This is a genomic window from Flavobacterium silvisoli (genome assembly GCF_004329815.1).
GTDB classification, from domain to species: domain Bacteria; phylum Bacteroidota; class Bacteroidia; order Flavobacteriales; family Flavobacteriaceae; genus Flavobacterium; species Flavobacterium silvisoli.
In genome coordinates this window covers 57,672-160,705 of record NZ_SJPE01000006.1, presented here as the reverse complement: position 1 = coordinate 160,705, position 103,034 = coordinate 57,672, and the positions used below count along the sequence as shown (strand labels likewise).

Genomic DNA, 103,034 nt, shown 5'->3' with positions numbered 1-103,034 from the left:
AAGAATGACATCTTCTTTGACTAAACTACTTTCTTTACGCCATAAACAATCGTAATAGGCGTGTCTTGTTTTGCCAAACAATCGGCATAAAACAGCTATTCCCAGTTTAGGAAAGTCTTGTTTCATTTTTAAGACTGTTTGGCACCAGACTTTTTTCTAATGTCAATTTTGAGTTGTTCTTCGGCTACATCAATCAGGGTGTTCAGGGCTTTTATTTTAAGTTCTGCCTGCTGTAAAGCTTTTTCTAAAGCTGCTTTTTCTAAATCCTTGGAAGATGGTTTATCCTTAGCCATGGGTGAGGTGTTTTCAATACAAATTTCGACTTTTTCTGATTTATATTGTACTATCCAATTTCTGATTATTTTATCGCTCTTGATATTATAGGCGGTTTTAGCGTCCTTAATGGTCAATCTTCCTTGTTCTATAGCTGTAACAATAGTACGTTTTTGAAGGTTTGTATAACTCCTGCGTTTGATTTTTTCTTGATATTCGGGTGAACCATAATCCCTCATCCAACCATCTAACGATGCTTTTCCTAATCCATAAATCCGGGTAGCTTCTTTTCTAGGCAATCCTTGTTCAACTTCTTTGACAATTTTTAAAATCAAGCGTTTGTCATAACGGCTCTGTTTGTGCTCCCGTGAAGCATAAATCTCTTGTGCTGGGTTTTCCATATACACTTTTTTAGTGTATAGCTATTTTAGGACAAGACAGACGAAGAGATGAGAGACGAAGAGATGAGAGACGAAGAGATGATAGACGGATAGATGATAGACGGATAGATGATAGACGGATAGATCTTTTATTTTAAATAAGGGGCTCACGGAAGAACCTATTTAAGTCATTATGAATATTGGATTGACTCACTGCTTACCGGCGATAATTTTATGAAGCCGGGTTACCTGAATTCCTGATGCAGGTATACCAAACAAGATTTTATGCAAATTAGGTTTAGCTATCAGATAAAAAATACCCATTGTTGGGGATTGTGAGTGTGGGAATTTTTCTTTATGTTTGAAATAACAATAACCCTAACCCATGCTCAACCAAAACCCTGAACAAATTGCTCGAGACAACATCGACAGGCAACTTATGGCCTGTGGTTGGATCATTCAGGATAAGAAAAAATTCAATCTGGCCGCCGGTTTGGGTATTGCTATCAGGGAATACCAAACTGATATTGGTCCGGCGGATTATGTGTTGTTTGTAGATAAAAAGCCTGTGGGGATTATTGAGGCCAAGCGTGAAGAAGAAGGCGTGCGCCTGACTACCGTAGAAGACCAATCCTCGCAATATGCCAATGCCAAATTGCGTTTGCTAAACAATGACCCATTACCCTTTGTATACGAAAGTACCGGAGAAGTAACCCGTTTTACGGATTATCGTGACCCTAAACCCCGTTCGCGGAATGTATTTACCTTTCACCGACCGGAAACTTTTGTACAATGGCTGAGCCAACCTAAAACGTTACGAGCCCGATTGCACGACATCCCTGCCCTACCGGTTGATGGGTTGAGAGATTGTCAAATTACGGCTATTACTAATTTAGAACAATCGTTTCGAGACCAGAAACCTAAAGCCTTGATTCAAATGGCTACGGGTTCGGGGAAAACGTTTACTGCCATTACGTTTGTATACCGATTACTCAAATATGCCAAAGCCAAACGCATCCTGTTTTTGGTGGATACAAAGAACTTAGGCGAACAAGCGGAGGGCGAATTCAGAGCCTATACGGCTAATGACGACAATCGTTTGTTTACGGAATTGTATGGGGTAACCCGATTGAACAGTTCTTTTATCCCGAATGACTCTCAGGTGTATATCAGCACCATTCAACGCATGTACTCTATTTTAAAAGAGACCGAACTGGATGAAAGTGCCGAGGAAGAAAACCCTAATGAAAGAGCCTATCAATCCAAAGAACCTATTCCTGTTGGATATAACGAAAAAGTGCCAATTGAGTTTTTTGATTTTATTGTTATTGATGAATGCCATAGAAGTATATACAATTTATGGAAACAAGTGCTGGATTATTTTGACGTGTTTCAAATTGGCTTAACCGCTACGCCTGATAACCGAACCTTTGGGTATTTTAACCAAAACTTGGTTTCGGATTACGGTTATGAAAAAGCGGTGATTGATGGTGTTTTGGTGCCTTACAACGTGTTTACTATTGAAACCGAGATTACCAAAAACGGTAGCGTTATCAAAATGGGCGAACAAGTAGACAAGCGCGAGCGCCTTACCCGTAAAAAGTTTTGGGAGGCCCTGGATGAAGATGAAGCCTACAGCGGTAAGCAGTTAGACAAAGACATTGTTAATCCCAGCACCATTAGAACCATCATCAAAGCCACTAAAGACAATTTGCCGATGATGTTTCCCGACCGGGTGGACAGCAACGGCCACTTTGAAGTGCCCAAACTATTAATTTTTGCCAAAACCGACAGCCATGCCGAAGACATTATAGACATTGTTAGGGAAGAATTTGGCGAAGAAAATAAGTTTTGCAAAAAAATTACCTACCGCTCTGACGAAGACCCTAAAAGTGTGTTGCAACAGTTTAGAAACGATTATTACCCCCGCATAGCCGTTACCGTAGATATGATAGCCACCGGAACCGACATACGCCCGTTGGAAGTATTACTGTTTATGCGCGATGTAAAAAGCCGTTCCTATTATGAGCAAATGAAAGGCCGTGGTACACGTACTTGCTCCTTAGAAGAATTAAGAGCCAAAGGCACTCCTATGGCCAAATACAGCAAAGACCATTTTGTAATTATTGACGCCATTGGTGTAGAACAGTCGCAAAAAACAGACAGCAGACCTTTAGAGAAACTACCGGGCCTATCCTTAAAAGATGTATTGCAAAGTGTAGCGATGGGCAATACCAGCGAAGACATGCTGACTACTTTGGCGAACCGATTGATACGTTTAGACCAACAACTTAAAGACAAAGACAAGCAACAGTTTAGCGAAAAAGCCAACGGGTTAACCATTACCCAAGTGGTGAAAAAGTTATTGCACGCATACGACCCTGATGTAATTGCGAATGATGAATTACGAATTAGGAGTGAAATGCGCGGGCAAGCACCAATGGAAATAGAAAAAGCCATTACCAAGGCTAACCAAGAATTGATTGAACAAGCTGTGGCGGTGTTTCACAACCCTGACTTGCGCGACTTTATAGTAGACATCCGCAAGAAGTATGACCAGATTATAGATGTGGTGAATATAGACTCTGTCACTAAAATAGGTTGGGTAAAAGACCATGCCGAAGCGGCTACGGCCCTTATTACCGACTTTAAACAGTGGATAGAAAAACACAAAGACGAGATTACGGCCCTGCAAATTTTTTATGCGCAAGACTATAAAAACCGTAGCCTGACTTATAAAATGATAAAGGATTTATATGAGGTATTGGTGGTTGAAAAGCCTGCCTTAAAACTCAACCTTTTGTGGGATGCTTTTGCTACAGAAGAAGATAGCGAAGCTGCCGATACATTGATTAAGCGTGCGCCAAGAACTGAGAAACCCAAACAAGAATTGGTCTTATTGGTTTCTTTATTGCGCAAAGTAGTAGGACAAGACGAGTGGTTGACGGCCTATGATAAAACAGTAGATTTAAAGTTTCAGGAATGGGCGTTTAAAAAACAAGCCGGTGCCGGGATAAAGTTTACCGTACAGCAGATGCACTGGCTACGGATGATGAAAGACTATGTAGCCAACAGCTTTTGCGTAGAAAAGGACGATTTTGACCTGCCGCCGTTTAATGCGGAAGGTGGCTTGAGTAAACTATGGGCATTGTTTGGTGACCAAACCGATGCGATTATTAAAGAGTTAAATGAAGTGTTAGCGGCGTAAAAAATTAAATTTAGAAATTATGGAATTATATCGAATCATTATTCATGAATTGTCAAAAGTAAGAGGACAAAATACTGCCGAAACATTTCTTTCTAATTCCCTCCTGCCTAATAGCGAAATTACCACAGGATTGGTAGAAAAATTGAATAACAGTTACAACAATGATAAAATTATATATGCTGTATTTGATGAAGGTTCCGGTAGAACTTTTCCGAGTAATTTTCGCGGTTATAAGGAATCGTCACAAAGCGAAAATGAGTTTATTGACTTTTCGAAAATGATGGTTAACAACCTCAGGGAGTTGATTAGTCTCGTAACGCTAGCAACAGGCGGCTTTTTAGTTTTCACGGAGTATTCAGTAAATGGCATTGGTTTTCTTGGTATATTTTTAATAAGGGATACGCAAGGTGTGATATTCAACAGAAATGAAGCCAATCACCAAGTAGAGATTGATACAATTACCTACATGAATACCGAGAAATTAGCAATGGCATGTAGAATACATATCCCAAAATATTTAAGTAACGATGGTAGATATATCACTTTTATGCGAAAAGGGCAAAATGATGTTGCTGACTATTTTATAAAATGGATATCTGCAGCACAACCGGAAAGCAGTAAACATTTTACCGAAAGGTTATACGACTTAGTAAGTTTGATGCCTCTGCCTAATGATTTTGAAACAGGTGAACAACTTGACATAAATACTTTCAGAGAAAAATTGGTTAGATACATTAAGGACAGGGGACGTATGGTAGATCTCAATGAAATGGGTAATCATTTTTATGAAGATGAAAATATTTTTATTTATCATAGAGACATGAATGATTTTGAAATTGACAACATCTTTAGGGCTGATGGTAAAGCTTTAAATAAATTTAATCAACTCGACGTTAAAGCAGACGGAATACAATTAAAATTCTCAAGAGGGGCTTATAATTCTGGAAAAGTTAGACCCGCTGATGAAGGCGATTTTGTAATTATTGAGTCAGCTATTTTAAAACGTGAACTAGTAAGGCAGGTTGAGCAAAATAACCAAAATTAATCTCTATGGATAATATTAGTCATTTCAAAGCGCTATTTGATTATCTAGAAAAGTTAAATCCTTCATATGATTTAGGCAATGAAATAATTACAATCTCGTCTGGAGAAGTTGAAGTCCTTAGGAACTTAAATATAAACTATACAACTTTGCCAACAAGTATTGAATTTAATATTAATCAGTTTGACTATCTCTTATTTTTCGATGATAATGAATTTCGAATAAAGTGGAAATCTTTTGTAATTTCAGGAAAAGATGCTGCAATTCTGAATATAAAAACTAAGCCGATATTTTTTTCAAAACTAAATAAGCAAACTTTAGAAAATTTTGTGTTATCCAGCAATACTCTTTTTACAAACGCAATTATTTACGATGAATTTATTAGATTTTTTAGCGATAAGAGTAAAGACGAAAATAATAAATTTCAATTTGTAGACAGTTTTGATACAAATACGAGAAAGCTCTTTTTTACCTCCTCAAAAGAGCCCGGCAAATTAGTAATTGGATATCCCTTAGAGTTATCGGAATTTGATAACCAAACGGATTATTCAATAAATTTCAATAGATTGAAAGATGCTTTCGGTCCTTCAAATAAAAACCTACCCATTTTTATAAAGAACGAGATATTTAGATATTTTGAAGATAAATATGACAATCAAGGATTTGTAACTTTATTTAAAGATTTAAATAAAGTACTTAATATTGCTGAAAAAAACTATCAAATATACCTTCACGATTTATCACTTGACAAGATAAAATCGGATTATAAAGAGTACAAACAGAAATATTTTTCCAGTCAAAATGACATTTTGAACAAAATAACCACGCAGGTTATAGCTTTACCAATATCTATTGCTGCTTCGGCTTTTTCACTTTACAATCTGAAAGGAGAATTATTTCCAACTTTAATCGTCTGCTTTGGATTAGTAAGTTATATAGTGTATGTAACATTCATAGTTAGGATTTATTTTGACGACATCACCTCATTAAACAACATAGCACAAAAAGATTATAAAACTTTAAAAGACAATTCATTTTTTATTAACAACAAAGAGGATTTAGGTTATTTTGAAGAAATCAAAAATGGGCTATTTAAAAGATTAAACTTATTGAAAAAAGGGCTCAACATTTTCATTTTTATAATGTGGATAAGCAGTCTATGTCTTGTATTTTATAGTTTTAAAATGTTGTCAATAAAAATTGGCGTATTGATATTACCATTTATTGCTGTGACGTTTACATGTGCTTATGTTTACCAGACCTATTTAAACAAAGAAGAATTAAAAAATGAATAAAGACTGGCAAATAAAAACGCTCGGAGAGGTCTGCGAAATAAAGAGTGGGAAAAACCAAAAAAATGTAGTTAATCCAAATGGAAAATATCCAATTTATGGAAGTAGTGGAATATTTGGATATGCAGATGAATATATTTGTGATAAAAATACAACAATCATTGGACGAAAAGGAACTATCAACAGTCCAATATATGTAACTACAAAATTTTGGAATGTTGATACCGCTTTCGGTCTCTGCGCTAAAGAAGATTTGAATTCTAAATTTTTATACTATTTCTGCTTAGGATTTAATTTTAAGAAACTTGATAAGAGTACTACAATTCCAAGTTTATCAAAAGGTGATTTACTTTCTATTAAATTAAACATTCCTCCACTAGAAACCCAACAAGCCATCGTCTCCAAAATAGAAGAACTCTTTAGTGAGTTAGACAAAGGCATCGACGATTTAAAAACCGCACAACAGCAGCTTAAAACCTACAGGCAAAGTGTCTTGAAATGGGCTTTTGAAGGGAAGTTAACGTATGAAAATGTAAAAGAGGGTCAGTTGCCTGAGGGGTGGGTAAGCAAAACTTTTAATGATATTATTGAAATTTCAAAAGAAAAATACAAGCCCAATAATTCTGAATCAAAATTTTACATTGGTTTAGAACATATTGAAAAGAATTTAGGCACATTAACTCCTGAATGTGGATTTGAGAAAATTAAAACATTAAAAAACAAATTTAAAACTGGAGAAATTTTGTATGGTAAATTACGACCATATCTTAATAAGGTTTATTTGGCAAAAGAAAATGGCGTATGCTCGACAGATATTTTAGTTTTAAAAACAAAAGAGAATTGTGATGCTCAATTTCTAACACACCTAATGTTGGGTGTAGATTTTGTTAATAAAATGTCAGAGAATACAAGTGGTGTAAATTTACCGAGAGTTTCAACAAAAATTATTTTGGAATATCCTATAAATCTTCCAACACTTAAAGAACAACACCAAATCGTTCAAGAAATCGAAAGCCGTTTGAGTGTGTCGGATAAAATGGAGGAAAGTATTGCACAAAGCTTGCAACAAGCCGAGGCTTTGAGGCAGAGTATTTTGAAAAAGGCTTTTAGTGGGGAGTTGGTATAAATAAACTAAGACTATGATAGACGAGAAAGACATTGAAAATTATTTTATAGAAGTTAGAGATTATCTTTTAAACAAAGAAAATAAGGTAAAATTTAATTTAATAAGAAATCAATGCAATGAAGTAGAAGCAGGTGTTTATTGCTTCTTTGTTGATAATAAATTGAAATATATTGGGGAGTCCGGATGTTTAAAAAAAAGAATAAATGATTTGCTTAATACTAAAAACCATACTTTCAGAAGATCATTAGGAGAGCTATATTTTTCGTCTAATGAATTATACACAAAGGCAAGCAGTACTTCTAGTTACCATTCAGATATTGAAAAATTACTTGAAGAAAAAATGAAAAAACATTTAAGCTTTTCACATATGGCAATGAAGATTGGAAGAAAAGAGTTTGAAGAATGGTTTCAAAAACATTTTAAGGAAATTGAATTTTTAAATAAAAGAACAAAAAGAAAATAATCACTAAAAAATAAATATTTATGAGTGGATCAGGTGGAGGTGGCTATGTGCCACCACAAAGAGCTAAATTTGATTGTGATAATGGTCAAGTAATTACAACACTATCAAGTGTTGATTTAATAGTCTTGAAAAAGTTAGCGGTTGGAGTAATTTTAGAAGTTGAAATAGGTGGAAATGAATCACTTGTTGTTATCGATGCAGATGGTGAAATAGTTGGTTCTATCGTCCATCCAAGTACATCTGATATAATCGAATGTATAAAAAAAGGTAATCATTATGAAGCAGAAATAGTAGAAATTAATTATCCTGCATGTAAGGTAAAAATAAAAAGTATCAAATGATTTCAGTAATTGGAGGAACATATCGTGAAATAGATTATGATGATGTATCATTGGATATTTATGGATCTGGTTACAGGTGTTGTAAATTTTTATTAGAAAATAAATGTATTGTAAATTATCATACTAGTGGTAATGATGAAGTTGAAAATTACTTAAATGAAGTCAAAAAAGTTTATAGTAATTTTAGTTTTAAACTTACAAAAAGTGAAGACTTAGTAACGTTTAAGTACAGTTTTGCTTTAGATACACCAAATATTTTTCCAAATATCTTGAACATTAAAAGTACTGATAATATTAAAGTCGATGGTGATAATATTATTTGTTATGGTATGTTAGAATCCGAATTTAATATTAGTGGTAAAAAAGTAATATATGATCCACAAACATCTTTAAGACCAAAAAAATATTCTGAATTTGGAATTGCTGAAGAACTAATTTATATTGTAAATATGAATGAAGCAAAATCAATTTCCTCACAAAATGAATTAGAAGAAATAAAAAAATATTTTTTCAATAATGAAAAAGCTTATGCATTAATTATTAAAAATGGTCCTCATGGTGCTAAATTGTATTTAAAAAGTAATGAAGAAATTGATATTCCTTCATTTATTACAAAAAATGTAAATAAAATAGGTTCAGGTGACATTTTCACTTCATCTTTTGGATATTATTGGATGAATAAAAAACTTCCTTTAAAAGAATGTGCCATTTTAGCCTCAAAAGCAACATCGCTATATTGTGATAAAAAAGTATACATTGATGTCAAAGATTTTGAATATGATTTCATAGCATATGAAGGTAAAAATTTAAAAGACAAACAAGTATACATTGCAGCACCATTTTTTTCTTTAGCTGAATTAATACTTATCGATAAAATAAGAAATGCCTTCTTGGAATTTGGCGTTAAGGTTTTCTCTCCTTTCCATGATATAGGTTTTGGAGATGATGAAGCCATAGCCATTAAAGACTTACAAGGCATTAAAGATTCTGACATAATTTTTTGTGTATTTGATAATTTAGATTCAGGTACTTTAATAGAATCTGGATTTTCAATAGCAATGGATAAAAAAATAATAGGATACCATAGAACATGTGAAGATTCTAAATTATTAATGCTAAAGCCAGGAAATTTAAAAGTGTTTAAAAATTTAACTACAGCAATGTACCACACAATATGGAATCTATAAAAAAAGGTGTTTTATTATCCGGAGGAATTGACTCAATTTGCTTGACTTATGGAATAAGGCCAGAAATTGCGTATACAATTGACTATGGACAAACTGTAGCAGAAAGAGAAATTTATGTTTCTAAATATATCTGTAAAGAATTAAATATTCAGCATAAAATAATTAAAGTTGACTGCAAGAATTTAGGCTCTGGCACTTTAGCAAACTCAGAAAATTTAAGTTTTTCTCCTTCTGAAGAATGGTGGCCATATAGAAATCAACTTATAATTACTTTGGCTTTAATGCAAGGTATAAAAGACAACATAAAGGAACTTCATTTAGCAACTGTAAAGTCTGATGAATTTCATAAAGATGGTACAAAACAATTTTATGAATATATAAACAAGTTGGTTTCTTTTCAAGAAGGTGAAATATCTGTTAAATGTGAAACTACTGATTATTTTAGTCACGAATTAGCAAATAAATATAGCGTACCACTAGAACTTTTATCTATTGCCCATTCTTGCCATGTTTCAAATATTGCATGTGGAAATTGTTCAGGTTGCATTAAACAAATGAGAGTGCGTTTCGAATTAAATATTGATTAAAATTTATACAAATGAGATTAGACTGGAATAAATTAATTACAAGCAAAAGACTGGGAACAACTGCTCCGAATTTACAAGCTGATGCACGAAATGAATTTGAAAGAGATGTAGACAGGATAATATTTTCATCAGCTTTTAGAAGACTACAAGATAAAACCCAAGTATTTCCTATTCCTAAAAGTGATTTTATTCATTCAAGATTAACTCATAGTATTGAGGTCGCTAGTGTAGGTAGGTCATTAGGAAAATTAATTGGAAAATTTATTCTTAAAACTGAGGGATTAATTAAAGATGCTCACACCGGTGAAGATATTAATCCCGAGACATTTTCAAATATTATTGCTGCAGCTTGCATGTGCCATGATATTGGGAATCCTCCCTTTGGGCATTCAGGAGAAGATGCTTTTCGTAATTATTTTGAAAATTACCAAAATAACAGCTCAAAAGATTTATTTGAAAGATTAAGTAATTCAGAAAAAGAAGATTTTTTAAGATTTGAAGGAAATGCAGAAGGATTTAGAATATTAACAAATGATCATCCCTCAGGTTATCCTGGCGGTTTAAAAATGACTTACACCACTTTGGCAGCATTTTCTAAATATACCTGTGAAGCGGGTAAATTAGAATTAAATAAATTAGGTTATTCAGTAAATAAAAGGAGGTCAAGTAAAAAAGTTGGTGTCTTTCAAGAGGAGAAAAGAATTTTCAATGAAATTGCTGTTGAATTAGAACTTTTAAAACTATCTAATAAACAAATCTATTTTTGCAGGCATCCATTGTCATTTATTCTTGAAGCTGCTGACAATATTAGCTATCAAGTTATGGATTTGGAAGACGGTCATAAGCTAGGTTTAATATCAACAAATGAAGTTGTTGAACTTCTTAAACCATTTGTTTTAAATATTAAAAATGACCCATGTAATATAGATGATTTACTATCAATCAACGATGATTATGAAAAAGTAGGTGCATTTAGAGCCAAAGCCATAAATAGTTTGATTTATCAATGCTATGATGTTTTTGAAAAAAACTATAGCAAAATAATGACTGGCGAATTTGATTCTGAATTAACAGATTTAATAGAACAAAAAAATGAATTTGAAAAACTTGACGAAATAAAAAAAGAAAAACTATTCAGTTATTACAAAGTAGTTGCTATTGAATCATCAGGTAGACATGTTATTAGTGGATTGTTAGAATTATACTTGGATGCATACAAAAACATAAAAAAGAAGTATGGTGAAAATATAATAAATATGCTACCTCCCCATTATAGGCCATCTGAAACAGATAGACCATATGTTGTTTTATTAAAAATATCAAGTTACTTATCTAGAATGACAGATTCATTTGCAATTGATCAGTTTCGTTCTTTAACGGGACATAAATTCCCAGATATAGATTAAAAATGAGCAAAGAAAACACAAACACCTCCAGCATAGTATCCAAAGTATGGGCCTTTTGCCAAACCCTTAGAGACGATGGTGTGGGGTATGGTGACTACTTAGAACAACTTACGTATTTGCTCTTCCTAAAAATGGCAGACGAGTACAGCAAACCACCTCATAACCGCAAAATGCCAATACCGGCTTCCTATGTTTGGGAAACGCTAACTACTAAAAGCGGTAGTGAGTTAGAGAGCCATTATAACGAAATGCTGCGAGAGTTAGCCAAAGAAAAAGGCATCTTGGGGCAAATATTTGTAAAAAGTCAGAACAAAATACAAGACCCAGCCAAGTTGTACAAGCTTATTGCCTTAATCAATGCCGAGAACTGGATCTTGATGGGTGTAAAAGACAAGGGCGATATTTATGAAGGCATCTTAGAGAAAAACGCTGAGGATACCAAGAGCGGTGCCGGGCAGTACTTCACCCCTCGCCCATTAATTAAAGCTATGGTAGAGTGCCTGCAACCGGAACCTATGAAAACCATAGCCGACCCGGCTTGTGGTACCGGTGGTTTCTTTTTAGCAGCCTATGACTGGATAGTAGCCCACCGCGATTTAGATAAAGAGGCACGACAATTCTTAAAATATGAAACCTTCTTTGGCAATGAGATTGTAGCCAGTACCCGTCGCTTGGCCTTAATGAATTTGTTTTTGCACAACATAGGCGATATTGATTCGGATAATTTTATTTCGCCAACCGATGCTTTAATTGCCACCTCTCCTACTACCTACGACTATATATTGGCCAATCCGCCTTTTGGAAAAAAGAGTAGTATGACCTTTACCAATGCCGAGGGCGAACAAGAGAAAGAAGATTTGACCTATAACCGTCAGGACTTTTGGGTCACTACCAGCAACAAGCAATTGAACTTTGTGCAGCACATACGCACCATGCTCAAAACCACAGGGCAGGCGGCGGTAGTGTTGCCTGATAACGTATTGTTTGAAGGCGGTGTGGGTGAAACGGTGCGTAAAAAACTATTGGAAACTACCGATTTGCATACCATCCTGAGATTACCTACAGGAATCTTTTATGCCAATGGGGTAAAAGCCAATGTGCTATTCTTTGACGGGAAACCGTCAAGCAAAGATCCTTGGACTAAAGAAGTTTGGGTATATGACTACCGTACCAACATTCACCATACCCTGAAAAAGAACCCGTTGAAGTTGGAAGACCTGCGTGATTTTATAACCCTATACAATCCGGAAAACCGACACAAAAGAACGGAAACCTATAACGCAGCAACCAATCCGGAAGGGCGTTGGCGAAAGTTTGGTTATGAAGAAATCATTGCACGAGACAAAACGAGTTTGGATATCACCTGGTTAAAAGATAAATCGCTTGCCGATTTAGACAACCTCCCCGACCCGGATGAATTGGCTCAGGATATTATTGAGAATATAGAAGCGGGATTAGACGCTTTCAGAACTGTGTTGGCGAATTTGAAATGACACAAAAAAAGAGGCTTGTGCCTCTTTTTTTTATTTATTATTGAGCAACTTTTCTAAGTAGGCTACTTTCTCTTTTTCTGCTTGTACGAGTTTATCATATAACTCAATTATTTTTTCAATAGGATTGAAATTGTAAACAGGCCCAAATTGTCCTTGGCTTCCGCTATTATCATAAAAACTATTAAAGTAATTGATTACAGACTCCTCTGAAAAATTCTTTATAGCCTCTGCACTTACTCCCAATGCTTTTGCAATTTGTTGTAGCCTTTCGTCCTCTACTGTTTCGCTGTTTTCGATAGTAGAAATGGTTTGTTGGCTAACGCCTATGGCCTGAGCCAGCGCTTCCTGTTTCATTTCGCGGAGTTCGCGGATTCGGCTGATGTTTCGGCCGATGTGGCGGGGTTTTGTTGTAGTTTCCATACTTCAAATATAGCACATTTTTATAAAAAACCGCTAAGCTATTCGGGATTTTTGCTTGTTAAAACCGGAGTAAAAAACCCGTGGAATTGGTTTTGTACCACCCTGTCAAAGCAAAGCAATTCCGGAAAGGAAATGCTTGATAGATGGCTATTGGTTGCCTCCGAATATCTATAGGCTATTCTTGGTCATTGGGTTCGTCATCCTTATTAGTCCATTCCTCTTCCTCCAGATACCGCTCTAACTCTTTTCTGTCTTTGGCATTGCGCCACATCATAAAAACAACTCCGAGGATGGCGAAAAACAGGACGATGCCTATGATGACCCAATTGGTTTTCATTTGATTCTTTTTATTAAAGTTACGTTTTTTTATGGACAGGTCTGACACCTTTGACTGTTAAAACTGTCAGCCTGAATTCTTTTTAGTTTTTAGTACAACTGAAGGATTGCTCTGCTTTTTATAGTATTTTTACTTTTAAAAAAAACAGACTGATGCAGGAACCTATTAAAAAATTATTTTCTTCTTTTTCCGCTCCGTTGGTTGAGGAGATTGAAAAAAATGCGGTCATTCAGGAGTTCAAAGCCGGGGACATTATTATCCGAACGGGACAATATATTAAAAGCACCGTATTGGTGATTAGCGGCACTATCAAGATCTATCGGGAAGACGAAGACGGGGGTGAATTTTTTATGTACTATTTACAACCCGGGCAGGCTTGTGCCATTTCTATGATTTGTGCGACCAAACATGAAACCAGTCAGATTATGGCCAAAGTGGTTGAAGATGCCGAACTCATTATGGTACCTCTGGCGCTGATGGATAAATGGATGATGCAGCACCGCAGTTGGTATGAATTTGTGATTGAAACTTACCGAAGCCGGTTTGAGGAAGTGCTGGATGTGGTAGACAACATCGCATTTAAAGCTATGGATGAACGATTGATTTTTTACTTAAAAAGGCACCAAAAAGTGGCCAATTCCAACAAACTGAATTTATCACATCAGGAAATTGCGACAGAACTCAACACCTCGAGAGAGGTCATCTCACGATTGTTGAAGAAACTGGAACAAAGTGGTCTTTTACTTTTGCAACGAAATCAGATAGAACTTTTAAAAATTTAAGGTTCTTTTTTGGGCTAATGTAACTTATATCACAGAAGGAGGATTTCATCGGTTGTACTTTTACACCAAATTCAATACCGATGATTGCATATCTTAAAAATATTTTATCTCAAAAATGTCCCCGATGCCACCAAGGGGAATTGTTTACCCATAAGTGGTATAAGCTTAAAAACAGTAATAAAATGAAACCCAATTGTACTGTCTGCGGGCAACGTACGGAGTTAGAACCCGGTTTTTATCACGGCACCGGGTATGTGAGTTACGCCCTTACCGTGGGTTACTCGATTATCACTTTTGTCGTTTGGCTTTTGACTACGGATATCGGAATTGGGGACAAACGCATCTTTTGGTGGCTGATTCTGAACGTCGTTTCTTTAATACTTTTACAGCCTTGGGTGATGCGCACCTCGAGAGTATTGTGGCTCTCCTGGTTTTTTCATGATGATGATGCTCTTCATCCTGACACCAAAAAAGGCACTACCGATATTTAACATACCATTGTACCATTCTAAATACATCTACCATGTTTAACTTATTTAAATCAATGTTTTCAAAAGACGACAGCCATTTGGCACAACTCATCCGTGAAGGAGCCTTCTTGGTTGATGTGCGTTCTCCGTTAGAATTTTCGGCAGAAAAAGTACCCGGTTCGGTAAACATACCCTTGGACCAAATTCGAAATCACCTGGACAAGTTTAAAAACAAGAAGAACATTGTAGTTTTCTGCCGAAGTGGAGCCCGAAGCGGTCAGGCAAAATCTATTTTAGAGCAAAACGGATTCAGTAATGTCACCAATGCCGGTTCGTGGCAAACCGTAGCCTCCCTTATAGCTAAATAAAGTTGTGATTCAGTAATTTTATCAAAAAAACAAGCTTTATGAAACAACTTCTTTTCACCAATTGGCACCTTATGCGATGGTTCCGGTTGGGATTTGCCGTCTTTTTGTTTGTTCAGGCTAATACCACGCAGGAGTGGTTTTTTATCGCTTTCGGACTATTCTTTTTGGCTCAGGCACTTTTCAATATGGGTTGCGGAGCACAAGGTTGCGGCGTTTCATATACTAAAAAACGAACCGAGGGTAAAAACTGCAAGAATTAATCAGAACAAATCATATGGAACAACTAATCTTCGGCATCATCATCCTGCATCTCATCGCGGGGTTTGGATGGCTGTTTTATAAACTGGAAATTCAGAAAAAGAAACCCGATAAAAACAATTCCGAAAAAGATGTCTGAGCAATCAGGCATTTTTTTTTGCTGTGTGACAATAGTTACTGACTTGAAAAATACCACGTCCTAATTTTGCCTCATCAATTTAGTATAACAATTATGAAGCATTATTTTTTTATTCTTATCAGCATAATGTTTACCTCTATCGGCGTGTATGGTCAGGACACCCTTATGGTATCTAAAAAAGAAATTCAGGAAAAAGCCGCTGCCGGAAATCTTCAGCTTAAACTAGCCGAGAAGACCTATCTTTCGGCCAAAGCCGATTACCAACAATCCAATGCACTCTTTTTACCCAACCTGTCTGCCAGTCATACGGCATTAGTCACTACAAATCCGTTGATGGCATTTGGGTCGAAACTGAATCAGGAAATTTTAACCGCTTCCGATTTCAATCCGTCCTTGCTGAATGACCCTAAAAAAACGCAAAACTTTGCCACTGTGATCAGCGTACAACAGCCTTTGGTCAATGCAGACGGTTTGTACGAGAGAAAAGCGGCCTATGCAAAAATGGGCGCTTACCAATTGCAAAGTGAACGCACCCAAGAGTACATACAATTAGAGACCGATAAAGCCTATATGCAACTGCAATTGGCGTATCAGGCTGTGACGGTATTAAAAAAAGCTGAAGCAACCGCTGTGGCCAATTTAAAAGTGATTGACAATTATTTTAAACAGGGCCTGGTTCAAAAAACCGATGTGCTGAACGTACAAATCAGGGTAAATGACGTGAGTAATCAATTGCACTATGCCCAAAGCAATGTTCAGAACGCTTCTGATTATTTGGGCTTTCTGCTAAATGAAGACCTTACCAACAAAGTTTACAAACCGACAGAACCTTTAGCAAACACGATTGCTCCGGTTGTCCTAATCGCTCAGGTTCCCGAAAACCGAAAAGATATTCAAGCCCTGAAACAAGCTGAAACCGCATATCAAAAAATGTATGTTTCAAGCAAAATGAATTTTCTGCCCAGATTGAATGCATTTGGCAGTTATGAACTGTATGATCAATCACTATTAGGCACTAAAGCCAAAGGGTATACGGTAGGTGCCCAATTATCCTGGAATGTTTTTGACGGTTCTAAATCGATTGGAAAAATGGCCAAAGCCAAAGCGGATTATCAAAAAGCGACTTTGGAAACAGAGCAGTATAAAAAGAAAAGTCAGTTAGAACTGAACCAAACCAACCGACAACTGGGCGATGCTGAAAACAAGGTCAGCCTGACACAATTGGCTTTTGAACAGGCACAGGAAGCCTACCGCATTCGTCAGAACCGCTTTGCACAAGGTTTGGAAAAAACAACTGATTTATTACAAGCCGAAACTCAACTAGTGCAAAAAGAACTGGAACACTTACAAGCTGTTTTTGAGTACAATTTTACCAAACAGTATTTGCAGTTTTTGACCTATTGAGAGAAGAGATGAGAGACGGAGAGATAATAGATAATAGACTTAAAGATAATAGACTTAGAGATAATAGATGATAGACGAATAGATTATACAAAAACATACCCATAATAATTATGAAAAAAACAATAACATCCCTTTTTCTTGCTGCATTCTTACTGATTTCCTGTGGAAAAGAGAAAAAAGAAGCAGCCAATAATGAACCCGCCATTGCTGTTAAAGTGAGTGGCATTGCAACAAACCACAACACTGATTTTGTAACGGCCAGTGGCAAAACAGAAGCCGAAAACAGTGCCAACGTCAGCACCCGCATGATGGGTTATGTGACCAGAATACACGTCAAAACAGGTCAGAAAGTGCATGCCGGTCAATTATTGGTCAGTATCAACAATACCGATTTGCAGGCCAAAAAGGCTCAGGTAGATGCCTCCATCCTGCAGGCTACAGCGGCCTACACCAATGCCAAAAAAGATTTTGAACGCTTTACCGCTTTGTTCAACCAACAAAGTGCTTCTCAAAAAGAGTTAGACGACATGACCTCGCGTTACGAAATGGCCAAAGCAGGTTTGGAAGGCGCCAAACAAATGCGCAACGAAGTCATGGCGCAGTTTTCTTATTCGAACATCACCGCTCCTTTTTCGGGCGAGGTGACTAACACCTTTGTGAAAGAAGGTGATATGGCCAACCCGGGAATGCCGTTGGTGAGTATTGAAGGCGCTTCGCATTTACAAGTGACCGCTATGGTAGCCGAAAGCGATATCAGTGCCGTTCACAACGGAATGAGGGTAAAAGTCCTGGTAAAATCAATACAACAAACCCTGAACGGAACGGTGTCGGAAGTGAGTACTTCGGCTAAAAATACCGGCGGACAGTATTTGGTCAAAATCAATTTAATCAACCCAACTCCGGAAGTGTTATCGGGTATGTTTGTGAACGTGCAGTTTCCTTTAGCCTGTAAAAAAGAATTGGCTAAAGACAAAAGCGATAAAGTCATGGTGCCCGAGAGTGCTTTGGTACGACAAGGACAACTGACCGGAATTTACACCGTGAGTAACAGAAACACGGCTATTTTACGATGGCTGCGTTTGGGAAAAACCTATGGCAACCAAGTGGAAGTGCTATCAGGGCTTTCGGCTGATGAAACGTACATTGTTTCCGCCGAGGGAAAATTATATAACGGAGCAAAAGTCAGTATACAGTAATCCGTATACAGATGCAGTTTTCAGTTAAAAATTTAAAGTAAAAAATTATGCAAGAAGGTATATCAGGTAAAATAGCTCACTTTTTCATCAACTCTAAATTAACCATACTGTTGATGGTAGCGTTGATGATTATAGGCGTATACAGTTCGTTTTTGATTCCGCGTGAGGAAGAGCCTCAGATTAACGTACCGATGGCCGATGTCATGGTAGGTTATCCGGGAGCCAACCCTACCGAAGTGGAAAGTCGCGTGGTAAAACCGTTGGAGAAAATCATTTCCAACATCAAAGGCGTAGAACATGTGCACAGTATGGCCATGAACGGTCAGGCGATGCTGATTGTGCAATTTTATGTGGGTCAGGATGTAGAACGTTCCTATGTAAAATTGTATGATGAATTGGCCAAACATGACAACATGTTTCCGCAAGGTGTTTACAAACCGATGGTCAAAACACGTTCTATAGACGATGTTCCCATGCTGGGGTTAACCTTGTGGAGCGAAAAATTATCCGATTTTGAATTGCGTCAATTAGCAGAGGAAGTTACATCGGAAATAGAAAAAGTAAAAGATGTAGCCATCACCAAGGAAATCGGCGGAAGAACCCGCGAAGTAAAAGTGATACTCGACAAAGATAAAATGGCCGAAAACGGCGTGGATGCTTTGGGTATTATGCAAATGATACAAGCCAACAACGGCAGTTCGCAATCGGGCAGTTTTGTGAATAACGACAAGGAATATTTGGTAACCACCGGACAGTTTTTAAAAACCACCGAAGATGTAGAAAACCTAGTCGTTGGTGTAAATGCTAATATGCCGGTATATTTAAAACAAGTGGCCTCAGTGCAAGACGGACCGGCCACACCGAGCAGTTATGTTTCCTTTGGTTATGGCAAAGCCAACGAAAAGTTCAAAACAGCCAAATCGGAATATCCTGCGGTTACGATATCCGTTGGCAAGGTAAAAGGCGCCGATGCGATGAAAATTTCGGAGCAGATTCTTGACCGTGTTAACCAGTTGAAAAAAAGTCTGATTACCGATGATGTGCATGTGGAAGTCACCCGTAATTACGGGGAAACCGCATCGGATAAAGTAGGTGAATTGTTGCTGCACTTGGGCATAGCCATTATAGCCGTAACCCTTTTAGTCATTTTGGCGATGGGCTGGCGTGGCGGACTGGTGGTGTTCTTCTCGGTACCGTTGACATTTGCACTGACCTTGTTTGCTTACTATTTATTGGGCTATACTTTGAACCGAATTACGCTTTTCGCTCTAGTCTTCGTGGTGGGTATCGTGGTGGATGACAGTATCATCATTGCCGAAAACATGCACCGCCATTTTAAAATGAAGCGACTGCCTTTTAAGCAAGCGGCTATTTATGCCATTAATGAAGTGGGGAATCCTACCATTTTGGCCACCTTTACCGTTATAGCCGCCATACTCCCTATGGCTTTTGTTTCGGGGATGATGGGACCTTATATGAGTCCGATGCCGATTGGTGCTTCGATTGCCATGTTGCTTTCGTTGTTTGTGGCTTTAACGGTTACCCCTTATTTGGGTTATCATTTGTTGCAGGAAAAAGAAGCTCAGGAGCACAAAGCCGAACAAGGTTTGGAAACTTCATTCATTTACAAACTGTATAACAAACTGGAAAGACCTTTATTGGACAGTTCTAAAAAAAGAAGAATCCTGGTAGGAATTACGGTTCTGTTATTGTTGGGTTCAGTAACGATGTTCTTTACCAAATCGGTAGTCGTAAAAATGTTGCCCTTTGACAATAAAAACGAATTTCAGGTGGTGATTGACATGCCTGAAGGTACGACATTAGAAAGAACGGCGGCGGTAACTCAGGAAATTGCCCAATACCTTGCTACTGTTCCCGAAGTTGTCAATTACCAATACTATATAGGCACCTCTGCTCCTATTACCTTTAACGGGCTGGTTCGTCATTACGACCTGCGCGGCGGCAGTAATATGGCCGATATCCAAGTGAATTTATTGCACAAAGAAGACCGTGATTTGCAAAGTCATTCCATAGCGAAATTGGTACGTCCAGAAGTGCAAAAGATTGCCAAAAGATATGGTGCCAATGTAAAAATCATTGAAGTACCGCCGGGACCACCGGTATTATCAACTTTGGTTGCCGAAATCTACGGTCCGGATTACAAAGACCAAATTAAAGTGGCCAACCAGGTAAAAAACATTTTAGAAACTACCACAGATATCGTAGATGTGGATTGGATGACCGAAGACAATCAAACCGAATACCGCCTGGAAGTAGATAAAGAAAAAGCCATGCTGAATGGTGTAGCGCCGCAGCAGGTCGTGGGTAATTTGACTTACCTGCTGAAAGAATATCCGGTTTCCAATCTTTATGCGGAAAACTCGAATGACAATGTGGGTATTGTTCTCTCTTTGGATGATAAAGATAAAACCTCGTTGCAGGATATTGAGAATTTAAAAATAAAAGGAAGTCATGGCAATGTAGTACCGGTGAGTGACCTGGTGAAAGTTGTTGAGGACACTTTACAAAAAACCATTTACCGCAAAGATCAAAAAAGGGTGGTTTATGTAACGGCTGATATGGCCGGCGCATTGGAAAGTCCGGTATACGCTATATTGGGCATGAATGAAAAGCTGCAAAAAATGCAGTTGCCTAAAGGCTATAAAGTCAACGAATTGTATATGGAGCAACCTTCGGACGAAAGCGATTTTACTGTAAAATGGGATGGAGAGTGGCAGATAACACTGGAAGTATTCCGGGATTTGGGCGTTGCCTTTTTGGTGGTTATTGTAATTATTTACATGCTCATTGTGGGTTGGTTTCAAAACTTTAAAACACCGATGGTCATGATGATGGCAATTCCGCTGTCATTAATCGGAATTGTTTTGGGTCACTGGTTGTTGGGTGCTTTCTTTACCGCTACGTCGTTTATCGGAATGATAGCCTTGGCGGGCGTTATGGTTAGGAACTCAGTGCTGCTGATTGACTTTATTGAAATCCGATTACAGGAAGGCATTGCATTGAAACAAGCCATTATTGAAGCGGGAGCGGTGCGAACTACTCCTATCCTACTGACCACCGGAGCTGTAGTCATCGGTGCCTCTATTATATTATTTGATCCCATATTTCAAGGATTGGCGATATCATTGGTATTTGGTGCCATAGTTTCTACAATTCTAACCTTATTGGTTGTACCCATAATCTATTATGTAACCGAGAGAAAGAAATGGGAAAAAACCAATACGAATTAAAACACAACATCATGAAATTAGTAATCATCAATGCTATACAGGAGTTTGATCCTATCATCAAACAATTATTGAAGCAGGCCCAAGTGCATACTTTTTCCTATCGCAGCGTCATTGGCTACCGGGACAACAGTGATGACGCGTTGGAAAGCAATTGGTTTGCTTCTGAAATGCATGAAACCGAATCGGTTTTGTTTTATGCTTTTGTTCCTTCGGAGCGAGTAGATTCTTTATTTGAATTGGTTCACTCGTTTAATCAAAGTCAAACAACTATTTCAAAAATACATATAGCAGTTTTAAACATCGAAAAATCAAATTAATTCAGAAGTTATGAAAAACAGAATCGTCAGAGCCGTAGCCGGCACATTCATCCTTGTGAGTCTTTTATTGGCTCATTATGTCAATCCCAATTGGCTTTGGTTCACCGCTTTTGTGGGAGCCAATCTGCTTCAGTCTTCAATAACCCGTTGGTGTCTGATGGAAGACATTTTGGAAAAACTGGGCGTCAAAGATTAAAAAGCCTTTGTCGACAACCACTCATAAGCCGTAATTCAAAATTTACAATACCCCCTTTTTATTTTCCTGAACAGTTTCCGGTCATGCCTCTATTTGGTTTATTACTTACAAGGCCGGAAACCGGGAAAAGCTACCGTTGATTTTTCGATTTTATTTCAAAAAAAACACATAACCATCTATTTTACAATTATTTACCAATTGATTAGATACTGTAAATTAAAACCCTATCTTTGCGACCGAAATGCGGTAAGCGTTATCGCAAAAATTGAAGCCCTACTGAAAAGCAGGGATTTTTTATTGGTACACTATGAATATGAAAAAAATTGTTGAGTACAGAGCGTTACTCGGCGTTACAAAAACAGCCACTTTAAAAGAGCTGAAAACCATTTACCGCAACAGCATGAAAGATAGTCATCCTGATACGATAGCGGATGCCGAAGAACGTCATTTGGCGGAGGAAAGAAGTAAAGAGATTATTGCGGCCTATCATTTTTTGGTCAGTATTGCTCCGGAAACACTAGAGAAAGACAGAGCCGAATACAACCGCATTACGAGCAGTACTAATATTGCCGATTTTTACTATGAAAACAGCGTGTTGTACATTACTTTTTTGGATGGAAATTCGTTTGAGTTTTTCGGTGTTTTACGTCCAACATACATCAAAATGATTAATGCCGAATCACCGAGCCGTTTCGCACGCAGACACATTTACAACGATTACATCTATCGAAGCACTTCAAAATTACTAGCTGCCGAATAGTTAAAATAAAAAAGGCTTGAGATTATCTCAAGCCTTTTTTGTCCCAACAAAATTAAAAATATGATATTATTCGTCTGCAGCAAAAGCTGAGTTTTTATCTATACTCACTTTTAGTGTAGTAGCCACACCTTGTTCGTTTACCATGGTCATGTTTAAGGCATCTAACTTAGACAGGTTTTTAGAAACAAAACCATTGAACATGTTATACGAAATATTCATTTCTTTAAGATTGTGTAATTTTTCCAAATCAAAAGGCACGGTACCTTCCATTTTGTTTTCAAACAAACTCAAGGTTTCCAATGCTGCCAGATTAGAAATTTCTTTATCCAATTTTCCGGTAAGCTTGTTACTGCTCAACAACAATTCTTTTAATGCTGTCAATTTGTAGTAGGAAGCCGGAATATTTCCTTCAATTTCGTTATTGTAAAGCGAAAGTTTCTCTAAACCGGATAAGTTACCGATGCTTGCCGGTAGTTGCCCGGTCAATCGGTTCATGTGCATTTCAATTGTCTTAAGTTGAGTTGCATTACCCAATGTTTCCGGTAAAGCGCCCGACACCTGGTTAAAAGCTACATTCAACATTGTTAAGTTTTTTAAATTACCAATGGTAGCCGGCAGTGGTCCGGTGATGCTGTTTCTGAAAAGATTCAACACCTTTAATGAAGTCAAATCACCCAATTCGTTAGGCAATTGTCCTACAAGATTATTATTGACTAATTTGAGTGACACCACTTTGTCATCCTGGATTCCGACACCATACCAAGTAGCAACCGGTGCTTTCAAATCCCATTTATTGGTCCATTGTGAACCTTTAGTAGTTTTGTAGAGTTTTAGTAAGGCATTTTTCTCTGTGGTTGATATCTCGGCGAATACCGAAACAGAAACCAGCAGGATAGCAGCATAAGTAAAAATAGTTTTCATATAGGTTTACGATTTTGGGTTAATGACGAAGTAAAACTATAAGAATATCCGTTTAAAAACAAAAATAATCGACAAAATGCATTTTGTTATGATTTTTTTACTTTTTTATCCTACAAAAATCAAAAATTCTTGTTAAAATAAAATCGGAAACGGTATTTATATTTTTTTGTTACTTTTGAAACACTAACCAAAACACATAAAATTATGAACGTCAATTTTTTAGCTTTACTACTAGCTTCCTTATCTACATTAGTTGTGGGATTCATTTGGTACAATCCGAAAGTTTTCGGAACTATATGGATGAAAGAAACCGGACTGACTCCGGAGGACGGAAAAGACTTTAACATGATTAAAATCTTTGGGCTTTCCATTGTTTATGCTTTTTTAATTTCTTTTGTTCTGCAAATGGTAACTATTCATCAGTTTGGTGCCTTGGGCATGGTAGGTGGCGACCCCTCAAAAGCGCTTCCTTCCTACAATGCTTTTATGGCTGATTACGGAACAGCGTACAGAACTTTTAAACACGGAGCATTTCACGGCTTCATGACCGGTTTATTAATGATATTTCCGGTAATAGGCACCGGTGCTTTGTATGAACAAAAAAGTTTCAAATATGTTATGGTGACCAGTGGGTTTTGGATCGTTTGTTTTACTATTATGGGCGGAATCATTTGTATGATGCAATAATTAACATTTTATTATACCCCAATCGCTCTACATTTGTGGAGCGATTTTTTTTATTTTGGATACACACACTTTCAAAATTTATGCTTCAATTACTGAACTTCCGGGGTCTTGGGATGCGGTTGCGGTTGAGAATGCCTTTTTGCAAACCCCATACCTTAGGGTACTTGAAGAATCAGCTCCCACCAATATGCAGTGTTTTTACATTGGCATATTTGAAAAAACAACATTAATCGGGGTAGCTTTGGCGCAATATCTTAACCTGAACCAACTTGAATCGTTCGGTGAAAGGGATCAATGTTTAAAAACAACCGTTCGGAATTTTGTCTTTAAGAACTTTGCTTCTCATGTGTTATTTCTGGGCAACAATATGATTACGGGCCAAAATGGTTATGTATTCAACAAAAACATTGATGCTAAAAACATCAGCGAACTACTGGTGGCCTGTGCAACCGAAATCATTCATTTTTTCAAAAAACAGCAGATCACCATTCATATTGTATCTTTTAAAGATTTCTACCAACATTGTGCTGAAGAACTGAAACAATACGCATTTGCATCGATGTACGAGTTCACAACACAACCTAATATGATTTTTGATTTGCCTGAATCCTGGGAAACCCATGAGGATTATACAGCTGCTTTTTCTAAAAAATACCGTGACCAATACAAACGCTCTCACAAAAAAATTGAGGGAATAGTTACCCGCGAATTATCATTAGCCGAAATACATTCAAACGAGGAACGCATTTATGAATTGTATCATCATGTAGCCAAAAATGCCCCTTTCAACACTTTCTTTTTGGCAAAGAACCATTTTTCGACTTTTAAAAAGCAATGCGGAGAACACTTCGTATTGTGTGGTTATTTTTCAGATGAAAAACTAATAGGATTCCATACTCTGCTCTTGAACGGCGATATTCTGGAAACCTACTTTTTGGGTTATGACGAACAGATTCAAAAAGAAAAAATGCTCTACCTGAACATGCTGTATAACATGACTAAATACGGCATTGAGCATCGATTCAGAAAAATTATTTTTGGCCGAACCGCACTGGAGATTAAAAGTTCAGTAGGAGCCAAACCGGTAATAATGACCGGATTCATTTACCACACCAACAAATGGATCAACAAACTAATGTCGAGAATATTTCCGAAACTTGAACCCAGTTTGGTTTGGCAGCAACGGCATCCTTTCAAATAAAAAGAGCCTCGTTTGAAGCTCTTTCAGGTTACAAATTATCAATCTCTTCCTGAACTTTTTCCCAATCTTCGAGTAATTTATCCAGTTCTGTTTTCTTTTTATTATAGGCTATGAAGAAATCGGCATTTTCAATATGCTTGTCGTAATTAGACGCGAGTTCCTTGTCATCATTCTGAATATCGATTTCAAGCTGCTTGATTTGACTTTCAATTTTGCTCAATCGATTTTGCAATGATTTGCTTTTCTTCTGGTCTTCATAAGAAACGTTCTTATTCTCTTTGGCAGAATTTGAATTGACAACCACATCCTTTTTTTCGATTTCGCGCATATTAGCCGCATTTCGTTGTTCGAGGAAGTAATTTATATCGCCTAAATATTCTTTTATTTTTTGGTCTTTGAATTCGTAAACGATATTTGACATTCCCTGAAGAAAATCCCTGTCGTGCGACACCAAAAGCAAGGTGCCTTCATATTTTTGCAAAGCAGCTTTTAAAACGTTTTTTGATTTAATATCGAGGTGGTTGGTAGGCTCATCCATCACTAAAACATTGATAGGCTGTAACAACAGTTTACACAACGCCAAACGATTTCGCTCTCCACCCGAAAGTACTTTTACCTTCTTCTCCACATCATCCCCGCGAAACAAAAAGGCCCCGAGCATATCGCGTACTTTGGATCGATTGCTGTCGTTGGCTGCATTGGTCATGGTTTCCAACAAAGTAATTTCTCCGTCTAAATATTCTGCCTGATTTTGGGCAAAATATCCCAATTGTACGTTGTGTCCTAATTTTATAGAGCCTTCAAACTCAAACTCGTTGACTATGGCTTTGATGAAAGTAGATTTCCCCTGACCGTTTTGTCCGACGAATGCTATTTTGGAACCGCGTTCCACCAAAAGAGAAATATCTTTTAAGATGGTTTTATCGCCATAAGCTTTAGTGACATGTTCGGCTTCAATAACTACTCTGCCGGGCGTCATAGAAACCGGAAATGAAATGTTCATTACTGAATTATCATCTTCATCAACCTCAATTCTTTCTACCTTGTCTAATTTTTTTATCAGCGATTGCGCCATGGAAGCTTTTGAGGCTTTGGCACGGAATTTTTCGATTAACTTTTCGGTTTCTTCAATCTTTTTAGCCTGATTTTTTTGAGTGGCCAATTGCTTTTCACGGATTTCTTCGCGCAGCACTAAATATTGAGAATACGGTTTATTAAAGTCGTATGCTTTACCTAAGGAGATTTCGATGGTGCGGTTGGTGACATTGTCCAGAAACATTTTATCATGCGATACGATTACCACTACGCCCGGGAAGTTTCTTAAAAAACCTTCAAGCCAAATGATACTTTCGATATCAAGGTGGTTGGTAGGCTCATCCAGCAAAAGAATATCATTGGATTGCAGCAACAGTTTAGCCAATTCGATACGCATACGCCAACCGCCCGAAAAGGTATCGGTTTGATTATTGAAATCTTCGCGTTTGAATCCCAATCCCAAGAGAATTTTCTCGGTATCGCCCACATAATTATAACCGCCCAGAATTTCATAATGGTGGGTTACATCACTCAACTGTTCAATCAAATCGGAATAACTTTGACTTTCATAATCGGTACGTGTGGCCAATTGGTGGTTAATCTCATCAATTTTTAATTCGGCTCTTTTGATTTCTTCAAAGGCCTGATAAGCCTCTTCGAGTACGGTTCTTCCTTTTACGAAATCTATGTCCTGGCGAAGAAATCCGATTTTGACCTCTTTCTCGGTGGCAATACTACCGCTATCGGGTTTAAAATCGCCTGCCAAAATTTTGAGCATGGTTGATTTACCTGCTCCGTTTTTTCCCACCAGTCCTACTCTGTCTCCCGAACCCAAACGAAAAGTCACCTCTTCAAAAAGATACGTACCTCCAAACGAAACCGATAAATTGTGTATGTTTAACATAATGATTGCAACAAAAGTTTAGTAAAAACTTTCTATAAAGTATCTTTGTATAAAATTTATGCAAATGTTAAAAAAAGGATCCAAACTAAATAGTATTTTAACAGGAAGTTGCCCCAGATGCCAAGAAGAAAGCATGTATGTGGACCCGAATCCGTATCATCTTAAGAACATTTACACTATGCACGAGGAATGTAGCCATTGTAAGTTGCGTTATCAAATAGAGCCTTCGTTTTTTTATGGTGCTATGTATGTAAGTTATGCCCTGACGGTAGCCATTGGTGTAACCGCATTCATAATTTCACATGTTTTTATTGGCTTGGAATTACTTCATTCTTTTGTTGCCATTATTTTAGCGTTATTTATCTTAATGCCGGTAACGGCGAGGTTAGCCCGAAACATTTACATTAATATTTTTGTGCATTACGACAAAAATGCATCTAAGAAATAGCATATCTTTTTATATCTACACCTTTATCTAAAGGCTTATTATTTTCGATATAATTGTATAAATCCAGAGCCATTGCCGGTGCCAACATCACTCCACGGGTCCCGAGACCATTTAGAATATGGATGTTATTGTACTTAGAATGGGTCCCCAATAGAGGCCGTCTGTCTTTCACAGTAGGACGTACTCCCGCGAGATGTTCAACAATTTCAAACTCACACATCAACAACTCTTTAATGCGACAGATGAGTTCCTGCTTACCCTCTTCGGTTGGTGTTGGAGTTTTATCATCCCAATTGTATGTAGCGCCTACTTTGAAAAGATGATTTCCTAAAGGTAAAATAAAAATACTGGTGTTTACAATAACATCTAAGTCCAAATCAGGAGCTTTAATGATGAATAATTCTCCTTTAGTACCATCAAGAGGCAGATGCCTGAAAAATGGATTAGCATGCATCCCAAATCCTTCAGCAAAGACAATATGTTTAGCTTTCAGGTTTTCATACACGACATAGTCCTCAGAAACTTGTAGTTGCGAATGTTTGAATTCTTCTTCGATAAAAGACCCCTGATTTTTGAGATAGGAATGATACTTTTCTATCAATGTATTGGTATCTACATAACCGGTGTGCAAAACCTCACCATAGCCGAAAGGAGCTTCAATAGAGACGAATTGTTTTTGAATAATAGTAGTAGAAAGAAATGGAGATAAATTTGGTTTATCGGAAGCGGCAAACCAATTATTCTGTTCTTCTACGGAGAAGAATTTTCTATAAATGGGTAACTTAAAATCAACGGAAACCGCGAGTTTTTTTTCGATTCGTTTATAGAAATCATCAGCCAAAATCAGTTGATGATTGGCATTCCAAACCTGGCTGAATCTTTTCAGAATAACAGGATTGTATAAACCACCCGCCACCACAGACGAGTTTTGTGAATGATTTTCAAAAACCATATATGATTTCTGATGCTGTGAAAGTACTTCGGCAAAAGCAATACCGGCCAACCCTGAACCTACAATTATATAATCTAACATAATTTTAAACTAAAAAACTCCCACCAAAGGTGAGAGTTTTTTATCATTTATAATACTATATTTTAGTAATTCCACATATCAGACTCAAAGTTTCGAATTTTCTCTTTGATTCTTTCCGATTCCAAAAGTTGATTTTGGGCATTGTCTTTCATATAGTCAGCCACTTGTCTGTCGCCGTAAACGTTCTCTTCTTTGTAAATTTCTCCGTTAAACCTGCGGGAATTCAACAAATGATCAAAAGTAATCGGCATAGCTGAGTTTTTATCATTAAAAGCTTTGGCTTCATGAAGTATGTCTCTTATAGCCGGGAAATATACCCAGAACAACTCGATAACATCACCATTTTCCTTACCAATATCTCTGGCTTCAGGCGCAACCGGACATATAGCCAATAATCTGTATTTTAACTCACCCTGACGTTTGTCAAAGTACCAATACCCTTTTATTTTATACCCTGAAATATCCTGAGCAGACAATTCTCTTTTGTCAATATATTGAGCATCTAAAACGGCTGCAGGAGCTGCAGGAACAGTTTCGGTAACCCAAGCTTTCCCTTTTTTAACTTTACGAGTAGTCGATTTAGGGTAGAATTCATCGTAGTGATCATTGATGTAATCTTTACCGGCAGGTATAGTATCAATGAAAGTAAAAGATGAACTCATATCCTTAAAGGTCTTTTTGGTATTAAAATAATCATCCGTATACACTTCAGTTATTTTACCATTTTTAATGTTCTTAATAAGGACATCAAACAAAGATCTTCTGTCTTTTCCAACGAAAGCAGTATCTATAGGATAGTATAATGGAAAATTAATTCTTTGATCTATATCAATCATTTCCCAGATTGCTTTACCCATCAACACATCTCTATCGTGAACATAACCATAAGGTAATGGCTTATCATTATCAGAAATTAATTGCGCGGGAGTCTTTTTACCAATCTCATCGGGAGTTTTGGCGTTAAGCAGATTAGACTGAGCCATAGAACTAAAACTCATTGCTAATGCAGATGCCGCGAATAATAGATTTTTAATTTTCATAATTTTCAAAATAAGTTATAGTAGGTATTGATAACTCAAAACAATTATTGAATTTCAAATACTACAGGGGCAGCATCTTGAGTTTTAACTCTGGCTTCACCACCGGCAATTTTTGTTTTGATTTCAGAAATTGTAATTTGATCTCCTCTTGTTACACGGTTTAATGCAGCAGCACACTGAGCATTTACTCTGTCACCGCTAACAACTACAGCAGGTTGACCAGGTGCTTTGAAAGTAAATCCTGTAACTTGGAATTTCAAGTCGTACAAGAAATCTTTTAATTCAGCGCTAACCTGAGAAACTGCTAAACGAGATTTAGCACCTTTGATTACACCGGTTTGACCACCGATTGCACCAGCAGGAGCAGGAATGTTTTTAATTCTGAATGCTTTTTTGTCTACTACTGATTTACCATCAGACATTTTCCCGGTTACAGAAACGATTACTTCAGTACCAGATCCCGGATTCAAGTTGTACTTACCATTACCACCGGCTTTAGACAAACCAGGAGCAGAAGCAGTAACATTATTATCTGAAATACCCGCAAATGAAATAGTCATAGGATTATCCAAACCTCTGTACACAACATTCATTTTATCAGCAGATATGTTAGCAGAATTCGGACGAGGAACTACAACATATTTACCTTCGAACGGTAGAGGAATAGTTTCACCATCTTGAACGAATGTAAACTTACCACTAATCTTTTGTTCTCCAACAGCACCAGCAGTCATATCGATTACCGCTTGACCGTTTACAATTTTACCCGGACCTTGGAAACCAGTAGGTTTAGTATTGGCATCATATTTACCCAATACAACTTTACCGGTTACTTTTTCACCTTGGAAATAAGCGCTTTTGTCAAGAACAACCATAGCAGTGAAATTCTTCATAGAAGATGCCTCAACAGCAGCTTTACCTAACAAAATACTGTACACATCAGCTTCAGCTTTCTTGATATCATTTTGCCAAGAAGTTAATTTAGCTAAAGAAGCAATTGAAGGAAAATGTTCAAAGTGGTAAGAAAGGTATTTTTTGGTAACACCTTCATGGTCTTTAACATCTTTAGTATCAAACTTAGAATTTAATTCAGACATTACACCACTCAATTTGCTGTTGTTACCGATGATAGCTTTCATGTCTGTTTTGTATTTCTCAATGGTCTCAACGATATTTTTTCCTTGTGGAGAATACCCATCACCTTCAAACCAATGTTCGTCAATGTAAGAACCTTTGTCCATTGCTTCATATGGCAACTTACCAGTTTCCTTGTCTACCTCAACACCATTGGTTGCATCAGCTTTTAATTTATTGATGTACTCATAAAATTTCTTGGTCACTTCTGCAACCTTGTGCGCTTCAGCTGCTACTTCAACAAAGTGCGCATCCTCGCCAGCCTTTTTATCTAAAGCCGCTAGCATAGCTTCATTTGTAGTCAAAGCAGAAGCATTTGAACTTTCAAATTTTTCATTCATTAATCCAAAAGCTGACAATACTTCTTTTGACATGTTTAATGCCAACATTGCGATGAAAACCAAGTACATCAGGTTAATCATCTTCTGTCTAGGGGTTAGTTTTCCTCCTGCCATTTTTTCTAATTAGTTTAATATTATTATTTTGATTGTAAAATATATAGTTAAAAAACTAATTATCTGTTACTCATCGCAGAAAGCATACCTCCGTAAACATTGTTCAATGAAGACAAGTTGGAAGTTAAAGACTGCATTTGATCTTTTAATTTTAAGTTGTTTTCAGCAACCTCATTGTTAATTTGTGCGTTTCTTTCAGCACTTTGCAATTGAACTTGGTACAAACCATTAAGCGTTTCTAATTGGCTAGCAGCTTTGGTCATTTCTTCAGCATATTTCTTTTGACCTGCCATTGCATCAACTGTAGGAGAAATTGACTTAGCAGCGCCTTCAAAATTTCTGATACTATTTCCTAGGCTTTCCATCAATTGAGCATCGATTTTAGCTTCTTTCAACATGTTGTCTAATTTTTGAGACAATAACCCTTGTGCATCTTTAGCATCCTCTTTTTTCTCTCTTGGTTTACTTTCGCCACCTGCTAATTCAGGATACACTAATGACCAATCTAATTCTTTATCTACAGGATCAAACGCTGATAAACCGAAAATCAAAGCCTCAACTGAAAGACCAACAATAAGCATAGCACTCGCTCCTGTCCAGTGTTGTATTTTGAATAATGCTCCAACGATTACAACAGCCGCCCCCATACCGTAAGCGAAATTCATTGTTTTTTTGCTTAATAATGCCATAATAATAAAAATTTTTTAGTTAGTTAAGTTAATATAAATTAAGTTGGTTTTAAAAATTACTTTTTAGGTGCTTTACCGTTTTTTGTCACTTGAGTTCCCATGTAATCTTGAACTGTACGGAACCCTATGTAACTTCTGGCGGTATCTGCGTATTCAAAATCTCTGGTTCCCACCTGAAGGAAGTAAGCTACGTCTTTCCAAGAACCGCCTCTAACTACCTTTCGCATGTTTTTCAGGTCAGGTACATTAGGATTCATTGAAGACACATATTCATAAGCAGCAGCATCATACGATGAATCAGTCCACTCAGCTACGTTACCGGCCATGTTGTACAAATTGTATCCGTTTGGCTCATATGACTTAGCTTCAACTGTGTACAAAGCCTGATCAGCAGCATAATCACCACGGTTAGGTTTGAAATTTGCCAAGAAACAACCTCTGTCATTTTTAGCATACGGTCCACCCCATGGGAATGTACCTGACTCCAGACCACCTCTTGCCGCATATTCCCACTCAGCCTCTGTTGGCAAACGGAATGAATTAATTAAATCCTGGTGCTTTTTCTTCGATTTGATGTAGGTATTTTTATTCAAAGTTCTCCAAGCACAGAATGCTTTTGCCTGCTTCCAGTTAACACCTACCACCGGATAATCTCCGTATGCCTGGTGCCAAAAATAATCATTGTGCATTGGCTCATTGTATGAATAAGCAAAATCCTTAATCCACACGGTAGTATCCGGATAAACCTCTTGTTGCTCAGTTCTGATGAATGAACTTCTTTTTCCGACTTTAGCCTTAGCCGCAGCCTGTATATCCATCCAAGAATATCTGAACTTCAATTTTTTTACATCTATCGTTCTCAAACCATTGAAAGACTCAGCAACCGGCAAATACATACTATCCATTACTTCAGTGTAATATTCATCGGGATATTTACTGGTTTCTTTGATAAGCTTAACTTTTCTGTTTAGTCTTCTACCGGCATACGGATCGTCATCTGTCCCAACACTATAGTAGTTCTCATACATATATTTGTCATAAGGAGTCATCTTAGCCGGATCAGTATCATTGAAAGCATAATCTCCGATGCTTCCTCCCTTTCCTCCGCCTTTACCACCTTTACCGGTAGCTGTCTGACCCACTTCATCTGCAAGAATAGCCAAACGAACTCTAATTGTAGAGTCCTTAACCCATTCTACAAACTGACGGTATTCACTATTGGTGATTTCAGTCTCATCCATATAAAAAGATCTAACCGTAACCGTTTTAGTTGGCGCATCTTGTATATTAGCGGGATCGTCGTCAGATTTTCCCATAATGTAAGCACCACCAGGTATTAACGTCATCCCGTAAGGCTTCTCAGGATGCCATTTTTTTCCTTTAACTCCTACTAACTCACCTTTGTCGCTTGATCCTCCACAGCTCGTTAATAAAGCTAAAAATGATGCGAATGCAATGAACTTCTTCATATAAATTGGGGTTATTTGAATATTCTATTTTTTAAGGGCGTAAACCTATTTATTATTTTTCAAAAAAACAATTATAAAATCAAAAATTAATTAACATGCCAAAGCTAAAATTAATTCTCGTAATAAAAAAATATTTTACCGACAAAACAACCAAAAATATCGACAAAATGCACTTATAAATATTATTTGTAAGTGTTTTATCTATTACATATTGTTTGCTACTTTGTTTTTTATCTGATTTTTATTCCTAAAGGCTATTCTTTCGTTGTGCTTTCCACCATCTTTCGGGGATTTCCTGATTACAAGCACTCAGATATTCCTCATGAGAACATGGTAATAACGTGTTTTTTTTCAATTTATTGTGTTGGCCGGAAAAAATATTTATTTCAATCCACCAACGATCCGTTTTATTACTCTTGTAAAACACCAACTCTTCATTTTCGAGCGGAACGATGTACTTTAAATAATGCTCTCTGGTTCCAAAAGGATATTCATTAGAACGATAATTCACTCCTTCTATAAAATACCATATAATTTGTGCAATAAGAACGGCTTCTTCTTTTTTATTGTTGTGATTAAAAATCCCTAACGAACTCACTTTATCACTTATTCCGGCATATCTTGACAAGCTGCAAATCTCTTTACCGTCAAATCCGTTGGGGGTAAAAGTAATAAAATTTCCTGAATATGAAGACTTTACAGAATTTAAATCGATACTCACTATATCAGCATCTCTGAAAACCGGCTCTGCTAATTCTATATTGTTTGAAATTTCTCCCAAACGATAAGCATCAAAATACAGCTTCTCGATTAAATCGATTTCTTCCTGAGAGTTATAATAGGTTTGATAACCAACATTGCAATAATTGAAAAGATTATTAGGCTCGTCTAAAATGATTTTAGACAAATATGAATCTGATGAGATTCCTTGTTCCTGCTTTCCGAAATCAAACTTACTGTCTATGGTCACCAGGTTAACCATTTGTTCCAAATGATCATATCCTCTGTATAAGGCATAGGTCAAATCTTGTGTCCCTCCCAATACTATGGGTATAATCCCTTTTCGGATTAATTTGGAGGCTACTTTCTGTAACGCAAAAAATGTATCTTCCAGTGAATTTCCGGGTAGTATATCACCCAAATCAGCAATAGAACTTTGCCAATTTCCGGGGAACAAGCTGTACAATTCCTTCCGAATGGCCATCAAATCAACTTCTTCAAAAGCTTTTGAATCACCTCTGTTCTCAAGAACTCCGACAACAGCAACCTTAATCTGGTCGGTATCGGGAAATTCTTTATCGGTATGAAAAGCTACTTTACTTCCCAAATGTTGCGAAGACAGTCCTTTTACGTATTGAATAATTGCATCATCTACAGGTGACAAAAAATCAAATTCCATAGTTTATTTCTTTTTGGCCGGTGTTTTTTTAGCAGTAGTCTTCTTAGTTGTAGTCTTTTTGGCCGGTGTTTTTTTCTCAATCATTTCTTTGACTTCTTCCAAGGTTAATTTAGAAGCATCAACATCTTTATTGAGTTCAATTTTTATTTTGCCTTTAGTAATGACCGATTTTCCCCAACGGGCTTTTTCAACCAGTATCCCTTCTTCCGGCCAATTATGGATTACTTTATCAATGTCTTTTTGCAATTTCTCTTCAATCAATTCAGCAATATCGGATTGCGATAAATTATCAAAGTTGTATTTCTTATTTACATTAATAAAGATGCCGTTCCATTTTAAGAAAGGACCGAAACGCCCCACTCCTTTTTGAACATCCATATTTTTATAGACGGCTATAGGCGCATCGGCTTTAGCTTTTTCGTCAATCAATTCCTGAGCACGTTCCATGGAGACATCTAACGGATCTTCTCCTTTAGGCAGGGAGATAAATTGTTTACCGAAACGAACATACGGACCGAAACGACCGTTGTTCACCTCTACCTCTTCTCCTTTATATGTACCGAGATTTTTGGGTAATAAAAACAAATTCAAGGCTTCATCCAACGTAATACTACCGATATTTTGATCCTGACGCAAACTGGCAAACTGTTTGTTTTCGTCATCCGCGTTTCCGATTTGAGCCATCGGCCCGAATTTTCCCAAACGAACCGAAACCGGTTTTCCAGATTTGGGATCCGTTCCTAAAATTCGCTCTCCGCTTTCACGATCGGCATTTTTCTCAACTTCCTGGACATTCGGATGGAACTTATTGTAGAATTCCTGCATCATTTTGGCCCAGTCGATGTTCCCCTCGGCGATTTCGTCAAAATCCTGCTCTACCTTTGCGGTAAAGTTGTAATCCAGGATTGCTTCAAAATTTTTAACCAAGAAGTCATTCACGATAGTTCCTATATCAGTCGGCACTAATTTCCCTTTGTCGGAACCGGTGTTTTCTTTTAAAATCTTTTCGTCAACCTTATTGTTTTTCAGCGTGAGCTGAACGTATTTTCGCTCTACTCCTTCTAAATTTCCTTTTTCAACATAGTTTCTGTTGATGATGGTAGAAATAGTTGGCGCGTAGGTTGACGGACGACCGATGCCCAATTCTTCCAACTTCTTAACCAACGAGGCCTCGGTATATCTTGAAGCCGGGCGCGTGTATCGCTCTGTAGCCGTAATATTGTTGTTAGTCAATTTTTCATTAACTTTTAAAGCCGGCAACATGCCTTCTTGTTCTTCATCATCTTCATCATTCCCTTCTAAATATACTTTTAAGAAGCCTTCAAATTTGATGACTTCTCCGGTGGCCTGAAACACTTCAGAATGGTTGTCAGCTTCAATTTTAACATTAGTTCGTTCCAATTCGGCATCAGCCATTTGTGAGGCTAAGGTTCTTTTCCAAATGAGTTCATACAAACGCGCTTGATCTCTTTCCACATTCACTGTGTGACGCGACATGTCCGTTGGACGAATTGCCTCGTGCGCTTCCTGAGCACCTTTGGATTTGGTATTGTAATTTCTGGGTTTGCTGTATTCCGCCCCGTAAAAACTTGTAATCTCAGCTTGTGCTGCAGTCATGGCTTCCTGTGAAAGGTTGACACTGTCGGTTCTCATGTAAGTAATGAGTCCGGCCTCGTACAACCTCTGTGCAATTTGCATAGTGATGCCAACGGGTAAATATAATTTGCGGGCCGCTTCTTGTTGTAATGTGGATGTCGTAAACGGAGCTGCCGGTGATTTTTTGGTGGGTTTGGTTTCTAAATCGGCTACCTTATAAGTAGAGCCAATATTCTTTTGAAGAAAATCTTCAGCCTCTTTTTTAGTGGCAAAGTTTTTAGGCAATTTGGCCTTCACTACTTTACCGGCTTCATTGGTAAACTCGGCCGTAACTGAATAAGAAGCCACCGGTTTAAATTCCTGAATTTCTCTTTCTCTTTCCACAATCAAGCGAACAGATACTGATTGCACACGTCCGGCAGATAACCCTCCTTTTACTTTTTTCCAAAGCACGGGAGACAACTCATACCCTACCAATCTGTCTAGTACTCTTCGTGCTTGTTGTGCATTAACTAAATTGTAATCAATGCCGCGTGGGTTTTCTATGGCTTTTTGAATGGCCGATTTGGTAATTTCGTGGAAAACAATGCGTTTGGTTTTGGCTTTGTCCAATTTCAATTCTTCTGCTAAGTGCCAGGAAATGGCTTCTCCCTCGCGGTCCTCATCGGAAGCCAGCCAAACCATATCGGCTTTTTTGGCTAGCCCTTTCAACTTGGTCACCAGAGCTTTTTTATCGGCGGAGACTTCATACTTGGGTTTGAACCCGTGTTCAACATCTACTCCTATTTCTTTGGAAGGCAAGTCGGCAATGTGCCCGTAACTTGACTCAACCTGGTAGTCACTACCGAGAAATTTTTCGATTGTTTTTGCCTTTGCCGGCGACTCCACGATAACTAAATTCTTTGCCATATCCCTATTGTTTACGCGGACAAAAGTAAACGTTTTTTTTAAAATATCGATTTAGTGTTGGTTTTTAACGGTGATTGACCGATAAAAGAATTTTATACCTTAATATATATACAGTCTTTTCATAAAACGTTTTTAGGGTGTTAACCGAGACAAAAGACAAGCCCTTTTTTAGCCCCGATTGAAGAGGTTACCGCGTAACCCGTAAAGCGGGAATAGGGATTCCCGACACGCCTAACCCATTCGCTCCAAAACTTTTGTTAAACCGATTCTGCCAACTTGTCAGATTTCCGAATTTAGTATTATCTTTGCTGTCCCGAAAAACGCAAAATCGGGATGATGCATACGATACTGAAATAAATTCAGCCTAAGATGGAAAAGGAAATAGACGAGAAAAAACAAGGTACCAGCTTGGTTTTAGAGCAAAAAGAAGGGAACCAAAAAAAATTATTTATAGAGAGCTACGGCTGTGCGATGAATTTTTCGGACAGTGAGATTGTCGCTTCAATTTTGACTGAGCAAGGGTATAATACTACTCAAAAATTGGAGGAAGCCGATTTGGTTTTGGTCAATACCTGCTCTATACGAGACAAGGCGGAACAAACCGTAAGAAAACGTTTGGAAAAATACCAAGCGGTGAAACGCAGCATCAATCCGAGTATGAAGGTGGGTGTTTTGGGTTGCATGGCTGAGCGTTTGAAAAGTCAATTTCTTGAAGAGGAAAAAATTGTAGATATGGTTGTCGGCCCGGATGCCTACAAGGATTTACCGAATCTTTTGAAAGAAGTGGAAGAAGGTCGTGATGCCATCAATGTTATCCTTTCTAAAGACGAAACGTATGGCGATGTGTCTCCGGTGCGTTTGAACAGTAATGGCGTAAATGCCTTCGTTTCTATCACACGCGGTTGCGATAACATGTGTACATTTTGCGTAGTACCGTTTACCCGAGGTCGTGAGCGCAGTCGTGAACCACAAAGTATTATGGCTGAGATTCAGGATTTGTGGGACAGAGGTTTTAAAGAAGTTTGCCTTTTAGGACAAAACGTTGACAGTTACCTTTGGTATGGCGGCGGTTTGAAAAAAGATTTTGACAAGGCTACCGAAATGCAAAAAGCCACGGCAGTCGACTTTGCTCAGTTATTGGAAATGTGTGCTATTCAGTTTCCGAAAATGCGTTTCCGTTTTTCGACTTCCAATCCGCAGGACATGCACGAAGAAGTGTTGCACGTGATTGCCAAATATGATAATGTATGCAATTACATACACCTACCGGTGCAAAGCGGCAGTACCCGAATCTTAAAAGAAATGAACCGCCAGCACACCCGTGAAGAGTACATGGAATTGGTGGATAAAATCAAACGCATCATACCGGGCTGTTCCATTTCGCAAGATATGATTGCCGGTTTCCCAACCGAAACCGAAGAAGATCACCAAGACACGTTGAGTTTGATGGAATATGTAGAATACGACTTCGGCTATATGTTTGCGTATTCTGAGAGACCCGGTACTTTGGCAGCCCGTAAAATGGAAGATGATGTACCGGAAGAAGTAAAGAAAAGACGTTTACAGGAAATTGTAGACTTGCAACAAATACTAAGTGAAAAAAGAACCAAGCGTTTCTTAGGACAAACGGTAGAAGTCTTGATTGAAAAAGAATCAAAGAAATCAGACAAACACTGGAGTGGCAGAAATTCTGAAAATGTAGTCACTGTTTTCCCTAAAGAGCATTACAAAGAAGGCGATTTTGTATTGGTAAAAATTACCGATTGCACTACTGCCACTTTGATTGGTGAAGCGGTAGGTTATAGTGAAATGAATTAACAATTGATAATGGATAATTGATAATTAGGATCTCTAAATCAATTATCCATTGTTAATTATCAATTAATCAATTAAAAAAATGGAATCCGTTCAAAGCATCAAACAACGTTTTGAGATTATCGGAAACGACCCGAAACTCAACCGCGCCATCGAGAAAGCCATACAGGTTGCCCCAACTGATATTTCCGTATTGGTAGTAGGGGAAAGTGGCGTGGGTAAAGAGAGTATTCCGAGAATTATCCATTCGCTTTCACACCGAAAACACGGCAAATACATAGCCGTTAACTGTGGCGCGATTCCCGAAGGAACGATTGACAGTGAATTGTTCGGGCACGAAAAAGGAGCTTTTACCGGTGCAACGAATACCCGCGAAGGCTATTTTGAAGTGGCTGACGGCGGTACTATTTTTTTAGATGAAGTAGGAGAACTGCCCCTTACCACTCAAGTACGCTTGTTGCGTGTATTGGAGAATGGTGAATTCATTAAAGTAGGTTCGTCTCAAGTACAAAAAACTAATGTGCGTATCGTTGCGGCCACCAATGTAAATATGTTTGAGGCCATCCAAAAAGGTAAATTCCGTGAGGATTTGTATTACCGCCTGAGTACGGTTGACATTCCGTTGCCTCCTTTGAGAGACCGTAAAGACGACATTCATTTATTGTTCCGAAAATTCGCTTCTGATTTTGCCCATAAATACAAAATGCCTCCAATCAAGCTTAGCGAAGATGCTGTTCAGTTTTTACAAAAATACCGTTGGAGCGGGAACATACGCCAGTTGCGCAATGTAGCCGAACAACTTTCTGTTTTAGAGACCAATCGCGACATATCATTACAAACCCTGCAATCGTATTTGCCTTTAGAAGGCACCGCTTTACCATCGGTTATAGGCGGAAAAAAAGCAGAAGGTGATTTTGCTACCGAAAGGGATATTTTATACAAAGTGCTTTTTGACATGAAAAGCGATTTGAACGACTTGAAGAAACTAACACTGGAATTGATGAAAAACGGCAGTAAAGTGCAGGACATCAATCCGAGTTTGATTCAAAAAGTATATGGCTCAACGGTTAATGAAAAAGAAATTGCTTTTGAAGACGAGCCGAGAATGAACATCATTCCTACTCCAACCCAATCGCAACAAGAGGAATTTGATGATGAAGACGACACCAATTATTTAATGGCCGAAACTGTGGAGGAAGAAGAAACGCTGAGTCTAGAAGCCAAAGAACTGGAACTGATCAAAAAAGCATTGGAACGGAACAAAGGAAAACGAAAAGCCGCGGCTGATGAATTGGGCATTTCTGAGCGAACACTTTACCGAAAAATAAAACAGTTCAATTTGTAAAGGTAAAACCCCAAAAAAAGCAATCCTTAAACCCAATAATGGTTATATTTGAGCCATGAAGATTTTTAAATACATACTCTGTGCTTTCGTTTTTTTTAGCCTGAACAGCTGCTCAGTATACAATTTTACCGGAACAGGAAAAATTGATGCCAAGACCTTTCAGGTGAATTATTTTCAAAACAATGCTGACATAGTTGAACCGGGCATTGAGCGTACTTTTACCATAAAACTGCAAGAAATCATTCAGAATCAAACTAATTTGAATCTGACCAATACCAACGGCGACTTGGTTTACGAAGGTGAAATTGTAAGCTACAATGCCACGCCGATGACTGCTACCGCCGATCAAAAAGCAGCACAAACCCGATTGACCATCACAGTAAATGTTCGCTTCATCAATAAAAATAAGGAAAGTGACAACTTTGAAAAACGCTTTTCATTTTACCGCGATTATGATGGCATTGAACTGCCTACGGGCTCAACACTCAATGGATACATAGATGAAATTTTTGAACGAATCACACAAGATGTTTTCAATGCTTCCTTAGCCAAATGGTAAATTCTAAATCCTGAAACAATTGAATTTAACTGATTTTACATATTTACTCAACAAACCCGAAGCCATTAACGACCGGTATGCTGACACGTTGGACAATGTACTTTCGGCGTTTCCGTATTTTCAAAGTGCCCGTGTTTTGAAACTGAAGCATTTGTACAATCAGGATAGTTTCAATTATAACTATGCCTTAAAAGTTTGCGCCGCTTATACTACTGACCGAAGCGTCCTATTTGACTTTATTACTTCCGACTCTTTTGTTGCCGTTCAAAAAGGATTGTATGAAAAGAAACTGGAAGAATTGATGAACATGAACGTTGTTGGCAGTGAAATCATCGTAGTAGAAGGCAAAAAATCTGAAATTGATCCTTTAGAACAATCTATATTGACTTCTATAAAAGAAGCAACGCCCACTGAAGAGCAAAAAGCAGAAGAAAAACTCGCCATAGGCAAACCACTCGAGTTTTCCAGAAATGAAAAACATTCATTTCAGGAGTGGCTGCAATTGTCACGATTAAAACCAATTGTAAGAGAAGAAACCACACAACCAATTGCCGCCATCGATGAAAATAAAAAGAAAAAACTGGAACTGATTGACAAATTCATCGAAAACAATCCGAAGATTTCGCCTATTGCCAAAGATGCTGTTTTGCCCGCCATTGAACCGATTGCCGAAGACACCAGCCATCTGATGACCGAAACTTTAGCCCGTGTTTATTTGGAACAGAAAAAATATTCCAAAGCAATTCAGGCCTATGAAATATTAATTTTGAAATATCCGGAAAAAAGTAGTTTCTTTGCAGACCGTATTTCGGATATTAAAATAGTACAACAAAATAACAATTAAAATAATGAGCACATTTTCAATCTTTTTAGTATTAATCACAATAGTTTGTTTTCTATTGATTATTGTAATCATGGTACAAAACCCAAAAGGAGGCGGTTTATCTTCTTCATTAGGCGGATCAACCCAAATGGGAGGTGTACAAAAAACAACAGACTTTTTAGATAAAAGTACTTGGACGCTGGCCACTGTCTTAATCGTTTTGATTTTGTTATCAAGCTTAAGTTTCTCCGGAAGTCTGAGCGATGCTAATTCCAAAATCATTGACGAAAAAGAATCGGTTGCCCCTGCTAAACCGGCTACTACGACTCCGGCAAAACCAGTTGCTCCTGAGTCTGAAAAAAAATAAGGAATACCACTTAACAATATAATGCCAGCGCTGACATGCTGGCATTTTTTTTAGGAAAAAATGTCAGTTTTAAAGCCTTGGCACAATTTCTGAAAAAATCGAAACCAAACATTCAAAATAACATAAACATTTATAATTATGGCATTAAACATTAAACCCCTTTCAGACAGAGTTATTGTGGAACCTGCACCGGCAGAAACCCAAACGGCATCTGGAATTATCATACCGGATACCGCAAAAGAAAAACCGCAAAAAGGAACTGTTGTTGCTGTAGGAAACGGTAAAAAAGACGAACCTTTGACCGTTAAAGTCGGAGACACCGTTCTTTATGGCAAATACGCTGGAACCGATTTAAAATTCAACGGAAAAGATTATTTAATCATGCGCGAAGATGACATTCTTGCAATTATCTAATTCCAAAAAATCAAATCAACAAATTTTACTAAATAAATACAAATTATGGCAAAAGATATAAAATTCGACATTGAAGCACGTGACGGCTTAAAACGCGGAGTAGATGCATTAGCCAATGCTGTTAAAGTAACTTTAGGACCAAAAGGAAGAAATGTAATCATTTCAAAATCATTTGGCGGACCGACGGTAACCAAAGACGGTGTTTCCGTAGCTAAAGAAGTTGAGTTGAAAGATGCACTCGAAAACATGGGTGCGCAAATGGTTAAAGAAGTAGCTTCTAAAACTAATGATTTAGCCGGTGACGGTACCACTACTGCAACTGTTTTGGCACAAGCTATCGTGAAAGAAGGATTGAAAAACGTAGCAGCCGGTGCCAATCCTATGGATTTAAAAAGAGGTATTGACAAAGCCGTTGAATCGATTGTGGCCGACCTAGACAAACAAGCTCAAGTAGTGGGCAGCGACTCTGAAAAAATCAAACAAATCGCTTCCATTTCGGCCAATAATGACGAAGTTATTGGTGAATTGATTGCTACGGCTTTCGCCAAAGTAGGAAAAGAAGGAGTAATTACCGTAGAAGAAGCCAAAGGAACAGATACGTATGTTGATGTGGTAGAAGGAATGCAGTTTGACAGAGGCTATTTGTCTCCGTACTTTGTTACCAATCCTGAAAAAATGGAGGTAGAATTAGAAAGACCTTATATTTTGTTATATGACAAAAAAGTTTCTTCATTAAAAGAATTATTACCTATACTGGAACCGGTAGCACAATCAGGAAAACCATTATTGATTATTGCGGAAGATGTTGATGGCGAAGCCTTATCAACTTTAGTGGTAAACAAACTACGCGGTGCGTTGAAAATTGCAGCAGTAAAAGCCCCTGGTTTTGGCGACAGAAGAAAAGCAATGTTAGAAGATATTGCCATTTTAACCGGAGGAACCGTTATTGCCGAAGAAAGTGGTTATACATTAGAAAACACTACTTTGGAAATGTTGGGAACAGCCGAAAAAGTGACTATTGATAAAGACAACACTACTGTTGTAAACGGTGCCGGAAATGCCGACATGATCAAAAATCGTGTGAATCAAATTAAGGCTCAAATGGAAACCACCACTTCTGATTATGACAAAGAAAAGCTACAGGAGCGTTTGGCTAAACTAGCCGGTGGTGTTGCCGTACTTTATGTTGGCGCTGCTTCCGAAGTAGAAATGAAAGAGAAAAAAGACCGTGTAGATGACGCCCTACACGCCACAAGAGCAGCTGTAGAAGAAGGAATCGTAGCCGGTGGAGGTGTTGCTTTGTTAAGAGCCAAATCGGTTTTAGAGAAACTTAAAGCTGACAATGCTGATGAGTCAACCGGAATTCAAATCGTATCTCGTGCTGTAGAAGCTCCGTTAAGAACTATCGTAGAAAATGCCGGTTTAGAAGGTTCTGTTGTGGTAGCCAAAGTGGCCGAAGGAAAAGCTAATTTTGGATACAATGCCAAAACCGATGAATACGTTGACATGCTGAAAGCCGGAATCATTGACCCTAAAAAAGTAACGCGTGTTGCATTGGAAAATGCTGCTTCTGTAGCCGGAATGATCTTAACTACCGAATGTGCTCTGGTAGAAATCAAAGAAGAAAATGCCGGTACAGGAATGCCAATGGGCGGAGGAATGCCGGGCATGATGTAATATATAATCATAATAAAACTAAAAACGCCTCAAAATTTGAGGCGTTTTTTTATTCTGCTTGTTCCGGTGTTTTCTTAAAAACCTTGAGAAGTACAGGAAAAGTGGAAATAATGATGATTACTATCACAATAACCTCTATATGCTTCTTCAAATCGATGTTAAATTTATCCAGGAACATTCCGTATAAGTAGTGTCCTGAGAAAATCAGAATAAACGACCAAAGGAAAGAACTGACTATATTATAAAACATGAATTTCTTTTTGTCCATGGTTACAATTCCGGCAACTATAGGAGCAAAAGTTCTGACTATTGGTAAAAAACGGGCAAAAATGATAGCCTTTCCACCATATCTTTCGAAGAAATCTTTTGACTGGATTAAGTATTTCTTTTTAAACCAGAAACTGTCTTCCTTTTTGTATAGGTAATACCCGCTTTTGGCACCAAACCAATAGCCCATCATATTGCCCAAAATTCCGGCTACGGCTACCAATACGGCCAATAAAGTTACGTTTACCAAATCACTTGGTATGAATGAAAAATTCTCGATTAAATCACGGCTGTAGATTCCGGCCAGGAATAGCAAACTGTCACCGGGCAAAAAGAAACCAGCAAAAAGTCCGGTTTCGGCAAATACTATAAACAATACAATCCAAAGACCCACTTGTACACCGCCAATCGACATGGTAATGTAAAATTCAGGATTCAGTAATTGCATCCAATTAAAGTCATTCATGTATTATAAAATTAAAGTGGATAAAAAATTGAGCGTGAAATTAATCCTTTTTTTCGGATAAATACTTTATAAAAAGTTAAACTGTATTATTGTTTTTGCAAATTCAGATTTTGAATCAATGAGATCGAAACCGTGTGATTCATGGTATCAACTTTGGCATTAGAATTCACAAAATGATTCATGTACCCTAATTCCAATCGTATGTGATTATTATAATTCAACCCCAACCCTATTAAGAACCGATTCTGGTCAAAAACATTCGAATTGACTTTATTATCTCCTAAATTGATGAAAATTTCATTTTGCAAAACGGCGTAAATCTCTTCATCGGTAGCTTTTAAATTGGCAATATGAAACAAATTTCGATTGAAATAGCGCAATCGGTTTTGATAATTGCTTCCCATAGAAACCACATTCCCGTCAACAGTTCCCAAAGAACCTACCCAACGTTGCTCCAAACGCAGCCGGTGCAACATCATATTTTTATCGGCATGCCATTTTTTGGTGTATTGGTACTGCTCCCAAATTCGGTTTTCTTTAAAAAAATGTTCCTTACCGGTATCAAAAGTGTTGACTAGAGCATAGCCGGCGGTCAGATTTTTAGTGGACGATATAAAATAAACAGCTCCAATTCGATACAGGTTTTGGAGGTTTTGCTCTAACTGGTTGTCCATTCTGAATTGAGCTTCGATATGATATCCCCAATGTTCGGCAACCTTATATTGCCCGGCATAGGCAAACCAAACCCGCTGATCCTGTTTTAACGATTGAGCATTCAAATGCAAATTTGAAACCAGTAAAAAACCAAATAACAAGAGAACCTTTCGCATTAAAATTCTAATTGATAAACGTCATCCAAATCTTTGTTGCTGCTGAAATTTACATTCAAATCGGTTACAAAGCCCGAGTTTAACCCGTATACCCAACCGTGAAGTGACAATTCCTGTCCATTGTTCCAGGCCGACTGTACTATAGAAGTTTTAGCCAAATCATAAACTTGTTCGATAACATTAATTTCTACAAAGCGGTTGAATCGGTCATTTTCATTTTCAATGGCATTGAGTTCCTGATGGTGCAAACGGTACACGTCTTTAATATGGCGAATCCAGTTGTCGATAATCCCGATTGAATTGTTGCCCATCGCTGCTTTGACTCCACCACAACCATAATGACCGCAGACAATAACATGTTTTATTTTCAGCGCATTCACGGCATAATCCAAAACGCTCAGCATGTTCATATCCGAATGCACTACCATATTGGCAATATTACGATGAACAAATACTTCTCCCGGCTTGGCACCTATGATTTCGTTAGCCGGAACACGACTGTCTGAACAACCAATCCACAACAAAGGAGGTCTTTGTCCTTGGGATAAATCTTTGAAATAATTCGGATCTATTTTCAATTGGTTCTCTACCCACTGCTTGTTGTTATCCAGTATCTTTTTATAGAAATCACTCATAAAGAAGTTGCTAATTCGTTAGTTGCCGTAAAGATAAAATTATTAGTCGAAAGTATTTCAAAATAAAAACTCCTCATATGAGGAGTCTTTAGTCTTATTTTCTTTCGTATTTACAACACGAGTGGAGATTTTCGTAAACCGAATCTTCAGCCTTCACTTCATCGGTATCGTGTCCAACTTTAGCTATGGCTTTTTTTACATCCGAAACAGAACATTTTTCTTCATTGATAACCAAATGCAGGATATGATCGTCAATGCGCCACTCGGCACTTTTTACTCCCAGCACCGAAAACGCAGCTTTTTGTATGCGTTTCTGACATTGTTCGCAATTGCCGTTTACCTCAAATTCGTATTTGGCATTTTTATTTTTTTTCTGTTGTGCCTGTGTTGAAAATACTGCAAAAATCAGCAACATTCCTAGAATTACATTTTTCATTGTATTTATTTTTAACGTTATTTTATTTTAAATCGCAATCCTGCGTAATACATTTGTCCGAATACCGGTGCGTACACCATTGAAGTGTCAAAATTTGACCCAAAAGGATCGTTCGCTCCCAAAATAGCCTTATCCTGACGGTAATTCCCAATGTTTTCTCCGCCGATATACACTTCAAAGGTACTCGAAAAAGTTCGGGTAATTTGTGCATTCATCACTGCAAATGAAGGAGAAAAATCAGCAAAACGGTCTTGAGCCGGATTACTCGCCGTATAAGGTAATTGTTGTTTTCCCAACCAATTGAACGTATAATCAAATTTCCATTGCTTTCCTTTTTCAACTATGTGGGTTTCATATTCTAAATTGGCAAAGAAACGGTGCTTGGCCTGCAACGGTCGCTGATAGCTTCCTGAAAGATAATCGGTAGAGATATCATAGTACTTGTAAGCAGTTCTTAAATTTAAATGCCTGATGATTTCTAAGTTAAAATCGAGCTGTAAACTATTGGCATACGATTTTCCTTTTAAATTATAAAACAAAACCTTTTGAGGCGAATTCATCACATCAACCACGGCTTGGTTTTGAAAATCGGTGCGGTAAAAGTCAATGGTGGTATCGGCGTTCATGCCAAACAATTTGAAGTTTTGAGTAAAACTGAGTCCGTAATTCCAGGCAATTTCAGGATCTAACCCATAGATTTTTCCGTTTGAATCCAATACCTGAAAAGTTCTGGAACTGGCAAAAAGATTCTGATTTTCGGCAAAAATATTGGCGGCGCGTTTGCCTCTTCCGGCTGAAAATCGCAACACGGCTTTTTCCCATGGATTGTATTTTACATGCAGTCTTGGCGTAAAAAATCCCCCCAATCTGTTGTGGTAGTCAAATCTTCCGCCCAAAATATAACTGAACGTATCTCCGTTATCATAGGTATATTCGAAAAAAGCACCCGCCGAATTGTCTATACGTCCCACGTCTGTCAGGTTGACAAATTCCGCATATTTATCATATGTAAAATTCAAACCGGCCGCAAACTTATTCATGGTATTACTCAGAATAGAATTGAAAATCAGATTCGAATAATAGCTTTGTTGTTTGATATTGTATTGGTTCAAACCAAAGTACGATTGCTGATTGTGACTGCTGAAGGCATTCTGAAAACCGATGCTTTGATAAGGCATATCTTTAAAAACATAGCCGACTTTGGAAGTAAAATCCAACCGTTCGGTATTGATTTCTGAACCCCAATAATTGGTCGTCAACTTGTCTCTGTCGGGATCAAAATTGACTTCTCCGGTTTGTTTCTCATCTTTCATAAATCGAAGATTTAAAAATGAAACCCAGCCTGTTTTCGGATTCGAGTATTGCCAACGGTTAGCTATATTAACCTGTTTCCCCAACGGATTATCCAAAAAACCGTCATCATTCATGTCGTTTTTAGCAACACGGGCATTACCGTGTACAAATAAACTGGTGGCCCAATAATCGGATATTTTTTTATTGAAATGTGTGTTCAACTCGAAACGAGAATCGGTAGAACCATAGGCATTCAGAAAGAAAGGAATATCCTTTATGGGTTTGATCAATTCGGTATTGATTTGTCCCGAGATACTTTCGTAACCGTTAACAACGCTCCCGGCTCCTTTGGTTATTTGAATGCTTTCCACCCAGGTTCCCGGAGTAAATGACAAACCATAGGCTTGTGAAGCACCGCGCACCGAAGGAACATTCTCTTCGGTAATCATGATATAGGGACTGGTTAATCCCAGCATTTTTATTTGTTTGGTACCCGTCAGAGCATCGGAGAAATTCACATCGATGGACGGATTGGTTTCAAAACTTTCAGCTAAGTTACAACAGGCAGCTTTCAGCAATTCTTTGCTGGTAACCACTGTCGTATTAGCAGTTCCTGAAAGTGATTTTTTCAGCCCTTTTCGCTTGGCTTCAACCGTCACGGTTTTCAAAGAGTCCTTTTGAATGGTTTCCTGTGAATGTGTGACAACTGAAAACAACCCCGCTAAGAGCAACAGTATTTTTTTCATTGTAGTAGATTTAAATTTGATTCAATTGCAAACAATGCCCATCAGTACAACAAGCATTTTGAACGGAATTCAAATTAAATCAGGAATAGAAAGTGTATTGGCTGTACAAGAGATACAACGGAGGTGCATGAACATCACAGTAATAGGTGGTATTTTCTCTTGTTCTAAAATTGCGTTCCGGCACCAAAACCATCGGTGCCCAATGATTATCAACCGGTAAAAAGAGTGCGTCAAAAGACAAACTCTTAACGATGATAAGGTCTGATTTGACTTCAGCCTTTATAATTTTATCATTGCAGCATTTCGAATCTTTTTCCACCACCCCGCAGCAATCATCTTCAGCTTCATGGGGAGCAGAAACGGTACTCAAAGAAACCGAAGCTATTTCATCTTCACAATAATGCACATTAAAAGCCAATCCCAAGTTGGAAGCCAACAGGAAGAAGGTCAGTAAAATGCTTATGTGTTTTTTGAAATTCATGAGGCAAAGCTACTAAAATCAGACGAAGTAAAACTTAAAATAGTATTAAAACTTTACAGTTCAATCTCTTGTCCCATCATGGGAACGGTGCAGGCAAAACCGTACCGTTCCTGTACCTTGACTCGTAATTCATCAGCCGGCTGGTTTTCGCCGTGTACTAAAAAAACTTTTTGAGGTTTGGATTCGAGTTCCGAAAGCCAATTCAGTAAATCATTCTGATCACCGTGGGCTGACAATCCTTCTATTTCGAGAATTTTGGCCAAAACCGGATAATATTTGCCGTAGATTTTTACATCGGTAGCTCCTTCGAGCAGTTTTCTTCCGCGCGTTCCTTCGGCCTGGTAGCCTACTATGATTACCGTGGTTTCGGGTAGTCCGATGTACCGTTCCAAATAACTTAAAACTCTGCCTCCAGTCAACATTCCGCTGGCCGCAATAACTACTTTCGAACCTTTGTCAAAAATAGTATTGATGGTTTCCTGATAATCGGTATTCATGGTGAACATTTGACACATCTCTATACAATCACTTTCGGACAGTTTATGCCAATTTTTATTTTCTGTAAAAACTTCCAAAACACTAATCCCCATGGGAGTATCTATTATAAAAGGAATATCCGGGAGTTTGTCTTCTTTTTTCAACTGCCAGAGCAAATACATGATGCTCTGAACCCGCTCAACAGCAAAACTCGGAATGATAACGGTTCCGTTGATTTGGAATGCATTATTAATATAGGTTTCCAACAAAAGTTTTACATCTTCATCAGGATGGATTCGGTTGCCATACGTACTTTCCAGAAAAACATAATCTGCTTTTTTGGGTTTCACCGGCGCATACATCAGGACGTCATCATCGCGTCCGATATCTCCTGAAAAAACCAAAGTTTTATTTTCTACATTCAATTCTATAGAACACGCACCAATGATGTGACCTGCATTTTTAAAAACAGCGGTTATTTCCGCATCCAACATTACCTCTTCATTCGGTTTAACAACTCTGAACAGAGGAAATACTTTTTCGGTTTGTATCAAATCGTAAAGCGGTTCAGCGATTTCGTGTTTAGAGAATTTTTCTTTGTTGGCACGCTCGGCTTCTTCTTCCTGAATTTTGGCACTGTCTAACAAAATCAATTTGGTAATGTCTTTGGTGGGAGAAGTACAGTAAATTTTCCCTTCAAAACCTTGATTGACCAATCGGGGCAACCAACCGCAATGATCCAAATGGCCGTGGGTCAGCAAGACAAAATCTATGGTATTGGGCAAAACAGGTAACGGTTCCCAGTTGAGTTCCCTCAAAGGCTTGATACCCTGAAACTGTCCGCAATCAATCAGGATGCGGATTCCGTTACTTTCCACTAAAGTTTTGGAACCGGTTACTGTTCCGGCTCCGCCCAAAAATTTAATTTTCATAAGGTGCTGTATTTACAAAGTTCGGAAACTTCTTTGATCACATTTTTAATTCGGTTCGGACTTAATCCGATTTTCTCGAGTGCTTCTGTGTTGGTCAAAACTTCTTGTGCCAAAATAACATCAAGTACCAACAGTTTATCTTTTTCCACCGCGGTTAAGGTAGTCAGGCACGTTACCGGATATAATTGGTCTTCGTCAATTCGTTGGCGTAAACTACCTTTTGAAGGATAATCCCAACTGAGTAATTTTAATCCTGAGCAAGTAGCAAAAGTCATGGCATCAGAAGTAAAGCGGTTATTGGTAACTATCCAACAACCTGACAGTTTATCTTTTTTGGTGTAAATGGTATGATTTCTGTCTTTTAAATCGTTAAATCGGGATAAGATGTACATCGGAACTTTTACATCAGAATTGGATTCTCTTCCTGCGTGAAACTTACATTCTATCATTTCGATGTAATCGTTTTTCATGACCGCAACATCTATTTCGTGACCAACGCATTTGCCCGAAAGAAAAAGATTGGTTTGTGCCAAATACCCTTCGGAAATGAAAAGACGGGCTATGTATTTCTCGAAAAAGAATCCGGCCGGACCCAACATCTGAATGGCCGCCCGCAAATTATAGCGCGCGGCATGGGAATTGGATGATTTTTTGAGTAAGCTGAACGCGAGTTTATAGATTTTTTTGGTTGTAATTCCTTCGTAAATTTCGTCATCAATCTTTTTCAAGACCTCCTCCACTACTTGGATTCCGGCACCCGATTTGAGTAAAGAACTTTTTAATTTATCTCGATTAAAATCGACTATACTCCCCGAATGCTTTACTATTTTCATTTTATTTTCAGCTTAGAAACACCCGTAAAGTTATGAAAAAAGCGGATTACTTTTTCATCTGTTTCTGATAATAAAATGCCGGAATAAACAGCAAAATGAACAGAGGCTGAATCAAAAATCTTCGGATGTAAAAGAGAGTCATTTTACTTTCTTCGCCAAAAAAATGGAGGGTAAAAACAAAACTGATCATCAGTATAGAACCCAAAACCATGTAAAGCAACAGGGAAAACTTGACAATTTTAGTGTCTTTGAAAAGCACATACAGCAAGAACAATGAAATCACCGAATTAAGATAGAAGCGCATTCCCAAGCTGAAAAACAATTTAAAAACATTGATTTTCGGAAACGGAGCATGAGCGTACTCACTTTTGAAATAATCCAAAAACGGATCGTAAAACAATTGGTTTTCAAAAAGCCGAATGCCCGCAAGCAATCCGATTAAAACCATTGACCAAAATAATTTCTCTTTATTTTTTTGAAGCAGCTGCAGCATGTAATGAAAATTTATTAACCCAAATAACCCATAATAAAAAAACCACCCCGTAAATAATCAGCGGAAAAACAACACCGTGCAGCAATTGTTCGTATTGCGGAAAGTGATACAAGGCGATGCTCAAAAGAGCAATTCTTCCAACGTTAAGAACATGTATCAATACAATTCCAAAGAAAACAAACAAAACTGTCGACCTGAATTTACCGGTAAAAGCAATCACAAAAGCAACAAACAAAATCATAACACTTACAGCATTGCAGCCTTCAATGATTCGGGAAACGTATTTATTGTGGTAAAATAACTTTACACTAGGTTCACTTTGATGCGGCATAATAAAGGATTGATCATCAACCCAAGACAAAACGGTTTCAGTCTGCCCAGCTACCCATTGGGTAAAAGTGTCAACTTCCGATTTGGCAACATCAAACCGATTCAGATAAGCTTGATACAAAATGGTCAACACCAAATAAGTCAACAGAAATTTTCCCAGAAAAAGTAAAAAAGGTTTGTATTGCAGGAGCAGGTCTTTCAAAACAGAATTTTTAACAAATTTATATAAAATAAAAAAGGTGCAGTCGCTACTTTTGCATAAAAAAATTGAATATGAATTTCGAGAACTTAAAACCACAAGTCGTAAGCCTGCTTACCGAGGAGAATGTTGACAGAGACACCAAGCTCAAAAATCTATGCCAATTCTTATCTGACAGTGTTTCTTACTACAACTGGGTTGGTTTTTATTTTGCTAATCATGAAAACAAAACACTGCATTTGGGACCTTATGTTGGCGCCGAAACGGATCATACCGTAATTCCTTTCGGGAAAGGCATTTGCGGTCAGGTAGCCGAATCAAACGCTAACTTTGTTGTACCTGATGTATCGGCTCAGGATAATTACATCGCTTGTAGCTTTACGGTTAAATCGGAAATCGTAGTCCCTTTATTTGTAAACGGAATTAACATAGGTCAAATAGATATTGACAGCCATGTTCTTGACCCATTTACCGAGGCTGACGAACGCTTTTTGGAATTTGTAAATAACGAAGTGGCCAAACTTTTTTAAAATAATTTAGAAATCATCTTTCAAAATTGACATTTATTTCTATCTTTGCACCCGAATTGAGATAGCCTCAATTCATACATAATAATCATTTAAATAAATATTGGAATGTATTTAACTAAAGAAACAAAAGCTGAAATCTTCGCTAAACACGGAGGAAAAGCTGAAAACACAGGATCTGCTGAAGGGCAAATCGCTTTGTTCACATTCAGAATCTCTCACTTAACAGAACATTTGAAAAGAAATCGTCACGATTACAATACTGAGCGTTCGTTAGTCCTTTTGGTAGGTAAAAGAAGAAGTCTTCTTGACTACTTGAAGAAAAAAGATATCAACAGATATCGTGAGATTATAAAAGAATTAGGTATTAGAAAATAATACATATCTAAAGAGGTGCTTGCGCGCCTCTTTTTGTTTTATAAAAAAAAAAAGAAAAGTTTCGGTTTTTCATTGGGTTACAAACAACTACTACAACAACTACAACAACACAACTAACCTAATAGTTTAAACGAATTAATTTTTATGATTCCAAAAGTAACCCAAGAAAAAATCGATTTAGGAGATGGGAGAACCATCCTGATCGAAACCGGTAAATTAGCCAAACAAGCAGACGGTGCTGTAGTCGTAAGACTAGGCGACTGTATGCTTTTAGCAACTGCTGTATCAGCAAGAACATCAAATCCGGGCGTTGATTTTTTACCATTAACGGTAGATTATCGTGAAAAATTTGCCGCTGCCGGACGTTTCCCGGGCGGATTTTTCAAAAGAGAAGCACGTCCGAGCGACAGCGAAGTATTAACCATGCGTTTAGTAGACCGTGTTTTACGTCCGCTTTTCCCGGATGATTACCACGCTGAAACTCAGGTGATGATTCAGTTGATGTCGCACGACGAAAACGTAATGCCTGATGCTTTAGCCGGTTTGGCCGCCTCTGCTGCCCTAGCGGTTTCAGACATTCCTTTCTACAACCTGATTTCTGAAGTACGCGTAGCCCGCGTAGACGGGAAATTAGTCATCAACCCAAGCAAAGCCGATTTAGAAAGATCAGACATCGACATGATGATTGGTGCTTCTGCCGACTCTGTTTGTATGGTGGAAGGTGAGATGAAAGAAATCTCAGAAGCAGAAATGGTGGAAGCCATCAAATTTGCTCACGAAGCCATTAAAATTCAAATTCAAGCACAAGAACGATTGAGAGCCGCTGTTGGTTCTCCGGCTTACCGCGAATATGAAGGCGAGAAAGAAGATGAAGCCATTTATACTAAAGTAAAAGCAGCATCTTATGACAAATATTATGCTATTGCACAAGAAGCTTCAGCCAAAAGTGAAAGAGGTGAAAAATTTGCTGCTGTAAAAGAAGAAGTAAAAGCTTTATTTACAGAAGAAGAATATGCTGAAAATCCGGATTTAGCCGAATTGGTCAGCAAATACAACTACAAAACGCAAAAAGAAGCCGTGCGTAACGTTATCCTTGAAAAAGGCATTCGTTTAGACGGAAGAAAAACTACCGAAATCAGACCTATTTGGTGTGAGACTGATTACTTGCCTTCTGTACACGGTTCTTCCTTATTTACCCGTGGAGAAACACAAGCTTTGGCCACAGTAACTTTGGGAACTTCAAGAGAAGCCAATCAAATCGACTCGCCATCAGAACAAGGAGAAGAAAAATTCTACTTACACTATAATTTCCCGCCATTCTCAACCGGTGAAGCGAAACCTTTAAGAGGAACATCACGTAGAGAAGTAGGTCACGGAAATCTAGCACAACGTGCTTTGAAAAACATGATTCCTGCCGATTGTCCGTATACTATTCGTGTAGTTTCGGAAGTTTTAGAATCCAACGGTTCTTCTTCTATGGCTACGGTATGTGCCGGAACTATGGCCTTAATGGATGCCGGTGTACAAATGGTAAAACCGGTTTCCGGAATTGCAATGGGATTGATTACAGATGGTCAAAAATTTGCTGTTCTTTCGGATATCTTAGGAGATGAAGATCACTTAGGTGATATGGACTTCAAAGTAACCGGAACTAAAGACGGAATTACAGCTTGTCAAATGGACATCAAAATCGACGGTTTGCGTTATGACATCATGGAACAAGCATTAGACCAAGCACGTGAAGGTCGTATGCACATCTTAGGCAAATTAGTGGAAACTATTGCTACGCCAAGACCGGATGTTAAAAAACACGCTCCGAAAATCATTATGCGTACTATCCCGGGTAACTTTATAGGTGCTTTAATCGGACCAGGTGGAAAAGTAATTCAGGAATTGCAAAAAGCTACGGGCACTACCATCGTTATCAATGAAGTAGACGAGCAAGGCGTGGTTGAAATCTTAGGCACAGATCCGGATGGAATTGCAGCAGTATTGGCCAAAATTGACTCTATCGTCTTCAAACCTGAAGTTGGTGAAGCTTATGAAGTAAAAGTGGTTAAAATGCTTGATTTCGGTGCCGTTGTTGAATATACTAAAGCTCCGGGCAACGAAGTATTACTTCACGTGTCTGAATTAGCTTGGGAAAGAACTGAAAATGTTTCCGATGTAGTAAAATTAGGTGATGTGTTTATGGTGAAATACTTAGGTATCGACCCTAAAACACGCAAAGAAAAAGTGTCTAAAAAAGCACTTTTACCGAGACCTCCAAGAGAAGATAAAAAAGACGCTCCAAAAGGTTAAAACAGATTTTTATTAATTCATCAAAAAGCCCGACTCATCGCTGAGTCGGGCTTTTTGTTTGACACGTAGACAAATTGGAATTTGTTTTTTTTAAATAATAATTCCTTTCATCAAAATAAAATGCTTATCTTCATACAATTAACCATTTAAACACACATTATGAAAAAACTATTTTTATTCTTAATTCTTGGCGCATTAACATTATCATGCTCAAGCGACAGTTCTTCAGGCAGCAGTATTTCAAATACTCCTGAAGCAAAATCTCAATACGACAACAGCAACTTTGGAATTTATAAAGGAGTTTTTGTGGGGTCTTCGGGAACCGTTAATATAAATGTTAACAATGACGGAAGTATTGTTGCCATACTTGTTATTGACGGAACAACGTTTACTTACACCACAACAGAATCAGTAACTTTAAACTCAGTGATAAATGGCTTAACTTTCACAAACGGCAGTTCTTCATTTGACTTTAACGTTGATGCATCAGGTAATTCAGCCACTATTACCAATATTGTAATCAGCGGCCATCCAAACGCAAATATGTATGTCGTTAAGGAGTTTTCAGACGCATTAGTTAAATGTTATACGGGAAGTTTCTCAGGTGATGATTCAGGCGTTTTTAATCTCATAGTTTCTGAGGGAGAAATCAACGGTTTAGCTAAATCAAATTCCGGAAATGAGTCAATAATCTTGCAAGGAATGGAAACTAACAATGTAATAACCGGCAGTTTCAGCGACGGGACATTCAGCGGAAATGTGAGTGGTAATACTATCAGTGGCACTTGGCAAAATATAAGTTCTGAATCAGGAAATTGGTCCGGAACCAGAAAATTATAATAGTTTATGGAATTACAAAAAAAATCCTTTTCAAAATTTGAAAAGGATTTTTTTTTCAAAATTGTAACTTTTACCGTTTTCTTTACGTATAACAACCCGAACACTTTAAAGTAAAGGAGATAAAATAAATGAGACAGCTCAAAATCACCAAGCAGGTAACCAATCGTGAAACTGCTTCCCTAGACAAGTACCTACAGGAAATTGGAAAAGTTGACTTGATTACTGCCGATGAAGAGGTAGAATTGGCGCAACGCATCAAAGCAGGAGACCAAAGAGCTTTAGAAAAATTAACCAAAGCCAACTTACGTTTCGTAGTTTCGGTTGCCAAGCAATACCAAAATCAAGGATTAACGCTTCCCGATTTGATTAACGAAGGAAACTTAGGACTGATTAAAGCAGCGCAGCGTTTTGACGAAACCCGTGGTTTTAAATTTATTTCTTATGCCGTATGGTGGATTCGCCAGTCTATCCTTCAGGCTTTAGCCGAACAGTCGCGTATTGTTCGTTTACCCCTGAATAAAATCGGTTCCATCAATAAAATAAACAAAATGTACGCTTTATTAGAGCAGTCTAACGAGCGTGCCCCTTCTGCAGAAGAAATTGCAAAAGAATTGGATATGACCGTTAATGACGTTAAAGAGAGCATGAAAAACTCCGGTCGTCATTTATCAATGGATGCTCCACTAGTTGAAGGAGAAGACTCGAATCTTTATGACGTTTTACGCTCAGGAGAATCCCCAAATCCGGACAGAGAGTTGATTCATGAATCATTGCGCACCGAAATTGAACGTTCATTAGAAACTTTGACACCCCGTGAAGCAGACGTTGTTCGTTTGTACTTTGGTTTAGGCGATCAACATCCTATGACTTTGGAAGAAATTGGGGAAACTTTTGATTTGACTCGTGAACGTGTACGTCAGATAAAAGAAAAAGCTATCCGCAGATTAAAACACACTTCACGTAGTAAAATCTTAAAAACTTATTTGGGATAATAAAATAAGCAAATTTTAAGTCTGTTTTGTTTTGAAAAATAAAAAAAAGACTTTTATTTGCCTATATAAAATTGACAATTGGAATTTACCATAACCGCAACAACAGTCTGATTAACTGTTCGTTTTTTGATTGATGATTGAAACTCCGGCTGATTACCGGAGTTTTATTTTTTAGTCATATCTTGTTCAGATTCTTTAATTATAATTTACTTTTGCAGAAACAATACAAACTAACTTCAGCATTAAAAATGTTGAAAATTGATTCACTTAATTATATATTCATAAGATTCTGTGAAGCCTGCAAATTCCTTACAACCATGAAAAACACCCTAATCGCTCCATCAGTTTTAGCAGCAGATTTTGCTAACCTGCAACGTGACGTACAAATGATTAACAACAGTGAAGCTGACTGGTTTCATATTGACATCATGGATGGCGTTTTTGTTCCGAACATCTCTTTCGGAATGCCTGTTTTAGAAGCTATCGCTAAACATGCAAAAAAAACCATTGATGTTCACCTAATGATTGTTGAGCCTGACAGGTATATTAAAACTTTTGCCGCTTTAGGTGCTAATATCCTGACCGTGCATTACGAAGCTTGCACCCATTTACACCGAACACTCCAAGCCATCAAAGCTGAAGGTATGAAAGCGGGGGTAGCATTAAATCCGCATACCAATATTGCATTACTGGAGGATGTAATTAACGACATTGATTTGGTTTGTGTAATGAGTGTAAACCCGGGGTTTGGCGGCCAGTCTTTTATCGAAAACACCTATGAGAAAGTAGAAAAACTCAAAGAACTTATCATTCGAAAAAAAGCCAGGACCCTCATTGAAATAGATGGTGGTGTAACGGATAAAAACGCTAAAGCTCTGGCACAATCGGGAGCAGATGTCTTAGTGGCCGGAAGCTTTGTTTTTAAAGCCGATAATCCGACACAAACTATTGCCGATTTAAAGAAAACAGCCGGAATTTAATCTGATTTGAAGGTGCCGGGATTTTGCTACGCAAGTTCCCTCAAAGCTCCAATTTGAAAGTATAGGGATTTTGCTGCGCAAATTCCCTCAAAGCTCCGCTTTGAAAGAACAAAAAGAAGTAAAAATGCTCAAGCCAGCTTGGACATTTTTACTTCTTTTTGTTCTTATTCGTGACCGCGAAGGGATTCGAACCCCCAACCCTCAGAGCCGAAATCTGATATTCTATCCAGTTGAACTACGCAGCCATTTTTGAAAATCAGACTATTTAGATTTCAAAACTATTAGATGAATTCTAAGTCTGATCTTCTTTATTATGTTAATAATTTCTTTACTATAGTAGAAATGGTTTTTCCATCGGTTTGACCGGCTAATGCGGCTGAAGCTTTACCCATTACCTGACCCATTGCAGCCATGCCTGAGAAACCTCCCTCGGCAATGATAGCGGCTACCGCAGTTTCTACTTCGGCTTCGGATAATTGAGCCGGCAAAAACTTTTCTATAACGGCTACTTGCGCTAATTCGGGCTCTGCTAAATCAGCTCTGCCTTGTTCGTTATAGATGGCTGCACTGTCTTTTCTTTGTTTTACCAAACGCTGCAGTAACTTGATTTCTTCATCAGCGGACAAGGTTTCGCTGGCTCCTGCTTCTGTCTTAGCCAATATAATGCCTGATTTAATAGCTCTTAAAGCTTCCAGGGCAACGGTATCTTTTGCTCTCATGGCGTTTTTCATTTCGTCCATGATTTGGGTTTCTAAACTCATTCTTTTAGATTTTTAGATTATTAAACTCTAAGATTTTCTGAAAATCCAAGGTTGGCTTTTTAGCCCCGATGGGAGTGGCTACCGTGTAGCGCGGACAGCGGGAAAATGGATTACTGCAATTGCCCGAACCTATCGCTCCTGATTAAATCGATGTCGACTAAAAAGCTCTGCGAAGGTAAAAAAATAACCCGAAAATCTCAAGGAAATTTTCGGGTCATTTAGATTAGAAAAATGGCAGACTAATCTACATTATCGTGCAGGAATGAATTGTTGGTACGGATTTGTAAATCGTCATTACTATCGGTACCCAATGACATTCTTGAGTTTGTATTAGTGTCGGTATTGTTTGACAGATCAAGACCTAAACGTTTGTAAGCGGGTTCTTTTTCTAATTCCTCAATTCTTGACGGGTTGTTATGGAATTTGTAGTTGAACTCTTTTAATTTTTTTCTGCGTTCGTCAGCTCTGTGTTTTAAGGTTTCTTCGATGGTCATTTCAACCGGAGAAATATCTTCGAAGTGCATAACCGGTTGTGGCTTTTCAACTTCTGTTTGCGGTTGAGCTTTCATGACGATGTTTAACTCTTCGGCAACGGGCTCTTCAATCACTTTGGCCGCCGGTTTTGAGTTTAACAAGTCGTTTTCCAACTCCATATATTCCTCTAACGAGTATTTGATGATACCGCTTTCATTCAATTCTGTTACCGGAACGAATTGAACCGGTTCGTTTACCACTATATCATTGGCTTCTGATAAATCAAAAACAATTTTGTTTTCTTCAATTGCTTCGATTTTTTCAGGAGCTGATTTGGTTACCGGCATGTCAAATGTGAAGGTGATTTGCTCCTCTTCTTTGATGCTTTGCGGCTCAACCACTTTCATTTCTCTAACTTCGGGAGTGGTCACTTTGTAATCAATGTCCTTGATAGGCGACACTATTTCGAAAGTTACGTCTAAGTTGCGAATGAACTGGTTCATGGCTATTAACTCATTCTCGTCGATAGCGGCAGTAGGAGTAGCTGGTTTTTCCAACTCATCTTCGATTAATTCGAATACGATTTTCTCTTCTTTCGCTTCAATAGGCGTATCGATAGCTTTGAAAACTTCTACCGGTTTTTGGGTCAAATCGCGCACCAATTTTTGGTCGTCTTCCAAAGCATGAACGATTTTTTTAACTTCGGTGTTCACGATACCATTTTGTTGTTCCACGTTAAAACCCGTAGCAATAATCGTAACCGCAATGGCTTCTCCTAAGGTTTCATCTTCACCTACCCCCATGATGATATTGGCGTTGTAACCTGCTTCCGATTGGATGTGGTCATTGATTTCACCAATTTCATCAATAGTAATTTCGTTAGTACCAGAAACGATAAGCAACAATACGTTTTTGGCTCCTGAAATTTTATTATCATTTAACAACGGAGAATCTAGTGCAGAAATAATAGCCTCCTTTGCTCTATTGTCGCCGCTGGCAACAGAAGATCCCATAATGGCAGTTCCACTATTGGAAAGTACCGTTTTAGCATCTTTTAAGTCGATGTTTTGTGTGTAGTGGTGGGTAATTACCTCTGCGATACCGCGAGATGCTGTAGCCAACACTTCATCAGCTTTAGAGAAACCGGCTTTGAAACCTAAATTTCCGTATACTTCTCTTAGCTTATTGTTATTGATAACAATCAACGAATCGACTTGTTTTCTTAATTTTTCTACTCCTAACAACGCTTGTTCCGAACGCACTTTACCTTCGAACTGAAACGGAATCGTAACAATACCCACTGTCAGTATATCTCTTTCTTTGGCTAATTGCGCGATTACCGGAGCAGCACCTGTACCGGTTCCGCCACCCATACCGGCAGTAATGAATACCATTTTGGTATTGGTATCAAGCATTTTTTCAATTTCGCCCACACTTTCCAAAGCGGATTGCTGTCCTACATCAGGATTAGCTCCCGCGCCAAGTCCTTCGGTTAAATTCACTCCTAACTGAATCTTATTGGGTACCGGGCTGTTTTGAAGTGCTTGAGAGTCTGTATTACAAACTATAAAATCAACTCCTTTTATACCCTGTTTGAACATGTGATTGATAGCGTTGCTTCCGCCGCCACCAACACCGATTACTTTTATCACATTTGATTGGTTCTTTGGTAAATCAAATGAGATGCTTCCAAATTCTGAGTTGCTTATCATACTATTTTGGTGTTAGGTTTTATTCTGTTTATGCTTATTCTGCGTTATCTAAAAAATCTTTAATCTTGTCAACATAACGATCAAAAAATGACCTTCTTATCTTGCTTTCGGTGGTTTCGGTTTCAATTTTATTTACCGGCAATTCTACTTCATCCAAAATCTGCTCTTCCGGTTTTTCTTCTGTTACCGGTTGAAAAACCACTTGTTTTGGAGCCTCAGCTACAACTTCTTTCAGCTCTATTTTATAGGCACTGTTTGAGTTGTTTTGAACACTGTTCATCACCAATCCTACAGCTGTGGCAAACAAGGGACTTGAAATTTCTTCGCCTGAGTTTCCTGCCAAATGCTCATTCGGATATCCTATTCGAGTGTCCATTCCGGTGATGTACTCTACCAATTGTTTGATATGTTTCAAGTTGGAACCTCCTCCAGTCAACACTATTCCCGCAATTAATTTTTTACGCGGATCTTCATGACCATAGGCTTTGATTTCGGTAAAAACCTGTTCGATAATTTCAACCACGCGGGCGTGAATGATTTTCGACAAATTCTTAAGCGATATCTCTTTAGGGTCTCTTCCGCGCAAGCCCGGAATTGATACTATTTCGTTGTCTTTATTTTCTCCCGGCCAGGCAGAACCGAATTTTGTTTTCAAAAGCTCTGCTTGCTTTTCGATGATGGAGCAACCCTCTTTGATATCATCAGTAATTACATTACCGCCAAACGGCACTACGGCTGTATGACGAATAATTCCATCCTTAAAAATGGCCAAATCAGTTGTTCCTCCTCCTATGTCAATCAAAGCAACACCGGCTTCTTTTTCTTCCTGACTCAATACGGCATCAGCGGATGCCAACGGCTCTAATGTTAACCCCGACAATTCAATACCGGAACTTTGAATACATCTTCCCACATTGCGAATAGAAGACGCCTGCCCTACTACCACGTGAAAACTGGCTTCCAAACGGGCACCGTACATTCCGATGGGTTCTTTGATTTCGGTTTGTCCGTCGATTTTGAATTCTTGCGGCAATACATGGATGATTTCTTCACCCGGCAGCATGGCCAATTTATTTACCTGATCAATCAACAATTGAATATCTCTGCCGCTGATAACTTCTTCAGGATTTGTTCTGATAACATAATCCGTATGTTGAATGCTACGAATGTGCTGACCGGCTATACCAACCACCACATCATTAATTTTATATCCTGAATTATTTTCCGCTTCAAGAACTGCCTGCTGAATCGACTGGATGGTTTGCGTAATGTTGTTCACCACACCACGAGCCACTCCGAGACTTTTGGATTTGCCAACGCCTAAAATTTCTAATTTTCCATACTCATTCTTCTTGCCAATCATGGCAACAATCTTAGTCGTTCCAATGTCTAATCCGACAGCAATATTCTCTTTTTCCATAATCTTCTATTTAATGCACACCACTTGCTTGGTAAACTTCAGGTTGATTTTTCTGTATTTGTTCAGCGTACTGTCTGAAACAGCTTTTTGAAAAAATGCTTTATAATTTTTAAATTTTCTGTCGATGTTAATAGTTCGTCCGAAATCGATTTGAAAATCGTAATTTCTGTTCGCCATAATTAGGCTGCCGTTGGGCAAAATTTGCACTCCAATGATGTTTTTTTTCAAAAAATCATCTTCCGCTATCATTCTCAAAACTTCAGATAACTTCTCCTTCTTAACTACGCTTATTTCCCCCGATATCAGTGGCACTCTGGCAGTATAATTGTCTGACAACGGCATACTATTTCCTTCATTATCAATATAAAAAGAACCCGTTTCGTTAAACACTCGCCCAAGAGGTGTTTTTTGCTCCACTACTGCTTTTAAAACCCCATCAACACTGACAAACACATCGGCTTTTTCAATCAATTTTTGTTGGTTGATGGATTTTTCCAATTTATTCAAATCTAAATCAACTTTGTGGATTGTTTTTAGGTCCCTATTTTTTTCTATTAACAATTTATTAACCGTTTCGGGCTTCAAAAAAAGGTTCTTTTCACCCACAAAAACAACCTCTGTTTTCTTGATTTTTCGCATCTCATTTCGGTGCGAGGTGAACGAATACAGGAAGATTACAACCGCAATCATCAAAACCAATCTGATATTTGTCCAAGTGAAAATTTTCATATGTCTTTCATATTTGTTTTTTAAAATGTCATATGGAATACGCCAGTTTTAAACAACATCTTTTTTATTCATTTTTGTTTGCCAAAAAACTGGCAATTTCACAGTAATGCCTGTTTAATTTTCGGAACTAATTCGCCTATATCACCCGCTCCGATTGTTACAATAATTTCGGCATCATTAGCCAAAATTGTCGGAATTAAATCGGTTTTGGATATCAATTTTTTATTTGGATTTTCCATTTTGGCCAGTAACCATTCGGAAGTAATTCCTTCCATTGGTAATTCTCGCGCCGGATAAATATCCAACAACAGAATTTCGTCGAATTGCGATAAGCTTTTGGCAAAATCATCGGCAAAATCTTTGGTGCGGCTGAACAAATGAGGCTGAAAAACAGCTAACACTTTTTTGTTCGGATACAACTCGCGTACCGCCTGGTGCACCGCGTTGATTTCGGTAGGATGATGCGCATAATCATCAATATACACCAGCTTTTCAGACTTTATCTGATAAGAAAACCTGCGTTGTATTCCTTTAAATGATGCCAGGGCTTTAGCAATGGACTCGGTTGGGGTACCATAAGTTTTAGCCATCGCCAAAGCCATCAGGGCATTCATTAAATTGTGTCTTCCGGGCAAACCGAACTGCAGATTATACATTGTTTCCGATGGTGTTTGTACATCAAAAACATAAAAACCGTTTTCAATCCGGATATTGAAAGCCTTATACGTTGACTCTTGTTCTATCCCGGTAGTTAAACCTTCCAAAGGCAACCCTTTCGGAACAAATAAATTATTTTTATTTTCTACTTTGGCAGCGAATTCACGGAAGGAATCCTCAATCGCCGATTTATCGCCATAAATATCCAAATGGTCGGCATCCATAGAAGTTACACAGGCAATATCGGGATGCAAATGCAAAAACGAACGGTCAAACTCATCGGCTTCAACCACTGTTACCGTTTTTCCGTTTCCTATCAAATTAGAATGATAATTCTCTACAATTCCACCCAAAAAAGCTGTCACATCAGCACCGCTTTGGTATAAAATATGCCCCAGTATACTGGAAGTCGTTGTTTTTCCGTGAGTTCCCGCTACAGCAAAACAAAAAGTATCTTTGGTGATAATCCCCAATACTTCAGCTCGTTTTTTTACAGTGTAGTTTCTCTCCAGAAAATAATTCCACTCCGAATGTGATATTGGAACAGCCGGCGTTACAATGACCAAAGTGTTTTCGGCATAATAATCGGCCGGAATTAAATTGATATTGTCTTCAAAATGAATGCTCATCCCTGCCGCTATCAGCTCATCTGTTAACATGGTTGGCGTTTTGTCATAGCCCGAAACATTCTTTCCAATATTTTGAAAATAACGCGCCAAGGCACTCATTCCGATGCCTCCGATGCCGATGAAATAGACGTTATGGATTTGACTTAAGTTCATTTTATAGCAACTGTGTTACCTGATTTATTTAATTAATTTTATAATTTCTTCTACTATATCTTTTGTAGCATTTGGTTTACCCAAAGCTTTACAGTTTTTACCCAATTCCTTTTGGAGAACTTCATCAGCAATCAAATCGGAAAAAGTAGTTTCAAACTTTTCGTCCAGCTCATTTTCCCGCAACAGTATGGCTCCTCCTTTGTCTGCAATTGCTTTTGCGTTTTTGGTTTGATGGTCTTCAGCAACATTGGGTGACGGAATAAAAATCACCGGTTTCCCTACCAAACACAACTCAGAAACCGAAGAAGCTCCGGCACGCGAAATCACAAAATCGGCAGCAGCATAAATCAAATCCATTCGGTCGATAAAAGCAACAACTTGTACATTTGCCTTTTCGTTGAAGTGTTTATATTCTTCGAAATACAATTTGCCGCACTGCCAATAAACCTGCACACCACTGTTTAAAATAAAATCGAGTTCTTTGGCTAGTAACTGATTTATTCTTCTGGCACCCAAACTTCCGCCCAAGATTAACAGTGTTTTTTTATTCGAATCTAATTTGAAATAGTTGATTCCTTCGTTTCTTTTCGCTTCCACATCCAACAAATCCTGACGCACAGGATTACCGGTAAAAACAATTTTATCTTTTGGAAAGAAACGTTCCAAATTTTCATAAGCCACACAAATGGCGTTGGCTTTTTTACTCAACAATTTATTGGTAATTCCGGGATACGAATTTTGTTCCTGAATCACCGTTGGTATGTTTAAACTGTTTGCCATTTGTAACAATGGTCCGCTGGCGAAACCACCGGTACCGATTACCACATCGGGCTTAAAATTTTTTATGATTTGACGCGAATTCCACAAACTGCTGATCAGTTTTAATGGGAACATCATGTTCTGTAATGTCAATTTTCGCTGTAAACCTGCAATCCACAATCCTTTGATCGGGTAACCGGCTTGCGGCACTTTTTGCATTTCCATTTTGTCTTTGGCTCCTACAAAAAGAAACTCAGCATCGGGAAAACGCAACTTTAATTCATTGGCGATAGCCACAGCAGGATAAATATGTCCACCTGTACCTCCACCGCTTAATATGAATTTTAACTTCTTCATTTATGATTTTAATTTCCGCAAATACGCTAGCTTTTCTTTAAAATTGGTTCCAAAGGATTTGCCTTATCTTCTATGGAATAATTCTCCATCTCAACTTGTAAGGCAGATTGTTCAGCCGCCTCCTCTTCTTGCAATTGTTTATCTATCATGCGCTGCAACGCATCCTCTCGTTTTTGTTTTTCGGCCAGTTCTTCGGCAATTTCTTCTTCTTTTTTGGTAACACTCAAAATAATTCCCAAAGCAATACATGTCATCCAAATAGAACTTCCACCGGAACTTATTAAGGGCAAGGTTTGTCCGGTTACCGGTAATAATTCAACCGCAACCGCCATATTGGTCATGGCCTGAAAAATAATGGGAAAGCCCAAACCTATCACGACCAGTTTTCCAAAAGTCGAATTGGCTTTGTGCGCTGCCACGACAAATCGGAATAACAACAACATATATAATCCCAAGACTAATAATCCTCCGAAGAGTCCGTATTCTTCAACGATAATGGCGTAGATAAAATCGGAAGACGATTGAGGCAAAAAGTTCTTCTGTACACTTTTACCCGGACCTAAACCATAAATTCCGCCCGAGGCAATAGCAATTTTGGCCTTTTCAATTTGATAATCATCTTCATCAGGTTTGTCGCTGGTAAAATTATCAATACGGTTAATCCAAGTATCTACACGGTTTGGAAAAGCATCCGGAAAGGCTTTGGCGACTAAGATGAAAAATGTGAGTCCTACAATTCCCGCTCCAATGATAATTCCGATGTATTTCAACGGATATTTGCCAATAAATGCCAACATCATTACCATTGAAAAGATCAAAGCAGCCGTTGATAAGTTGGCCGGAAGAATTAACATTAGCGTGATAAAAACCGGTGTCCACAATTCCCACAAAGACGATTGGAATGTGATGGGAGTTTCACGGGTTTTAGACAAATATCTGGCCACAAAAACATACAGTACTATAGAGGCCAAAGTTGACGTTTGGAATGTTATACCGATAAACGGAATCTGTATCCATCTACTGGCGTTGGCTCCTTCTATCACCGTTCCTTTGAGCAATGTATAAATCAACAACAGCCAAACCACAGGCAACAGGAATCGCGATATGGCTCTGAAATAATGATATGGAATTTTATGAACTTTGTATAAAATAAAGAACCCAACAAATACCTGCGCTCCGTGTTTCAACAAGTAAGTCAATGCATTTCCGGAACCATGGCGCATGTAAGCCAAATTACTACTGGCACTAAACACAGGCATAAACGAAAACAACGCCAAAAGAGCTACGAAGGCCCAAATGACTTTATCTCCTTTTAAACTGTGAATAAGTTCTTTCATCTCTTTTTGTTTTAGCTATCAGCAATTAGCTTTTAGTATTGTTTACTTCTTACTGACAGCGCTTATAAATTTTGTACCGCAGCTTTAAACTGTTTTCCTCTGTCTTCGTAGTTTTGAAATAAATCAAAACTCGCACAAGCCGGTGATAACAAAACAACATCTCCTTTTTCGGCTATGTGACTGGCCGTATTGACAGCATCACGCATGTTATCAACTTCCACCATCATATCAACCACATTACCGAATGCATCAACGATTTTTTTATTGTCAATTCCTAGACAAATAATAGCCTTTACTTTTTCGCGAACCAAAGGCATTAACTCGGCATAATCATTTCCTTTGTCAACCCCTCCGACAATCCAAACCGTTGGCGCTGTCATACTGTCTAAAGCAAAGAAAGTGGCATTTACATTGGTTGCTTTACTGTCGTTGATGTATTGCACATTCTGAATTTTGAGTACTTTTTCCAAACGATGTTCAACTCCTTGAAAATTAGACAAACTCTCACGAATGGTTTCCTTTCTGATTTTCATTAATTGTGCCACTGAAGTAGCAGCCATAGCGTTTTTCAGATTGTGTTTTCCTTCCAATGAAACCTCTGCAGTTTTCATTTCAAATTCCTCGTTGTTGATGATGATGTCCATAGTTTCGTTTTTTATAAAAGCTCCGTTTTCAAAGGTTTGGGTTAGTGAAAAAGGAATTAGTTTAGCATTTGTTTTGTTTTGTCGTAACCAGCCCGAAATGGCTTCATCATCAGCATCGTAAATGAGGTAATCCTCTTCGGTTTGGTTTTTGGTTATTCTGAATTTTGACTCTATATAATTTTCATATTTGTATTCGTACCGGTCTAAATGATCGGGACTGATGTTAGTGATGATGGCAATTTCAGGTTTGTACTTGATGATTCCGTCTAACTGAAAACTGCTCAATTCCAACACATAGTACTCATAGTTTTCTTCGGCCACCTGCCAGGCAAAACTTTTACCGATGTTACCTCCTAATCCTACATTCAATCCTCCTTCTTTCAACAGATGGTAGGTCAACATGGTAGTGGTGGTTTTTCCGTTACTTCCCGTGATTCCGATTGTTTTTGCCTTAGTAAATTCAGAGGCAAATTCGATTTCAGAAATCACCGGAATTCCCTTTTCGAACAGCTTTTTGACTATCGGCGATTTCTCCGGAATTCCCGGGCTTTTCATCACCACAGTAGCATTGAGAATCAAAGGCTCAGTATGCTGCTCTTCTTCCCATCGGATTTCGTATTTATTAAGAACGTCTTTGTACTTTTCTTTTATTTTTCCAAAGTCGGAAACGAATACATCGAATCCTTCTTTTTTTCCTAAAATGGCTGTACCTACACCACTTTCTCCTCCGCCCAGTACTACTAATCTTTTCATTATCTTAATTTCAAAGTCACTATGGAAACGATAGCCAACAATATGGCCACAATCCAAAAGCGGGTTACAATTTTACTTTCGTGATAGCCTTTCTTCTGGTAATGATGGTGCAATGGCGACATCAGAAAAATGCGTTTTCCTTCGCCAAAACGTTTTTTGGTGTACTTAAAATAAGATACCTGAAGAATCACAGACAGATTTTCGGCAAAGAAAATGGCACATAAAACCGGCAGCAACATTTCTTTTCTGACAGAAATAGCCAATACGGCAATGATTCCTCCAATGGTTAAACTTCCTGTATCTCCCATAAAAACCGAAGCCGGGTATGAATTGTACCAAAGAAATCCGACCAAAGCGCCCACGAAAGCCGAAATGAAAACGGTCATTTCTCCCGAATTAGGGATGTACATAATGTTGAGATAGCTCGACAACATAAGGTTCCCCGAAACGAATGTGAAAATTCCGAGTGCCAGAACCGAAATAGCAGAAGTTCCTGCGGCTAAACCATCAATTCCATCCGTCAGATTGGCTCCGTTAGAAACCGCAGTGATGATAAAAATAACTATCGGAATAAATACCAACCACGCCCAGTTTTCATAGCCATCACCGGTCCACTCTATGATTTTGGCATAATCCAATTCATTGTTTTTCATGAAAGGAATTGTCGTAGCGGTCGACTTGCTTTCTGTCGGCGCCTGATACACCACATCCTGTGACTGATTGAAGGTAATCGGAGTATTCGCCTTTTCTCTTACTGTAACACCGGGATGGAAATACAAAACGGAACCTACGATAAGCCCCAGACCCACCTGTCCTATAACTTTGAAAATTCCTTTCAATCCTTGTTTGTCTTTCTTGAAAATTTTGATGTAATCGTCAATAAAACCGATAGTCCCCATCCAAAGCGTGGTAACTATCAGCAGGATGATGTAAATGTTATTCAACTTAGTCAATAACAAAACCGGAATCAAAGTAGCCGTTATAATAATCAATCCCCCCATGGTTGGCGTTCCCGCTTTTTGGGTTTGACCTTCTAATCCCAATTCTCTTACAGTTTCGCCCACTTGTTGGTTTCTCAGGAAGTTGATGATTTTTTTTCCGTAAATGGTAGAAATCATCAGCGAAAGGATTAACGCCAAAGCCGAACGAAAAGTAATATACTGAAAGACTCCCGTTCCCGGAACATCCATAGTTTTGTCGAGGTATTCAAATAAATAATAGAGCATATAAGTTTATTTATTTAGTTGTTCTAAAAATTCTTTTACGATTTTCATATCATCAAAATCGTAACGCACTCCGTTGATTTCCTGATACGTTTCGTGACCTTTACCGGCAATCAGTATAATATCATTGGGTCCGGCCAGTTGGCAAGCTGTTTTAATAGCTTGTTTTCTGTCGACAATAGACAATGTTTTTCTTTGATTTTGTGCTTCAACTCCTTTTTCCATATCGGCAATAATGTCAATCGGGTCCTCTGTTCTCGGATTATCCGAAGTGATGATTACTTTATTACTCATAGAAGTGGCAATATGCGCCATTACCGGTCTTTTGGTTTTATCGCGGTCACCACCACAACCGACTACCGTTATGAGTTGTTCGTTATTGGATCGGATGTCGTTGATGGTTTTCAAAACATTTTCCAGAGCATCCGGTGTGTGAGCATAATCAACAATGGCAGTGATTTTGTGATCAGAAACTATGAATTGAAAACGTCCGGAAACGCTCTCTAATTCAGATAACAAACGCAAAACTTCCAATTTGTCCAATCCCAATTCCACTGCTGTTCCGTAGATAGCTAACAAATTATAGGCATTGAACGTTCCTATCAATCGTACCCAAACTTCATTGTCATTAATTTTAAGCAACAGTCCTGACAATTGGTTTTCCAAAATCTGGGCTTTATAATCAGCATAGGATTTCAAGGCATACGTCAACTTGCGGGCAAACGTATTTTGCAACATAATCAGCCCATTTTTGTCATCAATATTGGTTAAAGCAAAAGCCGTTTTAGGCAAGTGATCAAAGAACGATTTTTTGACATCGCGGTATTCAGCGAAAGTTGGGTGATAATCCAAATGATCATGAGACAAATTGGTAAAAACACCTCCTGCAAAAAGTAGCCCTTCGGTGCGTTTTTGGTGAATTCCGTGTGAGCTCACTTCCATGAAGCAATACTCAACCCCCACTTCGCTCATTTCGGCTAAATAATAATTGATGGTCAACGAATCCGGCGTGGTGTGTGTGGCTTTGTACTCGGTATCATCTACCATAATTTTAACCGTAGACAGCAAGCCCACTTTATATCCTGCTTTTTTGAATAATTGGTACAGGAGTGACGCAATAGTTGTCTTTCCGTTTGTACCGGTAACCCCTACCAATTTCAGATTATGCGACGGATTACCGTAAAAATTGGCAGCCATAAAAGCCAAAGCCGAATTGGTATCTTTCACCTGAATATAGGTAACACCGGTCACAATAATTTCGGGCAAAGTATCACAAACAATCGCGATTGCCCCCAGGTTTATGGCTTTTTCAATAAAGTCATGCCCATCTGAAACCGTTCCCCGTATGGCTACAAACACATCATTTTCCTGAATTTTTCGAGAGTCAAATTCAATTTTATTGATGACCATATCTGTCGAACCCTTAACGACTTCGATACCAACTTTGTATAATATGTCTTTTAAAATAATCACGATAATTCGAGTATGATGATTTTGTTTTTATCAATAGCTTCTCCGGGTTGCACGGATTGCTTTTTCACTTTTCCGACACCGATAACTTTTACTTTCATTTTCAAGTTTTCCAAAAGGGCTACAGCATCCATACCACTCATGCCTTTCACATTGGGAACAGCTTTGGTCTCTTGTTGCAGTTTGATGGCATATTCTTCATACGCCTTCTCTTGTTTGTTTATTTTTCGGTTTAGATTTTTAATCTCGTTGGTTGAGGGAGCATCGGTAAAAATCTTTTGTGCTATGCGTTTAAAAACCGGACCGGCTACATCAGCACCGTAGTAATTATTGCCTGATGTATTGGGTTTATGAACCACTACTATACAGGAATATTTTGGATTTTCTACCGGAAAAAAACCAACAAAAGAGGAAATATAATGTTTCTCGGAACCTCCGTTTTTACCATAATTGGCCTGAGCCGTTCCCGTTTTTCCGGCCATTGAGAAATCTTTAGAATACAATTTCGATCCGGTTCCTCTTTTAACCACATTTTGAAGAACTTCTTTCAGCTTTTTGACCGTTTCATTCGAACAAATTTTCGGATTGATAATTTGTTTGTCGTATTTTTTGATGGTCTTGTTCCATTCTTTAATTTCAGAAACAAATTGCGGTTTTACCATTTCTCCATTGTTGGCAATGGCATTATACAGAGTGAGTGTTTGCAAGGGTGTTATAGAAACTCCGTATCCAAAAGCCATCCAGGGCAATGAAATAGCACTCCAATGTTTATCACCCGGTTGCGGAATATAGGGCTTCCCCTCTCCTTGAAACGGTAAGCCTAATGGCTGATTCAATCCCATTCTGTCAATTCGATCAACAAATTCTTTTGGATTATTTTTATAATTGTCATACACCGCTTGCACTAAAACTGTGTTAGAAGACACTTCAAAGCCTCGAGCCAAAGAAATCTTACCATATCCCCCTTTGTGTGAATCGCGTACTTTTTTACCTCGGTAGTCAATTTCACCGCCACGGCTGTCAAACACATGACTGGTATCAACTTTTCCGTCATCCAGCAAAGCAATCATGTCAACCAATTTGAAAGTAGAACCCGGTTCGTGAGCTTCGGCTATAGCATAATTGGTTGTTTCAAAATAGGTTGAATCGCTTTCTTTTAATTTTCCTAAGTTGGAAATGGCTTTGATTTTTCCGGTTTTAGTTTCCATTACCACCACACAACCGTGCTCAGCTTTGTAATCTTTCAATTGTTTAAGCAAAGCATGATGAGCAATATCCTGAATGTAAACATCAATAGTCGAAATGACGTCATAGCCGTCCTGCGGATCAATCTCGTTTATATCGCGAATGGGTTTCCATTGCCCTTTGGCAATTTTTTGCTTTAAAACTTTACCGTCTTTTCCGTTTAAATATTTTCTGAAAGACCACTCAATCCCCTTGCCATCCGGCTTTCCTTCGGGAGTAATTCTTTCGTAACCGATAGTTCGCTCGGCAATTTTTCCAATAGGATGCTCACGAACGGTTTCTTGCTCGGTTATCATGCCTCCTTTGTTAGCCCCCAAATTAAAGAGCGGAAAACTCTTCACCTTCATGTATTCGGTATAACTCAAATCTCGGGCAACCAGTAAATACCTGTTTTTATTGGAACGCGCCATGCGCAACTGAGTGTGGTAATAGCTGCTTGGTTTTCCAAACATTAACGAAAGTGAATCGGATAATGCTTTTACATTCTTTTCAAATGACTCCTCTTTAGGTGCCACAGCGTCAAACCGAATATTGTAATTCGGAATAGACGTGGCCAGCAAACTGCCGTCAGCGGAATAGATATTCCCTTTATTAGCCGGAATCACAAAGTTTTTCACTGTTCTTTCTTTGGCTAATTCTCTGTAACGGTCACCTTCAACCCACTGAATTTTGGTGAGTTTGAACGTAATCGCTATAGCCATCAGAAAGATGCCGAAAGCAACCAGGTATATGCGGTAAGAGATATGTTTATCTTCTATTTCCATAGTCGTTGAAAGAAACTTTTTTCAGCCGGTTTTGTAACTTTTATTTTTTGCGGCGGAACCGAAGAAGGGAAAATTTTTCGCTCTTCCATTTTTTCCGAAACGGTCGATTCCATTTTTAATTTCATTAGCTCGGAGCGTTTGTCTACGAATTCGGAACGCAACTCTTTTACTTCATTGGTCAATTCTGCAATTCTGAAAACTTTTTCGTCATAATTATGCCCATAGGCAATCATCAGTATGGCCAAAAAGATGCAGAACACGATGAATCTCCAGTTTTTGGTAGCATCTTCATTAACCAGAAATCGAGCTTTTAGTATACCGTAAACACCTTTTCTCATAGGTCTTAGATTTTCTCTGCTATTCTCAATTTAGCACTGCGGGCTCTGTTATTCAGTTTGATTTCAGCCTCATCGGGAACGATCAGCTTCCCGACTAATTTGAACGGAACCGAAAAGTTTCCGAAAAAATCGCGTTCGGGTTCTCCTTCAAACAAACCATTTTTCATGAATCGCTTAACCAATCTATCTTCTAACGAGTGGTATGAAATCACGCTTAATCTTCCTCCCGGCTTCAATATTTCAAGGGATTGTTCTAAAAATTCTTTTAAAACATCCATTTCCTGATTCACTTCTATTCTTATGGCCTGATAGATTTGAGCCAAAATTTTATTTTTGAATTGTTCCGGTAAAAATTTAGCCAGAATCAATTTTAATTCATCTGTTGTATTGATATCCTTCTTTTCTCTTGCTTCAATAATTGTTCTTGCCAAAGCAGGAGCAACTTTCAATTCGCCGTAATCCAAAAAAACTCTTCTCAAATTCGTCTCATCGTATTCGTTGATTACTTTGTAGGCATCCAGTTCATTTTTTTTACTCATCCGCATATCTAGATCGGCATCAAAGCGAGTAGAAAACCCTCTTTCAGGGACATCAAATTGGTGCGAGGAAACCCCTAAATCGGCCAGAATCCCATCCACTTGTTTTATTCCATGAAACCTCAAAAAACGCTTGATGTATCTGAAGTTTTCCTGAATCAAAGTAAATCGGTCATCCGGCAAGGCATTAGCCCAAGCATCCTCATCCTGATCAAAACCAAACAATTTCCCATTGGGACCCAATCTTCTCAAAATCTCTTTCGAATGTCCGCCTCCTCCAAAAGTCACATCCACATAAACCCCGTCAGGTTTTATATTCAACCCATCGACCGTTTCCTTCAACAAAACCGGATTATGATATTCCATTGTCATCATCATTTATATTTCCCATTACATCTTCAGCCAAATCAGCAAAATCAATGTCGTCGCCGGCTATTGATTTTTCATACAAGTCTTTATCCCAAATCTCAACGATATTGACAGCAGAAGAAAGCACGATATCTTTGGAAATTTTACCAAAAGCAACCAAATCTTTCGGTATCAACAAGCGCCCCAAATCATCTACTTCAACCACTTTTACTCCAGCCGTAAAACGACGAATGAAGTCGTTATTTTTCTTTACAAATCGATTGAGTTTGTTGATTTTTTGCATCATCAAACTCCATTCGGTCATTGGATACAACTCCAAACAAGGTTGGAAAACGGAACGTTTCAAGACGAAGCCATCCTGAAGAGAACCAGCCAGTTGCTTCTTCAAAGCCGAAGGAATCATAAGCCTTCCTTTGGCGTCAACTTTGCATTCGTATGTTCCGATTATAGAGTTCAATGAAATTTGTTTTGATTATCAGCAAAAATATAAAAATAATTACCACAATTTACCACAAAATACCACTTTGTTAATAAGTTTTACCACTTCATTACGGTTTTTGGCAAAAACACTTTGAAAGCAAAAGAGTTGTTTTTTTAACAAATTATTATGAAAAGCTTAAGACGAAAGAAAAAACCGCATAAAAAACTGATTTTTAATCATTTTGTTACATAAAATTGATTTTTTAAACAGAAAGAATTTCATTAATCTTATTTCAGACAAACCAAAAATCACATCAAAAAAAGTATGGTAAATTGTTCATTGATGGCGTAAATATTCCTGTCATAAAAGTGTTTTTAGCTATAAAATCATATATTTGTTGCCGATGTAAAGTCGAAAAATTATATGAACGGAAATTTTAAAAAAGAAGGCAGGTATTCTTATTTCGAAGTAGGTGAAGGCACACCAATTGTCGTTTTACACGGTTTGATGGGAGGCTTAAGCAACTTCAGCGGGGTAGCTGATTATTTTTCAACCAGAGGATACAAAATAGTAATTCCAGAATTGCCAATTTACACTCAAAACATACTGAAAACCAACGTAAAGGCTTTTGCCAAATACGTAAAAGACTTCATCACATTCAAGGGCTTTGACCGGGTAATTCTTTTAGGAAATTCGCTGGGAGGACACATTGCTCTGTATCATTCTAAAATGTATCCTGAAAAAGTGGCGGGACTTGTTATTACCGGAAGTTCCGGACTATACGAAAGCGCCATGGGAGACAGTTATCCTAAACGAGGCGATTACGAGTACATCAAGAAAAAAGCGGAAGCTGTGTTTTATGACCCTAAAGTAGCCACTAAAGAAATAGTTGACGAAGTTTTTTCGGTGGTTAATGACCGCATGAAAGTTATTAAAACCCTGACGATTGCCAAAAGTGCCATTCGTCACAACATGGCAAAAGACTTACCGAAAATGCACGTGAAAACTTGTATCATTTGGGGGAAAAATGATCAAGTAACTCCTCCGGAAGTAGCGGAAGAATTTCATAAACTGATGCCCAATTCCTCTTTATATTGGATTGACAAATGCGGCCACGCTGCCATGATGGAGCACCCGGATGAATTCAACCGCTTGTTACACGAATGGTTAAAAGAAGTACATCTGTAAACTAAAAGTCCTTTTTAGGGCTTTTTTATTTTAAATAAAAACCAATGAAAATCAATTCAGCCGAATTTATCATCAGTAATTCTGATGTGAGTAAATGTCCGAAAGATCCTTTGCCGGAATATGCTTTTATTGGTCGTTCCAATGTAGGGAAATCGTCATTAATCAACATGTTGACCAATAACAAAAATTTGGCGAAAACATCGGGAAAACCAGGTAAAACACAGCTAATCAATCACTTCAAAATAAACCTGAATTGGTTCTTGGTGGATTTACCCGGATATGGTTACGCCCGAGTTTCGAAAAAAACCAAAGAAACGTTTCAAAAATTCATCACAGATTATTTTGAAAAAAGAGAACAATTGGTTTGTGCTTTTGTTTTGATTGACATCCGATTGGAAGCCCAAAAAATAGATTTGGAGTTCATCAACTATTTAGGGGAGATTGAGGTGCCTTTTTGTATCATTTTTACTAAAGCGGATAAAATCAGTAAAACTAAAATTGACTCGAATATTGCTGCCTATCGCAAAGCTATTTTAGCGAATAACTGGGAAGAAATGCCTCAATATTTTGTTACCTCATCGCTTGAATCAACCGGAAGAGAGCAACTTTTAGAATTCATTGACGGAGTAAATGAAGAAATGTTCAAAAACAATTCATTATAAAAAAAGCGGTCAGTTGACCGCTTTTTTATTGTTTCAGTTCTAATTTTTCGGCAAAATAATCACAGAAATCTCTCATAGTGTCCGCCATTTTTTCGTCGGCAGTAGCTCTTTGAAAAGTATCAGCCATTGCTGTCAATGTTTGGTGAAAGAACAACTTCATTTCATCTACCGGCATATCTTTGGTCCACAAATCAATTCGGAGTGTTTCCTGTGCCTTACTGTCCCAAATGGAAAGCATAACCGCTTTGGCTTCTTCTTGTTCTACTCCGCCGTCCTGTGCTGTCCAGGAGAGTTTTTCGGGCACTCGGTTTTCGTCTAATTCGACCAGGAATTTTATTTCGGATTTTATTATTTTACTCATTCTTTTTGGGTTTGTATTTTGATTTTTCAAATATTTGTTTGGCATCCATTTTCAGCATATCCTGCAAACTTACCTCATTATTTTCCATAAATGAGCGCACGATTTGCCAACCGACCCATTGTCCTACTCTTCCTGGAGATTCGTTATCAATTTCCAGATAAAATTTTGAGAAAGGAGCCAAATTGATGAAGCGATTCGGCAATCTGGAGTCGGTATCAAAAAGCAGGTTCTCATCGATAAAGAAACGCCATATGTAACTTTCGTTTTCCTGACACCACGTTATCTGTTCCGGCTTATATCCTATCTTTTCCGCATCAGTATACTCAGGCAGCATCATGTCTTTTAAATACAATTCTTTACCGTAATAAATCATGTTTGACAACAATGTTTTGTCTGTAGGAGGCGGTATTTTTCGCAGGGCAAAACTTGACACTATATCGGGCATCATTTGACGCTCTTCGAAGTTTTGTTTCAAATACTCAGGAAAAGTATAGAATTTGACATCTTTCCCTAAATACAACTCAAGCGCTATAATTAATTTGTCATTGGCATAAATTGCTTTGGTGTTATAATCCATTTCTCCGATAACCGTGTAAATTTTTGGCATCACCGTTTCGGGAAAATAATATTTAAAATGTTTGAATAAATCCTCTATTTCACTGGTTTGTTTGCCAAAATCAGGATATTTTCTTTTAACCTCGGCATACAAATCCCTCCAATCTTTATTTTGCATTTTTTCAATCCAAACCTTATCATCAACCCCTTCCGGGAAGAAAAAAGGATATTCCGCTTTCAAATTAGGCAAGTCCTTGGGAGTGGCTTCAAAGAAAGCCTTGTCAAACCGATCTACTTTCAGTTCTACCGGAATTTGCTCAACAGCTTTCTCTACTTTTGATTTCTTATCACAAGAAATAAAGGCTAAAACGAAAAGCAGGACCAGAATTTGTTTTTTCATCATTACAAAATTTATACAGTGAAAATCAGTTCAAAAGGCAGGTGATTTTTTTACTTTTGCAAATATACATTGCAGTTTTCAAAAATTTTCATAAGAAATGACTAAAAAAAGTAAAATCAAGGTAGGGGAAGTGAACACCTTTATTGTTTCATGGTTGAAAGATTATTCAGCCAAATCTAAAACAAAAGGATTTGTTATCGGAATCTCGGGCGGAGTTGATTCGGCAGTAACCTCAACATTGTGTGCGCAAACAGGTTTACCCACATGGTGTATTGAGATGCCGATACATCAGGACAGCTCACAAGTGAGTCGCGGCAGAGAACATATTGAACAATTGAAAAAAAAATTTCCGAATGTTCATCATGCAGAAGCCGATTTGACAACTGTTTTTGAAACCTTTAAAAAGGTAGTGCCGGGAAGTGATGACTCTACAAAGTTAGATTTGTCGCTAGCCAATACAAGAGCCCGATTGCGCATGAGCACCTTGTATTACTTTGCCGGTATACACGGTTTATTAGTAGCGGGAACCGGAAACAGAGTAGAAGATTTTGGCATTGGTTTCTTTACCAAGTATGGGGACGGAGGGGTTGATTTGAGTCCGATTGCTGATTTGATGAAAAGTGATGTGTATGCTTTAGGGACTTATTTAGACATTCCGAAATCAATACAGAATGCAGCACCAACTGATGGTTTGTTTGGCGATTCAAGAACAGATGAAGAACAAATCGGAGCGAGTTATGATGAACTTGAATGGGCGATGACTGAATTTGAAAACAACAAAAAAGAGGAAGATTACTCAGGAAGAGAACGTGAGGTTTTTGTAATTTATAAAAGATTAAACACTATAAATCAACACAAAATGAACCCAATTCCTGTATGTTTAATCCCAAAAAAAATAAAATATTAAGTATTTTATATAATATATTTTTTAACTTTACAGTAAATTTCTATTAATTTTTTATCAAATACCACAATTATGATAAATGTATGTATTGCTGACAACTTTCCGGTTGTACACTTTGGAATGAAGGCTTACTTCAAGGATCATCCTGAAATTAGCATAGTTTCAAACGTAGGAAATTTTTTCATGGTTCCAGATGCTTTAAGAAACAAAGAAATTGATGTCTTAATCATCGATTTAGAGCTTGAAGGATTGAAGAGTATTTATGAACTCAAGTCAATCATCAGAAACTTTCCAAAAACCAAAGTTATCGTATTTAGTAGTTTGTCGGAACACATCTATGCACCAAATGCCATTAAAGCAGGATGTGCCGGATATGTTCACAAGACATCAAAGCTTGAAAATTTAGGTATAACTATTGTCAAAGTACATCAGGGACAAATTATCCTAAACGAAGAAATCAAGAGAAATCTGGCCCTTATTGCCAAGCAAAACAAATCAGAGCGTTTGTACCGAAAACTTTCTAACCGAGAGATTGAAGTATTGCGTTTTTTGAGTGATGGCAAGAAGAACAACGAGATTGCTAAAATTTTAGCACTTAACGAAAAAACCATTAGTACATATAAGCTTCGTTTGTTGACGAAATTAAACGTAACTAACTTGGTTGACCTTGTTAACAAAGCTAAAACTTTGGAAATCGTTTAAAAAACAAAACCCGCCTTGAGCGGGTTTTTTTATAAGTAGGTTGAACGTATTCTTCCTATTTTGTGGGTCAAACTCACCTTTAGTTTGTTATAATCGTTGATGGTTGACTTTATTTCTTCCAAGTCATTTTCAGCATCGTTACTGTAATTTTGCATCAAATCAACAATCAGTTTATTGATTAGATATTCGCGCAAAGAAATTAATGTTTCTGTTACTAAATTGGTTAAGACTTCCTCGGAATCTTTCTCTTTCACAAAAACCTGTTTTTTTTCTAACCAACCTGCCAATGTATAGCGCTCGTTTTCCATGATTAAGTTGGAAATAAAACTAGCCTGCTCTTCGGGCAAAGAATTCATATACGTGACCAAGTCAAAATCTGTATTGTTGAGATAATTGTGAATTAAATCGTTGTAAATTTCCTGAAATAACGGATTTGTAAAACTGATTTCATCTTCCTGAAGGCTCAAAAAAATCCGTTCCGAAATTTTACATTTGATTTTTTCTTTTACCTCCACTTCATTGCCTTCTTCGTCAAAACTAATGTAGATGTTTTCAAAATTGGTTTCCAAATTACCATATAAAACCAAAATACTGATGATACTGATTTCGAGACTGGATAAAATATCTAATTTTTCACCGGTAACCGGAACATCATTTTTAACAACTTCAAATGCTTTTTGTTCGGTTTTGAGTTTTTTCCCGGCTTCTGAAATATCTTTCTGAACCATTTGCGCCAAAGTATTGAGCAATACCTGTTCAGAAATATCCATAATTCGGGCCGTTTCCTGTATGTAGATTTCTCTTTTGATTCTGTCCGGAATCTTAGAAATACTCACCACCATGTCCCGAATCAAATCAGCCTTTTTTATCGGATCGTTGTTTGCTTCATCCATCAAAAGGGAAGCTTTAAACTGAATAAAATCCTTCGCATTATTTTCTAAATAGTGTGTCAGATCTTCAAATGAATTTTTCCGGGCAAAACTATCCGGATCATCACCATCGGGAAACGTACAAACCTTAACATTCATTCCTTCTTCCAAAATCAAATCAATTCCTCTTACAGAGGCTCTTAAACCAGCGGCATCTCCGTCAAAAAGCACCGTAATATTCTTGGTTAATCGATTGATTAATCGAATTTGATCAGGAGTCAAGGCAGTTCCCGAAGAAGCCACTACATTTTCAATGCCGGCCTGATGCATTTGAATAACATCGGTATAACCTTCTACTAGATAACAATTGTTTTGTTTGGCAATGGCCTGTTTAGCATGAAAAATACCGTACAGCACTTTGCTTTTATGGTAAATGTCACTCTCTGGAGAGTTTAAATATTTAGCTGCTTTTTTATCATTGGTCAAAATTCGTCCGCCAAAACCCAAGTTCCGCCCGGATAAACTTTGAATAGGAAACATGACACGACCTTTAAATCGGTCAAAATGCTTGCCATCCTCTCTAACGATGGTCAATCCAACCTTTTCTAAAAATTCTAATTGGTATCCTTTGGCCAAAGCCTCTTGGGTAAAAGCATCCCAGGATTCGGGTGAATATCCTAAGCCGAATTTGGCAATTGTCTCATTCGTAAAACCTCTCTCTTTGAAATAGGACAAGCCTATAGCCTTCCCTTCTTCGGTATTTAAGAGCGATTCCTGAAAATAAGTTTTGGCAAATTCCGAAACCAAATAGAGACTTTCCTTTTCGTTCGCTTCTAACTTATCAGCCGGAGAAACTTCGGTTTCTTCTATTTCGATATTATATTTATTTGCCAAATACCGGATGGCTTCAGGATACGTAAAATGTTCATGCTCCATCAAGAAAGTAACTACACTCCCACCTTTACCCGAACTGAAATCTTTCCAAATTTGTTTTACCGGTGATACCATAAAAGAAGGTGAGCGTTCATCTGAAAACGGGCTCAAGCCTTTGAAGTTACTACCGGCGCGTTTGAGTTGTACAAAGTCGCCTATAACCTCTTCAACACGGGCCGTTTCAAATACTTTATCTATGGTTTCGCGACTGATCAAACTTAGTTTTTTTTGAAAAATTGAAAGAGCGTAAAAATACATAAAAAAAAGATGCTTCATTACTGAAACATCTTTCGAAGTATAAAATTAACTCAAACAAATTAGTTTAAATCAAAACGAATACCCAATGAGATATTGTTTTGTTTGATGGCGTTGTCTTTAAACAAAGGATTCAAATCGTATTTCAGATAGATACTTGTAGCACCATACCCCAAGTAAGTACTCACCCCATAAATAAAATCATTGGCATTGAAATTCCCTCTGGTTCTTTGAGTCACATCGCGTCCGCCGTCTTCGTATTTCAAGATTTGTTTTGATTTGACGCGAACTCCGGCATAACCCCCAATTCCGAATCGGAAACTCTCATGCGTACGGAATATTTTTTTTCCTTCTTTATCCGTTTTTGCTTTAGTAAAATCAAACTCTAAATGAAGTGGCGTGGTGATGTACACGTTTCTGAAACGTGAATCTTCTAAATGAATCGGACTTTCCACTAAATCTGTTTGATCCCCATTCACCACAAAATAGCGGTTATCTGTCGGACGTAGGTTATTGTACATCAATGACATTCCGTATTTCAAATGCAGGAGATTGTCATTCTTCATCAAGCGGGTATTCCAGGTCACACCCCATTCGTAAAAGTGAGAACCCCAATAACGATAATCTGAATTCGCCACAGCACCATCGGTCACCAAATTATTTACCCCCATAGCAAACACAAACTGAGAAGTCGTTCTGCGCTCCGGACGTTTGACGGTATCGCTAACAAAATTAAACGTGAATGTTTTGGTCTTGGTGTCTTTCAATTTTCCGTCTACTTTTTGCTGCACCAAATTTTTCAGTTCCTCTTGTGCTTGTGCAATACGGGTTTCAATATTCTTAGAGCGGGTTTCTGCTAACAATAATTTTTTCGCATCTGCTTGCTCTCTGGTAATCGTCCCCGCTTCCAATTCTTTGTTTACGGCTTCAATTTCTTCTTTTAACGCCCCTTTTTCTTCTTTAGTAATAGCTTCTATTTTATTAGCGATTAGTCGGGCTTTCATTTCAAAAGTAGCTTCTTGTGCTGTTGCCTTACTAACCAGAAAGGTCAGTGCCAATGAGGCATAAATAATAAAATTCTTCATGATAATGTTGATTAATTTAAAATTGATGATTGCTATTCTTTGTTGTTTCGGTTGGCCAGAGCCACTTTAATTTCCTGGTAATTTTTGCTTAGCTTGTTGAACGTCTTTTCTCGGAAAGTTTGATTGAGTTCTCCGTCAATTTGTGACAACAAACTTTTGGCATCGACTTTCATTGTTGAATTTTTAGACGCTGAGTTTTTAGCTGCTGCATCTAAACCCGCCAGTAAGTCGGCATCAGAAACTATTTCTCTTTTTACCGCAATGGTTTCTTTGGTGTCAACAATTTTGGGTAAGTCCTTCAATGCTACGTCACCCGAATTTTGAAAAACTATTTCTTTTTCCTTGATGATTTGACTTTGATAAGCATTGTCTTTTTGATTTACTGTTGTTTTTTGATTGATGATTGATGATTTATTTGATGACTGGTTAGCTGTTACAGCGATTGCTTCGGTATCTTTTTCATTTTTAACTACTGGCAATTGATTGTTTTTTACAGAGCCTTGATTTGTATCTTTTTTGATTTCTGTTTCCACCACACTATTGTTGTCTTGAGGGTGAATTCTTGTAGCGTCTTGAGTGAAGAAAAAGGTACCAAGCGTTACCAAAACCAAAATGCTGGCAGCAATAAACAAAAAGCCAGAAGGTCGTTTTGTTTTTTTTTCTTCGGCAACCGAAAGCATAGCATCCAATCGATCCCAAGCTTGTGCTGAGGGCTGAATTTCTCTGGTATTCAGTTTTTCTCTGAACTGTTTTTCTAGTTTATTCGGTTCCATTGTCATAGTTTTTAAGTTTGGTTATGTGCTCCTGAAGCAGTCTTCGGGCGTGGGACAATTGTGATTTGGAGGTTCCTTCGCTTATTCCCAACATAGCGGCAATTTCCTGATGTTTAAAGCCTTCAATTGCATATAAATTAAAAATCATTTTATAACCGTCGGGTAGATTATCAATTAAAAACTGAATATCATCTACCGAAAATTGACTTTCAATATTGTTATGTCTTTCTTCAAAGAAATTTTCGTCCTCAATAAATTTTACCTTTTTATCCGCTCTGATAAAAGAAATGCATTCGTTAATCATGATTCGACGGATCCAACCTTCAAAACTTCCTTTGTGTTCAAAATTTTTCAGATTGGTAAACACTTTCATAAAAGCAGTAATCATAATATCCTCAGCTTGATGCACATCTTTAACATATTGACGGCAGACGCTTAACATTTTGGGAGCGAACTTAGAATAAATCTGATGTTGTGCATGTCGGTTATTTTCGACGGCCAATCCGATTAGTTCTTTTTCATCTTTATGTAAGTTGATTACTTTCAAAACTTTTGGTTAGAGTGTTCTATTGGCATAGACGCATGCCGTTGAAAAATGGTTGCATGAAGATTTGAAAATTTTACAATTTGAAGATTTAAAAATTAAAAAACCCAGTAAAATCAAGGATTTAGAACAAATAAATATTTGAAAAAAAATTACTTTTTTCGTTCTATGACATAATTCACCATGAGTGAAAGAGCATCTCTGTATTCAGATTGGGGGAAATTTTCGAGGATTTGAAGGGCTTCTTTTTGAAATTGCACCATTTTTTTCTCGGCATAATGCAAACCGTTTTTATCTTTCACAAATTGGATAACTTCCTTAACCCGTTTTTTGTCTTTATTATGGTTTTTAATCGAATTGATGCACCACTTTTTTTCTTCGTTGCTGCAATTGTTCAAAGCATAAATTAAAGGCAAAGTCATTTTTTGTTCCTTGATGTCAATTCCCGTTGGTTTACCGATAGCATCATCGGTATAGTCAAACAAGTCATCTTTGATTTGAAATGCCATTCCGATAAGTTCTCCAAATTTACGCATGGCTTCTACCTGACCTTCGTCTTCTGAAACCGACTTGGCGCCAAGTGCACAGCAAGAAGCAATCAATGTAGCCGTCTTTTTTCGAATGATTTCGTAATACACTTCTTCAACGATATCTAACCGTCGGGCTTTTTCTATCTGAAGTAATTCGCCTTCACTCATTTCCCTAACGGCTACTGATATGATTCGAAGCAAATCAAAATCGCCGTTATCAATAGAAAGCAACAATCCTTTTGATAACAAATAATCTCCAACCAGAACGGCAATTTTATTTTTCCACAAGGCATTTACCGAAAAAAAACCACGACGACGGTTGCTGTCATCTACTACATCATCATGCACTAGAGTTGCCGTATGAATGAGTTCAATAACACTGGCTCCGCGATACGTTCTTTCATTTACCTTGCCTTCAGACAACATTTTAGCCGTAAGAAAAACAAACATGGGACGCATTTGTTTACCCTTTCGATTGACGATATAATAGGTAATCCGATTGAGTAATGCCACCTTAGACGTCATGGATTCGTAGAACTTTTTTTCAAAAAGTTCCATTTCCTGCTGAATGGGTTTTTTTATTTGTGAAGTGATATTCATCGCTTTCAAATATACAACAAAGCCAGCGTTTGCAAAAAATATTTATTTGTGATTAAACCATTTGGTTTTAACATCGTCTTAACCACCAAACTAGAAAACACTACACTTATGAAAACAAAGATCTTACTTGGAATAATAGCATTAATAGCTGTTTTTTCATTGACCGGCTGCTCGAAAGACAGCAGCACTAGCGACTCAGCTTTTACCAGTGATGATGTGAAAGCAAGTAACAAAATGGATCAAGCATCGAACGATGTTTCTGAAATAGTAGAAGATCAATATTTACAACAAAATCCTTCAGCAGCAGGTAAAACTACTGCAAGTTATGTATCCATCTTACCTTCTTGTGCAACAGTAACAACAGAAGTAACAGCCACAACGTGGACAAGAACCATAGTATTTGCCAATGGTGGTTGCACCATGCCTAACGGAAACGTATTGGAGGGAAGTATTATTGTTAGTGGTAGCTTAAATTTTAACACCCCTTCTTATGTCATTAATTACCAATTTGTAAACTTCCGACACAACAATATTTTAATTGAAGGCAACAAAACGATTACGCGTACTTTCACAAACAGTGCGCTTTTAGCAACAAACCACCCAATTCATGTAATGGATATTAATATGACGTTTACTTTTCCGAATGGCGATGTTTACACTAGAGTAGGAACAAGAAAAAGAGAATGTATAGATGGTTTCACTTCTCCAATGAATTGGCACGACAATGTGTATTTAATTACTCAAAACATTACTACCACAAAACCAAACGGTGCTACACATACCAATACAGTTACCGATGCAAGCCCTCTGCGAATTGAGATGAATTGTCAATATAGAATTGTATCAGGAATACTTACGATTACTAAACCAAACCATACTGCAGTTTTAGATTATGGCACCGGAACTTGTGACAACAATGCAACCATATCTATCGATGGCGGAACTCCAACAGCCTTTACTTTTGGAAATTAAAAAAACAATTATAAAAGGAAGAAGTCCCGATATTACATTAGTATCGGGACTTTTTTTATGATTTATTGGCCAATTGACCGCAAGCAGCATCTATGTCTTTTCCGCGGCTTCGGCGAACTTTGACTACAATATCATTTTGTTCCAAAGCTTTGATGTAATGATCAATGGCACTATCGTGTGCCTGTTGAAACTCACCGTCATCTATGGGGTTGTATTCTATTAAATTAACCTTACAGGGCACATATTTACAAAATTTCACCAAGGCATCAATCGAAGCTTTATCATCATTAATCCCTTTCCAAACCACATATTCATAAGTAACTTTACTTTTGGTTTTTTGATACCAATAAAGCAAAGCCTCTTTTAATTCGGGAAGTTGAAAATTTTTGGTAAACGGCATAATTCTGTTGCGGGTTTCTTCGATAGCCGAATGCAAGGAAACAGCCAATTTAAATTTCACTTCATCATCAGCCATCTTTCTGATCATTTTGGAAATTCCTGAAGTAGAAACCGTAATTCGCTTGGGTGACATTCCTAATCCTTCTTCCGAAGTAATCATGTCTATGGCTTTCATCACATTGTTGTAATTCATCAATGGCTCACCCATTCCCATAAAAACAATATTCGACAACGGGCGGTTGTAATACAAACGGCTTTCTCTGTCAATAGCTACTACCTGATCATAAATTTCTCCGGGTTCTAAATTCCGCATTCGCTTTAATCGGGCGGTAGCACAAAAATTGCAATCCAAACTGCAGCCTACCTGACTCGAAACACAAGCAGTGGTTCTGGTTTCGGTGGGTATCAAAACACTTTCTACTATCAATCCGTCGTGCAAACGAACCGCATTTTTAACGGTGCCGTCCTCGCTGCGTTGCATAGTATCTACTTGAATGTGATTGATTACAAAATTGTTTTCGAGCATGGCTCTTGTCTCTTTGGAAACATTAGTCATGTCGTCAAAACTGTGTGAAGCTTTGCTCCACAACCACTCATAAACCTGATTACCGCGAAAGGCTTTGTCGCCATTGGCCACAAAAAAATCCCGCAACTGTGCTTTGGTTAAACTTCGGATGTCTCTTTTCTCAGTTTCCATGGCGCAAATTTAGGGTATATTTTGGTTAGTTGTTAATTTGTACTTTTGTAAAAAATAAAGTCATGCATTTCCTTTCCGAAGAATTAGAACATTATGTGGCACAACATTCAGAAAACGAACCTGAGTTGTTGGCGCAATTGAATAGAGAAACACATCAAAAGATTTTGCAACCCCGCATGTTGAGTGGTCATTTTCAAGGACGTGTTTTGAGTATGCTTTCCAAAATTATCCATCCGACAAACATTCTTGAAATTGGAACCTATACCGGTTATGCTACTCTTTGTCTTGCCGAAGGTTTGGCCGAAAACGGAACGATTGACACCTTGGACGTAGAAGAAGAATTAGTGGAGTTTCAACGAAAATATTTTGATAAAAGTCCATGGTCCGGTCAAATTTTTCAACACCTCGGAAAAGCATTGGATATTATTCCGACTTTAAACAAAAAATACGATTTGGTTTTCATTGATGCCGACAAACAAAATTACATTAACTATTTTCACTTAATACTCCCTATGATGAACAAGGGCGGCATCATTCTTTCAGACAATGTGTTGTGGAGCGGTAAAGTTTTGGAACCTGTTAAACCGAATGACAGCAGCACTAAAACCATTTTGGAATACAACGAATTGCTGAAAAATGACCCCAGAGTAGAAACCGTTTTACTGCCGATAAGAGACGGATTAACCGTTTCGAGGGTGCGTTAAATCACGCCTTGCGGAGGATGTATTTTGCGTATAATTTGTAGCAAGCAAACCCAAAAATGGCACCACAAGCATAACCCGCAAGGATATCTCCCGGAAAATGCATACCTAAATAAATGCGACTATAAGCAAAAATTAAAGGAAATAAAAATAACAAGTAAGCCCATTTATACTCTTTTCTTAAAATAAAAAAGGTAAAAACTGTTGTAGCCATTGAATTGGCTGCATGACCGGAAAAGAAGCTGAAGGTATCGCTTGATTTTACAATCCGGATAATATGTTTGATTTCTTCATCATTACACGGCCGCAGTCTTTGAAAAAAATCCTTAAAAAGGTTAGCCGTTTGATCGCAAACCAAAATCAAAACTGCAACAAAAAGCACGTAAAACCCAAAGTTTTTCCAACCAATTTTTTTTTGCAAAAAATAAAATACGACTAAGAAAAAAGGAGTCCAGTAAAACTGTTTGGTAATAGCCAACCAAAGACCATCAAACGTTTCAGAACCCAATCCGTTGAGAAAAACAAACAGTTCTTTGTCTAAATGGATTATCTTTTCGAGCATTACATTTGGCGTTTGATTGGGCCTGACAAATCATCCAGTTCCTCACTGATTTTATGAACAGGAGCAGATAAATTGCTGTCCAGCCCTTCTTTTACTTTATCTACTTCGGTGCTGAATGTAGAAGTCAGTTCTCTTACAGAAGTATCTATTTCGTGTGCTTTTACTTCTTTCTGAATTTCCGATTTTATTTCGTTCGTAGCATTTTTGACTTGTGCCATTCCTTTTCCGATAGCTCTGGCTACATCGGGAATTTTATCAGACCCAAAAAGCATCAAGGCAATAAAAATGATAAATATTAGTTCGCCACCACCTATTCCAAACATAATTTTAATTTTTCTAAATGAGTTGCAAAGTTACAAAGTTCTCTTAATCAAATTTTGATTTTTCCTCGGTTTTTGGCCAAGAATTATTTGTTGTATCAATATCTGCCGTTTCCTGTTTCGGATCGATTATTATTTTTGAAATTATTTTTTTAGTGGCAAATGTTCTGCTCACTTCTTCATCATTCATCCTCCATATTTGGGCCGGAAAATGATGATTCTCCTTAGTCCCGTCTTCAAATGTAATTTCCACCAAAATCGGCATCACTAATCCACCCGGCTTGTTAAACGTTACCTGATAAAAATATTTCGGATTGTCCAACTTAGCCTGTTCTTCTTTGGTAAAATGAGACTGGATATAATCATTGAGGTTTTTTACATCCTTGCTATCAAAAGGCTTATTCAATTCAGGCTTGAAATCGGGGCTGTCATCAGCAATCATATAAACCATCGGTCCAGGATCAGCATTTCTGCGTTTTCTTCCGTAATTGGTGATTTTTTTCGGCGGTTCATTACTCACAAAGAACTTTTTCACCTCTTTTATTCCGATGTCATTGTAATCAGTAGTATAAAACCAACCTCTCCAAAACCAATCAAGATCAAAAGCAGAAGCGTCTTCCATAGTTCTGAAAAAATCTTCGGGAGTAGGATGTTTGAACTTCCATCGATTGGCGTAGGTTTTGAATGCGTAATCAAACAACTCTCTTCCCATTACTGTTTCGCGAAGAATATTGAGAGCGGCAGCCGGTTTTCCGTATGCATTATTACCAAATTGACGAATGCTCTCCGAATTGGTCATAATAGGTTCTAATCCTTTTTGATCTCCACTCATATAAGGTACAATTGATTTGGCCGGACCTCTATCCGCCGGGAAATTCGGATCCCATTCTTTCAACGCCACATATTCTAAAAACGAATTCAACCCTTCATCCATCCAGGTCCACTGACGCTCATCTGAATTTACAATCATAGGAAAGAAGTTATGTCCTACTTCGTGGGTAATCACACTAATCATTCCGTTTTTTACTCTGTCCGAATATTTGCCGTCTTCATCGGGTCTTCCCCAATTCCAGCAAATCATTGGATATTCCATCCCCTGATCCTGCGCATGTACAGAAACTGCCTTCGGATACGGATAATCAAAAGTATGGCTTGAATAACTTTTCAATGTGTGTGCTACCACCCGTGTCGAATATTCCTCCCAAAGTGGATTTCCTTCTTTCGGGTAAACTGAAACAGCCATCACATTTTTACCTCCCAGCTTAACAGCCATAGCATCGTAAATGAATTTTCTAGACGTTGCTATTCCAAAATCACGCACATTTTCGGCCTTGAATTTCCAGGTTTTTTTGGCGGTTGAAAACCCTTTTTCCCGGGCTTCGGCTTCAGCTTGGGTAGCTACAAGTACCGGTTTGTCAAATGATTTTTCTGCTTGGGCATATCTGGCCATTTGAGCTGCAGTAAACACTTCAGCTCTGTTAAGTAAGGTTCCGGTGGCTTCCATAATGTGGTCGGCAGGAACGGTAATGTTTACCTCATAATTTCCAAAAGGAAGTGCAAATTCGCCTGCGCCCCAAAACTGTTGATTTTGCCATCCTTCTACATCATTGTAAACTGCCATTCTCGGATAAAATTGGGCTATGATGTACACATTATTCCCGTCTTTATCAAAATGCTCATACCCCGAACGACCGCCGTCTAACAAATAATTATTAATGTTATACGACCATTTTATGGCTATTGATATTTTTTCGCCGTGCTTTAAAACTTTGGGCAGCTCTACGCGCATCATGGTTTGGTTGATGGTATAGGACATGGGGGTTCCCTGAGTGTCTTTTACATATTCAATCTTAAATCCACCGTCAAACGGTTCTTCGAGGTATTTTCTTGAAAAGGTTTGTGCCGGAATTGCCGAATTGGTTTTATTAGGGTCAACCAATCCCGATTTTGAATTTTTGGCCTTTTCATTTTGATCGAGCTGCAACCACAAATAGTCTAAAGATTCCTTTGCATTGTTCGTGTAGGTTATGACTTCGGAACCGAATAATTTTTGATTTTTATCATCGAGTTCCACATCAATTTTATAATCGGCTTGTTGCTGATAATATTCAGGTCCGGGAGCTCCCGATGCGGTACGATACATATTGGGCGTGGCCAATAAATCATACATTTGTTTGAACTTATCAGGGTTTCTCCCCTCCGATTTGGTTGGTTTTGGAGTTTCCTGAGCTTGTAAAAAACCCGAAATCAATAACAACAACCCAAAGCTTATTCCTCTCATGCAGTTTATTTTAAAGGTCTAAAAGTAAAATATTTTTGCGGGAAGAACGGAACTCAAAAATTATTTTAACATTCCTTTAGTTATTTCGCTGGTTAGCAGCAAACTTTGCTTCTTGCCGTTATGGTTGTACTGAATGATGTTTTGTTGGTCAGGATGGAGTTCGGTAAGAATCGAATTTTCAACTTCTAAAGACGTAATTTTGGAAATTTCCTTGATGCTCAGATAACAAATCACAACGTTATTTTCCAACTCACGGCTCAAATAATTCATCGGTTTGAGCTGTCCGTTGACGGTCAGTTTAAACTTCTCAGAGAAGTATTTTTTCATCAAACCAACATCTTCCGGAGTTTCATTTTCGGCACCGATAAAGGTTTTTTTGTGGTATTTATTTTTCAGCGCATCGTTCAGATCATCAACAAAGATTCGGGTTGTGATTTGTACCATTTTCTTTTGAGGCACATAATTAACTTGATAAATAGCCGTGTAAAAACGATGCCAACTCATGGCACTCAACATCACAAACAAAATTCCGAACAAAATTCCGAACAAAATCATTTTAATTGCTCTCATGGTGTCAATTCTGATTTAAAAGTTCTTTATATCGAGTCGCAAGATCCGAAAAAATAAAACGCGCCATCATTTTGTTTTTTTCCTGCAATGCCCTAACTAATTTTGGGTCTTCCACAGCATAATACCAAAAACCCCTGACATAATCCTTGGGGATTTTTAACGATTCTGTAAAAAATTCGGGCTTAAATAAATATTCAATTTTTTGAAGCAAATACTCTTTTCGTTCTATTCGCAGTTCCTTTTTCAGCATAGCAGTTCTTCCGGTTATGGAGTTAATCAACCCATCAACACTCATTCCTCCTAATGGAATTAACAACGGGCTGTACCAATGAAACTCCTCTGCAGCTCTCAATTTTCGTTCTGCCGGTGTGTAGGTCTTGGCCGGCTTTTGCAATATGCCCAGAGAAACCGCATTAATGTTGGGATATTGTCTGATTTCAACTTCTTCCAGTGGAATTACTTTGGGTTCAACCGTCACTACAAAAAGTTGCTTATTGATATCCGAAGAGGTAACCGCTACTTTTTTGGTAAGTATTTGCAAACCCGTAAACTGCAAAGTATCCCGTTCTTTAACAAACATGGTAAAATTACCGTTGTCTGATGTGGTCGTTACCGACTCAGAACGAAGATTAACAACATTTATTTCTCCCAATTCTTTGATTTGCGAAACAATTTTTCCACGCAATAAAACCAGTGGTTCTTGTGCCGTGCTTTTGACTGCCGAAAAAACTATAATAATGAGCAGGAATCTTTTCATAACCAAATATAAAAAATCTATTTATCGCCCTTTTGTAATTCCAGATATTTTGTGGCCAATTCAGCCAAAACAAATGTGGCCATCGTTTTATTTTTAGCATTTACCGCATTTACAAATCGGGTTTCGTCTACTATGTAATACCAAAATGCCCTGACATATTCTTTCGGAATCTTCAGCTTTTCGGTAAAATAATCCATACCGAATAGGTTTTCAATTTTTTGAAGCAGCAGTTCTTTATTTTCTGTTTCAACTTCCTTTTTAAGCATTGCCGTACGTCCCGACATCCAATTCAATAAGGGATCCAGCCCCACAGAGCCGCCCGCCATGCCATTCAGTGAAGCGCTAGGATCAGCATCAGAAGCAGTTTTGAGTTTTCGCTCTGCCGGTGTGTAATGTTTGGTGTTTCCCGGAATAATTCCCAAAGAAACCGCATTAATATTGGGATACTGCTTGACAACGACTTCATCCAGGCGGTTAATCATGGGGTCGAGTGGCACCAAAACCAAGTCTTTTGCAAATTCTTTATCCGAAAGGAGTATTTTTTTCCCTTTGATTTGAATGGCCGAAAACATCAAAGTATCGCCAACGGCCGCTGCAATACTGAAATACCCTCCTTTTTCGGTTGTTGCAGTCGATTCAGATTTCAAATTGATAACATAAATCCCTTCCAAATCAACAGATTCTGAAACAACTTTTCCTTTTATCATTTTTACGGTATTGTTTTGAGCCGAAAGCACATTAGTGATTAGCAACAGTACCATTATTTTGAAAAAAAAGTTCATCGGACAGGTTTATAAGGGGTAAAAATATCTTAAGCTCTTCCTAAATAAATGCCAACAGCTTGGTAATTTTTTGTTAAATAAAAGCCGTAAAAACAGTACTTTTGGGCAACAAACTTATTTCAGAAAAAAAGACGCTGAAAAGAATTCAGAACAAATGAAAAAACTAATTATTGCCAGCACCTCAACCATTCATGGCGGAACTTATTTAGACTATTTACTGCCTGCATTGGAAGTTCATTTTAAAACCTGTAACGAATTACTGTTTATCCCTTATGCGCGTCCGGGCGGAATTTCGCACGATGATTATACTGTGAATGTTCGTGCGGCTTTCGCCAAAATAAATAAAAGCGTGAAAGGACTACACGAATTTGCCGATCCGATAACCGCCATACAAAATGCCGAGGGAATTTTCACCGGGGGCGGCAATACTTTTTTATTGGTTACCCAATTATATGAAAACAAAGTGATGGAGATTTTGGCCGAAACCGTTAAAAAAGGAACTCCTTATCTGGGATCAAGCGCCGGCAGCAACATTACCGGAATCTCGATGCAAACCACCAACGATATGCCTATAATTTATCCGCCGAGTTTTACCACCTTGGGCTTGATTCCGTTTAATTTGAATCCGCATTATCTTGACCCCGATTTGCAAAGCAAACACATGGGAGAAACCCGCGAAACCCGTATTAAGGAGTTTCATGCTTTTAACAGTACACCGGTTTTAGGATTACGCGAAGGCAGTTGGCTGGAAGTTACGGGCGAAACCATAATCTTAAAAGGCGAATTATCGGCCCGCTTATTCAGGCAAAATCAAACTCCGGAGGAATTGGCAGCAGGAAGCGATTTGTCCTGGATTAAATAAAACTGCGTTAGCGATTGGAGCAAGTACCGTGTACTGCGGAAAGCGCGGCCCTGAACTTGTTTCGGGGCAACGCCCTAATTCAAATAAAAAAAGCCTTAACTATTGTTAAGGCTTTTCTTTGAGCGGAAGACGAGGCTCGAACTCGCGACAACCAGCTTGGAAGGCTGGAGCTCTACCAACTGAGCTACTTCCGCATTTGTGAGTGCAAATATATAGAATAAGTTTCCTTTGATGCAAATTTTTTTTCTACTTTTTTTTGAATGTTTTTTGCCGCAAAAAGAATCCGCTCACAACCGTTTTATAATGAAAATGTTATATTTTTAACTGCCTTAAATTTTTATTCGAATTAAATGTATACCATCAAGGAAATCGCTGCTCCGGATACTTTTTCGGTTCGACATCCTGTACTCAGAAGCGGAAAACCTGTGGATAGTTGCCACTTTGACGGCGACAATCTTCCGACAACTCATCATTATGGCATTTTCGGCTACGGGAAACTCGTTGGGGTGGCCTCGTTTTTTAAAAACCGCCAGGTTCTTTTTCCCGAAACCAATCAGGTGCAATTGCGGGGCATGGCTATTTTGAAGGAATTTCAGGGAAAAGGTTTGGGTGAAATGTTGCTAAAGTATTGTGAACAGTTGTTCCAAGACGAGGAAAATTGCTTACTTTGGTTCAACGCCCGAAGTCATGCGGTGGGCTTTTATGAAAAACTGGGCTATCAGGTCAAAGGTGATTCCTTTGAGATTAAAGACATCGGCACTCACTTTATAATGTATAAAAATGTATAAATATCTTATTTTGATTTTAGCATTGGCTGTGATGGGCTGTAAGAACGAAGTTCCGAAACCCAAGGCAATTCCTTTGATACAAACGGTCAAAAGGCCTGCCGTTACTGAAGGACGGATTTTAAAAATAGACACTGCGTTGTATGCTAAATTTGACCGTCAGGTTTTGAGTGACTTTTATAATCACTTTGCGCATGAAACCGTGTGGCAGTCATCAAACATCAGGAAAGTCATTCTGAATGAATTGGCACAAGCTTCTCAAGAAGGACTAAATCCGGAAGAGTATAAGATAAAAAAGCTCTATGATTTTGAAAAAAGATTCGGTTTGCTTTCTGATAAAGAAATGGTGGATTATGATTTGTTGCTAACGCATAATTTGCAAAAATACATCAAGCATATCAGCCAGGGCAGACTGAATCCGATGGCTTTATATAAAGATTGGGAATTGAATCCGAAGAAAACCGATGTTGTCAAAATTTTGCTCAACAGCTACAAATCGACTGATTTTTTGGCTTCTATTGACAGTTGCAAACCCCAACATTTGGTTTATAAAAGACTGAAGAAAGCCCTAGTGCTCCTCAACTCTTTTCCGAAAGACACCTTGAAAAAGATAACTTTTGGAGAAAAAATTATTCCGAATGACACCAACAACGTCTTGTTAAAAATCAAACAAAAACTAATGTATTGGAATGATTTAAAAAAGCCCGACAGCTTAACCAACATATATGATTCGAGAACTGTAACCGCCATCAAAAAATTTCAAACCCGACACGGTTTAGCCGCAGACGGTGTTATAGGCAAAGGAACCATTGCCGCTTTAAATTTTTCCAAAGAACAGAGAAGACATCAGATCATAGCCAATTTAGAACGTTGGAAATGGTACCAGCAGGATTTAGGCCAACAATACCTCATCATCAACATTCCCGATTATACACTGCGTGTGGTACATGACAATGATACGGTAAAAACACACAAAATCATAGTTGGTTCGGCCAAGAGAAAAACACCCGTATTATCTTCTAAGTTGAGTTATGCTGTTTTTAATCCTACCTGGACGGTACCGCCCACGATTATTAAAGAAGATGTCATTCCGGCAACCCTCAAAAACAGAAATTATTTGGCCGATAAGAACATAACCGTTTATGATGCGGATGGAAATATAGTGGAAGCGGCCAACTGGAGAGCCTCCAGAGCCAGAGGATACCGTTATGTACAGAGTCCGGGCACGTACAATTCACTCGGGATGGTGAAACTAATTTTCCCCAACCGCTTTTCGGTTTATCTGCACGATACCAACCACCGGGATTACTTTGACAAAACTAACCGATCATTAAGTTCAGGTTGTGTACGTGTGGAAAACCCTCTCGAGTTGACTGCATACCTGCTCAACGACACTATTCAGTATTCGAAAACTAAAATTGCTGATATTCTAAAAACCGGTAAAACACAAAATGTGAAAATTCAGGCCACCACTTATCTGTATCTTTGGTACTGGACTGCCTGGAGTGAAAATGATAAATTGCTTTTCAGAGACGATATTTATGATCTCGATGAAGATTTATACAAAAAATTAAGATACTAATTTTTCAAACGTGGTCTTGCTTCTGGAAGGATGAAAAATAAAAAGACAGGATTTATCTTTAATCACATTAATGATTTTTTCGTTCATTTCAACCGGAACGGCAGGACAACCCTGACTTCTACCCAATCGTTTATTTCCTTTAATGAATGATTCTGAAACATAATTAGCCCCGTGAACCACTACAGCTCTTTCACGAGCGTGGTCGTTGATTCCTTTTTCCAATCCGTCTAATCTTAAAGACAAACCATGTTTACCGTTGTATACTTCTCCGGTAGCGTAAAACCCTAAACTACTTTTGAAAGACTCCGCAGCATTAGAAAAAGTCTGCGCAAATTCTTCTCCGGTATTTCTTCCGTGAGCCACTAAGGTATTGAACAAAATCGTATTGGTTTTTAAATCAATCACCCAAAGACGTTTGGTGTTGGATGATTTTGAAAAGTCAATCAACGTAAGAATATCTTTTTGAATTATCCCTTTGTCTTTCAGGGCGTAAAATCCATCAAGGGCCTCTGAAAAACACTCCAGATTAGGCATAGCAAATGAATTGGCATTCAACATCTCATATACCGCAACACTCTTAGCGGTTGATTTTGCCGGGGCAACATAAGCTAAATTTTTGGGTTTATCGGGGCCGGAAATTTTGCTGAAAGAGGTAAGCAGCACCAAAGCAAAAAGAAACAAAACTCTGTAATTCATTGACATTTAAAAGCTTAAACATTAGACTTGGGATGACAAAACTAATAAAATATTGTTCGGAACAAAATATTTGAAGAAATTTTAATCAATTCTTAACTCTTTACCATAACGAAAATATTAGTTTTTTATTGTGTGCTTTCTTGTGACAATCAATTAAATAATTATTTTTGTTCGACCAACTGCAACATTTATGTCTAAAAAATCTTATTGTTTTTTATGTGCTTTGCTCTTTGTTACAGCTTTGTCTTTTGGTCAGAAAAAAACCTTAGAAACGCTATATACCGAAGAGAAAATCACTATTGACGGCAAGTTTGAAGAAGAAGCTTGGAAAAATGCAGCAGTGGCAACCGACTTCATAATGATCAATCCTGACAACGGAAAACCCATTGCTCAGGAAAAAAAAACCGAGGTAAAGGTGCTATACAACAATGAGGGAATTTATATAGCCGCTTCTCTTTTTGACAATGAACCCAACCGAATTTTAAAAGAATTAACCTCTCGCGACAACTTTGGAATTGCGGATCATTTTGGCGTTTTTATCAATGGTTACAATGATGGCCAACAGGAATTTCGCTTTTTTGTGAGTGCGGCCGGCGTACAGCAGGATGGTATATATACCGAAGCTAACGGTGAGGATTTTTCCTGGGATGCTATTTGGAACAGTCATGTAGAACTGACGGATTTCGGGTGGACTGTTGAAATGAAAATTCCTTACGCCGCATTGCGTTTCCCATCGGCTAAAGAACAAACTTGGGGATTAAATTTTTACCGAGAAATTCGCCGTGACCGACAACAATATTCCTGGAATTTTTTAGACAATAAAATTGTAAACGAGAGTACTCAGGCAGGAATTCTCAAGGGCATTGAAGACGTGAAAACTCCGACACGCCTGTTTTTAATTCCGTATGCATCTCAATATGTATATGCCAGTAAAGCACAAAAAAACAACGGTGAATTTAAAGGCGGTTTGGACGTCAAATACGGAATCAACGATGCCTTCACGCTTGATGCCATTTTAATTCCCGATTTCGGTCAAACCAAATTTGATAACGTCGAATTGAATTTAAGTGCTTTTGAACAACAATTCAGCGAAAACCGTCCATTTTTTACCGAAGGCACTGATTTATTTAACAAAGGAGGCCTGCTCTACACCCGAAGAATTGGCGAAACTCCCTCGATAACTACTTCAGGTAATGAAGAAGTAGTAGAACAACCCGGCAATATTAAGTTGATTAACGCCCTGAAAATTTCGGGAAGAACAAAAGGTGGCCTGGGTATAGGTGTTTTGAATGCCGTTTCTGAAAAGACGAGTGTCGAAATTAAGAATACAGACACCGGATTCACCCATTCCGAAATCATTTCTCCTTTGACCAATTACAACGTTCTGGTGCTGGATCAGCGATTCAACAAAAACTCTTCCGTTTCATTTGTCAATACCAACGTAACCCGTAACGGAGAATTCAGAGATGCCAATGTATCGGCTATGGTTTTTGATTTAAATACTACAAAAAACACGTATAACGCCAACGGCAGTTTTAAATACAGCTACATCAATGAGTTTGGGAATACAGAAGACAAAAAAGGTTTTACCTCTGAGCTTTATTTCGCAAAAACCAAAGGAAAGTACCGATTTGGTTTGGGTGGAGAATACTATTCACGAGAATATGACATTAACGATTTAGGCATTAATTTTCAAACCCACTACCACACCGTTTACGGAAATGCTAGTTACCGAATTTTGAATCCAACCAAAACGTTCAATACCTTTCAAACCAATTTGAATTTTTATTCTGAGTTTGAGAATCGAACTGGGCGAATACAATCCGGCCAACTTAATTTGAGCGTTAATTCTAACGATACGAAAAATGATTATTACGGTGGCGGATTTAACATAAGACCTTTGCCGGTGTATGATTTTTACGAACCCCGGTCTCTTAATGAAGTTCGATTTGTAACCCTTCCGGAGAGCCTTAACATCTGGGTCTATTATTCTTCAAACTACAACCGAAAATTTGCTCTAGACTTCAATCCTTCCTATAATTTCATTAATGAAAAAGGGAGAGTTACCTATGGTTTTATTCTCAGCCCGAGATACCGCTTTGACGATCATTTTTCGCTGATCTATAATTTCAATTTTTTACGCCAAAACAAAAATACCGGTTGGGTAGATTTTGACCCTGACGGAAATACCATATTTGCCCGAAGAGATCGCATTACTTATACCAACACATTGCAGGGAAAATATTCCTTAAACAATAAAATGAACCTTTCTCTCGCAGTTCGTCACTATTGGTCTTATGTAATAAACCATGACTTTTTAACCTTACAGGACGATGGTAGTTTGGTCAACAACACCACTTACAGTGAAAACAAAAACTATAATCTGAATCTTTGGAATCTGGATTTATCTTACTCATGGTGGTTCGCTCCCGGAAGTCAGGTTTCCGTATTATACCGCAACAATGCTTCTTTGTTCAGTCAGAATTTCAGCCGACAGTTTGAACGTAATTTTAAAGACGCTATTGACAATCAGAATCTGAATCATGTCTTCTCTATAAGTGTCCGTTATTTTATTGATTACAATACCATAAAAAATGCCAATCTTTCTAAAACATTTACCAAACCTAACGAAAGAATGCACTTCTAAAAGTCGAAATTAAGGGTTATCTTTGTTCAAAATATTTCTGATGAACAAGAAAGTTATCCTTATGATTTTGGACGGTTGGGGGAAATCACCCGACCCAAAAGTATCTGCCATTGACAATGCCAATGTTCCTTTTATCAATAGCCTGTATACCCAATATCCCAATGCCCAGCTTCGCACTGACGGACTCAATGTAGGCTTACCCGAAGGGCAGATGGGAAATTCAGAAGTAGGTCACATGAACTTGGGTGCCGGAAGAATCGTGTATCAGGATTTGGCCAAAATCAATTTGGCGGTAGCCAACAAAACCATGAGCCGGGAACAGCCGCTGATTGACGCTTTCCATTACGCTAAAGCGAACAACAAAGCGGTTCATTTTCTGGGCTTGGTTTCGGATGGCGGGGTGCATTCGCACACGTCTCATTTGCGCGGGCTGATTGATGCTTCGCAGGATTTTGGTTTAACAAAAGTCTTTGTCCATGCGTTTACTGACGGAAGAGATGTTGACCCAAAATCGGGAAAAGGATACTTACAGGATTTGGAAAATTACCTTCAAAACACTTCCGCCAAAATTGCCTCAGTAGTAGGTCGATATTATGCGATGGACCGCGACAAACGCTGGGAGCGCGTGAAGTTGGCGTATGATTTGGTAGTAAACGGAATCGGGAAACACAGCACCAATATTATTGAAAGCATAGCCGAGAGTTATGCCGAAAACGTAACCGATGAATTCATACTGCCTATAGTAGCCGTGGATAAAAATAGCAATCCGGTAGCTACGATTCAGAATGACGATGTTGTCATCTTTTTTAATTTCAGAACCGATAGAGGACGCGAACTGACCGAAGCGCTTTCACAAAAAGATTTTCACGAGCAAAACATGCACAAGTTGAACTTGTACTATGTTACGATGACCAATTACGACGAAACTTTTGAAAATGTACACGTCATTTATGACAAAGACAACATTACCGAAACGCTGGGCGAAGTCTTGGAAAAACACAACAAAACCCAAATCCGCATTGCCGAAACTGAAAAATATCCGCATGTGACCTTTTTCTTTTCGGGCGGACGGGAAATTCCGTTTAGAGGCGAAACCCGCATTTTGAGAAACTCACCCAAAGTAGCAACTTACGATTTACAACCCGAAATGAGCGCCTACGAATTGCGCGACGCTTTGGTCCCTGAACTCAAAAAAGGAACTGTAGATTTTGTTTGTTTGAACTTTGCCAACGGTGATATGGTAGGACATACCGGCGTGATGGCCGCTGCCATTAAAGCTTGCGAAGCGGTTGATGTTTGTGTAAAAGATGTGGTCACTGCCGCATTGGAAAACAACTACACCACCATCATCATCGCAGACCACGGAAATTGTGAAACAATGATCAACCCGGACGGCACACCCAATACAGCACATACCACCAACCCGGTACCGATTATACTGGTTGACCCCGAGTTGACACAGGTAAAAGACGGAGTACTGGGCGACATCGCCCCAACCATACTCAAACTTATGGGCATTGAAAAACCAGCCGTGATGACCGGAAACGAATTAATATAAAACAAAATCCCTCTGTTGAGGGATTTTGTTTTAACAGAATAGCCATAGTTTATTTTTTTTCATATATTTGATTATCAATTACTTTTCATGAAAAAAATTTACTCTTTTTTAGTAATTGCTTTGCTCGGATTTATGGGTCAGGCACAGATTATAAATATTCCTGATTCCAATTTTAAGGCAAAGTTACTCGAAGCTAATACCAGCAATTATATAGCTACCACACTTGCTAATGCTCCCTTAAAAATTGACACCAATAATGATGGCGAAATACAGGTAAGTGAGGCTTTGACCGTATACAAACTTAATGTCAATTCAAGTAATATAGCTGATTTAACCGGTATAAGCAGCTTTACCAATCTTCGTGATCTTTCTTGCGCACACAATCAACTTAGCGGTTCTATGAATCTGGGTTCATTATCGAATTTAACTGCTATAGATTTTGCAGATAATCAATTGACCGGATTAAACATAATGGGATTGCCTAATCTTCAGAGCATTAGCTGCTCTCAAAATCAAATCACTGTCCTTAATGTATCGGGGCTTACCAATCTTAAGTATTTAATTTGTTTCAACAATCAACTTACAGCACTAAATGTAAATGGTTTAACCAATTTGATAAGGATAGAAAGTAAAAACAACCTGATTACCTCTTTACTTTTAAATAACCTAAACAGTCTCGATTATGCTGATTTTACAAAT

The 103,034-nt window shown here is 38.1% G+C and carries 100 protein-coding genes and 2 tRNA genes (1 of these 102 only partly in view); 49 read left to right on the top strand and 53 right to left on the bottom strand.

The genetic code is table 11. The features are described 5' to 3' along the window. Positions 1-128: 128 nt before the first annotated feature. Positions 129-674: a transposase gene (locus EZL74_RS07055; RefSeq protein WP_131475898.1), complete on the bottom strand. Its 546-nt coding sequence runs from the start codon at positions 672-674 to the stop codon at positions 129-131. A gap of 364 nt (positions 675-1,038) precedes the next feature. Between EZL74_RS07055 and EZL74_RS07050 the strand changes: the two genes are divergently transcribed. From EZL74_RS07050 to EZL74_RS07005, 10 genes are read left to right on the top strand one after another with little or no spacing between them, the layout of a single operon-like run. Then, complete coding sequence (locus EZL74_RS07050) at positions 1,039-3,861, top strand: type I restriction endonuclease subunit R (RefSeq protein ID WP_131475897.1); 2,823 nt, start codon at positions 1,039-1,041, stop codon at positions 3,859-3,861. Positions 3,862-3,880: 19 nt separating this feature from the next. Next, positions 3,881-4,906, top strand: coding sequence for a nucleoid-associated protein (locus EZL74_RS07045; RefSeq protein WP_131475896.1), 1,026 nt, complete (start codon positions 3,881-3,883; stop codon positions 4,904-4,906). A 5-nt stretch (positions 4,907-4,911) separates the two neighbouring features. Beyond that, positions 4,912-6,198 carry a hypothetical protein gene (locus tag EZL74_RS07040; protein WP_131475895.1) on the top strand — a complete coding sequence of 429 codons (1,287 nt, stop codon included), beginning with the start codon at positions 4,912-4,914 and terminating at the stop codon, positions 6,196-6,198. Next, entirely contained in the window at positions 6,191-7,321 is a 1,131-nt protein-coding gene (locus EZL74_RS07035) for a restriction endonuclease subunit S (RefSeq protein WP_131475894.1), read from the top strand. Before EZL74_RS07040 ends, EZL74_RS07035 begins: the two co-directional genes overlap by 8 nt. Positions 7,322-7,334: 13 nt before the next feature. Beyond that, positions 7,335-7,784, top strand: coding sequence for a GIY-YIG nuclease family protein (locus EZL74_RS07030; protein WP_131475893.1), 450 nt, complete (start codon positions 7,335-7,337; stop codon positions 7,782-7,784). Positions 7,785-7,804: 20 nt separating this feature from the next. After that, positions 7,805-8,125, top strand: a complete 321-nt coding sequence (locus tag EZL74_RS07025; RefSeq protein WP_131475892.1) for a hypothetical protein — start codon at positions 7,805-7,807, stop codon at positions 8,123-8,125. Continuing rightward, positions 8,122-9,312 (top strand): PfkB family carbohydrate kinase, encoded by a 1,191-nt coding sequence (locus tag EZL74_RS07020; protein ID WP_131475891.1) that lies wholly within the window; start codon positions 8,122-8,124, stop codon positions 9,310-9,312. The genes EZL74_RS07025 and EZL74_RS07020 overlap by 4 nt, the downstream gene beginning before the upstream one ends. Beyond that, on the top strand, positions 9,300-9,899 hold the full coding sequence (locus tag EZL74_RS07015; RefSeq protein ID WP_204745132.1) for a 7-cyano-7-deazaguanine synthase: 600 nt from the start codon (positions 9,300-9,302) through the stop codon (positions 9,897-9,899). The genes EZL74_RS07020 and EZL74_RS07015 overlap by 13 nt, the downstream gene beginning before the upstream one ends. An 11-nt stretch (positions 9,900-9,910) precedes the next feature. Further along, positions 9,911-11,305 (top strand): dGTP triphosphohydrolase, encoded by a 1,395-nt coding sequence (dgt, locus tag EZL74_RS07010; RefSeq protein ID WP_131475890.1) that lies wholly within the window; start codon positions 9,911-9,913, stop codon positions 11,303-11,305. Positions 11,306-11,307: 2 nt separating this feature from the next. Then, positions 11,308-12,798, top strand: a complete 1,491-nt coding sequence (locus EZL74_RS07005; RefSeq protein WP_131475889.1) for a class I SAM-dependent DNA methyltransferase — start codon at positions 11,308-11,310, stop codon at positions 12,796-12,798. A gap of 30 nt (positions 12,799-12,828) precedes the next feature. Here the strand turns inward: EZL74_RS07005 and EZL74_RS07000 are convergent, their stop codons facing one another. Together EZL74_RS07000 and EZL74_RS13100 are read right to left on the bottom strand one after the other, a co-directional pair. Further along, on the bottom strand, positions 12,829-13,218 hold the full coding sequence (locus EZL74_RS07000) for a helix-turn-helix domain-containing protein (protein ID WP_131475888.1): 390 nt from the start codon (positions 13,216-13,218) through the stop codon (positions 12,829-12,831). Between the two features lie 175 nt (positions 13,219-13,393). Next, complete coding sequence (locus EZL74_RS13100) at positions 13,394-13,555, bottom strand: hypothetical protein (RefSeq protein WP_154669980.1); 162 nt, start codon at positions 13,553-13,555, stop codon at positions 13,394-13,396. 152 nt (positions 13,556-13,707) lie between these two features. Here EZL74_RS13100 and EZL74_RS06995 point away from each other — a divergent pair, with 152 nt between their 5' ends. From EZL74_RS06995 to EZL74_RS06950, 11 genes are all read left to right on the top strand, one after another. Beyond that, the gene (locus EZL74_RS06995) at positions 13,708-14,337 is read left to right on the top strand and encodes a Crp/Fnr family transcriptional regulator (protein ID WP_131475887.1); all 630 of its coding nucleotides are present in this window, start codon (positions 13,708-13,710) and stop codon (positions 14,335-14,337) included. A 182-nt stretch (positions 14,338-14,519) separates the two neighbouring features. After that, positions 14,520-14,828 carry a hypothetical protein gene (locus tag EZL74_RS06990; RefSeq protein ID WP_204745131.1) on the top strand — a complete coding sequence of 103 codons (309 nt, stop codon included), beginning with the start codon at positions 14,520-14,522 and terminating at the stop codon, positions 14,826-14,828. 32 nt (positions 14,829-14,860) lie between these two features. After that, positions 14,861-15,175, top strand: coding sequence for a rhodanese-like domain-containing protein (locus EZL74_RS06985; protein ID WP_131475885.1), 315 nt, complete (start codon positions 14,861-14,863; stop codon positions 15,173-15,175). Between the two features lie 38 nt (positions 15,176-15,213). Further along, positions 15,214-15,435: a hypothetical protein gene (locus EZL74_RS06980; RefSeq protein ID WP_131475884.1), complete on the top strand. Its 222-nt coding sequence runs from the start codon at positions 15,214-15,216 to the stop codon at positions 15,433-15,435. Positions 15,436-15,449: 14 nt separating this feature from the next. Next, positions 15,450-15,572: a hypothetical protein gene (locus EZL74_RS13300; protein ID WP_262708129.1), complete on the top strand. Its 123-nt coding sequence runs from the start codon at positions 15,450-15,452 to the stop codon at positions 15,570-15,572. 93 nt (positions 15,573-15,665) lie between these two features. Next, a complete protein-coding gene (locus EZL74_RS06975) occupies positions 15,666-16,976 on the top strand; it encodes a TolC family protein (RefSeq protein WP_131475883.1) in 1,311 nt (436 codons plus the stop codon). A gap of 110 nt (positions 16,977-17,086) precedes the next feature. After that, positions 17,087-18,172: an efflux RND transporter periplasmic adaptor subunit gene (locus EZL74_RS06970; RefSeq protein WP_131475882.1), complete on the top strand. Its 1,086-nt coding sequence runs from the start codon at positions 17,087-17,089 to the stop codon at positions 18,170-18,172. Between the two features lie 47 nt (positions 18,173-18,219). Next, on the top strand, positions 18,220-21,423 hold the full coding sequence (locus tag EZL74_RS06965; RefSeq protein ID WP_131475881.1) for an efflux RND transporter permease subunit: 3,204 nt from the start codon (positions 18,220-18,222) through the stop codon (positions 21,421-21,423). Positions 21,424-21,434: 11 nt separating this feature from the next. Further along, positions 21,435-21,740 (top strand): hypothetical protein, encoded by a 306-nt coding sequence (locus EZL74_RS06960; RefSeq protein WP_131475880.1) that lies wholly within the window; start codon positions 21,435-21,437, stop codon positions 21,738-21,740. A 10-nt stretch (positions 21,741-21,750) separates the two neighbouring features. After that, a complete protein-coding gene (locus EZL74_RS06955) occupies positions 21,751-21,936 on the top strand; it encodes a YgaP family membrane protein (RefSeq protein ID WP_131475879.1) in 186 nt (61 codons plus the stop codon). A 313-nt stretch (positions 21,937-22,249) separates the two neighbouring features. After that, positions 22,250-22,696 (top strand): KTSC domain-containing protein, encoded by a 447-nt coding sequence (locus tag EZL74_RS06950; RefSeq protein ID WP_131475878.1) that lies wholly within the window; start codon positions 22,250-22,252, stop codon positions 22,694-22,696. Between the two features lie 66 nt (positions 22,697-22,762). Here EZL74_RS06950 and EZL74_RS06945 read toward each other — a convergent pair whose 3' ends face one another. Continuing rightward, a complete protein-coding gene (locus tag EZL74_RS06945) occupies positions 22,763-23,617 on the bottom strand; it encodes a leucine-rich repeat domain-containing protein (RefSeq protein ID WP_131475877.1) in 855 nt (284 codons plus the stop codon). Between the two features lie 204 nt (positions 23,618-23,821). Between EZL74_RS06945 and EZL74_RS06940 the strand changes: the two genes are divergently transcribed. Both EZL74_RS06940 and EZL74_RS06935 read left to right on the top strand, forming a co-directional pair. Further along, complete coding sequence (locus EZL74_RS06940; RefSeq protein WP_131475876.1) at positions 23,822-24,304, top strand: DUF1761 domain-containing protein; 483 nt, start codon at positions 23,822-23,824, stop codon at positions 24,302-24,304. A 55-nt stretch (positions 24,305-24,359) separates the two neighbouring features. Then, on the top strand, positions 24,360-25,505 hold the full coding sequence (locus EZL74_RS06935; RefSeq protein WP_131475875.1) for a peptidogalycan biosysnthesis protein: 1,146 nt from the start codon (positions 24,360-24,362) through the stop codon (positions 25,503-25,505). A 28-nt stretch (positions 25,506-25,533) separates the two neighbouring features. Here the strand turns inward: EZL74_RS06935 and EZL74_RS06930 are convergent, their stop codons facing one another. Continuing rightward, entirely contained in the window at positions 25,534-27,444 is a 1,911-nt protein-coding gene (locus EZL74_RS06930) for an ABC-F family ATP-binding cassette domain-containing protein (protein WP_131475874.1), read from the bottom strand. Positions 27,445-27,508: 64 nt separating this feature from the next. Here EZL74_RS06930 and EZL74_RS06925 point away from each other — a divergent pair, with 64 nt between their 5' ends. Beyond that, positions 27,509-27,892, top strand: a complete 384-nt coding sequence (locus tag EZL74_RS06925) for a DUF983 domain-containing protein (RefSeq protein WP_131475873.1) — start codon at positions 27,509-27,511, stop codon at positions 27,890-27,892. Here EZL74_RS06925 and EZL74_RS06920 read toward each other — a convergent pair. From EZL74_RS06920 to topA, 7 genes are all read right to left on the bottom strand, one after another. Beyond that, positions 27,882-28,925, bottom strand: a complete 1,044-nt coding sequence (locus EZL74_RS06920) for an NAD(P)/FAD-dependent oxidoreductase (protein ID WP_131475872.1) — start codon at positions 28,923-28,925, stop codon at positions 27,882-27,884. The genes EZL74_RS06925 and EZL74_RS06920 overlap by 11 nt on opposite strands. A gap of 62 nt (positions 28,926-28,987) precedes the next feature. Next, complete coding sequence (gene porN / locus EZL74_RS06915; protein WP_131475871.1) at positions 28,988-29,965, bottom strand: type IX secretion system ring subunit PorN/GldN; 978 nt, start codon at positions 29,963-29,965, stop codon at positions 28,988-28,990. A gap of 44 nt (positions 29,966-30,009) precedes the next feature. Continuing rightward, complete coding sequence (gene porM / locus EZL74_RS06910) at positions 30,010-31,554, bottom strand: type IX secretion system motor protein PorM/GldM (protein WP_131475870.1); 1,545 nt, start codon at positions 31,552-31,554, stop codon at positions 30,010-30,012. Between the two features lie 59 nt (positions 31,555-31,613). Further along, complete coding sequence (gene porL, locus EZL74_RS06905) at positions 31,614-32,243, bottom strand: type IX secretion system motor protein PorL/GldL (RefSeq protein ID WP_131475869.1); 630 nt, start codon at positions 32,241-32,243, stop codon at positions 31,614-31,616. 56 nt (positions 32,244-32,299) lie between these two features. After that, positions 32,300-33,712, bottom strand: a complete 1,413-nt coding sequence (gene porK / locus EZL74_RS06900; RefSeq protein ID WP_131475868.1) for a T9SS ring complex lipoprotein PorK/GldK — start codon at positions 33,710-33,712, stop codon at positions 32,300-32,302. Between the two features lie 247 nt (positions 33,713-33,959). After that, positions 33,960-35,111, bottom strand: coding sequence for a formimidoylglutamase (locus EZL74_RS06895; protein WP_131475867.1), 1,152 nt, complete (start codon positions 35,109-35,111; stop codon positions 33,960-33,962). Between the two features lie 3 nt (positions 35,112-35,114). After that, positions 35,115-37,616, bottom strand: coding sequence for a type I DNA topoisomerase (gene topA, locus EZL74_RS06890; protein WP_131475866.1), 2,502 nt, complete (start codon positions 37,614-37,616; stop codon positions 35,115-35,117). A gap of 369 nt (positions 37,617-37,985) precedes the next feature. On the opposite strand from topA, the gene miaB reads away from it, so the two are divergent. From miaB to groL, 7 genes are all read left to right on the top strand, one after another. Beyond that, complete coding sequence (gene miaB / locus EZL74_RS06885; RefSeq protein WP_131475865.1) at positions 37,986-39,434, top strand: tRNA (N6-isopentenyl adenosine(37)-C2)-methylthiotransferase MiaB; 1,449 nt, start codon at positions 37,986-37,988, stop codon at positions 39,432-39,434. A gap of 79 nt (positions 39,435-39,513) precedes the next feature. Next, positions 39,514-40,776: a sigma-54 interaction domain-containing protein gene (locus EZL74_RS06880; protein ID WP_131475864.1), complete on the top strand. Its 1,263-nt coding sequence runs from the start codon at positions 39,514-39,516 to the stop codon at positions 40,774-40,776. 55 nt (positions 40,777-40,831) lie between these two features. Next, positions 40,832-41,335, top strand: coding sequence for an LptE family protein (locus EZL74_RS06875; protein ID WP_131475863.1), 504 nt, complete (start codon positions 40,832-40,834; stop codon positions 41,333-41,335). 19 nt (positions 41,336-41,354) lie between these two features. Continuing rightward, on the top strand, positions 41,355-42,179 hold the full coding sequence (locus EZL74_RS06870) for a tetratricopeptide repeat protein (RefSeq protein WP_131475862.1): 825 nt from the start codon (positions 41,355-41,357) through the stop codon (positions 42,177-42,179). Between the two features lie 4 nt (positions 42,180-42,183). Next, positions 42,184-42,525, top strand: coding sequence for a preprotein translocase subunit SecG (secG, locus tag EZL74_RS06865; RefSeq protein ID WP_131475861.1), 342 nt, complete (start codon positions 42,184-42,186; stop codon positions 42,523-42,525). Between the two features lie 138 nt (positions 42,526-42,663). Beyond that, positions 42,664-42,939: a co-chaperone GroES gene (locus EZL74_RS06860; RefSeq protein ID WP_131475860.1), complete on the top strand. Its 276-nt coding sequence runs from the start codon at positions 42,664-42,666 to the stop codon at positions 42,937-42,939. Between the two features lie 45 nt (positions 42,940-42,984). Beyond that, a complete protein-coding gene (groL, locus tag EZL74_RS06855; protein ID WP_131475859.1) occupies positions 42,985-44,616 on the top strand; it encodes a chaperonin GroEL in 1,632 nt (543 codons plus the stop codon). A gap of 49 nt (positions 44,617-44,665) precedes the next feature. Here groL and EZL74_RS06850 read toward each other — a convergent pair whose 3' ends face one another. The 10 genes from EZL74_RS06850 to xrtF all read right to left on the bottom strand — a co-directional run bounded on the left by EZL74_RS06850 (position 44,666) and on the right by xrtF (position 53,037). After that, on the bottom strand, positions 44,666-45,349 hold the full coding sequence (locus EZL74_RS06850) for a DedA family protein (protein WP_131475858.1): 684 nt from the start codon (positions 45,347-45,349) through the stop codon (positions 44,666-44,668). A gap of 86 nt (positions 45,350-45,435) precedes the next feature. Next, positions 45,436-46,179: a DUF2490 domain-containing protein gene (locus EZL74_RS06845; RefSeq protein ID WP_131475857.1), complete on the bottom strand. Its 744-nt coding sequence runs from the start codon at positions 46,177-46,179 to the stop codon at positions 45,436-45,438. Beyond that, entirely contained in the window at positions 46,179-46,814 is a 636-nt protein-coding gene (gene can / locus EZL74_RS06840; RefSeq protein ID WP_131475856.1) for a carbonate dehydratase, read from the bottom strand. Before can ends, EZL74_RS06845 begins: the two co-directional genes overlap by 1 nt. A gap of 94 nt (positions 46,815-46,908) precedes the next feature. Beyond that, on the bottom strand, positions 46,909-47,250 hold the full coding sequence (locus EZL74_RS06835; RefSeq protein ID WP_131475855.1) for a heavy-metal-associated domain-containing protein: 342 nt from the start codon (positions 47,248-47,250) through the stop codon (positions 46,909-46,911). A gap of 17 nt (positions 47,251-47,267) precedes the next feature. Next, a complete protein-coding gene (locus EZL74_RS06830) occupies positions 47,268-49,289 on the bottom strand; it encodes a TonB-dependent receptor plug domain-containing protein (protein WP_131475854.1) in 2,022 nt (673 codons plus the stop codon). 79 nt (positions 49,290-49,368) lie between these two features. Continuing rightward, positions 49,369-49,770 carry an HYC_CC_PP family protein gene (locus EZL74_RS06825; protein WP_131475853.1) on the bottom strand — a complete coding sequence of 134 codons (402 nt, stop codon included), beginning with the start codon at positions 49,768-49,770 and terminating at the stop codon, positions 49,369-49,371. A gap of 53 nt (positions 49,771-49,823) precedes the next feature. After that, on the bottom strand, positions 49,824-51,179 hold the full coding sequence (locus EZL74_RS06820; protein ID WP_131475852.1) for an MBL fold metallo-hydrolase RNA specificity domain-containing protein: 1,356 nt from the start codon (positions 51,177-51,179) through the stop codon (positions 49,824-49,826). After that, entirely contained in the window at positions 51,176-52,012 is an 837-nt protein-coding gene (locus EZL74_RS06815) for an ATP cone domain-containing protein (RefSeq protein ID WP_131475851.1), read from the bottom strand. Before EZL74_RS06815 ends, EZL74_RS06820 begins: the two co-directional genes overlap by 4 nt. A 46-nt stretch (positions 52,013-52,058) precedes the next feature. Then, positions 52,059-52,505, bottom strand: a complete 447-nt coding sequence (locus tag EZL74_RS06810; RefSeq protein ID WP_131475850.1) for an exosortase F system-associated membrane protein — start codon at positions 52,503-52,505, stop codon at positions 52,059-52,061. Next, positions 52,480-53,037, bottom strand: coding sequence for an exosortase family protein XrtF (xrtF, locus tag EZL74_RS06805; RefSeq protein ID WP_131475849.1), 558 nt, complete (start codon positions 53,035-53,037; stop codon positions 52,480-52,482). The genes EZL74_RS06810 and xrtF overlap by 26 nt, the downstream gene beginning before the upstream one ends. Positions 53,038-53,108: 71 nt before the next feature. On the opposite strand from xrtF, the gene EZL74_RS06800 reads away from it, so the two are divergent. From EZL74_RS06800 to rpe, 6 genes are all read left to right on the top strand, one after another. Next, entirely contained in the window at positions 53,109-53,564 is a 456-nt protein-coding gene (locus EZL74_RS06800) for a GAF domain-containing protein (protein WP_131475848.1), read from the top strand. A gap of 105 nt (positions 53,565-53,669) precedes the next feature. Further along, positions 53,670-53,939 (top strand): 30S ribosomal protein S15, encoded by a 270-nt coding sequence (rpsO, locus tag EZL74_RS06795; RefSeq protein WP_131475847.1) that lies wholly within the window; start codon positions 53,670-53,672, stop codon positions 53,937-53,939. A gap of 144 nt (positions 53,940-54,083) precedes the next feature. Beyond that, on the top strand, positions 54,084-56,240 hold the full coding sequence (locus EZL74_RS06790; RefSeq protein ID WP_131475846.1) for a polyribonucleotide nucleotidyltransferase: 2,157 nt from the start codon (positions 54,084-54,086) through the stop codon (positions 56,238-56,240). Positions 56,241-56,399: 159 nt separating this feature from the next. Continuing rightward, entirely contained in the window at positions 56,400-57,080 is a 681-nt protein-coding gene (locus tag EZL74_RS06785; protein ID WP_131475845.1) for a hypothetical protein, read from the top strand. A 128-nt stretch (positions 57,081-57,208) separates the two neighbouring features. After that, the gene (locus EZL74_RS06780; RefSeq protein WP_026711939.1) at positions 57,209-58,072 is read left to right on the top strand and encodes a sigma-70 family RNA polymerase sigma factor; all 864 of its coding nucleotides are present in this window, start codon (positions 57,209-57,211) and stop codon (positions 58,070-58,072) included. A 317-nt stretch (positions 58,073-58,389) separates the two neighbouring features. Beyond that, entirely contained in the window at positions 58,390-59,052 is a 663-nt protein-coding gene (rpe, locus tag EZL74_RS06775) for a ribulose-phosphate 3-epimerase (RefSeq protein ID WP_131475844.1), read from the top strand. Between the two features lie 171 nt (positions 59,053-59,223). On the opposite strand, the gene EZL74_RS06770 is transcribed toward rpe, so the two are convergent. From EZL74_RS06770 to mraZ, 15 genes are all read right to left on the bottom strand, one after another. Next, positions 59,224-59,297 (bottom strand) — tRNA-Arg (locus EZL74_RS06770). A 66-nt stretch (positions 59,298-59,363) separates the two neighbouring features. Continuing rightward, positions 59,364-59,813 (bottom strand): GatB/YqeY domain-containing protein, encoded by a 450-nt coding sequence (locus EZL74_RS06765; RefSeq protein ID WP_131475843.1) that lies wholly within the window; start codon positions 59,811-59,813, stop codon positions 59,364-59,366. 239 nt (positions 59,814-60,052) lie between these two features. Beyond that, positions 60,053-61,999 carry a cell division protein FtsZ gene (ftsZ, locus tag EZL74_RS06760; RefSeq protein WP_131475842.1) on the bottom strand — a complete coding sequence of 649 codons (1,947 nt, stop codon included), beginning with the start codon at positions 61,997-61,999 and terminating at the stop codon, positions 60,053-60,055. A gap of 34 nt (positions 62,000-62,033) precedes the next feature. Further along, positions 62,034-63,419: a cell division protein FtsA gene (gene ftsA / locus EZL74_RS06755; RefSeq protein ID WP_131475841.1), complete on the bottom strand. Its 1,386-nt coding sequence runs from the start codon at positions 63,417-63,419 to the stop codon at positions 62,034-62,036. A 6-nt stretch (positions 63,420-63,425) separates the two neighbouring features. Further along, on the bottom strand, positions 63,426-64,148 hold the full coding sequence (locus EZL74_RS06750) for a cell division protein FtsQ (RefSeq protein ID WP_131475840.1): 723 nt from the start codon (positions 64,146-64,148) through the stop codon (positions 63,426-63,428). Between the two features lie 98 nt (positions 64,149-64,246). Then, positions 64,247-65,587, bottom strand: a complete 1,341-nt coding sequence (gene murC / locus EZL74_RS06745; protein WP_131475839.1) for a UDP-N-acetylmuramate--L-alanine ligase — start codon at positions 65,585-65,587, stop codon at positions 64,247-64,249. A 24-nt stretch (positions 65,588-65,611) separates the two neighbouring features. Continuing rightward, on the bottom strand, positions 65,612-66,703 hold the full coding sequence (gene murG / locus EZL74_RS06740; RefSeq protein WP_131475838.1) for an undecaprenyldiphospho-muramoylpentapeptide beta-N-acetylglucosaminyltransferase: 1,092 nt from the start codon (positions 66,701-66,703) through the stop codon (positions 65,612-65,614). A gap of 26 nt (positions 66,704-66,729) precedes the next feature. After that, positions 66,730-68,040: an FtsW/RodA/SpoVE family cell cycle protein gene (locus tag EZL74_RS06735; protein WP_131475837.1), complete on the bottom strand. Its 1,311-nt coding sequence runs from the start codon at positions 68,038-68,040 to the stop codon at positions 66,730-66,732. A 62-nt stretch (positions 68,041-68,102) separates the two neighbouring features. Next, a complete protein-coding gene (gene murD / locus EZL74_RS06730; RefSeq protein WP_131475836.1) occupies positions 68,103-69,437 on the bottom strand; it encodes a UDP-N-acetylmuramoyl-L-alanine--D-glutamate ligase in 1,335 nt (444 codons plus the stop codon). Further along, positions 69,437-70,663, bottom strand: coding sequence for a phospho-N-acetylmuramoyl-pentapeptide-transferase (gene mraY / locus EZL74_RS06725; RefSeq protein ID WP_131475835.1), 1,227 nt, complete (start codon positions 70,661-70,663; stop codon positions 69,437-69,439). Before mraY ends, murD begins: the two co-directional genes overlap by 1 nt. Before the next feature lie 6 nt (positions 70,664-70,669). Next, positions 70,670-72,133: a UDP-N-acetylmuramoyl-L-alanyl-D-glutamate--2,6-diaminopimelate ligase gene (locus tag EZL74_RS06720; RefSeq protein ID WP_161971710.1), complete on the bottom strand. Its 1,464-nt coding sequence runs from the start codon at positions 72,131-72,133 to the stop codon at positions 70,670-70,672. Beyond that, complete coding sequence (locus EZL74_RS06715; RefSeq protein WP_131475834.1) at positions 72,130-74,139, bottom strand: penicillin-binding protein; 2,010 nt, start codon at positions 74,137-74,139, stop codon at positions 72,130-72,132. The genes EZL74_RS06720 and EZL74_RS06715 overlap by 4 nt, the downstream gene beginning before the upstream one ends. After that, positions 74,130-74,477, bottom strand: coding sequence for an FtsL-like putative cell division protein (locus tag EZL74_RS06710; RefSeq protein WP_131475833.1), 348 nt, complete (start codon positions 74,475-74,477; stop codon positions 74,130-74,132). The genes EZL74_RS06715 and EZL74_RS06710 overlap by 10 nt, the downstream gene beginning before the upstream one ends. Before the next feature lie 5 nt (positions 74,478-74,482). Next, complete coding sequence (rsmH, locus tag EZL74_RS06705; protein ID WP_193553754.1) at positions 74,483-75,391, bottom strand: 16S rRNA (cytosine(1402)-N(4))-methyltransferase RsmH; 909 nt, start codon at positions 75,389-75,391, stop codon at positions 74,483-74,485. After that, on the bottom strand, positions 75,366-75,839 hold the full coding sequence (gene mraZ / locus EZL74_RS06700; RefSeq protein WP_131475831.1) for a division/cell wall cluster transcriptional repressor MraZ: 474 nt from the start codon (positions 75,837-75,839) through the stop codon (positions 75,366-75,368). Before mraZ ends, rsmH begins: the two co-directional genes overlap by 26 nt. A gap of 387 nt (positions 75,840-76,226) precedes the next feature. On the opposite strand from mraZ, the gene EZL74_RS06695 reads away from it, so the two are divergent. Both EZL74_RS06695 and yihA read left to right on the top strand, forming a co-directional pair. Beyond that, the gene (locus tag EZL74_RS06695; RefSeq protein ID WP_131475830.1) at positions 76,227-76,991 is read left to right on the top strand and encodes an alpha/beta fold hydrolase; all 765 of its coding nucleotides are present in this window, start codon (positions 76,227-76,229) and stop codon (positions 76,989-76,991) included. A gap of 44 nt (positions 76,992-77,035) precedes the next feature. After that, complete coding sequence (gene yihA, locus EZL74_RS06690) at positions 77,036-77,653, top strand: ribosome biogenesis GTP-binding protein YihA/YsxC (protein WP_131475829.1); 618 nt, start codon at positions 77,036-77,038, stop codon at positions 77,651-77,653. 25 nt (positions 77,654-77,678) lie between these two features. Here yihA and gldC read toward each other — a convergent pair whose 3' ends face one another. Together gldC and gldB are read right to left on the bottom strand one after the other, a co-directional pair. Continuing rightward, positions 77,679-78,014, bottom strand: a complete 336-nt coding sequence (gldC, locus tag EZL74_RS06685; protein WP_161971709.1) for a gliding motility protein GldC — start codon at positions 78,012-78,014, stop codon at positions 77,679-77,681. Further along, positions 78,007-78,969 (bottom strand): gliding motility lipoprotein GldB, encoded by a 963-nt coding sequence (gene gldB, locus EZL74_RS06680; protein WP_131475828.1) that lies wholly within the window; start codon positions 78,967-78,969, stop codon positions 78,007-78,009. The genes gldC and gldB overlap by 8 nt, the downstream gene beginning before the upstream one ends. 97 nt (positions 78,970-79,066) lie before the next feature. Between gldB and nadE the strand changes: the two genes are divergently transcribed. Together nadE and EZL74_RS06670 are read left to right on the top strand one after the other, a co-directional pair. Continuing rightward, on the top strand, positions 79,067-79,876 hold the full coding sequence (gene nadE, locus EZL74_RS06675) for an NAD(+) synthase (protein ID WP_131475827.1): 810 nt from the start codon (positions 79,067-79,069) through the stop codon (positions 79,874-79,876). Positions 79,877-79,945: 69 nt separating this feature from the next. Continuing rightward, positions 79,946-80,575, top strand: coding sequence for a response regulator transcription factor (locus EZL74_RS06670; RefSeq protein WP_131475826.1), 630 nt, complete (start codon positions 79,946-79,948; stop codon positions 80,573-80,575). 29 nt (positions 80,576-80,604) lie between these two features. Here EZL74_RS06670 and dnaG read toward each other — a convergent pair whose 3' ends face one another. The 5 genes from dnaG to EZL74_RS06645 all read right to left on the bottom strand — a co-directional run bounded on the left by dnaG (position 80,605) and on the right by EZL74_RS06645 (position 86,164). Then, positions 80,605-82,593, bottom strand: a complete 1,989-nt coding sequence (gene dnaG, locus EZL74_RS06665; protein ID WP_131475901.1) for a DNA primase — start codon at positions 82,591-82,593, stop codon at positions 80,605-80,607. Between the two features lie 101 nt (positions 82,594-82,694). Further along, the gene (locus tag EZL74_RS06660) at positions 82,695-83,717 is read right to left on the bottom strand and encodes a coiled-coil domain-containing protein (RefSeq protein ID WP_131475825.1); all 1,023 of its coding nucleotides are present in this window, start codon (positions 83,715-83,717) and stop codon (positions 82,695-82,697) included. A gap of 32 nt (positions 83,718-83,749) precedes the next feature. After that, positions 83,750-84,490 carry a hypothetical protein gene (locus tag EZL74_RS06655; protein WP_131475824.1) on the bottom strand — a complete coding sequence of 247 codons (741 nt, stop codon included), beginning with the start codon at positions 84,488-84,490 and terminating at the stop codon, positions 83,750-83,752. Continuing rightward, positions 84,477-85,037, bottom strand: coding sequence for an RNA polymerase sigma factor (locus EZL74_RS06650; RefSeq protein WP_131475823.1), 561 nt, complete (start codon positions 85,035-85,037; stop codon positions 84,477-84,479). Before EZL74_RS06650 ends, EZL74_RS06655 begins: the two co-directional genes overlap by 14 nt. Positions 85,038-85,186: 149 nt before the next feature. Further along, positions 85,187-86,164 carry a polyprenyl synthetase family protein gene (locus tag EZL74_RS06645; RefSeq protein ID WP_131475822.1) on the bottom strand — a complete coding sequence of 326 codons (978 nt, stop codon included), beginning with the start codon at positions 86,162-86,164 and terminating at the stop codon, positions 85,187-85,189. Between the two features lie 108 nt (positions 86,165-86,272). On the opposite strand from EZL74_RS06645, the gene EZL74_RS06640 reads away from it, so the two are divergent. Continuing rightward, a complete protein-coding gene (locus EZL74_RS06640) occupies positions 86,273-87,136 on the top strand; it encodes a hypothetical protein (protein WP_131475821.1) in 864 nt (287 codons plus the stop codon). Between the two features lie 55 nt (positions 87,137-87,191). On the opposite strand, the gene rlmN is transcribed toward EZL74_RS06640, so the two are convergent. Next, a complete protein-coding gene (rlmN, locus tag EZL74_RS06635) occupies positions 87,192-88,232 on the bottom strand; it encodes a 23S rRNA (adenine(2503)-C(2))-methyltransferase RlmN (RefSeq protein ID WP_131475820.1) in 1,041 nt (346 codons plus the stop codon). Between the two features lie 62 nt (positions 88,233-88,294). On the opposite strand from rlmN, the gene EZL74_RS06630 reads away from it, so the two are divergent. Further along, positions 88,295-88,936 (top strand): O-methyltransferase, encoded by a 642-nt coding sequence (locus EZL74_RS06630; RefSeq protein ID WP_131475819.1) that lies wholly within the window; start codon positions 88,295-88,297, stop codon positions 88,934-88,936. Position 88,937: 1 nt separating this feature from the next. Here the strand turns inward: EZL74_RS06630 and EZL74_RS06625 are convergent, their stop codons facing one another. From EZL74_RS06625 to EZL74_RS06600, 6 genes are read right to left on the bottom strand one after another with little or no spacing between them, the layout of a single operon-like run. Beyond that, a complete protein-coding gene (locus tag EZL74_RS06625; protein ID WP_131475818.1) occupies positions 88,938-89,495 on the bottom strand; it encodes a phosphatase PAP2 family protein in 558 nt (185 codons plus the stop codon). Further along, positions 89,495-89,818: a Sec-independent protein translocase subunit TatA/TatB gene (locus EZL74_RS06620; protein ID WP_131475817.1), complete on the bottom strand. Its 324-nt coding sequence runs from the start codon at positions 89,816-89,818 to the stop codon at positions 89,495-89,497. The genes EZL74_RS06625 and EZL74_RS06620 overlap by 1 nt, the downstream gene beginning before the upstream one ends. Positions 89,819-89,861: 43 nt before the next feature. Then, positions 89,862-92,096 (bottom strand): M1 family metallopeptidase, encoded by a 2,235-nt coding sequence (locus EZL74_RS06615; protein WP_131475816.1) that lies wholly within the window; start codon positions 92,094-92,096, stop codon positions 89,862-89,864. Positions 92,097-92,156: 60 nt separating this feature from the next. Further along, positions 92,157-92,666, bottom strand: coding sequence for a DUF6702 family protein (locus EZL74_RS06610; RefSeq protein WP_240034569.1), 510 nt, complete (start codon positions 92,664-92,666; stop codon positions 92,157-92,159). A 4-nt stretch (positions 92,667-92,670) separates the two neighbouring features. Next, positions 92,671-93,423 (bottom strand): hypothetical protein, encoded by a 753-nt coding sequence (locus EZL74_RS06605; protein WP_131475815.1) that lies wholly within the window; start codon positions 93,421-93,423, stop codon positions 92,671-92,673. A 17-nt stretch (positions 93,424-93,440) separates the two neighbouring features. Continuing rightward, positions 93,441-94,184 (bottom strand): hypothetical protein, encoded by a 744-nt coding sequence (locus tag EZL74_RS06600; RefSeq protein ID WP_131475814.1) that lies wholly within the window; start codon positions 94,182-94,184, stop codon positions 93,441-93,443. Positions 94,185-94,359: 175 nt separating this feature from the next. Between EZL74_RS06600 and pepE the strand changes: the two genes are divergently transcribed. Then, positions 94,360-95,067 carry a dipeptidase PepE gene (gene pepE, locus EZL74_RS06595; protein ID WP_131475813.1) on the top strand — a complete coding sequence of 236 codons (708 nt, stop codon included), beginning with the start codon at positions 94,360-94,362 and terminating at the stop codon, positions 95,065-95,067. A gap of 121 nt (positions 95,068-95,188) precedes the next feature. Here the strand turns inward: pepE and EZL74_RS06590 are convergent. Continuing rightward, positions 95,189-95,261 (bottom strand) — tRNA-Gly (locus EZL74_RS06590). Between the two features lie 156 nt (positions 95,262-95,417). Between EZL74_RS06590 and EZL74_RS06585 the strand changes: the two genes are divergently transcribed. Then, on the top strand, positions 95,418-95,855 hold the full coding sequence (locus tag EZL74_RS06585; protein ID WP_131475812.1) for a GNAT family N-acetyltransferase: 438 nt from the start codon (positions 95,418-95,420) through the stop codon (positions 95,853-95,855). Then, positions 95,848-97,434, top strand: coding sequence for a L,D-transpeptidase family protein (locus tag EZL74_RS06580; RefSeq protein ID WP_131475811.1), 1,587 nt, complete (start codon positions 95,848-95,850; stop codon positions 97,432-97,434). Before EZL74_RS06585 ends, EZL74_RS06580 begins: the two co-directional genes overlap by 8 nt. On the opposite strand, the gene EZL74_RS06575 is transcribed toward EZL74_RS06580, so the two are convergent. Further along, the gene (locus EZL74_RS06575) at positions 97,423-98,130 is read right to left on the bottom strand and encodes a murein L,D-transpeptidase catalytic domain family protein (RefSeq protein WP_131475810.1); all 708 of its coding nucleotides are present in this window, start codon (positions 98,128-98,130) and stop codon (positions 97,423-97,425) included. The genes EZL74_RS06580 and EZL74_RS06575 overlap by 12 nt on opposite strands. A gap of 190 nt (positions 98,131-98,320) precedes the next feature. On the opposite strand from EZL74_RS06575, the gene EZL74_RS06570 reads away from it, so the two are divergent. From EZL74_RS06570 to EZL74_RS06560, 3 genes are all read left to right on the top strand, one after another. Further along, positions 98,321-100,777: a DUF5916 domain-containing protein gene (locus tag EZL74_RS06570; RefSeq protein WP_131475809.1), complete on the top strand. Its 2,457-nt coding sequence runs from the start codon at positions 98,321-98,323 to the stop codon at positions 100,775-100,777. Positions 100,778-100,817: 40 nt separating this feature from the next. Next, on the top strand, positions 100,818-102,335 hold the full coding sequence (gpmI, locus tag EZL74_RS06565; RefSeq protein WP_131475808.1) for a 2,3-bisphosphoglycerate-independent phosphoglycerate mutase: 1,518 nt from the start codon (positions 100,818-100,820) through the stop codon (positions 102,333-102,335). Between the two features lie 87 nt (positions 102,336-102,422). After that, positions 102,423-103,034, top strand: partial view of a DUF7619 domain-containing protein gene (locus tag EZL74_RS06560; RefSeq protein WP_131475807.1) — the start only. The gene runs 1,914 nt beyond the window's last position; the window shows 612 of its 2,526 coding nt (coding positions 1-612); its start codon is at positions 102,423-102,425; its stop codon lies off the right edge, out of view.

Excerpts from the sequence above, each read along its gene's own strand:
- EZL74_RS06710 (WP_131475833.1), bottom strand. The coding sequence starts at position 74,477 with ATGAGAAAAGGTGTTTACGGTATACTAAAAGCTCGATTTCTGGTTAAT.
- EZL74_RS06715 (WP_131475834.1), bottom strand. The coding sequence starts at position 74,139 with ATGGAAATAGAAGATAAACATATCTCTTACCGCATATACCTGGTTGCT.
- porN (WP_131475871.1), bottom strand. The coding sequence starts at position 29,965 with ATGAAAATTAAAAATCTATTATTCGCGGCATCTGCATTAGCAATGAGT.
- EZL74_RS07040 (WP_131475895.1), top strand. The coding sequence starts at position 4,912 with ATGGATAATATTAGTCATTTCAAAGCGCTATTTGATTATCTAGAAAAG.
- EZL74_RS06880 (WP_131475864.1), top strand. The coding sequence starts at position 39,514 with ATGGAATCCGTTCAAAGCATCAAACAACGTTTTGAGATTATCGGAAAC.
- porL (WP_131475869.1), bottom strand. The coding sequence starts at position 32,243 with ATGGCATTATTAAGCAAAAAAACAATGAATTTCGCTTACGGTATGGGG.
- can (WP_131475856.1), bottom strand. The coding sequence starts at position 46,814 with ATGAGTGATTTCTATAAAAAGATACTGGATAACAACAAGCAGTGGGTA.
- EZL74_RS07055 (WP_131475898.1), bottom strand. The coding sequence starts at position 674 with ATGGAAAACCCAGCACAAGAGATTTATGCTTCACGGGAGCACAAACAG.
- EZL74_RS06600 (WP_131475814.1), bottom strand. The coding sequence starts at position 94,184 with ATGGTACTGTTGCTAATCACTAATGTGCTTTCGGCTCAAAACAATACC.
- EZL74_RS06625 (WP_131475818.1), bottom strand. The coding sequence starts at position 89,495 with ATGCTCGAAAAGATAATCCATTTAGACAAAGAACTGTTTGTTTTTCTC.
- EZL74_RS06780 (WP_026711939.1), top strand. The coding sequence starts at position 57,209 with ATGAGACAGCTCAAAATCACCAAGCAGGTAACCAATCGTGAAACTGCT.
- EZL74_RS06815 (WP_131475851.1), bottom strand. The coding sequence starts at position 52,012 with ATGAAAATAGTAAAGCATTCGGGGAGTATAGTCGATTTTAATCGAGAT.
- EZL74_RS06850 (WP_131475858.1), bottom strand. The coding sequence starts at position 45,349 with ATGAATGACTTTAATTGGATGCAATTACTGAATCCTGAATTTTACATT.
- topA (WP_131475866.1), bottom strand. The coding sequence starts at position 37,616 with ATGGCAAAGAATTTAGTTATCGTGGAGTCGCCGGCAAAGGCAAAAACA.
- EZL74_RS07000 (WP_131475888.1), bottom strand. The coding sequence starts at position 13,218 with ATGGAAACTACAACAAAACCCCGCCACATCGGCCGAAACATCAGCCGA.
- pepE (WP_131475813.1), top strand. The coding sequence starts at position 94,360 with ATGAAAAAACTAATTATTGCCAGCACCTCAACCATTCATGGCGGAACT.
- ftsA (WP_131475841.1), bottom strand. The coding sequence starts at position 63,419 with ATGGAAAAAGAGAATATTGCTGTCGGATTAGACATTGGAACGACTAAG.
- secG (WP_131475861.1), top strand. The coding sequence starts at position 42,184 with ATGAGCACATTTTCAATCTTTTTAGTATTAATCACAATAGTTTGTTTT.
- EZL74_RS06585 (WP_131475812.1), top strand. The coding sequence starts at position 95,418 with ATGTATACCATCAAGGAAATCGCTGCTCCGGATACTTTTTCGGTTCGA.
- EZL74_RS06920 (WP_131475872.1), bottom strand. The coding sequence starts at position 28,925 with ATGTTAGATTATATAATTGTAGGTTCAGGGTTGGCCGGTATTGCTTTT.
- miaB (WP_131475865.1), top strand. The coding sequence starts at position 37,986 with ATGGAAAAGGAAATAGACGAGAAAAAACAAGGTACCAGCTTGGTTTTA.
- EZL74_RS06825 (WP_131475853.1), bottom strand. The coding sequence starts at position 49,770 with ATGAATTTCAAAAAACACATAAGCATTTTACTGACCTTCTTCCTGTTG.
- EZL74_RS06950 (WP_131475878.1), top strand. The coding sequence starts at position 22,250 with ATGAAAAAAATTGTTGAGTACAGAGCGTTACTCGGCGTTACAAAAACA.
- EZL74_RS06965 (WP_131475881.1), top strand. The coding sequence starts at position 18,220 with ATGCAAGAAGGTATATCAGGTAAAATAGCTCACTTTTTCATCAACTCT.
- EZL74_RS06940 (WP_131475876.1), top strand. The coding sequence starts at position 23,822 with ATGAACGTCAATTTTTTAGCTTTACTACTAGCTTCCTTATCTACATTA.
- EZL74_RS06860 (WP_131475860.1), top strand. The coding sequence starts at position 42,664 with ATGGCATTAAACATTAAACCCCTTTCAGACAGAGTTATTGTGGAACCT.
- EZL74_RS06645 (WP_131475822.1), bottom strand. The coding sequence starts at position 86,164 with ATGAATATCACTTCACAAATAAAAAAACCCATTCAGCAGGAAATGGAA.
- EZL74_RS13300 (WP_262708129.1), top strand. The coding sequence starts at position 15,450 with ATGGAACAACTAATCTTCGGCATCATCATCCTGCATCTCATCGCGGGG.
- EZL74_RS06660 (WP_131475825.1), bottom strand. The coding sequence starts at position 83,717 with ATGAAGAATTTTATTATTTATGCCTCATTGGCACTGACCTTTCTGGTT.
- EZL74_RS07020 (WP_131475891.1), top strand. The coding sequence starts at position 8,122 with ATGATTTCAGTAATTGGAGGAACATATCGTGAAATAGATTATGATGAT.
- EZL74_RS13100 (WP_154669980.1), bottom strand. The coding sequence starts at position 13,555 with ATGAAAACCAATTGGGTCATCATAGGCATCGTCCTGTTTTTCGCCATC.
- EZL74_RS06875 (WP_131475863.1), top strand. The coding sequence starts at position 40,832 with ATGAAGATTTTTAAATACATACTCTGTGCTTTCGTTTTTTTTAGCCTG.
- rpe (WP_131475844.1), top strand. The coding sequence starts at position 58,390 with ATGAAAAACACCCTAATCGCTCCATCAGTTTTAGCAGCAGATTTTGCT.
- EZL74_RS07025 (WP_131475892.1), top strand. The coding sequence starts at position 7,805 with ATGAGTGGATCAGGTGGAGGTGGCTATGTGCCACCACAAAGAGCTAAA.
- gldC (WP_161971709.1), bottom strand. The coding sequence starts at position 78,014 with ATGAGTAAAATAATAAAATCCGAAATAAAATTCCTGGTCGAATTAGAC.
- EZL74_RS06570 (WP_131475809.1), top strand. The coding sequence starts at position 98,321 with ATGTCTAAAAAATCTTATTGTTTTTTATGTGCTTTGCTCTTTGTTACA.
- EZL74_RS07050 (WP_131475897.1), top strand. The coding sequence starts at position 1,039 with ATGCTCAACCAAAACCCTGAACAAATTGCTCGAGACAACATCGACAGG.
- EZL74_RS06655 (WP_131475824.1), bottom strand. The coding sequence starts at position 84,490 with ATGGAACCGAATAAACTAGAAAAACAGTTCAGAGAAAAACTGAATACC.
- porK (WP_131475868.1), bottom strand. The coding sequence starts at position 33,712 with ATGAAGAAGTTCATTGCATTCGCATCATTTTTAGCTTTATTAACGAGC.
- rpsO (WP_131475847.1), top strand. The coding sequence starts at position 53,670 with ATGTATTTAACTAAAGAAACAAAAGCTGAAATCTTCGCTAAACACGGA.
- dgt (WP_131475890.1), top strand. The coding sequence starts at position 9,911 with ATGAGATTAGACTGGAATAAATTAATTACAAGCAAAAGACTGGGAACA.
- EZL74_RS06945 (WP_131475877.1), bottom strand. The coding sequence starts at position 23,617 with ATGAAAACTATTTTTACTTATGCTGCTATCCTGCTGGTTTCTGTTTCG.
- EZL74_RS06835 (WP_131475855.1), bottom strand. The coding sequence starts at position 47,250 with ATGAAAAATGTAATTCTAGGAATGTTGCTGATTTTTGCAGTATTTTCA.
- EZL74_RS06750 (WP_131475840.1), bottom strand. The coding sequence starts at position 64,148 with ATGAAAATTTTCACTTGGACAAATATCAGATTGGTTTTGATGATTGCG.
- EZL74_RS06820 (WP_131475852.1), bottom strand. The coding sequence starts at position 51,179 with ATGAAAATTAAATTTTTGGGCGGAGCCGGAACAGTAACCGGTTCCAAA.
- murG (WP_131475838.1), bottom strand. The coding sequence starts at position 66,703 with ATGAAGAAGTTAAAATTCATATTAAGCGGTGGAGGTACAGGTGGACAT.
- EZL74_RS06620 (WP_131475817.1), bottom strand. The coding sequence starts at position 89,818 with ATGTTTGGAATAGGTGGTGGCGAACTAATATTTATCATTTTTATTGCC.
- rsmH (WP_193553754.1), bottom strand. The coding sequence starts at position 75,391 with ATGATGATGACAATGGAATATCATAATCCGGTTTTGTTGAAGGAAACG.
- EZL74_RS06630 (WP_131475819.1), top strand. The coding sequence starts at position 88,295 with ATGCATTTCCTTTCCGAAGAATTAGAACATTATGTGGCACAACATTCA.
- EZL74_RS06960 (WP_131475880.1), top strand. The coding sequence starts at position 21,435 with ATGAAATTAGTAATCATCAATGCTATACAGGAGTTTGATCCTATCATC.
- EZL74_RS06790 (WP_131475846.1), top strand. The coding sequence starts at position 54,084 with ATGATTCCAAAAGTAACCCAAGAAAAAATCGATTTAGGAGATGGGAGA.
- EZL74_RS06610 (WP_240034569.1), bottom strand. The coding sequence starts at position 92,666 with ATGAGAGCAATTAAAATGATTTTGTTCGGAATTTTGTTCGGAATTTTG.
- EZL74_RS06980 (WP_131475884.1), top strand. The coding sequence starts at position 15,214 with ATGAAACAACTTCTTTTCACCAATTGGCACCTTATGCGATGGTTCCGG.
- EZL74_RS06830 (WP_131475854.1), bottom strand. The coding sequence starts at position 49,289 with ATGAAAAAAATACTGTTGCTCTTAGCGGGGTTGTTTTCAGTTGTCACA.
- EZL74_RS06895 (WP_131475867.1), bottom strand. The coding sequence starts at position 35,111 with ATGGAATTTGATTTTTTGTCACCTGTAGATGATGCAATTATTCAATAC.
- EZL74_RS06970 (WP_131475882.1), top strand. The coding sequence starts at position 17,087 with ATGAAAAAAACAATAACATCCCTTTTTCTTGCTGCATTCTTACTGATT.
- EZL74_RS06580 (WP_131475811.1), top strand. The coding sequence starts at position 95,848 with ATGTATAAATATCTTATTTTGATTTTAGCATTGGCTGTGATGGGCTGT.
- EZL74_RS06695 (WP_131475830.1), top strand. The coding sequence starts at position 76,227 with ATGAACGGAAATTTTAAAAAAGAAGGCAGGTATTCTTATTTCGAAGTA.
- EZL74_RS06995 (WP_131475887.1), top strand. The coding sequence starts at position 13,708 with ATGCAGGAACCTATTAAAAAATTATTTTCTTCTTTTTCCGCTCCGTTG.
- groL (WP_131475859.1), top strand. The coding sequence starts at position 42,985 with ATGGCAAAAGATATAAAATTCGACATTGAAGCACGTGACGGCTTAAAA.
- ftsZ (WP_131475842.1), bottom strand. The coding sequence starts at position 61,999 with ATGATAAGCAACTCAGAATTTGGAAGCATCTCATTTGATTTACCAAAG.
- EZL74_RS07035 (WP_131475894.1), top strand. The coding sequence starts at position 6,191 with ATGAATAAAGACTGGCAAATAAAAACGCTCGGAGAGGTCTGCGAAATA.
- murC (WP_131475839.1), bottom strand. The coding sequence starts at position 65,587 with ATGAACTTAAGTCAAATCCATAACGTCTATTTCATCGGCATCGGAGGC.
- EZL74_RS06845 (WP_131475857.1), bottom strand. The coding sequence starts at position 46,179 with ATGCGAAAGGTTCTCTTGTTATTTGGTTTTTTACTGGTTTCAAATTTG.
- EZL74_RS06640 (WP_131475821.1), top strand. The coding sequence starts at position 86,273 with ATGAAAACAAAGATCTTACTTGGAATAATAGCATTAATAGCTGTTTTT.
- EZL74_RS06985 (WP_131475885.1), top strand. The coding sequence starts at position 14,861 with ATGTTTAACTTATTTAAATCAATGTTTTCAAAAGACGACAGCCATTTG.
- EZL74_RS06735 (WP_131475837.1), bottom strand. The coding sequence starts at position 68,040 with ATGAAAGAACTTATTCACAGTTTAAAAGGAGATAAAGTCATTTGGGCC.
- EZL74_RS07005 (WP_131475889.1), top strand. The coding sequence starts at position 11,308 with ATGAGCAAAGAAAACACAAACACCTCCAGCATAGTATCCAAAGTATGG.
- EZL74_RS06800 (WP_131475848.1), top strand. The coding sequence starts at position 53,109 with ATGAATTTCGAGAACTTAAAACCACAAGTCGTAAGCCTGCTTACCGAG.
- EZL74_RS06810 (WP_131475850.1), bottom strand. The coding sequence starts at position 52,505 with ATGCTGCAGCTGCTTCAAAAAAATAAAGAGAAATTATTTTGGTCAATG.
- EZL74_RS06605 (WP_131475815.1), bottom strand. The coding sequence starts at position 93,423 with ATGAAAAGATTCCTGCTCATTATTATAGTTTTTTCGGCAGTCAAAAGC.
- EZL74_RS07045 (WP_131475896.1), top strand. The coding sequence starts at position 3,881 with ATGGAATTATATCGAATCATTATTCATGAATTGTCAAAAGTAAGAGGA.
- EZL74_RS06975 (WP_131475883.1), top strand. The coding sequence starts at position 15,666 with ATGAAGCATTATTTTTTTATTCTTATCAGCATAATGTTTACCTCTATC.
- EZL74_RS06575 (WP_131475810.1), bottom strand. The coding sequence starts at position 98,130 with ATGAATTACAGAGTTTTGTTTCTTTTTGCTTTGGTGCTGCTTACCTCT.
- nadE (WP_131475827.1), top strand. The coding sequence starts at position 79,067 with ATGACTAAAAAAAGTAAAATCAAGGTAGGGGAAGTGAACACCTTTATT.
- yihA (WP_131475829.1), top strand. The coding sequence starts at position 77,036 with ATGAAAATCAATTCAGCCGAATTTATCATCAGTAATTCTGATGTGAGT.
- EZL74_RS06925 (WP_131475873.1), top strand. The coding sequence starts at position 27,509 with ATGTTAAAAAAAGGATCCAAACTAAATAGTATTTTAACAGGAAGTTGC.
- EZL74_RS07015 (WP_204745132.1), top strand. The coding sequence starts at position 9,300 with ATGGAATCTATAAAAAAAGGTGTTTTATTATCCGGAGGAATTGACTCA.
- EZL74_RS06765 (WP_131475843.1), bottom strand. The coding sequence starts at position 59,813 with ATGAGTTTAGAAACCCAAATCATGGACGAAATGAAAAACGCCATGAGA.
- murD (WP_131475836.1), bottom strand. The coding sequence starts at position 69,437 with ATGAAAAGATTAGTAGTACTGGGCGGAGGAGAAAGTGGTGTAGGTACA.
- EZL74_RS06785 (WP_131475845.1), top strand. The coding sequence starts at position 56,400 with ATGAAAAAACTATTTTTATTCTTAATTCTTGGCGCATTAACATTATCA.
- gpmI (WP_131475808.1), top strand. The coding sequence starts at position 100,818 with ATGAACAAGAAAGTTATCCTTATGATTTTGGACGGTTGGGGGAAATCA.
- EZL74_RS07030 (WP_131475893.1), top strand. The coding sequence starts at position 7,335 with ATGATAGACGAGAAAGACATTGAAAATTATTTTATAGAAGTTAGAGAT.
- EZL74_RS06615 (WP_131475816.1), bottom strand. The coding sequence starts at position 92,096 with ATGAGAGGAATAAGCTTTGGGTTGTTGTTATTGATTTCGGGTTTTTTA.
- EZL74_RS06955 (WP_131475879.1), top strand. The coding sequence starts at position 21,751 with ATGAAAAACAGAATCGTCAGAGCCGTAGCCGGCACATTCATCCTTGTG.
- gldB (WP_131475828.1), bottom strand. The coding sequence starts at position 78,969 with ATGAAAAAACAAATTCTGGTCCTGCTTTTCGTTTTAGCCTTTATTTCT.
- EZL74_RS06670 (WP_131475826.1), top strand. The coding sequence starts at position 79,946 with ATGATAAATGTATGTATTGCTGACAACTTTCCGGTTGTACACTTTGGA.
- EZL74_RS06990 (WP_204745131.1), top strand. The coding sequence starts at position 14,520 with ATGAAACCCAATTGTACTGTCTGCGGGCAACGTACGGAGTTAGAACCC.
- rlmN (WP_131475820.1), bottom strand. The coding sequence starts at position 88,232 with ATGGAAACTGAGAAAAGAGACATCCGAAGTTTAACCAAAGCACAGTTG.
- EZL74_RS06930 (WP_131475874.1), bottom strand. The coding sequence starts at position 27,444 with ATGTTAAACATACACAATTTATCGGTTTCGTTTGGAGGTACGTATCTT.
- porM (WP_131475870.1), bottom strand. The coding sequence starts at position 31,554 with ATGGCAGGAGGAAAACTAACCCCTAGACAGAAGATGATTAACCTGATG.
- mraY (WP_131475835.1), bottom strand. The coding sequence starts at position 70,663 with ATGCTCTATTATTTATTTGAATACCTCGACAAAACTATGGATGTTCCG.